Origin of the sequence: Dyadobacter sp. CY345 (assembly GCF_021502725.1) — a bacterium.
Classification (GTDB): domain Bacteria; phylum Bacteroidota; class Bacteroidia; order Cytophagales; family Spirosomataceae; genus Dyadobacter.
The window spans coordinates 115,344-230,686 of record NZ_JAKFFS010000004.1 but is presented as its reverse complement, the minus strand read 5'-3'; the positions used below and the strand labels follow the sequence as shown (position 1 = coordinate 230,686).

At 40.7% G+C, this 115,343-nt stretch carries 99 protein-coding genes and 1 tRNA gene (2 of these 100 cut by a window edge); 48 read left to right on the top strand and 52 right to left on the bottom strand.

The window, feature by feature from the left end; genetic code table 11:
* Window positions 1–377, top strand: partial view of a DoxX family protein gene (locus L0657_RS18210; protein ID WP_235152187.1) — the 3' portion only. It extends 58 nt beyond the left edge of the window; the window shows 377 of its 435 coding nt (coding positions 59–435); its start codon lies beyond the left edge, outside the window; its stop codon occupies window positions 375–377.
* Window positions 378–506: 129 nt separating this feature from the next.
* Here L0657_RS18210 and L0657_RS18205 read toward each other — a convergent pair whose 3' ends face one another.
* From L0657_RS18205 to L0657_RS18180, 6 genes are all read right to left on the bottom strand, one after another.
* The gene (locus L0657_RS18205; RefSeq protein WP_235152186.1) at window positions 507–1,409 is read right to left on the bottom strand and encodes an AraC family transcriptional regulator; all 903 of its coding nucleotides are present in this window, start codon (window positions 1,407–1,409) and stop codon (window positions 507–509) included.
* A 149-nt stretch (window positions 1,410–1,558) separates the two neighbouring features.
* A complete protein-coding gene (locus L0657_RS18200) occupies window positions 1,559–1,870 on the bottom strand; it encodes an RNA polymerase sigma factor (protein ID WP_235152185.1) in 312 nt (103 codons plus the stop codon).
* A gap of 27 nt (window positions 1,871–1,897) precedes the next feature.
* On the bottom strand, window positions 1,898–3,898 hold the full coding sequence (locus L0657_RS18195; RefSeq protein WP_235152184.1) for an SUMF1/EgtB/PvdO family nonheme iron enzyme: 2,001 nt from the start codon (window positions 3,896–3,898) through the stop codon (window positions 1,898–1,900).
* 1 nt (window position 3,899) lies between these two features.
* Window positions 3,900–4,871, bottom strand: a complete 972-nt coding sequence (locus L0657_RS18190) for a dihydrodipicolinate synthase family protein (protein WP_235152183.1) — start codon at window positions 4,869–4,871, stop codon at window positions 3,900–3,902.
* A 113-nt stretch (window positions 4,872–4,984) separates the two neighbouring features.
* A complete protein-coding gene (locus L0657_RS18185) occupies window positions 4,985–6,574 on the bottom strand; it encodes a sodium:solute symporter (protein ID WP_235152182.1) in 1,590 nt (529 codons plus the stop codon).
* Between the two features lie 133 nt (window positions 6,575–6,707).
* A complete protein-coding gene (locus L0657_RS18180) occupies window positions 6,708–7,385 on the bottom strand; it encodes a TVP38/TMEM64 family protein (protein WP_235152181.1) in 678 nt (225 codons plus the stop codon).
* A 124-nt stretch (window positions 7,386–7,509) separates the two neighbouring features.
* Between L0657_RS18180 and L0657_RS18175 the strand changes: the two genes are divergently transcribed.
* Both L0657_RS18175 and L0657_RS18170 read left to right on the top strand, forming a co-directional pair.
* Entirely contained in the window at window positions 7,510–8,658 is a 1,149-nt protein-coding gene (locus tag L0657_RS18175) for a cystathionine gamma-synthase (protein ID WP_310588294.1), read from the top strand.
* Window positions 8,659–8,742: 84 nt separating this feature from the next.
* Window positions 8,743–9,111, top strand: a complete 369-nt coding sequence (locus L0657_RS18170; RefSeq protein WP_235152178.1) for a DUF3127 domain-containing protein — start codon at window positions 8,743–8,745, stop codon at window positions 9,109–9,111.
* Between the two features lie 68 nt (window positions 9,112–9,179).
* On the opposite strand, the gene L0657_RS18165 is transcribed toward L0657_RS18170, so the two are convergent.
* From L0657_RS18165 to L0657_RS18155, 3 genes are all read right to left on the bottom strand, one after another.
* Window positions 9,180–9,821: a helix-turn-helix domain-containing protein gene (locus L0657_RS18165; protein WP_235152177.1), complete on the bottom strand. Its 642-nt coding sequence runs from the start codon at window positions 9,819–9,821 to the stop codon at window positions 9,180–9,182.
* A 224-nt stretch (window positions 9,822–10,045) separates the two neighbouring features.
* The gene (locus L0657_RS18160; RefSeq protein WP_013927448.1) at window positions 10,046–10,267 is read right to left on the bottom strand and encodes a DUF2795 domain-containing protein; all 222 of its coding nucleotides are present in this window, start codon (window positions 10,265–10,267) and stop codon (window positions 10,046–10,048) included.
* A gap of 286 nt (window positions 10,268–10,553) precedes the next feature.
* The gene (locus L0657_RS18155; protein WP_235152176.1) at window positions 10,554–10,991 is read right to left on the bottom strand and encodes a hypothetical protein; all 438 of its coding nucleotides are present in this window, start codon (window positions 10,989–10,991) and stop codon (window positions 10,554–10,556) included.
* A 159-nt stretch (window positions 10,992–11,150) separates the two neighbouring features.
* Here L0657_RS18155 and L0657_RS18150 point away from each other — a divergent pair, with 159 nt between their 5' ends.
* From L0657_RS18150 to L0657_RS18130, 5 genes are all read left to right on the top strand, one after another.
* A complete protein-coding gene (locus L0657_RS18150) occupies window positions 11,151–11,888 on the top strand; it encodes a copper homeostasis protein CutC (protein ID WP_235152175.1) in 738 nt (245 codons plus the stop codon).
* A gap of 36 nt (window positions 11,889–11,924) precedes the next feature.
* A complete protein-coding gene (locus L0657_RS18145) occupies window positions 11,925–14,363 on the top strand; it encodes a penicillin acylase family protein (protein ID WP_235152174.1) in 2,439 nt (812 codons plus the stop codon).
* Window positions 14,364–14,367: 4 nt separating this feature from the next.
* Entirely contained in the window at window positions 14,368–14,700 is a 333-nt protein-coding gene (locus L0657_RS18140) for a hypothetical protein (RefSeq protein ID WP_235152172.1), read from the top strand.
* Window positions 14,697–15,239, top strand: coding sequence for a hypothetical protein (locus L0657_RS18135; protein WP_235152171.1), 543 nt, complete (start codon window positions 14,697–14,699; stop codon window positions 15,237–15,239). Before L0657_RS18140 ends, L0657_RS18135 begins: the two co-directional genes overlap by 4 nt.
* A gap of 79 nt (window positions 15,240–15,318) precedes the next feature.
* Entirely contained in the window at window positions 15,319–15,939 is a 621-nt protein-coding gene (locus L0657_RS18130; protein WP_235152169.1) for an OmpH family outer membrane protein, read from the top strand.
* A 201-nt stretch (window positions 15,940–16,140) separates the two neighbouring features.
* Here L0657_RS18130 and L0657_RS18125 read toward each other — a convergent pair whose 3' ends face one another.
* The 3 genes from L0657_RS18125 to L0657_RS18115 all read right to left on the bottom strand — a co-directional run bounded on the left by L0657_RS18125 (window position 16,141) and on the right by L0657_RS18115 (window position 19,781).
* Window positions 16,141–16,893, bottom strand: coding sequence for a succinate dehydrogenase/fumarate reductase iron-sulfur subunit (locus L0657_RS18125; protein ID WP_235152651.1), 753 nt, complete (start codon window positions 16,891–16,893; stop codon window positions 16,141–16,143).
* A gap of 118 nt (window positions 16,894–17,011) precedes the next feature.
* Window positions 17,012–19,000, bottom strand: a complete 1,989-nt coding sequence (locus L0657_RS18120) for a fumarate reductase/succinate dehydrogenase flavoprotein subunit (protein WP_235152168.1) — start codon at window positions 18,998–19,000, stop codon at window positions 17,012–17,014.
* Window positions 19,001–19,109: 109 nt separating this feature from the next.
* The gene (locus tag L0657_RS18115; protein WP_235152167.1) at window positions 19,110–19,781 is read right to left on the bottom strand and encodes a succinate dehydrogenase cytochrome b subunit; all 672 of its coding nucleotides are present in this window, start codon (window positions 19,779–19,781) and stop codon (window positions 19,110–19,112) included.
* A gap of 419 nt (window positions 19,782–20,200) precedes the next feature.
* On the opposite strand from L0657_RS18115, the gene L0657_RS18110 reads away from it, so the two are divergent.
* The 6 genes from L0657_RS18110 (at window position 20,201) to L0657_RS18085 (ending at window position 29,915) form a co-directional block, all read left to right on the top strand.
* Entirely contained in the window at window positions 20,201–23,098 is a 2,898-nt protein-coding gene (locus tag L0657_RS18110; protein WP_235152166.1) for a gliding motility-associated C-terminal domain-containing protein, read from the top strand.
* Between the two features lie 259 nt (window positions 23,099–23,357).
* A complete protein-coding gene (locus L0657_RS18105) occupies window positions 23,358–26,261 on the top strand; it encodes a gliding motility-associated C-terminal domain-containing protein (RefSeq protein ID WP_235152165.1) in 2,904 nt (967 codons plus the stop codon).
* A 109-nt stretch (window positions 26,262–26,370) separates the two neighbouring features.
* Window positions 26,371–27,249 carry an ACP S-malonyltransferase gene (fabD, locus tag L0657_RS18100; RefSeq protein ID WP_235152164.1) on the top strand — a complete coding sequence of 293 codons (879 nt, stop codon included), beginning with the start codon at window positions 26,371–26,373 and terminating at the stop codon, window positions 27,247–27,249.
* Between the two features lie 67 nt (window positions 27,250–27,316).
* Window positions 27,317–27,387, top strand: a tRNA-Gln gene (locus L0657_RS18095).
* Window positions 27,388–27,637: 250 nt separating this feature from the next.
* Complete coding sequence (locus L0657_RS18090) at window positions 27,638–28,243, top strand: TetR/AcrR family transcriptional regulator (protein ID WP_235152163.1); 606 nt, start codon at window positions 27,638–27,640, stop codon at window positions 28,241–28,243.
* A gap of 154 nt (window positions 28,244–28,397) precedes the next feature.
* A complete protein-coding gene (locus L0657_RS18085; protein WP_235152162.1) occupies window positions 28,398–29,915 on the top strand; it encodes an oligosaccharide flippase family protein in 1,518 nt (505 codons plus the stop codon).
* Here L0657_RS18085 and L0657_RS18080 read toward each other — a convergent pair whose 3' ends face one another.
* The gene (locus L0657_RS18080) at window positions 29,916–30,677 is read right to left on the bottom strand and encodes an ABC transporter ATP-binding protein (RefSeq protein ID WP_235152161.1); all 762 of its coding nucleotides are present in this window, start codon (window positions 30,675–30,677) and stop codon (window positions 29,916–29,918) included.
* A 64-nt stretch (window positions 30,678–30,741) separates the two neighbouring features.
* Window positions 30,742–31,470 carry an ABC transporter permease gene (locus L0657_RS18075; RefSeq protein WP_235152650.1) on the bottom strand — a complete coding sequence of 243 codons (729 nt, stop codon included), beginning with the start codon at window positions 31,468–31,470 and terminating at the stop codon, window positions 30,742–30,744.
* A 62-nt stretch (window positions 31,471–31,532) separates the two neighbouring features.
* Here L0657_RS18075 and L0657_RS18070 point away from each other — a divergent pair, with 62 nt between their 5' ends.
* Both L0657_RS18070 and L0657_RS18065 read left to right on the top strand, forming a co-directional pair.
* Window positions 31,533–32,243, top strand: coding sequence for an SDR family oxidoreductase (locus tag L0657_RS18070; RefSeq protein ID WP_235152159.1), 711 nt, complete (start codon window positions 31,533–31,535; stop codon window positions 32,241–32,243).
* 73 nt (window positions 32,244–32,316) lie between these two features.
* Window positions 32,317–33,225, top strand: coding sequence for an ROK family protein (locus L0657_RS18065; RefSeq protein WP_235152157.1), 909 nt, complete (start codon window positions 32,317–32,319; stop codon window positions 33,223–33,225).
* Window positions 33,226–33,439: 214 nt separating this feature from the next.
* On the opposite strand, the gene L0657_RS18060 is transcribed toward L0657_RS18065, so the two are convergent.
* Window positions 33,440–35,488: a T9SS type A sorting domain-containing protein gene (locus L0657_RS18060; RefSeq protein ID WP_235152156.1), complete on the bottom strand. Its 2,049-nt coding sequence runs from the start codon at window positions 35,486–35,488 to the stop codon at window positions 33,440–33,442.
* 259 nt (window positions 35,489–35,747) lie between these two features.
* On the opposite strand from L0657_RS18060, the gene L0657_RS18055 reads away from it, so the two are divergent.
* Entirely contained in the window at window positions 35,748–37,751 is a 2,004-nt protein-coding gene (locus L0657_RS18055) for a T9SS type A sorting domain-containing protein (RefSeq protein ID WP_235152155.1), read from the top strand.
* On the opposite strand, the gene L0657_RS18050 is transcribed toward L0657_RS18055, so the two are convergent.
* Window positions 37,719–38,960, bottom strand: a complete 1,242-nt coding sequence (locus L0657_RS18050) for a hypothetical protein (protein WP_235152154.1) — start codon at window positions 38,958–38,960, stop codon at window positions 37,719–37,721. The genes L0657_RS18055 and L0657_RS18050 overlap by 33 nt on opposite strands.
* A gap of 9 nt (window positions 38,961–38,969) precedes the next feature.
* Window positions 38,970–39,980, bottom strand: a complete 1,011-nt coding sequence (murB, locus tag L0657_RS18045; RefSeq protein WP_235152153.1) for a UDP-N-acetylmuramate dehydrogenase — start codon at window positions 39,978–39,980, stop codon at window positions 38,970–38,972.
* Between the two features lie 122 nt (window positions 39,981–40,102).
* Between murB and L0657_RS18040 the strand changes: the two genes are divergently transcribed.
* Together L0657_RS18040 and gmd are read left to right on the top strand one after the other, a co-directional pair.
* Window positions 40,103–40,666, top strand: coding sequence for an SPOR domain-containing protein (locus tag L0657_RS18040; RefSeq protein ID WP_235152152.1), 564 nt, complete (start codon window positions 40,103–40,105; stop codon window positions 40,664–40,666).
* A gap of 62 nt (window positions 40,667–40,728) precedes the next feature.
* The gene (gmd, locus tag L0657_RS18035) at window positions 40,729–41,841 is read left to right on the top strand and encodes a GDP-mannose 4,6-dehydratase (RefSeq protein ID WP_235152151.1); all 1,113 of its coding nucleotides are present in this window, start codon (window positions 40,729–40,731) and stop codon (window positions 41,839–41,841) included.
* 182 nt (window positions 41,842–42,023) lie between these two features.
* Here gmd and L0657_RS18030 read toward each other — a convergent pair whose 3' ends face one another.
* From L0657_RS18030 to L0657_RS18020, 3 genes are all read right to left on the bottom strand, one after another.
* Window positions 42,024–42,455, bottom strand: coding sequence for a thioredoxin fold domain-containing protein (locus tag L0657_RS18030; protein ID WP_235152150.1), 432 nt, complete (start codon window positions 42,453–42,455; stop codon window positions 42,024–42,026).
* Window positions 42,456–42,694: 239 nt separating this feature from the next.
* On the bottom strand, window positions 42,695–44,680 hold the full coding sequence (locus tag L0657_RS18025; RefSeq protein WP_235152148.1) for an SdrD B-like domain-containing protein: 1,986 nt from the start codon (window positions 44,678–44,680) through the stop codon (window positions 42,695–42,697).
* A 119-nt stretch (window positions 44,681–44,799) separates the two neighbouring features.
* Window positions 44,800–46,179: a proprotein convertase P-domain-containing protein gene (locus L0657_RS18020; protein ID WP_235152147.1), complete on the bottom strand. Its 1,380-nt coding sequence runs from the start codon at window positions 46,177–46,179 to the stop codon at window positions 44,800–44,802.
* Between the two features lie 427 nt (window positions 46,180–46,606).
* Between L0657_RS18020 and yihA the strand changes: the two genes are divergently transcribed.
* The 5 genes from yihA (at window position 46,607) to L0657_RS17995 (ending at window position 50,852) form a co-directional block, all read left to right on the top strand.
* The gene (yihA, locus tag L0657_RS18015; RefSeq protein WP_235152145.1) at window positions 46,607–47,221 is read left to right on the top strand and encodes a ribosome biogenesis GTP-binding protein YihA/YsxC; all 615 of its coding nucleotides are present in this window, start codon (window positions 46,607–46,609) and stop codon (window positions 47,219–47,221) included.
* Window positions 47,222–47,401: 180 nt separating this feature from the next.
* Entirely contained in the window at window positions 47,402–47,902 is a 501-nt protein-coding gene (locus tag L0657_RS18010) for a DUF5606 domain-containing protein (RefSeq protein ID WP_235152144.1), read from the top strand.
* 76 nt (window positions 47,903–47,978) lie between these two features.
* The gene (gene deoC, locus L0657_RS18005; protein ID WP_235152143.1) at window positions 47,979–48,638 is read left to right on the top strand and encodes a deoxyribose-phosphate aldolase; all 660 of its coding nucleotides are present in this window, start codon (window positions 47,979–47,981) and stop codon (window positions 48,636–48,638) included.
* Window positions 48,635–49,756, top strand: coding sequence for a glycosyltransferase (locus L0657_RS18000; protein ID WP_235152142.1), 1,122 nt, complete (start codon window positions 48,635–48,637; stop codon window positions 49,754–49,756). The genes deoC and L0657_RS18000 overlap by 4 nt, the downstream gene beginning before the upstream one ends.
* Window positions 49,757–49,904: 148 nt before the next feature.
* Window positions 49,905–50,852, top strand: a complete 948-nt coding sequence (locus tag L0657_RS17995) for a 3-oxoacyl-ACP synthase III family protein (RefSeq protein ID WP_235152141.1) — start codon at window positions 49,905–49,907, stop codon at window positions 50,850–50,852.
* Window positions 50,853–50,941: 89 nt separating this feature from the next.
* Here L0657_RS17995 and L0657_RS17990 read toward each other — a convergent pair whose 3' ends face one another.
* Window positions 50,942–52,936 (bottom strand): M1 family metallopeptidase, encoded by a 1,995-nt coding sequence (locus L0657_RS17990; protein WP_235152140.1) that lies wholly within the window; start codon window positions 52,934–52,936, stop codon window positions 50,942–50,944.
* 136 nt (window positions 52,937–53,072) lie between these two features.
* On the opposite strand from L0657_RS17990, the gene meaB reads away from it, so the two are divergent.
* On the top strand, window positions 53,073–54,065 hold the full coding sequence (gene meaB, locus L0657_RS17985; protein ID WP_235152139.1) for a methylmalonyl Co-A mutase-associated GTPase MeaB: 993 nt from the start codon (window positions 53,073–53,075) through the stop codon (window positions 54,063–54,065).
* Window positions 54,066–54,181: 116 nt separating this feature from the next.
* Window positions 54,182–54,664, top strand: a complete 483-nt coding sequence (locus L0657_RS17980; RefSeq protein WP_235152138.1) for a lipocalin family protein — start codon at window positions 54,182–54,184, stop codon at window positions 54,662–54,664.
* Between the two features lie 86 nt (window positions 54,665–54,750).
* Here the strand turns inward: L0657_RS17980 and L0657_RS17975 are convergent, their stop codons facing one another.
* Window positions 54,751–55,182: a DUF4440 domain-containing protein gene (locus tag L0657_RS17975; RefSeq protein ID WP_235152136.1), complete on the bottom strand. Its 432-nt coding sequence runs from the start codon at window positions 55,180–55,182 to the stop codon at window positions 54,751–54,753.
* Window positions 55,183–55,425: 243 nt separating this feature from the next.
* Here L0657_RS17975 and L0657_RS28055 point away from each other — a divergent pair, with 243 nt between their 5' ends.
* Together L0657_RS28055 and L0657_RS17965 are read left to right on the top strand one after the other, a co-directional pair.
* Window positions 55,426–56,301: a diacylglycerol kinase family protein gene (locus L0657_RS28055; protein WP_235152135.1), complete on the top strand. Its 876-nt coding sequence runs from the start codon at window positions 55,426–55,428 to the stop codon at window positions 56,299–56,301.
* A 34-nt stretch (window positions 56,302–56,335) separates the two neighbouring features.
* Window positions 56,336–56,671: a translation initiation factor gene (locus L0657_RS17965; RefSeq protein WP_235152134.1), complete on the top strand. Its 336-nt coding sequence runs from the start codon at window positions 56,336–56,338 to the stop codon at window positions 56,669–56,671.
* A 69-nt stretch (window positions 56,672–56,740) separates the two neighbouring features.
* Here L0657_RS17965 and L0657_RS17960 read toward each other — a convergent pair whose 3' ends face one another.
* Both L0657_RS17960 and L0657_RS17955 read right to left on the bottom strand, forming a co-directional pair.
* A complete protein-coding gene (locus L0657_RS17960; protein ID WP_235152133.1) occupies window positions 56,741–57,196 on the bottom strand; it encodes a hypothetical protein in 456 nt (151 codons plus the stop codon).
* Between the two features lie 73 nt (window positions 57,197–57,269).
* Window positions 57,270–58,511 carry an ABC transporter permease gene (locus L0657_RS17955; RefSeq protein ID WP_235152132.1) on the bottom strand — a complete coding sequence of 414 codons (1,242 nt, stop codon included), beginning with the start codon at window positions 58,509–58,511 and terminating at the stop codon, window positions 57,270–57,272.
* A gap of 230 nt (window positions 58,512–58,741) precedes the next feature.
* On the opposite strand from L0657_RS17955, the gene ggt reads away from it, so the two are divergent.
* A complete protein-coding gene (gene ggt, locus L0657_RS17950) occupies window positions 58,742–60,508 on the top strand; it encodes a gamma-glutamyltransferase (RefSeq protein WP_235152131.1) in 1,767 nt (588 codons plus the stop codon).
* Between the two features lie 11 nt (window positions 60,509–60,519).
* Here ggt and L0657_RS17945 read toward each other — a convergent pair whose 3' ends face one another.
* Both L0657_RS17945 and L0657_RS17940 read right to left on the bottom strand, forming a co-directional pair.
* A complete protein-coding gene (locus L0657_RS17945) occupies window positions 60,520–61,023 on the bottom strand; it encodes a cupin domain-containing protein (protein WP_235152130.1) in 504 nt (167 codons plus the stop codon).
* Between the two features lie 11 nt (window positions 61,024–61,034).
* Entirely contained in the window at window positions 61,035–61,790 is a 756-nt protein-coding gene (locus L0657_RS17940) for a DeoR/GlpR family DNA-binding transcription regulator (protein ID WP_235152129.1), read from the bottom strand.
* A 58-nt stretch (window positions 61,791–61,848) separates the two neighbouring features.
* On the opposite strand from L0657_RS17940, the gene nudK reads away from it, so the two are divergent.
* Window positions 61,849–62,430 (top strand): GDP-mannose pyrophosphatase NudK, encoded by a 582-nt coding sequence (gene nudK, locus L0657_RS17935; protein ID WP_235152128.1) that lies wholly within the window; start codon window positions 61,849–61,851, stop codon window positions 62,428–62,430.
* A gap of 50 nt (window positions 62,431–62,480) precedes the next feature.
* Here nudK and L0657_RS17930 read toward each other — a convergent pair whose 3' ends face one another.
* From L0657_RS17930 to rpsU, 6 genes are all read right to left on the bottom strand, one after another.
* A complete protein-coding gene (locus L0657_RS17930) occupies window positions 62,481–62,819 on the bottom strand; it encodes a YtxH domain-containing protein (protein ID WP_235152126.1) in 339 nt (112 codons plus the stop codon).
* A 77-nt stretch (window positions 62,820–62,896) separates the two neighbouring features.
* Window positions 62,897–63,634: an SIMPL domain-containing protein gene (locus L0657_RS17925; protein ID WP_235152125.1), complete on the bottom strand. Its 738-nt coding sequence runs from the start codon at window positions 63,632–63,634 to the stop codon at window positions 62,897–62,899.
* 164 nt (window positions 63,635–63,798) lie between these two features.
* Window positions 63,799–64,233 carry a MarR family winged helix-turn-helix transcriptional regulator gene (locus L0657_RS17920; RefSeq protein WP_235152124.1) on the bottom strand — a complete coding sequence of 145 codons (435 nt, stop codon included), beginning with the start codon at window positions 64,231–64,233 and terminating at the stop codon, window positions 63,799–63,801.
* 263 nt (window positions 64,234–64,496) lie between these two features.
* Complete coding sequence (locus L0657_RS17915) at window positions 64,497–67,082, bottom strand: phosphoenolpyruvate carboxylase (RefSeq protein WP_235152123.1); 2,586 nt, start codon at window positions 67,080–67,082, stop codon at window positions 64,497–64,499.
* Window positions 67,083–67,148: 66 nt separating this feature from the next.
* The gene (locus L0657_RS17910; RefSeq protein ID WP_235152122.1) at window positions 67,149–68,021 is read right to left on the bottom strand and encodes a tyrosine-type recombinase/integrase; all 873 of its coding nucleotides are present in this window, start codon (window positions 68,019–68,021) and stop codon (window positions 67,149–67,151) included.
* A gap of 114 nt (window positions 68,022–68,135) precedes the next feature.
* Entirely contained in the window at window positions 68,136–68,330 is a 195-nt protein-coding gene (gene rpsU / locus L0657_RS17905) for a 30S ribosomal protein S21 (protein ID WP_090336895.1), read from the bottom strand.
* A gap of 157 nt (window positions 68,331–68,487) precedes the next feature.
* On the opposite strand from rpsU, the gene L0657_RS17900 reads away from it, so the two are divergent.
* Genes L0657_RS17900 through L0657_RS17890 form a run of 3 tightly spaced genes read left to right on the top strand, consistent with a single transcriptional unit; the run spans window position 68,488 to window position 72,720 of the window.
* Window positions 68,488–69,423 (top strand): phosphatase, encoded by a 936-nt coding sequence (locus L0657_RS17900; protein ID WP_235152121.1) that lies wholly within the window; start codon window positions 68,488–68,490, stop codon window positions 69,421–69,423.
* Between the two features lie 45 nt (window positions 69,424–69,468).
* Window positions 69,469–72,042 (top strand): zinc-dependent metalloprotease, encoded by a 2,574-nt coding sequence (locus tag L0657_RS17895; protein ID WP_235152120.1) that lies wholly within the window; start codon window positions 69,469–69,471, stop codon window positions 72,040–72,042.
* A 6-nt stretch (window positions 72,043–72,048) separates the two neighbouring features.
* The gene (locus L0657_RS17890) at window positions 72,049–72,720 is read left to right on the top strand and encodes a peptidoglycan DD-metalloendopeptidase family protein (RefSeq protein WP_235152119.1); all 672 of its coding nucleotides are present in this window, start codon (window positions 72,049–72,051) and stop codon (window positions 72,718–72,720) included.
* Window positions 72,721–72,814: 94 nt separating this feature from the next.
* Here the strand turns inward: L0657_RS17890 and L0657_RS17885 are convergent, their stop codons facing one another.
* The 4 genes from L0657_RS17885 to L0657_RS17870 form a co-directional block, all read right to left on the bottom strand.
* On the bottom strand, window positions 72,815–74,050 hold the full coding sequence (locus L0657_RS17885; protein ID WP_235152118.1) for an MFS transporter: 1,236 nt from the start codon (window positions 74,048–74,050) through the stop codon (window positions 72,815–72,817).
* A 26-nt stretch (window positions 74,051–74,076) separates the two neighbouring features.
* A complete protein-coding gene (locus L0657_RS17880; protein WP_235152117.1) occupies window positions 74,077–74,748 on the bottom strand; it encodes a FadR/GntR family transcriptional regulator in 672 nt (223 codons plus the stop codon).
* A gap of 104 nt (window positions 74,749–74,852) precedes the next feature.
* Window positions 74,853–75,605, bottom strand: coding sequence for an SDR family NAD(P)-dependent oxidoreductase (locus L0657_RS17875; RefSeq protein WP_235152116.1), 753 nt, complete (start codon window positions 75,603–75,605; stop codon window positions 74,853–74,855).
* 73 nt (window positions 75,606–75,678) lie between these two features.
* The gene (locus L0657_RS17870) at window positions 75,679–77,382 is read right to left on the bottom strand and encodes a S41 family peptidase (protein WP_235152115.1); all 1,704 of its coding nucleotides are present in this window, start codon (window positions 77,380–77,382) and stop codon (window positions 75,679–75,681) included.
* Between the two features lie 319 nt (window positions 77,383–77,701).
* Between L0657_RS17870 and L0657_RS17865 the strand changes: the two genes are divergently transcribed.
* The 5 genes from L0657_RS17865 to L0657_RS17850 all read left to right on the top strand — a co-directional run bounded on the left by L0657_RS17865 (window position 77,702) and on the right by L0657_RS17850 (window position 81,403).
* A complete protein-coding gene (locus L0657_RS17865) occupies window positions 77,702–78,295 on the top strand; it encodes a Crp/Fnr family transcriptional regulator (RefSeq protein WP_235152114.1) in 594 nt (197 codons plus the stop codon).
* Window positions 78,296–78,470: 175 nt separating this feature from the next.
* Window positions 78,471–79,913: a hypothetical protein gene (locus L0657_RS17860; protein ID WP_235152113.1), complete on the top strand. Its 1,443-nt coding sequence runs from the start codon at window positions 78,471–78,473 to the stop codon at window positions 79,911–79,913.
* Window positions 79,910–80,371, top strand: a complete 462-nt coding sequence (locus L0657_RS17855) for a hypothetical protein (protein WP_235152112.1) — start codon at window positions 79,910–79,912, stop codon at window positions 80,369–80,371. Before L0657_RS17860 ends, L0657_RS17855 begins: the two co-directional genes overlap by 4 nt.
* A 150-nt stretch (window positions 80,372–80,521) precedes the next feature.
* Window positions 80,522–80,647, top strand: coding sequence for a hypothetical protein (locus tag L0657_RS27900; RefSeq protein ID WP_255717898.1), 126 nt, complete (start codon window positions 80,522–80,524; stop codon window positions 80,645–80,647).
* A 126-nt stretch (window positions 80,648–80,773) separates the two neighbouring features.
* The gene (locus L0657_RS17850) at window positions 80,774–81,403 is read left to right on the top strand and encodes a hypothetical protein (RefSeq protein WP_235152111.1); all 630 of its coding nucleotides are present in this window, start codon (window positions 80,774–80,776) and stop codon (window positions 81,401–81,403) included.
* Window positions 81,404–81,423: 20 nt separating this feature from the next.
* Here the strand turns inward: L0657_RS17850 and L0657_RS17845 are convergent, their stop codons facing one another.
* A complete protein-coding gene (locus L0657_RS17845) occupies window positions 81,424–83,373 on the bottom strand; it encodes an acetoacetate--CoA ligase (protein WP_235152110.1) in 1,950 nt (649 codons plus the stop codon).
* A 272-nt stretch (window positions 83,374–83,645) separates the two neighbouring features.
* Here L0657_RS17845 and L0657_RS17840 point away from each other — a divergent pair, with 272 nt between their 5' ends.
* Complete coding sequence (locus L0657_RS17840) at window positions 83,646–85,538, top strand: pseudouridine synthase (RefSeq protein WP_235152109.1); 1,893 nt, start codon at window positions 83,646–83,648, stop codon at window positions 85,536–85,538.
* Window positions 85,539–85,669: 131 nt separating this feature from the next.
* Here the strand turns inward: L0657_RS17840 and L0657_RS17835 are convergent, their stop codons facing one another.
* The 5 genes from L0657_RS17835 to L0657_RS17815 form a co-directional block, all read right to left on the bottom strand.
* The gene (locus L0657_RS17835) at window positions 85,670–87,208 is read right to left on the bottom strand and encodes a Do family serine endopeptidase (protein WP_234650835.1); all 1,539 of its coding nucleotides are present in this window, start codon (window positions 87,206–87,208) and stop codon (window positions 85,670–85,672) included.
* Between the two features lie 204 nt (window positions 87,209–87,412).
* The gene (locus tag L0657_RS17830) at window positions 87,413–87,844 is read right to left on the bottom strand and encodes an Hsp20/alpha crystallin family protein (RefSeq protein ID WP_234650723.1); all 432 of its coding nucleotides are present in this window, start codon (window positions 87,842–87,844) and stop codon (window positions 87,413–87,415) included.
* Window positions 87,845–88,256: 412 nt separating this feature from the next.
* On the bottom strand, window positions 88,257–89,003 hold the full coding sequence (rnc, locus tag L0657_RS17825; protein ID WP_234650721.1) for a ribonuclease III: 747 nt from the start codon (window positions 89,001–89,003) through the stop codon (window positions 88,257–88,259).
* Window positions 89,004–89,017: 14 nt separating this feature from the next.
* Window positions 89,018–90,271: a beta-ketoacyl-ACP synthase II gene (gene fabF / locus L0657_RS17820; RefSeq protein ID WP_234650720.1), complete on the bottom strand. Its 1,254-nt coding sequence runs from the start codon at window positions 90,269–90,271 to the stop codon at window positions 89,018–89,020.
* 44 nt (window positions 90,272–90,315) lie between these two features.
* Window positions 90,316–90,552 (bottom strand): acyl carrier protein, encoded by a 237-nt coding sequence (locus L0657_RS17815; protein ID WP_015813362.1) that lies wholly within the window; start codon window positions 90,550–90,552, stop codon window positions 90,316–90,318.
* Between the two features lie 229 nt (window positions 90,553–90,781).
* On the opposite strand from L0657_RS17815, the gene kdsA reads away from it, so the two are divergent.
* From kdsA to L0657_RS17795, 4 genes are all read left to right on the top strand, one after another.
* Entirely contained in the window at window positions 90,782–91,594 is an 813-nt protein-coding gene (gene kdsA, locus L0657_RS17810; RefSeq protein WP_235152108.1) for a 3-deoxy-8-phosphooctulonate synthase, read from the top strand.
* A 63-nt stretch (window positions 91,595–91,657) separates the two neighbouring features.
* A complete protein-coding gene (locus tag L0657_RS17805; RefSeq protein WP_235152107.1) occupies window positions 91,658–92,371 on the top strand; it encodes a phosphatase PAP2 family protein in 714 nt (237 codons plus the stop codon).
* 93 nt (window positions 92,372–92,464) lie between these two features.
* Entirely contained in the window at window positions 92,465–92,929 is a 465-nt protein-coding gene (locus L0657_RS17800) for a GyrI-like domain-containing protein (RefSeq protein WP_235152106.1), read from the top strand.
* Window positions 92,930–92,935: 6 nt separating this feature from the next.
* On the top strand, window positions 92,936–93,469 hold the full coding sequence (locus tag L0657_RS17795) for a DNA-3-methyladenine glycosylase I (RefSeq protein WP_235152105.1): 534 nt from the start codon (window positions 92,936–92,938) through the stop codon (window positions 93,467–93,469).
* Between the two features lie 6 nt (window positions 93,470–93,475).
* Here the strand turns inward: L0657_RS17795 and L0657_RS17790 are convergent, their stop codons facing one another.
* From L0657_RS17790 to L0657_RS17765, 6 genes are all read right to left on the bottom strand, one after another.
* Window positions 93,476–93,952 (bottom strand): hypothetical protein, encoded by a 477-nt coding sequence (locus L0657_RS17790; RefSeq protein WP_235152104.1) that lies wholly within the window; start codon window positions 93,950–93,952, stop codon window positions 93,476–93,478.
* A gap of 7 nt (window positions 93,953–93,959) precedes the next feature.
* Window positions 93,960–95,132: a helix-turn-helix transcriptional regulator gene (locus tag L0657_RS17785; RefSeq protein ID WP_235152103.1), complete on the bottom strand. Its 1,173-nt coding sequence runs from the start codon at window positions 95,130–95,132 to the stop codon at window positions 93,960–93,962.
* A 71-nt stretch (window positions 95,133–95,203) separates the two neighbouring features.
* A complete protein-coding gene (gene recQ / locus L0657_RS17780; protein WP_235152102.1) occupies window positions 95,204–97,357 on the bottom strand; it encodes a DNA helicase RecQ in 2,154 nt (717 codons plus the stop codon).
* Window positions 97,358–97,472: 115 nt separating this feature from the next.
* Window positions 97,473–99,605, bottom strand: a complete 2,133-nt coding sequence (locus L0657_RS17775; protein WP_235152101.1) for a helix-hairpin-helix domain-containing protein — start codon at window positions 99,603–99,605, stop codon at window positions 97,473–97,475.
* 24 nt (window positions 99,606–99,629) lie between these two features.
* Window positions 99,630–100,493 carry a carboxylating nicotinate-nucleotide diphosphorylase gene (gene nadC, locus L0657_RS17770; RefSeq protein WP_235152100.1) on the bottom strand — a complete coding sequence of 288 codons (864 nt, stop codon included), beginning with the start codon at window positions 100,491–100,493 and terminating at the stop codon, window positions 99,630–99,632.
* 108 nt (window positions 100,494–100,601) lie between these two features.
* Window positions 100,602–102,371 carry a hypothetical protein gene (locus L0657_RS17765; protein ID WP_235152099.1) on the bottom strand — a complete coding sequence of 590 codons (1,770 nt, stop codon included), beginning with the start codon at window positions 102,369–102,371 and terminating at the stop codon, window positions 100,602–100,604.
* Between the two features lie 123 nt (window positions 102,372–102,494).
* Here L0657_RS17765 and upp point away from each other — a divergent pair, with 123 nt between their 5' ends.
* Window positions 102,495–103,136, top strand: coding sequence for a uracil phosphoribosyltransferase (upp, locus tag L0657_RS17760; RefSeq protein WP_235152098.1), 642 nt, complete (start codon window positions 102,495–102,497; stop codon window positions 103,134–103,136).
* 110 nt (window positions 103,137–103,246) lie between these two features.
* Here the strand turns inward: upp and L0657_RS17755 are convergent, their stop codons facing one another.
* The gene (locus L0657_RS17755) at window positions 103,247–106,273 is read right to left on the bottom strand and encodes a TonB-dependent receptor (RefSeq protein WP_235152097.1); all 3,027 of its coding nucleotides are present in this window, start codon (window positions 106,271–106,273) and stop codon (window positions 103,247–103,249) included.
* Between the two features lie 348 nt (window positions 106,274–106,621).
* Between L0657_RS17755 and L0657_RS17750 the strand changes: the two genes are divergently transcribed.
* Window positions 106,622–107,689, top strand: coding sequence for a mannose-1-phosphate guanylyltransferase (locus L0657_RS17750; RefSeq protein WP_235152096.1), 1,068 nt, complete (start codon window positions 106,622–106,624; stop codon window positions 107,687–107,689).
* A gap of 163 nt (window positions 107,690–107,852) precedes the next feature.
* Complete coding sequence (locus L0657_RS17745; RefSeq protein WP_235152095.1) at window positions 107,853–110,285, top strand: glycogen debranching protein; 2,433 nt, start codon at window positions 107,853–107,855, stop codon at window positions 110,283–110,285.
* A 38-nt stretch (window positions 110,286–110,323) separates the two neighbouring features.
* Here L0657_RS17745 and recF read toward each other — a convergent pair whose 3' ends face one another.
* On the bottom strand, window positions 110,324–111,409 hold the full coding sequence (recF, locus tag L0657_RS17740; protein WP_235152094.1) for a DNA replication/repair protein RecF: 1,086 nt from the start codon (window positions 111,407–111,409) through the stop codon (window positions 110,324–110,326).
* Window positions 111,410–111,538: 129 nt separating this feature from the next.
* Between recF and pdhA the strand changes: the two genes are divergently transcribed.
* Together pdhA and tatC are read left to right on the top strand one after the other, a co-directional pair.
* Window positions 111,539–112,567, top strand: a complete 1,029-nt coding sequence (pdhA, locus tag L0657_RS17735; RefSeq protein WP_235152093.1) for a pyruvate dehydrogenase (acetyl-transferring) E1 component subunit alpha — start codon at window positions 111,539–111,541, stop codon at window positions 112,565–112,567.
* 136 nt (window positions 112,568–112,703) lie between these two features.
* Window positions 112,704–113,564 (top strand): twin-arginine translocase subunit TatC, encoded by an 861-nt coding sequence (gene tatC, locus L0657_RS17730; RefSeq protein ID WP_235152092.1) that lies wholly within the window; start codon window positions 112,704–112,706, stop codon window positions 113,562–113,564.
* Window positions 113,565–113,597: 33 nt separating this feature from the next.
* Here the strand turns inward: tatC and L0657_RS17725 are convergent, their stop codons facing one another.
* Both L0657_RS17725 and L0657_RS17720 read right to left on the bottom strand, forming a co-directional pair.
* Window positions 113,598–114,701 carry an aminotransferase class I/II-fold pyridoxal phosphate-dependent enzyme gene (locus tag L0657_RS17725; protein WP_235152091.1) on the bottom strand — a complete coding sequence of 368 codons (1,104 nt, stop codon included), beginning with the start codon at window positions 114,699–114,701 and terminating at the stop codon, window positions 113,598–113,600.
* Window positions 114,698–115,343: the 3' portion of a dipeptide epimerase gene (locus L0657_RS17720; protein ID WP_235152090.1), read on the bottom strand. The gene runs 365 nt beyond the window's last position; the window shows 646 of its 1,011 coding nt (coding positions 366–1,011); the start codon falls outside the window, past its right edge; it ends in the stop codon at window positions 114,698–114,700. Before L0657_RS17720 ends, L0657_RS17725 begins: the two co-directional genes overlap by 4 nt.

The window sequence follows — 115,343 nt, the reverse complement described above, 5'->3', positions numbered from 1 at the left end:
ACGTTGTGCGTATCGGCTTGGGTGTCTTACTTTTTGTAAAAGGCATAAGCTTCATAAGCGATACGGCGCGGCTTTCACACCTGATCAGTAATATGGATTTTCATTTGTATTCTGTGATGGCTGTACATTACGTCGCGTTTGCTCATATTTTCGGCGGATTTCTGATAGCACTTGGCTGCCTTACAAGAACAGCAGCGATTTTTCAGATTCCTATTCTTATTGCAGCCGTTTTCTTCGTAAATATCCGAGCTGGTTTTTCTTATTTCAATTCAGAATTATGGTTATCCATGATCACACTTCTATTGGTTTTGACATTTACCATTATAGGTTCAGGAAAATTCTCTATGGATGAATGGATGAAAAATCACGATAATTGATGACTTCGGCAGTCGGCTTTCGGCGGGGCCGCCCCGGCAGTCAGACTGTGACAGTAAAGTATATTTTTGTAAACAGCATTAAAAAAGGCAGATAAGAAACTTCTGTTTTTCTGATGCTGTTTTCTTTTATCAAAACCTATTCACACTTTCAGCAACTTTCCCTCCTTCCTTTTTTACCTTAAATAAATACTTCCTTTTATATTCCAAAGGTGTCATATCTGTCACATTTTTGAAATGGCGATAGAAATTTGAGACATTGTTAAACCCACATTCAAAACATATCACTTCGATCGTCATACTATCCTCAATCAAAAAGCGGCAGGCGTGGCTGATCCTGATTTCCACAAGAAAATCATTATATGTTTTTTTGGTCATTAATTTAAAATACCGACAGAAAGAAGTCACACCGAGATTGGCGATAGCGGCCACATCTTGTAATGTGATCGGATTTTTATAATTTGATAAAGTATAGGCATATACTTTATTCAAACGCAACGTTTCCGAATCATTGGATTTGTAAAAGGCGTGTGCTGAGGTAATTGTCTCTGTTTCATTTGTTTCTGAAAGAATTTTCAGAATGGTAAGTAAAGAAATTAATCTGTCAAGGTTTTCCGCCTGAACAGTTGACCGCATCAATGCAGTGATCTTTTCTCTGGCCTCTCCTTTAATAACCAATCCCTTTTTCGCCTTTTCATAAAGTTTGGGAATCAGATAAGCTTCCGGCAGTGTCAATAAATCTCCACCCAGGCAATCCGGTAAAAAATGAATGATAATCACTTCAACAGCAGCATTATCGGCTCCGCCTTCCATACGCCAGGTATGTGGAAGATTTTCGCCTAAAAGAATCAATTCGCCGTCAGAAAAATTGCTGATGTTATCTCCAATGAAACGGACGCCGGTTCCCTTAATCAGATAATGCAATTCCAATTCCGGATGATAATGCCAGACCGTTCCAAAGCTGGATTCCCGCTCATGCCGGATGCTGAATGAGTTTTGAGATTTTATAGGAACTTTATGAAAGTGTGGCTTCATCGCTTTACTATCGAGTCTTGACTTATACTTTCTTGCATGAGTCGTTTTCAAATAAAGTAAGCACCAAACCTGTCCTTTCTATCCATCAAAGGATCTAAATCTTTTCTCCGAAATAATGATCAAATTGTTTTTGACAAGATCGTAGAATATCAGACAACTTTATCCAAATATTGTTGTCTCAGTATCTGATCCTTTTCAAACTTCTGAAACTGTTCAAAAATTTGATTCCGAAGGTTAACAAACAGATAAGTTTGAAAACTAACTTCTGGCTTTATCTGAACCCGACTGTCCCAGATCTTGGCAAATACATCTTTCGTAATATTTTCAGCTTCCTGATCATCTTTCAGTAAAGTCTTGCAAAATTTCAGCGCCGGAGACTGGAAATGCGTACGCAACTGAGAAAATGCTACTTCATCTCCCTGACTTACGCGAAAAAGGATTTGTTCATTAGGAAAGTTCATAGCTTTAGGATTTAAAATATCTTAAACTTAATCAGTCACTAACCAGTTCAGGTTGAAACGATAATGTATACTGCTGCTTATCAGATGGATAAGATTATCGGGTGACTGTGTCAGTGCCAGATATCCTCTCGGTTCCGCATTATTTTCATTCATTTCGAACGCGCCTGTCCATGCACCGCCGTTCAGATATCTTTCTTTTTTATCTGTTAATAATTTCTTTACCGGCCAGGTTTTTCCTTCATCATAGGACAGCGCCGCGTACATGCCATATCCTTTGTAAGTTTTTCCTTTCGTGTCTTTAAAAATCATTCCGATTTTTTTCTCATCCGTTTCTTCCGGATGATGCGTGAATGAGATCACCAGCAGCGGGCCCTCATTAAGTCGATATAAAATCAGCCGCTGTCCGCCAGCGATCGGTGGAAATTCCGAAGCAGAATAAGTCCAGGTTTTTCCCATATCTCCTGAAATACTCGCAGGCATTTTGAAACCTGAGCCTTCCTGCGCTTCTATATTATTATTTCTACCCAAAGCGAACAAACTTCCATCTTTCAATTGCACCACGCCAGCATGAATTCCGGCTATCAATCCTCCTGATTTCCCCTCTTTGAAATCATGAGTTTGTTTTTCTGGATACGGATTTATCCACGTTTTCCCGCCGTCCTTACTGATATGAACCGCCGTGCCTCCCACCGGTCCAGGATCAGCATCTCCCGCCTGAATCAGCCAACCTTCCCTGGTCTGGCTCATACCCGCGATCACCTGATTCCGAACCTGGTGCTCGGGATCAGCCAGCGAGGGAACAGACCAGGTGGCGCCATTGTCTTTGCTGGTGCGTAAAACCATCGCCAGATTTTTCCAATCTCCGTCAGTTTCCACGCCATTCATGTGATACAAAGTGCCTTTCCCATCATCAAAAAGGGAAGTGCCGGTCATATTCCTGTCCGGTACCTTGAAAAACTCGGAAGGCCTATCCCACTTTTGCTTACCAACTCGCACGCGACTTGCCAGAATTGTCATTTCCCGTCCTGACTCCTGATCGGTAGAAAACCAGGCAGCCAGCAGATCGCCATTGGGACACCAGGTAATCGCCGGACAATGGTTATGTTGGAAATATGGCACTTCATCAGCACATTCAGGCTTGTTTACATACCTTATCGGTTCCATGAGAATCGGTTTAGAATCCGACACTTTTTTCCATGAAAAAGGTTTTTGGGAAATATTTTGATGAACAAAAGTAGCTGGCTCTGCTGGAAGTGGTTTTGTCACGGGAAGCTCTCCTTCAACAATTCTGAAACCCAGCTGAAAATGTTTGTCTTCCGGAATCATCGCCATTCGGTTCGAAGACCGCAGATAAGTCAATGGCGTTCCATGGCTGCCACCTCTTGTCACACGGTATAAACCAGAAATTCTTCCAACCGGATCTTTCTGTTCACCCGCCGCGTAGGTACCATACCAATCCAGACACCATTCCTCTACATTTCCATGCAAGTCGTATAACCCGAACTTATTTGCTTCGGCCTGCCCTACTTTCAAGGAAACTGAAGCAGGTTCGCGATCGGTTTTCTGACTTTTCAAATGCGCTTTGGACAAAAATCTTCCTGTGGAAAAATCAGTAACAGTACCGGCCCTGCATGCATATTCCCACTCTGCCTCTGATGGTAACCGATATTTTTTCCCTTCTTTTTTACTTAACCATTCGCAAAAGGCAGCAGCATCCTGATAACTGACAAAGATAACAGCTTCATCATCTTCTTTGGAAAACCCGTCCTTCCCTCTGAATTTTTTATGTGACGGATCAAAGGCTTCAAACTGCGCATTCGTAATTTCCGTCACCGACATTTTAAAAGGTTTTGATATGGCAACCCGATGTACCGGATTTTCATCCGCATTCTCTCCTTCACCTTCCGAGCCCATATAAAATCTACCAGCAGGAATATCTGCCAGTTTAACTCCCAGAGAATTTGTGTTCTGCGAAAATGCGGTTTGTGTTACCAAACCAACAAATAGTATGATGCGAAGCCCTTTCATTTTAATCAATTTTGTTGATAAGATATTGGGTAAAGTTACTGGGGATACCCAAGTCAGTTTGTAATTTTTCCACTCCTACCAGCAAATTATCCATCTCCATTTTCAATTCCTGACTTAAAATCCCAACTTCTCTCCTCGTATAAAGCAATATAGGAAAACCTCGTTTTTGCAAACTATATTTCGCGATGATCGGATAAACAGAATGTACAAGATCCATTGAATCAACAAAAAATTGCTGGACTTTCTGAACATCATCCTGCCGCTCAGGATTATTATAATTTTGGCAGATCCAAACCACAAGCTCCGGATAAATATTCCCTTGAATACATGAAAGTCCTGCTGCCCCGGCTTTTAATGATGCCACAGCATTTACCATATAGGCATCATACAGGCCAAATTGATGATTTTCAGCCACTTGTATTCTTCTTTTAACTTCATCCAAATCCAGACATGTATCTTTATGATAAATCACGCGTCCGGTTTTTACCAGTTTTTCCAAAATAATGCTGGGAACCAATCTTTTATAGGGAACCGGACACTCATAAAAACCTAGTGGAATGTCATTTGTCAGGGATATTAACTCCATTGCATTTTCCAAAAATACCTCGTCAGAATCATGCTCATCGGCTATTAAACCAGATATAATAATGACAGCTTCTACGCCGGTAGCATATATACGTTTTACGAATTCTGCCTGTTCTGAAATTGCTCCTCCAAAAGTCCCTGTTGCAACTACAGGCACTCTTCCTGCTACCTGATCTACAACTGTTTTTGTTACAGAAATCCTTTCCTGCTCGCTTAATTCAAACATTTCGCTCGACAAGCAATTGGCAAAGAGTCCTGCTGCACCCGCAGATAAATAAAATTCTGTGAGCGTTTTTAAGCCCTCATAATCAACTTCTCCCGTTTCCAAAAAAGGTGTTAGCATCACAGGAATAAATCCTTGCGGCAAAGAAGTGGCAGTCGCGGTCATACCGGTTTTATAAATTTTAAGTAAAAAACTTTGTCAGAATCAATTAGTTTATCCTCAGTATTTGTGATTAAAAAAATCACTTACTTACCCGAACATTCAGTAAGGATGAATTATTAAACATGACCATCGGCCAATATTTCCTTTTCAATTTCAATAGGTTTTCCTTTTAATCTCGTAAGCAGCAAACCTCCAAGAAAAATGGAAAGTGTCCCGACAACCATCACCATATTCTGGTGTAGCGGATTTCTCAGATATCCATATTCATCTGGTAATTTTGCAGAAAAAGTCATCCAGATAATGACCGCAATACCTATCAAAGTCGCCGTTAGTGCTTCTGCATTTTTTGTATTTCTTGAAATAATCCCCAACAAGAATAACCCCAGCATACCTCCGGCAAAAATTCCGGATAACAACCACCACACATCCAAAACACTCTTCACACCGATCATGGCAATACCGGTGATCATTCCTAAAAGCCCAAAACCCGTTGTCGCGATGTACAATAATGTCATGGATTGTTTTGACGACATATCTTTTTTAATATACCGTTGATAAATGTCAACCATAAAAACTGTCGCCGAAGCATTCATTCCAGAACTGATTGTGCTCATCGCCGCGGACATAATCGCTGCAATAATTAATCCTAAAAGACCTACGGGAACTTTCGTAACCATAAAATGCGGCATTACTTTGTCACCGATATCTGCCGCTGTAAATGTTGAAGCCAATGTGCGAATCGCCTCAGGTGTGCCATTGGGCAAACGCTCACCAGCAACCTGCATTTGGACTGCATTTAACAATTCCGGATTGCTTTGGTAATAGGCAAAAAGGGATGAACCGAGAATGAAAAAAATAAGGGAAACCGGCAGGTACAAGTAAACGCAAAGCCATACAGAACCCGCTGCTTCTTTGATTGATGTCGTGGTATGATACCGCTGAACATAGTTCTGATCCATACCGAAGTTGTTGAGGTTCATGAAAAAACCGTACAAAAGCACAACCCAAAACGATGACTGTGTAAAGTCTGGCGCAAAACTTCCCAGACTAAATTTATCCCCCGTTTTTCCGATATCAATAATTTTTGAGACACCCCCATCCATGCCCGAAACAACCAGATACAAGATGATCAGTGCACCGGCAGTTTTGATTACTCCCTGAACAACTTCCGTCCAGATAACCGCTTCCATGCCGCCCATGACCGTGTAAAGTACGATGCAAATTCCAACTACGAACATAATCGTAGCCATAGGATATCCGGTCAGCGCCTGTAAACTTAGTGCGATACCAAAAAATATAGAACCCATTCGCGCAAGCTGTGTCAACAAAAAGCAAACGACGGCGTAAGTTCTTGCCCAGGGTCCAAAGCGATGCTCTAAATGCGTGTAGGCAGATACTGCACCCGTATTTCTATAAAATGGGATAAAGAATTTTGTAGCAACCCAGGCGGCAAGTGGCATCGATAAGCTGAAAACAAAAGAATTCCAGTTGCTTCCGAAAGCCTTTCCCGGTACGCCGAGAAATGTGTTACTGCTTAAAAAAGTTGCGTAAATGGAAATACCAATTGCCCAGCCAGGGATTTTTCCCGAAGCCTTCGTAAATTGATCAGCCGTCGTATTTTTTCGCGAAAAATATACTCCCACCGCGACCATCCCAACCAGATAGACGACGACAATAATCAGATCAATGAGGGGCAAGGATTTCATTCTACTTTTTTACCAAGTATAATTTAACTGCAAATAAACAGGATTAACTGCATGGATTCATGTTCTTTTATATCCTGTTATTGTACGATCTTATCATACCGACAATTTTAATATTCCGGTAATATCAATATCCCTATTGTTCTTTGTCCTTAAACAGGTAACCGATACCAACTGAGGAAATGATGATAAGAGACAGAAGCAGAATTTTTGTTCCAAGACCTTCATTCGGATGTTCCAGTAAATAACGGATTTCCTGGGCTTCTCTCCCGGCCCAGACAGCCAGGACTGTTCTCGGGATCATACCCAAAGTACCGCCTGCGAGCACCTGAGGCAACCTCGCACCGACAACATTGAAGAATAAATTCGTAATGGTGAAGGGAAGCACGGGTGAAAGTTTTGCAAAAAAGATAAGCCGAAACTGATTTGCTTTGAATTTCCTGATCATTGATTCAATCTGTGGATAAATCTGAACCAAGTAAACCCGAATCGATTCAGCATTGAAAAAATCTGCGAGAACGTACAAGATCCCGATTGCGCCCATATTTAAAAAAAACAAATATGGTACCGCATACCAGCCCAGAAAGTATCCGAAAACAAGTGCCAGAAAAGTGGGCGGCGTTAAGGCTATCGCGGAGGTGAATGTCAAACCCATCGTGACGAGCGTCCAGGTTCCAAACGACCAATTTCTTAGAATTTCTTCATTTGTGATCGCCCAGGCAGTCAACAATGAGGTAGTAACCAAGGGAACGACAGTGAGTAAAACGCTTACAACTAAGGGTAAAGGAAGTTTTTTTACCAATGGATTTGCCAAAAGAAGATATTTTTAGTCAACACAAACATTTCAGATATCAAATTAACGACTTCTTTCTGTAAAAGGTTTTTTAAGAAGGTTATCTTTGATTTTTTTTACATTTCAGAAATCTGTCCAGGACAAAATATATCCGATGAAATTTGCTACCAAAGCCATACATGCGGGCATCGAGCCGGACCCAACCACTGGCGCTATTATGACGCCGATTTATCAAACCTCAACTTACGTTCAGGAAAGTCCGGGTAAGCACAAGGGTTATGAATATTCACGCACCCATAATCCCACGCGAACTGCTTTGCAAAATGCGCTGGCTGCTTTGGAAAATGGAAAACACGGCATTTGTTACGCTTCCGGTTTAGCTGCGACAGATGCCGTTTTAAAATTATTTAAGCCAGGTGACGAAATTATTGCTACCAACGATATTTATGGCGGCACATACAGGATCATGAAAAAAATATATGAGCATTTTGGTCTGGTTTTTCATTTTGTTGATATGAATAAAATCTCAGAAATTGAAAAAGTAGTTTCTGAAAAAACAAAAATGATCTGGGTTGAAACGCCGACAAACCCTTTGCTGAAAATTATTGATATAGAAGCTGTAACCGGTTTGTGCAAAAGCAAAGGAATTCTGAGCGTAGTTGATAATACATTTGCTTCGCCCTACCTGCAAAATCCATTGGATCAGGGTGCCGATATCGTCATGCATTCGGTTACAAAATATTTGGGCGGACATTCTGATACTGTGATGGGCGCGCTGATCGTGAATGATGATGAACTGGCAAAACAACTGGCATTTATTCAAAATGCAAGCGGCGCTGTTCCTGGTCCGCAGGATTGTTTTCTCGTTTTAAGGGGAATAAAAACTTTACACATCCGGATGCAGCGCCATTGTGAAAATGCAAAGGTAGTATCGTTGTGGCTTGAAGACCATCCGAAGGTTGGGAAGGTTTATTATCCCGGACTTCCTTCTCACGATGGACACCAGCTGGCCTCCCGCCAGATGCGCGGGTATGGCGGTATTATTTCTTTTGAATTGAAAGGTGATGATTATGCACAGGCAGTTAGGGTGATGGAAAACCTGAAAGTATTTTCGCTCGGAGAATCCCTGGGAGGAGTTGAATCGCTTTGCACCCATCCTGCAAGCATGACACACGCTAGCATCCCGAAGGAAGAAAGAGAGAAAACCGGGCTGAAAGATACCTTGATTCGCCTCAGCGTCGGGATAGAAGATGTGGAAGATCTGATCGCAGATTTGCAGCAGGCAATCGGTTAAGAATACGATTCTCTTTTGCATTCCAAGCCCAAAAGCATTACTTTTGATCTCTATTTTTTAGCAAAACTTACAAAACGTTTTTCCATGGAATTAACAGGAACTGTCATCGCTTTACTCCCTGAGGTATCTGGTCAGGGTAAAAATGGAACATGGCGGAAACAGGAATTCATTCTTGAAATCCCTTCACAGTATCCAAAAAAAGTATGCATTTCATTGTGGGGTGATAAGATCGATCAAGCTGGCTTAAAGGTTGATGACGCTGTAACCGCATCGATTGATGTTGAAAGCCGCGAATATAACAGCCGCTGGTATACAGAAGTAAAAGCATGGAAAATTGATAAGGCTGGCGCTGGAAACGGTGGCGGGAATTCTTACAACGCGGGAAGCAGCAACAGCACTTTGCCTCCCGTAACCACTTTTACAGAAGACGAATCAGACGATCTTCCATTCTAAATATTATCAAGCGGTTCATCGCATGCAGTTTCTACAACGATGGACCGCTTGTTTAATTTATAAGTCTCTCAGGCCATCGCTACGGTGAACTGATCCAGCACTTCGTGGGGATGCACTTCCAGCACATTTGCAAGCACAAGCATAACCAGCGTATTCGAAGCGATCTTCCTCGAAATTCCTGCGGTAGCTGCGAACAATTCCACATTTACCGTTTTTTTCTCGTCGAGCAATTTCATTAATTTTTCTTCCTTATCGCCATACTGAAAACGAATATCCCGTTTGAACCGGCCGCGACGCATAATTTCTCTCATTTCCTTACTCGCCTGGATCGATTTATCCGCAACGCGTACGTATGCCTTTCTGATTCCCAAAGAATCCACGACATAGTGCGGCTTATCCATACTTCGCGGAATGGTTAAAACCAAAACCTCCCGCTCCATATCAATGGGGATTTTTTCTAAACGATAATCAAGTTTTGGGAAACAATAGGTATTAATCGCTTTGACGAGTGTGTATTCATCTTCATCAGAATCTTTCACTCCTTTGATCGTCCGGTCATCTCCAACACCGACGAATAATTTTCCACCGCCAGAATTGGCGAAAGCGACTAACTCGCGAACAATTTTCTCTGGATGATTAGATTTCAACTTGAACTCCACATGATCACCCTCGCCTTTTCTGACCAACTCTTTAAGCAATCGTAGTTCCATCAATTGGCCCGGATAGATACTTAACTATGAAAAAAACAATTCGGTTTTGTCTAAATAGCTTTTCATAATAACGTTACTAATATACATTCCTTTTGTGATATTAGGAAAATATTACGTGAATTTATCAATTGCAAAACGTAGATTTTACTATTAAAAAACAATGCCGTTGCGAATATCGGAATTCATAAAAACAAAAAACGGCACCTGTTGGCGCCGCTTCTCATTTAATATTCATCTTCATTAAAGAAGAAGTCATCTTTGGTCGGATAATCCGGCCAAATTTCCTCAATACTTTCATAAGGCTGACCATCATCTTCCAATTCTTGTAGGTTTTCAACTACTTCCAACGGAGCTCCTGTTCTTATTGCGAAGTCAATCAGCTCGTCTTTGGTAGCTGGCCAAGGAGCATCTTCCAGATATGATGCAAGTTCGAGAGTCCAGTACATAGTTTTTTCGCCTATTAAATAGTTACTTAATTTTTTAAGGATTGCAAAAGTAAAAAAAATTGCATCTTTTGATAATTTTAAACAAAAAATATTAAAAATAATTGTTTTTTAATATTAATATTTTTCCAGGCGGGATAAGCATTTGAATATCATAAATTTATCCTTCCTGCAAAGATGCTCTTCTTTCTATTTTGATATCACCAACAATATACAAAAAGCGTTCCCCGCAGATTTTAATTGTTTGATAGAAATTTGATGGTTGTCGTTTCAAATCAGTATTAGAACATTATTGTTCACTATCCTTTCTTGTGAATAAAACTAACTTTTCCTTTTTGTTTGTCCAAGTACTGAGACTAAAAATCAGGAACAAGGAAAAAAAGCTAAGTGGGCTTCTATAAATCTCCTCTTCTTCAATTAAAAGGGTAAAATTATATATTGAAAAGAATATCATTGATGAGATAATCAAAGCAATAAACAATGGCTCGATTATCTTTGCCAAATATCGCTTTCTTGCTATCCAATTGTGAAAATCTTCGCTCATTATGGCAACAAGCAAAATGGAAAAAATTAAACCAAAACCATAAAATTCAAGTGGCGGTGTAAGTTTCGTAAAGAAAGTAATATGGGCTAATAATTGTAGTAAATCTGGATACAGTTCCAATGGTTGGAAATCTTGCCAGGTTTTTTCAACATCTAATAGCAATGAGTAGAAGCTCTTCAACATATTTATATGATTTAAAGTGTATGATGTTTCAAATTTATAAAAGCTTAATTTTGAAGTTTTACTATTTTTAAGAACGGTAAAAATTTAATACAAGAATAAACAATATCTATTTAGACGGCTTAATGACCATTCTTTGACTTTAAACGATCAATACTATTTATGACAATTGAAGTTTGCGCATATTCACTTGAATCCTGCCTGAACGCCCAGGTTGGCGGAGCTGGGCGTATCGAATTATGCGGAGGACTTGGCGAAGGCGGAACTACGCCAAGCGCCGGCCTTATTGAAATGGTACTGGAACACGTTAAAATCCCGGTATTTGTGATGATCCGGCCACGTGGAGGAGATTTCGTTTATGATTTTTTCGAAGAAGAAATCATGAAAAGAGACATTACACTTGCTAAAAAACTAGGAGCACACGGTGTGGTTCTTGGCGTCCTTCTGCCTGATGGACAGGTAGATATAGCACGTACGAAAGCGCTCGTAGACTTTGCAGCACCGATGAAAGTAACTTTCCACCGGGCTTTCGATCTGACACCTGATCCTATCAAAGCTTTGAAAGCAGTCATCGAAACCGGCGCTGAAAGAATATTAACTTCCGGTCAGAAACCTAGTGCTTCCCAGGCTCTTCCACTTTTAAAACAATTGGCGAAAGCGGCAGGAAGCTCAATAGAAATTATGGCTGGTGGCGGTGTCAACCACCAAAACGCCAAAGAACTAAAAGAAACAGGCGTTCATGCCTTGCATCTGACTGCCAAATCCTTTCGCCCAGGCCGACAGAAATTTTTTCCGGCTGATATCTCCATGGCAGGAGAAATACCAGACGAGCGATCAGTATTATACAGTGATTTAAATCTTATTGAAGCGATAGTGGAGGCGGTTGCGGATACAGAATAGATAAAAGGCAGATATTTTCACTTTAGTCTCCTCAATATGAAATTTGTCAAAGCCATTTCGACGATTATACTGACGATCATTCTGGTATATGCATTGAACAGGCCTTGGGGACCGGTTCCTGCGCTGGGTTCCTTTCTAAGTCCGTTTACAGGATTCTGGCAAAATGGTGAGAAGATTTCTGATCCAAAAGGAGAAACTGTTTTGAAACTAGATAGTCTCAGGGATGAGGTAACAATCCGGTTTGATGACATTGGCGTTCCCCATATTTTTGCCAAAAATGATTTTGACCTTTTTTATGCGCAGGGATATATCACTGCAAAAGATCGGTTATGGCAAATGGATATCCAGACAAGAGCTGCATCCGGACGACTTTCGGAAGTACTCGGACCAGCAACTTTGGAAATGGATAAAAACAGCCGCCGTCTCGGAATGGCTTATGGCGCTGAAGTAAATGCAAAAATTGCACTGAGTGATCCAAAGTCCCGGGAAGCATTGCTGGGTTATACCGCCGGTGTCAACGCTTACATCCGCCAGCTCGCCAAAAAAGACTATCCGGTAGAATTTAAATTGCTGGGATATGAGCCCGAACTCTGGAAACCCATCAACACGATGTACATGCTGGAACAAATGACATTGACGCTGGCCGGCCGTTCGAATGACTTGAATATGTCAAATGTCTTGAAAAAGTATGGAAATGAGGTGATAAAAGATCTGTTTCCGGATTATCCAATGCTTCAGGAAAGCCCAATTATTCCGGCTGGGACTGTTTGGAATTTTGAGCCGCTAAAAATTCCTACCGCCAAGACTGCCGTTACGACGGACTCCGTTCTGATAAATGAATCACCAAAACCAGAAATTAAACCGGAAGGAATTGGTAGTAATAACTGGGCAATTAGTGCAGAAAAATCAATTACCGGCTATCCTATTCTTGCCAACGATCCCCATCTGGAATTGACATTACCATCTATTTGGTATCAGGTTCAGCTGCATTCACCGGATCTGAATGTTTGCGGAGTTTCATTGCCAGGCATTCCCAGTGTGATAATTGGTTTTAATCAAAATGTAGCCTGGGGCGTTACCAATGTAGATGCGGATGTTTATGACCGTTATAAAATTACTTTCAAAGATGCTTCACAGTCAAGTTATTGGTACGACAATCAATGGAAACCCACCCGCAAGCGTGAAGAAGTCATTTTTGTAAAAGGGCAAAGTGAACCATACCGGGAACAAGTTACGTACACACACCACGGGCCAGTTACCAAATATTCTGACGAACTGACAGGATCTGTAAATCTGGCCACACGATGGATCGGGCATGAGCCTGGTAACAGCTTCCTGACTTTCTATGAACTTAACAAAGCAAAGCACTACGACGATTATCGTAGTGCCCTGGCAAAGTATGTTGGACCCGCCCAAAACTTTGTTTTTGCAGATAATGGGAAAAATATTGCGATTACGGTAAATGGAAAATTACCGTTAAAAAGAAAAGACCAGGGAAAGTTTTTGCTGGACGGTACCAATCCGGATGACGACTGGAAAGGCTGGATTCCGGCTGAGCAAAATCCATTCGTTAAAAATCCACCCAGAGGCTTTGTGAGTTCTGCTAATCAATCTTCTACTGACCCCTCCTATCCCTATTACATCAACTGGATCTTCTCACCTTCAGAGCGTGCGATCAGGATTAATGAGCGGCTTGAGAAAATGGCTTCTGGAAATGCGGACAGCCTGAGAATGCTGCAAAATGATAATTTTAATGTGCTTGCACGCACGGTACTGCCGAAACTGCTTTCCATTTTAGAAAAAACTCCGCTGAATTCCACTTATAAAGCTGCTCAACAGGTTTTGACAGATTGGAATTATCAGAACGCACCTGAAAAAATTGCTCCTTCTATCTTTGAAGAATGGCTTCCTGCTTTAAGAAGTGCGGTATGGAATGATGAATTTGAATCACCCAATGCACCATTGGCTTATCCTTCGAGAGATCGCCTTCTGTATATGATTTTAAAACAGCCCGACGCCAAGTGGTTTGACAACGTTAAAACACCGCAGAAAGAAACGTTATCTGATGTAACAATTGCCAGTTTTAAAGCGGCGGTAGATACGCTAAATGCCAGACACGGTGCAATGAGTCCGTCGTGGCAGTGGTCGGAGGTAAAAGATACGGAGATCAAACATTTGAGCAGAAGTCTAAAACCTTTTAATGCACCTCATCTAAAAGTGGGTGGCGGAACGGGGATTGTTAACGCAATAACGAAGAGAAACGGGCCATCCTGGCGAATGGTTGTGGAATTGGGCCCGAGTCCGAAAGCGTACGGAATTTATCCGGGAGGACAATCAGGGAATCCGGGCAGCCCTTATTATCTGAATTTATTGGAAAAATGGGAAAAAGGCGAATTGAATGAGCTTGTATATTTATCTTCTCCCGATCAGCAAAATCCGCATTTAACTTCCAGGATCATTCTTAAAAAGAAATAGCGCTATGAATTTTCTCATTATTTTCATCGTCACCGCCATTCTTCAACTTTTCATGCCCTGGTGGACTATCGCACTAATTCCTTTTCTGGTGATGATCTGGCGCGCCAAGAGCGGTTTTCATTCTTTTATTACGGGTTTTCTAGCCATTGCATTTCTCTGGTTTTCTTATGGTTTGTATTCGCACCTGAGTACGGACGGGATTATGTCCAATCGAATTGCTGAGATTTTTTCTTTGCCGAACGGAGTTTTATTACTGATCGTAACAACCATTGTCGGAGGCATCGTCGGAGGGTTATCAGGATTGTCAGGTTATTTTGTCAGAAAAAGCGTACAGTGAAAAAAATATACATTGGCCTTTTTTTATTATTATTCGCCTTTCTACTTATTGCCTTGTTTGTCCATAATCTTGACTACTGGGTGTCGGTGAAATGGTGGTCACTTAACATTACGACTGTTGGCTCTTTATTTATCTTTTTTCCTGTGATGGAAAGATTTAAGACGACTCAATTTTATCAGTTTCTCTTTACACCTAAAAAATGGTATCTGAGTATCCTGTCAGTATTACTGTTTATTTTGATATTAACTTTTCTTTATATTTTTATTGAGAAAACAGCTTCGTTGACAAACAAAAAGATTCAGGCTTATTATTTGAATGGGAAAGTACAGGGAACGATTGGTAAAGTTATTGGCGTTGTCGATCTTACTTATACTTTAAAATCGACTTACCATCAACCCTTTATGGCTGTTGAATATCCAACACCGGATGGAATTCTCCGCCAGGGACTAGATCCGAAGCAATATGGGTATCTGCAAAACGGCCAGAAAATAGAAATAATTTATTCCAGAGATCATCCTTCTATATTTAAAGTCCAGTAAAAATTTAAGGAATTGTAGGCCTTGAAACACAAATCATTATCTTTGCGGCTCTTTCTAAAAAAAACAAAATCTTAAAAACGTGAATAACAATACTTCGTTAATTTGGAACATCGTGCTTAGTATAGCCGTAGCGGTGTTATTTTTCTTACATTTCTCAGGAAATAAATCAGAAACAGGCGCGGGATCAGACGGAGGCGTAGTTGCCGGCCGCCGTACGGTATATGTACAAGTCGATTCTCTTTTGACGAATTACGATTTCTTCAAGGATACCAAGAAAGCCCTTGAAAACAAACAATTCCAGTTAGAAAATGAATTGAATACAAAAGGACGCTCTTTGCAGAATGAGGTCGCTTTTTTCCAACAAAAAGCACAAACAATGACGCCTGATCAAGCCCGTTCTACAGAAGCGCAATTGATGAAAAAACAGCAGGATCTTGTCGCTTATCGCGATCAGGCTATGGCTGGACTTCAACAGGAAGAAGCTGGTAAAAACGAAGAGCTTTACAAGCAAATCAGAGCTTATATCGAAAAATATAACAAAGAAAACAAATACGAATATGTGTTAGGTTATTCTTTGGGTGGCGGAATTTTGTTCGCTGACAAATCTCTTGATGTTACTCAGAAAGTAATTGAAGGTCTAAATAAGGAATATAAAGGTTCTGACGCTGGTAAAGCTGCGGCTGATTCTACCAAGAAATAAGGTTTAATCATTAAGATTAAAAGTGTGAAAGGCGACTGATTTAAATCTGTCGCCTTTCTCGCTTTTTAATGGGTTATCAAATCGGTCATGATGATGGCATGTTTACAAATTCATTACGTTGCCTTTTACACTACAAAAAAGAGGTGGTCTAACTAAATAAACCACCTCTTACTATATATTTTCAATTCTTTTGAACTATGCCTAAACCCCTTTGGACGATGATTTAGCGCCAATGTATTCACGGTTCATACGAGCAATGTTTTCAAAGCTGATTTCTTTCGGACACTCTGCTGAACATGCGTGAGTGTTGGTACAGTTACCAAAACCTTCTGCATCCATTTGCGCTACCATTTTCTCTGCACGAATATTACGTTCTGCCTGGCCTTGTGGCAACAAAGCAAGCTGTGAAATTTTCGCCGAAACAAATAGCATCGCAGAAGCATTTTTACATGCTGCCACACAAGCTCCGCAAGCAATGCAAGCTGCTGCGCTAAATGCATCATCAGCATTTTCCTTAGGAATTGGTAGGCTGTTAGCATCCTGCGCATTTCCGGTATTCACAGATACGAAACCACCTGCGGATATAATCCGGTCAAAACCGTCACGGTCTACAACCAAATCCTTGATAACCGGAAAAGCTCCTGCTCTCCATGGCTCAACGGTAATTGTATCACCATCCTGGAAAGAACGCATGTGTAACTGGCAAGTTGTTACGCCTTTCAACGGGCCGTGTGGACGTCCGTTAATAAACATTGAACAAGATCCGCATATTCCCTCTCTGCAATCGTGATCGAAAGCGACAGGTTCTTTATTTTCTTCAATTAATTGTTCGTTAAGAATATCGAACATTTCAAGGAAAGACATGTCCGGAGAAACGCCATCCAGATTATAACTTTCAAATCCTCCTTGTGTATCTGTATTGCTCTGTCTCCACACTTTAAGCGTAAGACGCATATTGCCTGCACTCATTTTTCTAAACTGTTAATGATTAACTATTAACGAAATTTATTAGTTATAAACTCATAAGAAGTACCGGGTTTGAAGCCGATAGCTGAAAGCCAATAGCCGATAGCTATTTATAACTTCTCTGAGCAATTTTTATGTTATCATAAACAAGATCTTCTTTGTGAAGCTCCCATTTCTCTGTTGCGATATGCTCCCATGCCGACACAAACATAAAGTTTTCGTCATCACGAAGTGCTTCACCTTCTTCTGTCTGGAATTCCTCACGGAAGTGGCCTCCGCAGGATTCATCACGTGTCAATGCATCGATACACATCAATTCACCTAACTCAATAAAGTCAGCAACGCGGTTTGCTTTGTCAAGCTCAGGATTAAAATCACCGATTTTACCCATCACTTTTACATCTGTCCAGAATTCTTCACGCAACGCGCGGATTTCTGCGATGGCTTCTTTCAATCCTTCTTCATTACGGGCCATTCCGCATTTATCCCACATGATTTTGCCCAAACGGCGGTGGAATACTTCTGGAGAGGTTTTTCCCTTAATTGTAATCAATTTCTGGATTCTATCACTTACTTCCTTTTCAGTTTGAACGAAAGCTTCATGATCGGTCGATATTTTGCCGGTTCTAATTTCACCAGCCAGATAAGCTCCAACCGTAATTGGAATCACAAAATATCCGTCGGCCAAACCTTGCATCAGAGCAGAAGCTCCCAGACGGTTTGCACCGTGATCTGAGAAATTCGCTTCACCTAATGAATATAAACCAGGAACAGTTGTCATCAGGTTATAATCAACCCAAAGTCCACCCATGGTATAATGAACCGCAGGATAAATACGCATAGGCACTTCATAAGGATCTTCTCCCGTGATCTGCTTATACATATCGAAAAGGTTACCATACTTTTCTTTCACTACCGCCTTACCCCATTCCAGAATCTGGCTTTCAGGTGCATTGGTAATATTATTTTTGTTTGCTTCTCCCTGTCCGTAACGGTGGAAAGCAGCAGAGAAATCCAGGAATACCGCCAGTTTTGAAGATCCAACACCATATCCGGCATCACATCTTTCTTTTGCAGCGCGGGAAGCGATATCACGTGGAACCAAGTTACCAAAAGCTGGGTAACGACGTTCCAAATAATAATCTCTTTCATCTTCTGGAATTTCGTTTCCAGGACGCGTATCATTTTGTTTTTTCGGAACCCAGATACGACCATCATTACGAAGTGATTCTGACATCAAAGTCAGCTTCGACTGATGCTCACCGGATACCGGAATACAAGTTGGGTGAATTTGCGTAAAACATGGATTTGCAAAGAATGCACCACGTTTGTGCGCTTTCCATGCAGCAGTAACATTACTACCCATGGCATTTGTCGACAGATAAAATACGTTACCGTATCCACCAGTACAAAGCAAAACAGCGTGAGCAGAATGCCTTTCCAATTCACCTGTTACCAGGTTTCTTGCAATGATACCACGGCACTTTCCGTCGATTTTCACAACGTCAAGCATTTCGTGACGGTTGTACATGGTGATTGTACCCATACCAACCTGGCGCTGCAAACCTGAATAAGCTCCTAGTAAAAGTTGCTGACCGGTTTGTCCTGCCGCGTAAAATGTACGCTGAACCTGTACCCCACCGAAAGACCGGTTGGAAAGAAGTCCGCCATATTCACGTGCAAAAGGAACTCCCTGCGCAACGCACTGATCAATAATATTTCCGGAAACTTCGGCCAAACGATGCACATTGGCTTCGCGTGACCGGTAATCTCCTCCTTTAATTGTATCGTAAAAAAGACGATGAACTGAGTCACCATCATTCTGGTAATTTTTAGCTGCATTGATACCACCCTGTGCCGCAATCGAGTGCGCACGACGAGGAGAATCCTGGAAACAAAATGCTTTTACTTTATATCCCATTTCTGCCAGCGTAGCGGCAGCAGAAGCGCCGGCCAAACCGGTTCCAACAACAATTACTTCAATGTTACGCTTGTTGGCAGGGTTTACAAGAGGTACTGTTGATTTATATTTCTCCCACTTATCTTCCAGCGAGCCTTGTGGTATTCTGGCATCCAGACGAGATGAAGTTGCCATATATTTTGAAATGTTAATTAACCGAAAATTGAGATTCAACTATTTAAACAAAAGCATTCAACCTTGAAATCAATATTCACAGTGAATACTGAACCGTCAAATGCTGCAATTAATACACCCAACCAAGATAAATTGAGATTGGCATCAGTGCAAAAAGGGTGGGAACGACGATTGAAAAGGCAACACCTGCAACATGAATCGCACCGTTATATTTCAAATGGTATAGACCCAATGATTTAAATGCACTTTCAAAACCATGCAATAAGTGCCAGAAAAGAGAGAAACATCCAAGCACATAGATGATAACAACCCAGATATTCTGGAATATGTCAAGCATCATCTGATACAGGTTCAGCTCTTCGCCGGTTGCAAACTGATTGGAACGGTTTGGAATCCAGAAATGCGAGGTATGAATCACCAAAAAGATCAATATCAGCGTACCCAGTAAACCCATACTGCGCGAGTACCAGCTGCTGTTCGCACTTGGATTCGTTACAGCATATTTTACAGGCCTTGCATCATTGTTATTTTTAGTCAGCCACAGACCGTCAGCAATGTGAATAAGAAAACCTAAAACCAGACCGATTTCAAGCGTACGAATTATGGGATTGGTACCCATAAAATGACCCCAGTGAGTAAATGTTTCGCCCCCATCGTTGTAAAAAATCATTGCATTGATGGTTGCATGTATTACCAGAAAACTGATCAAAAATAAACCGGTAAGCGACATGATCACTTTCTTACCGATTGAACTTGTTAATGCTTGTGTAAACCAAGACATAGCAAACACGAATAGTTTTAGTACAAAAAAATAAGGTATATTTAGAACCTTTCAAAGGTATGGCACAAACGTTTGCGAGACAATAAAAGAGGATCATTTTTATGAACCGCTTTACAATTTATAATCATTATTAAGTACCTGCTTTACCATTTAATTACTGAAAGTCATCCAGCTACGGAATTGATAAATTTTATTCCGGGATTTGCCGCAACTGGAGGTTTTAATACGAATAGATGAATACATTTTAAAATAGATTTTTCGTTCCTATACCGTGATATAGAGCTTAGCTGTTTTTATTTTTTAGATAAAAATGTTTGCTTTAACATATATCATTGTCGTTATTATATACCGCAAATAATGCTTGTACAGGATTTGCCGTGAAATGTTTGCCTCTGTTCAGAATAAAGTAACTAATTTATATGCGCAATAATTTACAATTTCAGGTTTTACTTCTTATACTGATCTGTTTTGCCTTCGGGAACCAGGCTTATGCGACACACGCGAGAGCAGGTGAAATTACGGCAAGACGTGTTCCAAATAACCCGCTTGCCTACGACGTAACTTTTACCGGTTATTTCGACGTAAGCCCTAACGGAATCGGCGCGGCAGAAGCTCAAAGATCTGTTTTCATGTATTTTTATAACGGAGCGTCAGGAACAAACGCAGCTCCAACACAGGTCGACCGAATCGATGCCTTAACGCGCAATATTGGAAATAACACAACCCAGAACATCTACACCACGCGTTATGTATTCCCTTCTGCAGGTAACTGGAGCATATCCGTTTCAATTGACAACAGAAATGTTAACATTCTGAACTTAAGCCCTGTCCCAACTGACCGCCTGAATTTTTATGTACATACCAATATCGTAATCAATTCTTTCGTAGGTGTAAATCAGACTCCGGTTTTATTAAATGCTCCGATCGATATTGCCGCCGTCGGACAGCGTTATATCCATAATCCAGGTGCTTTTGACGCAGACGGAGATAGTATTGCTTACCGCCTTTATACTCCGCAGCAGGGAACTTCGAGAGGTCTGGGTGAAAATCTTGGCTACAAGGACCCTAATTTGGTAACACCTCCAGGCGTAACAGAAGCCGGGCAAACGCCAGCAAATTTTAGTATGAACGCAATTACGGGCGATCTTATCTGGGACGCTCCTGTCACACGGGGGTTATACAATGTTGCTTTTGTCGTTGAAGAATGGCGGGACGGCGTGAAGATTGGTGAAATTATCCGGGATATGCAGATCATCGTGGAAGATGCAAGAAACGATCGCCCAAAACTGGATCTCATGGAGCCAATTTGTGTCGAAGCAGGAACACTTATTAACCAGACAATAAGGGCAACCGATGAAAATGGAGACAGGCTGACGTTGACCAGCACAAGCGGTTTATACCAATCTACTCCGCTGATTGCCTCTCCTTATGCCACTTTCACTGTCCCTCAACAAGGCGCGCAAGCAACTATTACCGGCCAGTTTCGATGGCAAACGGATTGTAATCATATACGGCTTGAACCTTACGACGTACTATTCAAGGTTGAAGATGGGCCAGCGGTGGGCGCTCCAAATGCAACGTTATTTCGAAAACTTGTTGACTTAACGACGTTTAATATAAGCGTTTACGGGCCGGCACCGCAAAATCTGCGTGCCGTTCCGGTCACAGATGCAGCTGGAAAGGCTTTCCGGTTAACCTGGGACTCTTATAAATGTCCGATTCCTGGTGCGAGAATTGTTATTTACAGAAGAGAAGGCTGTAGAGTTATCCCGATTGATGTGTGTAGCCCAGGAATTCCGGCCGGTTCAGGTTATGAAGAAATCGCCAGAGTTGGTATAGGTGAAACTTTTTATGTAGATAACAATAATAACACCGGCCTGGAATCGGGTATTTCTTATAGTTATAGAATTGTGGTTGAATTTCCAAGACCGGGTTCTGACATCAATGAACCGGGATATCTGGTGGGCGGTGGAGAAAGTATCGTTTCAGATCAGGTTTGTATTGAAGTACCTTTGATTATGCCTGTAATCACCAATGTAACTGTTGACGAGACGAATGAAACGAACGGGCAAATCACTGTAAAATGGACAAGACCAACGCTTCAGGCAGGCGCTTCCATTCCGGCTCAATATAAGCTTTTTCGCGCAACAGGGCTAAACGGCACCGCTTTTACCGAAGTCGCAACGATCAATACAAATCTTTCAGCAGGAGCCGCGGATACGGTTTATGTCGACAGAGGCCTGAACACAGTTGCCAATGCGTATAATTATAAGATTGAATATTATTATACCGAAGCAGGCAATCTTGTAAAATTGGATGAGACCGAAACTGCCAGCAGCGTAAGGTTGTCACAGGGCCAGGCAAATCCAACAAGTATCCGTTTGAACTGGACTGCCAATGTTCCGTGGAGTAATGATAATCGCACCCACAGAGTTTACCGGGAAGATAAAGCCAGACCCGGCACTTTCAACAGAATTGCAGATGTTTCAGTGCAAGGTCCTCAGAGTTATACTTTCACCGACGACGGTACAGATAGATATGCTGCTGACGGAACTGTAAATGTATCAATCCTTAGAGATTCGGTTTATTGTTACAAAGTTGAGACAGTTGGCAGTTATAATAATACCCAGATCAAGGCTGACCCACTTTATAATTTCTCGCAAATTATTTGTCTGTCTGCTTCTGATACAACCAAACCCTGCGTTCCGGTTTTATCCATCGATGAGCTGAATTGTGCAGAAGTAAAAAGAGACACGTATTGCGGCCAGACTTCATTTACAAATAATTTGTCCTGGACATATCCGCAAACCGCTGAATGTGACCAGAATATTATTGCCTACCGGTTATATTACACCAGGTATGAAGGTGATACACCGACGCTGCTGAACGAAATTGCAGCCCCTGCTTCTACTTCTTTCGCTCATGAAGGACTTACTTCTTTTGCAGGATGTTATTACGTTACAGCTGTCAATAAATATGGCACAGAAAGCTTGCCAAGCAATATCGTTTGTAAAGACAACTGTCCGGTTATTGAATTGCCAAATGTCATCACACCAAACGGGGACGGAAAAAATGATACGTTCGAGCCACTTGATTGCCCAAGTTTTGTACAGGCAGTTGAATTTAAGGTTTTTAACCGATGGGGAGCTAAGGTATTCGAGACAAACGATGTAAATATTAATTGGGACGGAAATAATAACTCCGGAAATGAGCTTGCTGCCGGCCAATATTATTATGAACTGACTGTTTATTTTGAATCTGTTCAGCGTGGCGGAAAACCAGCACAATTTAAAGGTTGGGTTCAGGTTTTGAGATAATTCAAAATTCATTCGATAACAAGAAAAGCCTGATTCATCTGAATCGGGCTTTTCTTGTTACGACTTTGTAGACAAAAGCCAGCAAAAACAATATCCAAGTCTCCTATGATTTACTTTGGATACACATTTTTAAAGAATTTTTCGTTCAATAGATAATTGTGAAAATTGACAATTACATTTACACATTATCAATTTTTTGTAAAACGTTACTGCTATTATAAGAATGGCAACCTCTGTCTATCATAAAAGTCAATTGCACATGCGCTCAACTTTACAATTTCAGGTTTTACTTCTTCTGCTTTTTTGCTTTTTTGCAAGTCAAAAAGCTTATGCAACCCATTCCCGGGCAGGTGAGATAACGGCCAAAAGAGTTCCCGGAAACCCACTTGCTTATGACGTTACCTATACCGGCTATTTTGATATAGCAACTGGGAAACCTGCTGCCGATAATCAGACTTATGTCGATATGTTTTTTTACAACGGGCCGACTGATGGTGCCATTGCCCGGCCAGTACGGGTAGACCGAATAGATGCTTTAACAAGAGATATTGGAAATAACACGACGCAAAATGTTTACACAACGCGTTATGTATTTCCGTCTGCCGGCAACTGGAATATTTCGGTAACAATTGATAACAGAAATGATGGTATTCTTAACCTGACACCGCTGCCAACTAACTCGCTGAATTTTTATGTTAGTACTTCTATCGTAATCAATTCGTTTGTTGGCCTCAACCAAACACCGGTACTTTTAAATGCTCCAATTGATATCGCGGCTGTAGGTCAACGATACATTCATAATCCGGGTGCCTTTGATGCTGATGGAGATAGTATTGCATACCGCCTTTATAGACCTCAGCAAAGTACGAGAAGAGGTGGCCTAGGTGTAACGCTTGGTTACACACAACCGAACCTTTCATTTCCTCCAGGCGCAACGGAGGCCGGACAGTCACCGGCCACCTTTAGCATGAATCCATTAACCGGAGATCTGATCTGGGACGCACCGGTGATCAAAGGATATTATAACGTTGCGTTTGTTGTGGAAGAATGGCGGGACGGTGTAAAAATCGGCGAAATTATCAGGGATATGCAGATCATCGTGGAGGATGCAAGAAATGACAGACCAGTACTTGACCTGTTACCTGACATTTGTGTTGAAGCAGGAACACTTATTAATCAAACTGTCAGAGCTACAGATAAAAACGGAAACAGGCTCATGCTGACAAGTACCAGCGGATTGTACCAGTCTACTCCGTTGGTCTCACCTGCTTACGCTACTTTCAATGTCCCTCAACAGGGTGCACAAAATACAGTAACCGGACAATTAACTTGGCAAACGGGCTGTAATCACATAAGACTGGAACCTTACGACGTGCTTTTCAAAGTAGAAGATGGCCCGGCAGCGGGTACTCCTAACCCCTCTCTTTTCCGGAAACTCGTTGATATGACGACTTTGAAAATTAGAGTTTATGGACCACAACCAGATAATCTTCGTGCTGTGCCCGTAGCAGATGCCGCTGGGAAAGCTTTCAGAATAACCTGGGATTCTTACCAATGCCAGGTTCCAGGCGCCCGGGTTGTTATTTACAGAAGAGAAGGATGTCGGGCAATTCCAACCGACGTTTGTATCACAGGTATTCCGGCCGGCTCAGGCTATGAAGAAATTGGACGGGTTGGTGTTGGTGAAACTTTCTATGTTGACAATAATAACAATACCGGACTTCAAGCCGGAGTTTCATACAGTTACAGAATTGTTGTTGAATTTCCAAGACCCGGCGCCGATATCAACGAGCCGGGTTATCTTGTGGGAGGCGGAGAAAGTATGGCATCCGAACAGGTTTGTATTGAAGAGCCTTTGATAATGCCAGTGATTACAAATGTGACAGTAGATTCAACGAGCGAAACACGCGGAGTGATTACTGTAAAATGGATTAAACCTACATTGCCAGCAGGTGCTTCGAATCCGGTTCAATACAGACTTTTCCGCGCAACCGGACTTAGTGGAACAGATTTCTCAAATATTGCTACCATTGACGGCACCATCACAGGTGGCTCAGCGGATTTAGTGACTTATATCGATCGAAACCTCAACACGACTGCAAATGCCTATCGGTATAAAATTGAATATTACTATACACAAAACGGTGGTCTTGTAAAACTGGACGAAACGGAAATCGCAAGTAGCGTACGGCTTTCGCAAGGTCAGGCTGATCCGACAAGTATCCGCTTAAACTGGACTGCAAATGTGCCATGGAGCAATGATAATCAGGTGCACAGAGTTTACCGCGAAGACAAGGCTCGACCAGGCACTTTCAACCGAATTGCAGACGTTTCAGTGCAAGGTCCACAGAGTTATACATTTACAGATGACGGGACGGATAAATACGCTGCTGACGGAATTTTAAACGTGCAAATTTCGAGAGATTCAGTTTATTGTTATAAAGTAGAAACAGTAGGCTCGTATAATGATACTCAGATCAAGGTTGACCCTTTATATAACTTTTCGCAGTTCATTTGTCTATCTGCCTCAGATACAACGAAACCTTGTGTTCCGGTTTTGTCAATTGATGAACTGAACTGTACTGAAGTACAACGCGATACTTATTGCGGGCAAACCTCATTTACAAATAATCTTTCCTGGACATATCCGCAAACGGCTGAATGTGACCAGAATATTATTGCTTACAGATTGTACTATACTCGTTATGAAGGTGATACACCGGTGCTTTTGAAAGAAATCGCTGCACCGGCTTCCACGACTTTCGCACATGAAGGAATGACATCTTTTGCAGGTTGTTATTACGTCACCGCTGTCAACAGATTCGGAACAGAAAGTGCACCAAGCAATATTGTTTGTAAAGACAATTGCCCGATTATTGAGTTGCCAAACGTGATAACCCCTAATGGTGATGGTAAGAACGATGTTTTCAAGCCACTTGATTGTCCAAGTTTTGTACAGGCAGTTGAATTTAAAGTCTTCAACCGATGGGGTGCAAAAGTATTTGAGACAAATGATGTGAACATAAATTGGAATGGTAATAATAATTCAGGAAATGAGCTCGCTGCCGGGCAATACTATTACGAATTGACTGTCTATTTTGAATCTGTTCAACGCGGAGGAAAACCGGCGCAGTTTAAAGGCTGGGTTCAGGTTTTGAGATAACTCCAAACAGACGCGTTTTTTTTCTTTCATATTGAAGTCGTTAATTTGCAGCCCGAATCGGAAGAGTCGGGCTCAATTTTTGTTAAGACAATTTTAAAATCCAATAATTATGAAAACAGCCTATATATTTCCAGGCCAGGGTTCTCAGTTCAAAGGCATGGGTCTGGACCTCTACCAGAATTCCGACTCTGCAAAGGCCATGTTTGATCAGGCAAACGAAATTTTGGGCTTCGACATTACGAAGATCATGTTTGAAGGCACGGATGAGGAGCTTAAACAAACCAATGTTACGCAGCCCGCCATCTTTATCCATTCGGTCATTCTTGCCAAGGTCAGTCCTGATTTTAAACCTGAAATGGTTGCTGGGCATTCTCTTGGTGAATTTTCAGCTTTGGTTGCCGCAGGTGCCTTATCGTTCGAAGATGGACTGCGCCTTGTAGCGAAACGTGCGGATGCTATGCAAAAAGCCTGTCTGGTACGTCCTTCTACAATGGCTGCTATTCTTGGACTTGACGATAAAACAATCGAAGATATTTGTGCAGGTATCACAGATGAAATCGTTGTGCCGGCAAATTATAACTGTCCCGGACAAGTGGTGATTTCCGGAACTATTGAAGGCGTTGAAAAAGCATGTGAATTATTGAAGGCAGCTGGGGCAAAACGTGCGCTTATACTTCCGGTTGGTGGCGCATTCCACTCACCTTTGATGGAGCCAGCGCGCGAAGAACTCGCAGCAGCCATAAATAGCGCAGAATTTGAAGCCCCTATTTGCGCGATATATCAAAACGTAAATGCTAAACCAGCAACCGAGGTTTCAGTTATCAAACAAAATCTTATTGCACAACTTACGGCTCCTGTTCGATGGACTCAGTCTGTTGAACAAATGGTGGCCGACGGTGCAGGAATCTTTATCGAATCAGGCCCGGGAAAAGTGCTTCAGGGATTAGTAAAAAAGATCGCGAATGGCGTTGAGTTAAAAAGTATTTAAAATATTTTTTCAAAAATACTTGACAACTTAAAATTTCGTATTACTTTTGCACCCACTAACACGGTATTGGCTGATGGTGTAATGGTAACACAGGACATTTTGGTTGTCTCGTTCAAGGTTCGAGTCCTTGTCGGCCAACAATCTTTTTAGCAAAGAGCTCATTGAAAAATGAGCTCTTTTTTCTTTTTTATCCCCAAATTCTGCACTTCGATTTAAAAAGCTTCTACAAGTTCAGGTCTGACCAAAATTCTAATTCGTAAGGTTTATTTTCCGGTGAATAATTATTAGGCAACCAAAGAAGAAAAAAGGTTACATATCTTCTTGAAATATGATAAATATTTTCGGATGAAATGTTACATTTACTATGTATAACCTAAATGCCCCGTAAATGAAAATCGACACAAAAGTTAAAAAAAGAGACCGAGAACGAACCAAGGGAAAAATTCTCAAGGCTGTTGGCGAGGTCATCGAACAACATGGCACCGAAAAAGTCGGTGTAAATTTAATTGCGCGTACCGCTGGCGTCAACAAAGTGCTGATTTACAGATACTTTGAGAGCGTTGATGGACTGATGGAACAATATGTCAAATCAGGAGAGTATACATCGACGATGGCCGATGAATATATCGACAACATGACCACTGTTCCGCCGGAAGAACGCAGCAAAGTGCTTTCAGAACTCATGCAAACATTCCTGACCGATTTACGCGAGCGTAAGGCGACAAGAGATTTGTTGCGTTGGGAAATCGGCACAGGCAAGTCAATGCTCTCCGATGCACGAAATCAGATCGCTACAAGGATTGTAGAAAAAGTTGGAGAACTCCCAAATTACAAAGATACCAGCGCGCTGATGGCATTTCTAACCGCCGGCATTTATTACATGACAATCGCAACCGATTATCGTGAAAAAATGATTGATGTGGATTTGCAGTCTGACGAAGGCTGGAAGCGAATTGAAAATGTTATTCACCGAATCATCGCAACAATAGCTTAAATATAGATTGATAATTGCAGAGTCCTTCCCAATTTCGGGAGGGACTCTTTTTTATTACGCATACCGATAAAACGCGGTCACTTCACGTATATTTGCAAAACGAAGATATCATCCACAAGCTTAATTTAGATCTTCGATGACAAGTCAGTAAACTATGAGCAGCTTAAAGAAACTTGCTAGTGATACGGTAATGTACGGAGTGAGTACTATGTTGGGAAGAATGCTCAATTATCTGCTGGTCATATTACACACAAAATTATTTTTACCAGAGCAGCTGGCTTCACAAGTCCAGCTTTATAGTTACGCAGGTCTTTCCCTTGTTATTTATACTTTCGGAATGGAAAGCGCATATTTCTGGTTCGCCAGAAAGGAAGGCGACCGCCAGCAATATTATAATCTTGTACTAAGCGCCGTTATTACCGTCAGCGTTTTCTTTTCAGGCAGTATTTTTCTCTTTGCAGAACAGGTTGCAAATATTATTCACTATCCGGAAGAAGTCACGCTGGTTCGCTGGATGGCAGTTATTATGGCTATTGATGGCATTGTTTCCATCCCTTTTGCAAGATTGCGGTTGGAAAAGAAGGCGAAGAAATTTGTCTCTGCGCGCGTTTTTAATATTCTGATGAATATTGCCCTGAACTTTTTCTTTCTGGTTGTTTGCAGGGACATTTACAATGACAAATATCTGAGCATATTAAAACCCGCTATTGATCTTTTTTACGATCCAAATGTTGCAGCAGGTTATATCGTTTTGGCAAATCTTGTCGCCAACCTTACTTTTTTTGCGTTCCTGTACCGAGAGTTTACCGATTTCAAATTTGTATTTAATCTGACGTTGTTCAAACCGATGTGGGTATATGCATTTCCGTTGTTTATCATGAACCTGGCAGGTATAACCAATTTACTTTTCGACAGGACATTTTTACAATACCTTCTCCAGCCAAACTTTTACCCAAACCGAACAACAAAAGACGCTATCGGGATTTATGGACAATGTTTTAAGTTATCCATTTTCATGAATTTGGCCATTCAGGCTTTTAAATATGCTGCTGAACCATTTTTCTATTCGAAAGCAGAAGATAAAAATGCACCTGCATTATTCGCAGATGTTATGAAATGGTTCATCGCGATCTGCGCAACCATGTGGGTTGGAATTTGCCTGAACCTGCACTTGCTGGCTGAATTGTTTTTGAGAAAGAAAATATATCACGAAGGATTGTCCGTGGTTCCTTGGCTTTTGCTTGGCTTTCTGTTTTTAGGTATATATTATAACCTGGCAACCTGGTTTAAACTCTCCAATAAAACCCAGTATGGCACATACATCACTTTGACGGGTACGGCCATAACCGTCATACTGAACTTAGTTTTAGTACCAAAAATCGGTTATCTGGGATGCGGTTTTGCATTTGCAACATCCGGACTGGTGATGATGGTACTCTGTTATTATTACGGCCAAAAATATTATCCTGTACCCTATCAGATTAATTCTGCACTTGCGTATATTATCGGCGGCGGAGTATTTATTCTCGTCGATGCGTATCTGATCCCCTCCGGTTCTAGGGCAAGTTTCGCATATCACATGTTATTGTTCCTTGCTTTTTGCGTGATCGTATTTTTTTCAGAACGAAAAGCATTACCGTTACGATTTCAGCGAAAACTCGGCTTTAAATAATTATTTGTTTTCGTTTTCCTTCGCTGCATCTCTTAAAAGTTTATTTGCAAAAATAAACTCATTTAATTCCGGTACCGTCGTTTTGGTTATATCACTACTGATGCCTTCCCAAAGCTTATCCCCCTGATACAAAAACATCACATTTTGTCCGATTTCCATGACGGAATTCATATCGTGCGTGATGATAATGGTCGTGATCTTATATTCCTCCGTTATCTCTTTAATCAGCTCATCAATTTTCACTGACGTAAGCGGATCAAGGCCTGAATTGGGTTCATCACAAAAAAGGTATTTAGGATTCATCACAATCGCCCTGGCGATACCGACACGTTTCTTCATCCCGCCGCTAATTTCCGAAGGCATTCTTTTGCCGGCAGCTTCCAAACCAACGCGCTGAAGACAAAAATCGACGCGCTCTTTCTTTTCAGTTGCTGATAAATCAGTAAGCATATCTAATGGAAACCGAACGTTTTCTTCTACCGTCTGGGAATCGAACAATGCTCCTCCCTGAAATAAAACGCCCATTTCCCTTCTGATGGCCTGCCGCGTTTCTTTATCTGAATTATAAAAATCGCGGCTATTGTAAAGAACACTTCCCTGGTCCGGCTTGATCAAACCGATCATACATTTTAACAATACACTTTTTCCGGTTCCGCTTCCGCCAATAATCAGATTTATCTCACCTTCCTTAAATGAGCTCGATATACCTTTCAGTACCGCTTTCCCGTTAAAAGCCTTGTTTATATCTTTTACTTCAATCATTTCAGGTTTGTAATTTAACTGAGATCAAAACAATCACTAAGAAAGGATGATCCAAAATTCTTAATTATAACAATAGCTGCGCTAATAAATAATCAGCTACCAGAATAGAGATACAGCTGTTTGTAACTGCCTGCGTGCTGGATTTACCAACTTCCAAAGCGCCACCTTGCGTAAAAAAACCCTGGTACGATGATATTGTCGCAATTAAAAAACCAAACACGAAAGGCTTTACACACATAAAAAAAAGATTGTAGGGTACGAACGAATCGCGGATACCATACAAATAATCTCTTTCGGTGATAACGCCCGTCAATGTTCCGGCAAGATATCCGCCAAAAATTCCGAGAAAGGCAGCCATTACGACGAGCATCGGAAACGTAAACATAGCAGCCAGCACTTTTGGGAGAACCAGATAAGAGGAAGAATTAATTCCCATTACTTCCAGTGCATCGATCTGTTCCGTAATACGCATTGTACCAAGCTCACTCGCGATATTTGACCCAACTTTTCCTGCTAAAACAATACAGGTAATCGTAGGAGCAAGTTCCAGGATCTGCATATCACGCACGATCAGCGCAACCGTGGATACTGGTATGATGGGGCTCACTAAATTGTAAGCAGTTTGGATACATGAAACCGCTCCGATAAAAGTAGAAACGATGGCTACAATGAAGACAGAACTCACTCCGATCCCCACACATTCTTCCATAAAACGCCGCCAATAAACCGACAATTTCTCGCCTTTGCCAAAGAGCGATCCTAAAAAAATAAAGTATTTTCCGATTACCGACATCATATCTTAATAGTATTCAATATTTTCGGGAAAATTAGACAAAAAAAGAGCCAAATAGAAAAATGAATCCATTAGTAGTAATAACCGGCGGCACAAAAGGGATTGGAAAAGCTTTGATTGAACGGTTTTTGGCCGGAAGTTTCGATGTTATCACCTGCGCACGAAACGAAAATGATCTTTTTGAACTGAAAAACGAAATGAAAGAGAAGTTTTCGGATACTGAAGTTTATTTTCAAAAAGCGGATCTTTCTCTCAGGACAGAATTAAATTCATTTATCGCTTTCATTAAATCACATGAGCGTCCGGTTGATGTGTTGATCAATAACACCGGCGTGTTTATTCCCGGACAGGTCCATAATGAGGAAGAGGGAATTTTGGAGAAGACAATTGAGACAAATCTATATAGCGCTTATCATCTGACAAGAGGTGTTGTCGAAAAAATGATGGCTAGAAAAAAAGGATATATTTTTACAATTTGCTCTACGGCCAGCATTATTGCTTATCCTAACGGCGGATCCTACTGCATTTCAAAATTTGCGTTATATGGGATGACAAAAGTTTTACGGGAGGAAATGAAACCTCATGGAATAAAGGTCACGGCGGTACTTCCTGGTGCTACCCTGACCGACAGCTGGCAAGGAACGGATCTGCCGGCCGAAAGATTTATCGACCCGAAAGACGTTGCCGAAACAATCTGGTCTGCCTACTCTCTATCTCCCAGAGCAGTAATTGAGGAAATTTTAATCCGGCCTCAACTTGGAGATCTGGATTGATTAGTGAAGAATAAAGCATTTTTGCTAAATTGCCGCATTTTTAAAATTATTTATAAAACCCTTATTTCATTTCATGGAACAATACCTTGGTATAGACGTGGGTGGTACTAACGTAAAAATGGGGATCGTTGATGCTACAGACGGGCGAATTTCTAATTTTTATAGCCACGATACTGCTAGCTGGCGCCTTTCTGGTCATTTTATCGAAAGACTTGGAGATGCCATCGCTTTGCAGTTAGTTGAACATACAGAAGTTAAAAGAGTTGGAATAGGTGTTCCCGGCCTGATCTCGCGCGATCGTACCACGTTGCTGGAAATCACTGCGATTCCTGAAATTGATGGAATTGCGATTGTTCCTGATTTAAAAGCTCGTTTTCCTCAACATGATTTTTTCCTTGAAAACGATGCGAATGCAGCCGCACTTGGGGAATATTATTTTGGAGAAGATAAACTTCCTGAGGACTATATTTTCGTGACACTCGGAACCGGTATCGGTGGCGCTGCGATTATTGATAAAAAAGTTTTCAAAGGCGGTGGTGGAAATGCCATGGAGCCAGGACACGTTCCGTCAAAAGGTGGAAAAGTGCTTGAACGCAATATTGGAAAGAAAGAACTTTTGGATCTGGCACACACAATGCGCGCAACTTTCACTGGAAAAACGCAATTGCCGGACAACGGAACGATCTCTACAACCGGATTGGTTGCAGCAGCAGGAGCTGGCGACGAACTTGCCAAGCAGATTTTCCAGGAAATGGGTTATCTGCTGGGAGAAGGATTGGTTTCAATGATCCGAATTCTGGATATCACAACAATTTTGATTGGTGGAGGTATTTCGGCATCTTTTGAATATATATTGCCGGCAATCAATGAGCGGTTCAGCTATTGGCTCACTCCATATTATATGAAGACAATCAGTATTAAAAGAGCAACACTTGCAAATGACGCAGGTTTATTAGGCGCTGCATCTTTGTGTTTTGAATAAATAATTGCGCTATACACATTTCTTCGTAGGCAATCTGACCTGGAACGAAGAAATGGTGATTGGAAACTTGTTGGACAAATTGAAATAAGTTGAGTCTGTTGGGCGGTTAGCCAAAACGACTCTTAATTTTCTGACATACAATTGAATAAATTTACGAGCCAGGCAGCTGGTTTTAATATAAATATCGTAAAAGAATAAGCCCGGGAAACCAGACTTATTCTTTTACGATTGTTTTTGTTGACACGGCTCCATTTTCATTTTTCAGATTCAATATATACGTCCCTGCCACCCAACCGGAAATATTCAGGTCAAACTTATTGTTGAATTTAAGTTGAGAATCATACTGAATTTGGCCTCTCATATTAACAATCTGAAAATGTCCGGATACAGATTTTGGGAACTCAACCTGCAAAAGATTACTTACCGGATTTGGATAAATTTTCCAGGCAACTTGATCCGGATCAGGCTCATTGCCTAAAACAGGAGAAAGATCAATCGTTGAAAGCGCATAAGCCGACTCAGAAATTTCACTGACGGCCTTGATGCGATAGGTATAAGCCGAAGTCGTTTCTACATCTTTATCCTCAAACAATAGCGTTTTTGAATCAAACCGCTTTACGAGTTTAAATTCATCGGAGCCTGGCGACTTCTTCTCCAAAACATAATTTGTTGCTCCGTTGACGGCAGTCCATGAAATATTTAATGAATTAAATGATGATTTTGAAGTCAGAAGATTTGTAGTTGGAAGGCTGTTTCCAATAGCAACATCATGAAATGAAAAAGCGCCTAAATCTCTTTTATTTTTTAAAAATGGTCCGTTGAAAAATCCGATCTTAAATGAAAAAGGAACGATTAGCGGCAAGTTTTTTGGTATAAAAGAAGGAAGATAACTGATTTTGGTAGCTGTAGATGGATTTTTTAAAGTTAGTATAACTCTGTTTCCGTCAACTTTTCCCGCTGAGATGTGTGCGTTTTTTTCATCGTTGTCCAGATAAAATAGATTTTTAAGGCTCATCACAAGCGGGTTTCCGTCTTGTCCGGTAATGGTTGTATCAGCAGCCCATTTTAAGGTCTGCTCTTCATCAAAGCTTAGAATTATTTCGTCCTTTTTGTCTGAGGAATAAAAAGCCTTTTGGATATCAGGGCTGCGGACATTATCTGCATCCTCTGACTTATATATCGTCGGCCTTATAAATCGGAATAAACGTCTTCCTAGCTCTTCGTAACCATCTTTTGAATAATGTACGGCATCATACCCCGGCACGCCAATCGGTGAAAATGTGTCTGTTTTGGGATATAAATATTTTGTTCTTCTTAAAAAATCCCGCACCGAGCCGCCTACCGGGTTTGGCACATCATTATCAAGAACGATTACATTACTCTGAACAACAATAAATTGGTCAACCATAGGAAAATCTTTCTGCCAGTAATTGAATAATTTGTCATAATCCTGGGCATAGTTGCCAATATTTTCAAAAACTTCCTGCTCACCGTGTGCCCAGAAAAACGCCCTGACTCTTTTTGGTTTTGCGATATTCAGACGATGCAAGAGTAATCCATAGAACGAATTCGGATTTGCAGGATTTTTTTCATCTCTGTCCAGAAACTCGCTGATTTTTTTTCCGGGCAATGACCCGTTTATGAGACATGTAGGAATATTTTCCTTTTCAAGTATATTCTTTTGAAGTTCAAGTCCCCAGGCGCCGACGTATGTCCACGACCAGGCGGCCGGCAACCAGAGTGTGTCGCCCGCACCAATTCCTGGATCATTATCAGCTGGCGTCCGGGCAATCGTACGACAATATTTACTTGACCAGTTTCCAAAGATTGTGGCAGCAGCATTTGACTGACCACTGATGATATAAAAATCACCAGCAACAATTTCAGTTCTCTGAACAACCAGCACAGAGTCTGCACCTTTCCGGGCAAATATCTGAAAACTGTAATCTGCCATTTCCGCTTTGATTTTCGGTTTCAAATCAAAACTTCCTGAACTTTTTCCCCCATAGTTGAGAGAGGAAAGAGTATAACCTACCCTCTCATTATTTCTCAACGTCACAACGGATACGTAATCCCAGCCGGGCAGTTCGACAATGCCGGATATAGGAACCTCTGCAAAATTATCATCGTCCCTGGCATACAGCTGCATGTCGCGGGGCAATTTATCGAAGACAATGGAGAAGAAACGCTGGCTGTACCCCGGGGTTACATAAGCAAAAAGGCAAAGAATGGCGACAAAAACTTTTCTGTTAAGTAAAGTCATTTCAGTAGAATTATTTCTCAGTGGCTAATAAATTTATTCGATAGCAAATATATCATTCTTCTTGCATTGTTGCCTTTTTTGAACCAGAAAAAATGACCAAGCGGTTACATAATCACCATTAGATATAAAAACCTGTACAAAGTCAGTTTTAACGCTTTAATAAATATTTAAAAGAGTTAATTTCAACACCTTAAATCACTCATTAAAAAATCTTTCGTACACTTTGCGTGTATCAATGACAACAAGCAACTACACATCTATGAAAAAAAATTTACTTTCATTCTTTTTCTTATTGTTACTAATACCTGGAAGCAAACCAACTTTCAGCCAGACCATTGGTGTTGCCGCTTTTGACAAACTTCCAACAGACAAGCAGCTTTTTGCAAGGGATATAAACAAGGAAGCTGATATAACGATTGCCGGCAAAATCCAGGCAGCTGGTTACTCGTATGTTTCCGTTGTGAAATACAGAAATAAAATCAGAGCCGGATATCAAAAGGGAGCTTTGGCCTATTCAGGATCAAATGCTCCGTTCAGCCTGACATCCAAGATCAAGGCCGAACTCGCTGAGTATGCTTTTGAAGTATATGCCTGTAAGTCAGCCACTGACTCAACTTTGATTGTTCGTAGAGACGACGTCGTTGCGGGTGATTTTTACATCATTTATGGCCAATCCAATGCAGTTGCCTGGGAAGTTGATTATACCTATCGCAATGAATTTTGCAGAACATTTGGTTCTACCGCTAATGGAAATGGTTTTGAGTTATCCAACGCTGTAACACCAAGAGTGGGAATTTTTGGGATTGAGTTTCAGCGTCGGGTTGCTGAAAAATACAAAATTCCTACCTGTGTGATCAACGGTGCTTTGGCAGGAGCCTCTATTCTGGACCTCACCAACAGGAACCCAAATAACCATGCGGACGCGTCAACAGGTTATGGAATATTATTGAATTATGCACAGCAAACCGGACTTCTGCCTAATCTAAAGGGTATATTTTACTGGCAGGGAGAAGCAGAGGCAGCCTCCGACGATCCGTCCGTATGGGCACCGCGTTTTGATAAACTCATGGTCAATTTGCAGGAAGATTATCCGATGATTGAAAAAATGTACGTTTTTCAATTGCCGCTTTTCGGTGGTGGACCTTACGATGACCGGATTGGTGCGTTCAGAGAACAACAGCGACTATTAAATAAAAAATATCCGATTATACAACCTTATGCTGCTTTGGGTGCCCCCGACTGGAACGGCTTTCATTACGGGCTGGAAGGTTATCTTCAGGTAGGCCGCGACCTGGCTGAAATGGCTGGGTTTTATCATTATGGAGAAAAAGAAAAAGCAACTTCCCCAAGTTTTCAAAAAGCATTTTATTCTACGCCAAACCGGGATGAAATCACCATGGTTTTTGAAGATTACCAGCAAATGGTTTATCCGAATGATACAATTAATGCAAACATCCAGGGTAGCCAGGAAGCATTTTCAACTTATTCGGTGAAGGATTTTTTCTATTTAAACAAAGAATGGCAAAAGTTGAAATCAGGAAGAGCGGAAGCAAACCGCGTTATTGTTTCACTTAAAACGGTTGGAAACGATACGCTGATCAAATATCTGCCTTCCAAATACCATCATTCAGGCCTTGTCTCAGCGCCCTGGGTTTACATTGGTCCCTTTTTGAAAAACACAAGAGGTTTCAGGGCATTTGCGTTTCATCACAATACTATCAATCCTTATGTTGATCTTGGAACACTAACACTTACCGGTTCAGAGCCAAAAAATAATATCGTGCTGAACTGGAATAAACTTCCAAACGTCACAGGATATATCCTGGAAAGGCTGCACGGAAAAGATTCGCTTCAGACTCATGAAATTATCTATTTGTCAAAAGATCAAACGGAATATTCCGATCCGTCGGCCAGGAAAGGTGAAGAATACACTTATCAGATCAGAGGATATACAGACAAATCAGAGTCTCCGATTGCTTATTTAAAAATGATTAAAGGGTCCGATGATGTAATAGATGAAGCAATGGCTACCATTAACGTTTATCCCAACCCTACCATCGACGTGATCAATGTAGTTTCAGCCTCTGACAAAATTGACCGTGTAGACATTTTTTCCTCTTCGGGAGTAAAAATGGAGACGAGGACATATTCAGGAAATGAATGGGTGTCGCTTCATACAAATAATTTAAGCACTGGAACCTATGTGTTAAAAATCCACTCAGGTGAAAAATCATCCTCGCACCGGGTTGTGGTTGTGAAGTAATTCTTCGTCTTTGCTATCACTGGCTGCGAAAAGCCAGTGATAGTCAAACATTGCAAGAAACCATAAAACCATGATCATCGGCAGCGAATATTTATCCCATGACAGCTGAGCCTTCCCCAAAAGCAGGATGTTGATGATAACAACACAGCCAGCAAGACCGAATTTTGGAGAAATAAACCGCATGAATGTGATCAGCATCAGGAAGCCAAAAACAATTTGTTTGAGAAAACCAGTAATACCAATTGTCATCAGCAGCTGATCAACATAACCCAGGTATGGCCAGGTAAAGTAGGGATTATAAGCCTGTTTCGCTGGAAAAAAGGTAATTAGCCCTATAATTAAAATAAGAAAAGTGAAGAAAAACCCCGGATGGTTTTTAGGGTAATTGATAAAATATTTCAGCTTTCCGGTAATCAATATTTCGGGAATCACATAATACACCGCCAGACAAGCTGATGAATAAATTACATATCCGAAATTGTATTGAATCAGTTTGTCTGAATCATAATATTGATTAGCCATTACCGCTGCCGGCGCCGGGCCGTTCCAGAGTAAAACCCAGGGAGCAATGCTCAATACCGCCAAAGCATAGGGAAGCCAGGAAAGATCTTTAAACAAACCGGAAAAAAATCTACGCACGTTCAAGTTGATTTTCAATAATTCCAGAAACTCGTAAGCCACGATAGCTGCCGGAAAAGCAAGCATATATTGCCGGCTGCTGACAGCTGCTATGAAAAATAACATTCCCCACCAATGCGCTTTTCGCAGATAAGCCACCGTTCCAGCCAGAACGCCTAGCATGGCAAAAATATCAGTGTAATAATAAACACTGCACAAATAATAATTGGGGAAAATCATTAATCCCGCCAGACAAAGGAATAAGCGTTTAGAATGATCTGGGCTGGCCCAGACGAAAGTCATTAGTAAAATAAGACTTACTGCATAAGTCAATAATCGAAGGCATTGAATATTTTCACCAAAGATGTTAACCACCCAGCCACCTAAAATGAACGGGACCGGGGTATTCAGCTCATTATAACTTTTCAAAAGGTCCAGCGACGGAATGGGCTCTTTGCTAAAAAATACAGCCGTGGGTAAATAATGATGTTCGTCCTGATAGAGTTCTCCTAAAAAATTCTGTTTCAAAAAAAATATTGTAACAAACAGGATAAGAATAACCAATGATGTATAGAGCTTTCTGTTACTCATAATATTTGTTTAAATAAAATTCACTTCGGCGCTTAAATTGATGCCGAATTTCTCTGAAACCGATTTTTGAATTTTTTGCGACAATAACTTTATTTCCGCTCCACTTCCTCCGCCATAATTTACCAAAACCAAAGCTTGTCGTGCATGAACACCAACGGCGCCGTCGCGATATCCTTTCCAACCAGTCTGTTCAATGAGCCATCCTGCCGGCACTTTCACAAAACCAGGACTTGCGGGATAACCCGGTAAGGTCGGATGATCAGATTTGAGTTTATTAAATTGCTCTTCGGGTATCTCAGGATTCTTGAAAAAACTCCCAGCGTTACCTATTTCGGCCGGATCCGGAAGTTTGCTTTTCCGAATGTGGATCACAGCGTCGCTGACCGCTTTGATTGAAAGCGATTCTACGCCAGCGTCCTGCAATGTTTTTTGAATATCACCATACTCCACATGATAAACAGGATTTTTATTCAGACGGAAAGTTACCCCGGTGATGATGCATTTTCCCTTCAAATCATGTTTGAAAATACTTTCGCGATATCCGAAGTTACATTCCTCATTTGTAAAGATTCTGGTTTCTTTGGAGTCGTAAAAAATTGTTTCCACGCTTTCAACCACATCCTTTATTTCAACACCATAAGCACCAATATTTTGCATCGGCGCCGCTCCTACTGTACCGGGAATCAAAGATAAATTTTCAACACCAGCATAGCCATTATCGACGCAATACATCACGAAATCATGCCACTTTTCACCAGCACCGACGTGAAGCCAGATGTGATTATCGTCTTCTTTTATCTTATCAATCCCGCCGATCGAAATTTTTATTACCAATGCATCAATATCCTGCTTCAGCAAAATATTACTTCCCCCTCCCAGAATGAATTTCGGAGTATTTTTCAATTCTGGATTTCTAAGGATTTCAGTAAGTTCTTCAACTGACTCTACTTCCACAAAAGATTGCGCAAATGATTCGAGACCGAATGTGTTCAGATGGCGCAGGGAAACGTGATGTTGCATTTGTACGGTTGTATTCAATTAGTAAAAGCAAAGTTAGGTAATAGATTCAAAATAGCACACCAGGATGGGTTATCTCTACGTTTTTGGTTAACTTTGTGGGTTCATCACGAATCGTTTTATCTATGTCGCTGAAAAAGAAAATATTTTTGCTCGCTCTTCCACTTGGCCTTCTGGCATTTTCCGGATGTAGCAAAAAGAGCACGCCAAGCGTGTCATCAGCCGATTATCGTGAAGATCTATCTTCGGTAAGGCCACGATTCGAATATGTGGAACCCAGCATAGGAAAGAAGTCGGAAACAAAACCTGCCCCTGTCGATAATACTTCAAAAGTCGCAAACGGGAAAACTGCAAGTGTCAATAAAAGGTTGCAAACGGTTTTGGACACCATGGCGCAACAAAATAAAGCCATCAAATTTATAAGCGGATTTAGGATACAATTATATGTGGGAAATGTGCGTCAGGAAGCTGACAATGCGAAGGCTTATGTCTATCAGTTATTTCCTGATTTGAATCCCTACGTGAGTTATTCGCAGCCTACCTACCGGGTGAAGGCAGGAGATTTTATATACAGAAGCGATGCAGAACATTATCTTGAACAGATTCGCGGGCAATATTCATCAGCAGTGATTCTGGCTGACCGGGTTGATATAAAACGCAGTCTGATGATCCGTGCATCCGCGGAATAGACGAAAATTTTAAAGTTGGCTATTAATTTTATCTTTGTATTTTCTATACATACTAATTTACGATGAAGAAGGCATTAATTACAGGGATTACCGGGCAGGATGGCGCCTATTTGGCAGAATTGTTATTAAGCAAGGGTTATGAAGTGCACGGTATCAAACGCCGCAGCTCTCTGTTCAATACCCAGCGGATCGATCATATTTATGAAGATCCACATGAAAAAAATGTTCGTTTCCACTTGCACTATGGTGATTTGAGTGATTCGACAAACATTATTCGAATCATTCAGGAAATCCAGCCAGACGAGATATACAACCTTGGTGCGATGTCTCACGTTCAGGTGAGTTTTGAAGAGCCTGAATATACTGCAAACGTTGATGGAATCGGAACGCTCCGTATTCTTGAAGCCGTTCGTTTGTTAGGGCTTACCAAAAAAACTAAAATATACCAGGCTTCGACTTCGGAGTTATACGGTTTGGTTCAGCAGGTTCCTCAGTCTGAAACTACCCCATTTTATCCACGTTCCCCATACGCTGTTGCAAAACTTTATGGTTACTGGATCACAGTTAACTATCGCGAAGCTTATGATATGTATGCGGTAAATGGTATCCTTTTCAACCACGAATCTCCTTTACGCGGTGAAACTTTTGTTACGCGTAAAATTACGAGAGCCGTTGCGAGGATTGCATTAGGCTTGCAGGACAAAGTTTTTCTTGGAAACCTGGATGCGCAACGCGACTGGGGCCATGCAAAAGATTTCGTTGAGGCGATGTGGTTAATTTTGCAGCAGGAAGTTGCCGAAGATTTTGTTATCGCGACAGGAATTACAACCCGCATCCGTGATTTCGTACGTATGGCTTTTGCAGAAGTTGGTGTTGAACTTGAATTTTCAGGAGAAGGCGCAGCAGAAACTGCAAAAGTGGTGAAGTGCAACGATCCAAAATATCAAATTGAGATTGGTAAGGAAGTTGTCGCTGTTGATCCAAGATATTTCCGCCCGACAGAAGTTGAATTATTGATCGGGGATCCGACAAAATCAATGACTAAACTTGGCTGGAAACCAAAATATGATTTGAAAGCACTTGTTAATGACATGGTTGCCGCAGATTTAACGCTGTTCAAAAAAGATCAGTTGCTGGAAAACAGCGGCCACCGGGTGATGAATTATTACGAATAGAATTCTCTAAGTCATTTTTTGTCAGGTTTTGTCATTTGTCGTCAGGAATCGCCTGAGCAGTGATAAAACCTGACATTTTTATTATATACAAAAACAGGTACGGCCAATAAATGACCATACCTGACTTTTATTTCAACAAACCTTGAATTATTCAAGGCTTCCTGACAATAATTGACAATAAATTAAATCGCAGGAATCGCCTTGCCGATACTTAGCAAAGTTTCAGGATTTTGATAGCCAATAACCTGTTTAACGATTTTTCCATCCGGATCGATGAAGAACAAAGTTGGATAACCTTCCAAAGGATATTTTTTCGCAAGTTTCGGACCTTCACCACTTTCCATATCAACTTTTACGTTGATAAATTTCTGGTTAAATAACGCCCCTACTTCTGGTTTCGTAAATACATTCTTTTGTAACAATTTACAAGGTCCGCACCAGGTTGTATATGCATCAAGAAAAACAATTTTCTTTTCCGCTTTTGCCTTTTTTAAAATTGCCGCCCAACTGCCTTCCGAAAATTTAATTCCAACTGCCTTGGTGTCTTTCTTGTCGCCGTCATTAGCATATACCGTTGAAAAGGTAAGTGCCGCAACGATCAACAGTGAAATCATTTTTTTAAAACCTTTCATTGCCTGATTACATTATAGTTTGAATAAATAACGAAAATACCTATCCGGTTTATTTTACTAAACCAATTCTTAACCAATAGGTTCAATTCTATTTTCGAAAATATAAAGCGAACTTACTTAATTTTTAGAACAAAAAAAGCGCCCCTGCATTTGTATCTGCAAGGGCGCTAATTTCATTGGACTGGTACAACTTCTAATGGCGAAAGAAGTTTCTCTTTTCACTATTTATTGATAACAACTTTAAAGCTATTTGTGGCTCCGTTAGTGCTTGTCACCCGAACAGCATAGAGTCCAGATGGCAGATTTTTGACATCAATACCATCAACCGGTGCTTTGGTCGAATTAAATATCGCTTTTCCGTTCAGGTCAAACATTTGAACTTTGTTGATTTTTGTCCAATCTGTAATTTTCAAATAAAGGCGATCAGCAACGGGATTTGGATAAATTACGACTCCTTCTCCAAGTTCTATGCTTACGCTGCGGATGCCGCTGTATGCAAAAGTTCCGTCAGCATCGATCATTTTCAGTCTGTAAAGATTTTCTCCGTCAGCAGGATTTGTATCGGTGAAAGTGTATTTGATCTCCGCCGAACTTTCTCCCGAAGCCAGAACGTTCCCAACTTTCTTCCAGCTTTTACCTGTTAAGCTATGTTCTACGTCAAAACTTTCGCTGTTCGTTTCCATCGCAGTTGACCATTTTAACTGAACTGATTCATTTTCTTCACTAACGGTAAAACTAATCAACGTAACCGGAAGTGGTGTCGAACCTTCGTAAATTCCGGCATCTATCGTCATGTTATCACGTTTTACATTTCCGACCGGGTAAGAAGTATCGATGGAAATTTCGTCACTTGAATTATTATCGGCAGTATTTGCGTCGCTATCCAGTTCAGTATCTACCCCTGTTTTTTTGAAAGAAGTAAAGAACGACTTTCCTCCTGTTGGCAACGTAAACTGCACTTTATATTTACCTGTCGTCAATCCTTCAAAAAGGTACTTCCCAAATTTATCCGTAACGGCACTTATTTCCGAAGTCCAGGTTCCTGACACAAGTTTATATAACTGCACTTTCAAATCCGGCGCAGGAAGCTCTGTTTCATCCTGTTTTCCGTCCTGGTTTTTATCATACCAAACCAGATCTCCAATCGACCCAAAAGCCTCTTCTTTTTCGCAGGTTCTTTTTTCTACTTTATATACAGTTGTTATCGCTGGGTTATTATTTCTTTTTTCATCAAAATCATGTCCCACAGTATTTTCATCCCAGAAAAACATGTTCGTTCCGTTGTAGCCACCATCGCTGTTGATCATACTCTTTCCGTTTACAACGATGATCGAACCGTTATAACCAGATATTTTTTTATCTATCGTAAGATCTCCGTTTGTAATTGTGATAGTTCCGTTGTTAAAAGCAGCACCACGAATGTTCACATTTCCAGTGATATTCATACAGCCATTATTCTCAAACTCTTTTCCCGGACCTTTGTCGCCGATTATAAACTCACAGCCTGACGCACCAAATTTTCCGCAGAGTGTATTGATTTCTCCATCGTTCAAAATAGAACCATGGTTATAAAAATACCTACTGATATTGATAACACCCGACTTTTCATTTTTAAAACGTTTGGCATCAGCGTTTTCAAGGCTTCCAAAATCCATCGTTCCGGCGTTGCAGATTACAGTATTCGTGCCAAATTTTACTAGAGAAGGTGCAGTGGCGATCAATTTTGCATTTGGTCCTAAATTGTAAAAAGAGAAAGAATCACGGAAGTCAACTGCACCGGAAGTTGTAAATGTTGTAGTGCCCTGATTATTGATCAACAGATTACTTCCAATACCGCTTGTGTTGGTATTTAGTACGCCGCCTTCCTGAACATTCAGATAAGAAGGTACATTTCCGTTAAAGTTGTCCGAACTGTTATAGTTGAAAGTTCCGTAAACATTAATACTTACCGATCCATCAAAGTTTGTTTGTCTGTTTTGTTCCCAGGTTACACCAGCTGCCACACAGATAATATTATCACGGTTGCTGATCTGCAATGTAAGATTTGTAACACTTGCAGAAATAATTAATGTCTTGTTTCCGTCAAGTTTGTATGTTCCGCCTGATACTGCAGTAAAATCTCCTGAAGGGCATTGCTGTGCGTAGGTATTATCAATTAAAAACAATGTTATGCCCAGAAGAAGCCATTTGTAAAAATTCACTTTCATAATGATTAAATAAGTAGAGTTGAGTTAAATTTTGTGATATAGTAAAGTCATAGAAATCTCGTTGGCTTCTATTTGAAGCCAGTCAGATTTTGGGTATTATTTCTGAGTTATTTAATGCGTTATTCCTGTTTAGAAATATGGATTGGCATTTTGAATGTATTATTCGATTTGTCTTTCTCCTTATAAATCCCTGTCGGATCAACCTCGATTTCCAGAACGTAATCTCCTGACTTCAATCCTTTTGGCAAAGAAACTGACTGCCCTTCATACATCATTCCGTAGGTATCATAACCGCCGACACTAATACCTTGTTTCAAAGATTTACAATCCACATAATTTCCTAATCCATAATTAGTAAGATTCTGATCGCCATAAGACTTGCCGTTCAGGACACATAGACTGTCATTATTATTACAAATTCCGGAATCGAACAGGCAGTAACTAACCTTGCTTCCTTTCGAAACAAGCTCTCTTTTAGTCACTTTTCCCTTTTTATTTTTGATTTCCTTAATAACCCGGAATTCGACCCAGTCATCTACGTGATAGTGATTATGCCCAGGTTTATCATCGAAATAATTTGTTCCGGCAACTCGATCCTGCCATTCCATTTTATTTCCGTTTTTCTTATAAACACGCTGATTTATCTGTTGTCTCGGATGTGTTTTATCCTTACAAATCACCGTAGAATCTTTCACTTCCTCACTTCCGCAATACCATTTATTGTTACCAAAAGCTTCCATCGGACCGGCTCCGATATTGGCGATAGATGCTGCCAGGCGCAATTGGCCAGGATAATATGGGTCATTCCATGGATATTCCTTAACCTGATCAAGGGTTAGTCTGGAAAGTATTACCAGATCAGGAAGCAATTCGCAGTCAGCACTTCCATCGGCGCATTTGCAGGCAGTTCCGTCTTCCAGCGAACAAGGGCTTACATCGGTATTTGGTGTAGGATTTTTACTAAATTCCAGTGTAACAAAATTCACTGCGCCTCTTTCACCGGTTCGTAAATCCTGCACCATTAGATACCAAATTCCATTTGGATTTTGGCCATTGTTCAAAAATGTCATTCTTCCGTCAGGAATATACTCTCCTGTAAATGGTGCTTCCGCCTGATGTATGTAACCCGAAAATCCATTAGACCGGAAGCAGGTATTGGTATAATGTCTGCCTTCGTCTCTTCCATTACGGTTTGTTAACCAGATGCTTGTGCCATCGGGACTTATTAATTCAATTTTCAGATCCGATACTCTCGGGTGCAGAATGGTAAAGCAAATCTTAGAAATCCCGAAATTTTCATTGATTTTGGAATCGAGTCCTTCGACTTTTACCGGAAAAGAATCTATCTTAAATCCTCCTCTGAAATCATGAATCGGACCTCCTCCTGCATAGAAACTTTGTGCTTCTGAGGTAAAGGCCACACTTACAAGAAGTATGACCAACGCAAAAAAATTCGATAAATTAAAACGAGAAAAAACTTGGGTCTTACACTCACTCATTGTACTCTGATTCTGATAGAAAGGGCTTGTAGATATATTAAGTCAATAAACATACGATAATTGTCTCAGTTTTTCTACAAGCCCCAGGGATTACGCTAGTCAATCTATTAACGGGTGCTGGAAATGTTTTTGTTATGGTGAATAACTTGATACAAAGCTAATTGGCTGGATTAACTATATTGTTAGAACGAACTGGAAATGCACACGTATTTTTTAAATTGGATCGTAGAATTAATTTAAAAATTATATAATACCTACTTAACCTCATTACGTACAACTAATGGCAGTATACGTAGCTTAAAATAGTCCAATAATTGTAAAAATTTAATTCTGCGTAGAAGTGTTTATAACTACTTCTAAAATGTCAGGCCGCATTCAGTTAAAAAAGAAAACCGTACCTTTGTGGGAAAATTAATAACCTACCGTGATGAAAATTCAAGATGCCAGATATGTGATGAGCAATTCTGATTATGAGAAATGCCCTAAGCCAGATTTGCCGGAATATGCCTTCATTGGACGGTCTAACGTTGGAAAATCCTCCTTAATTAATATGCTGACAGGGAAAAAGGCGCTTGCCAAAACTTCTCAGCAACCAGGAAAGACTCAGCTAATTAATCATTATTTTATCAACGACAACTGGTATCTGGTCGATTTGCCTGGTTATGGTTATGCCAAAGTAAGCAAAACAGAAAGGGAGAAATGGGAGAAAATGATCGGTGATTATCTTCATAACAGGTCCAATCTGGTATGTACTTTTGTTCTAATTGATATTCGACACGACGCCTTGGCTGCTGACCTGGAATTTATGGAAGAACTAGGGCAGGGCGGCATACCTTTTCATATTATTTTTACGAAAGCAGATAAGCTGAAACCATATCAGCAGGAAGCTCAGGTGACAAAATATAAGGAAAAACTGGCAGAAATTTGGGAAGAAATCCCTCCGATGTTCGTTACATCAGCGGAAAAAGGAGAAGGGAGAGAAGGAATTCTGGCAACAATAGAATCTTATAATCAAACGTTTGAGAAAACGAACATTGAATAAGGTTGCTTACCGACCGATCTTTCCGTTATTTTGCGGAAATTTTAAATTATCATCAATAGTTATCGTAGAGTCACTCACGTTTTTGTGAAAAGTTACCAAAAATTGACTGAGGTATCTGCTTTATCTTTATGATATGAATCGACTTTAAATAAAGAGACCACTAATAGCACAAACAAAAGGATGAGCGAGAAAGTAGAATCAACAGGAATGGAATTGTTGAAAGAGATAGCAAACGTTTCAGGAAAAGGCGGGTTGTTCCGTATTTTGAAACCAAGCCGCGCAGGTGTCATTGTAGAAAGCCTGGATGAAAAACATGAGAAGTCATTGATAGGGCCAACTGCCCGTGTTTCTGTTTTGAAAGACGTTTCTATATTTACTGAGGGAGAAGAGGAATCAGTTCCATTAGCGGATGTTTTTGTAAAAATCAGAGAAGTACATGGCGAGCAGGTTGCATTGCAGATCAAAAGTTCGTCGGACAAAGATCTTATCGAATTTTTAAATGAGATCCTTCCTGATTTTGATCGTTCAAGAGTGTATGTATCGGATATCAAAAAAGTGATTACCTGGTATAACTTATTATCTAAATATGTTCCTGAATTATTTGTAGCCGGCGAATCAGCTGCAACGGAAGAAGTGGAAGACGCAACAGAATCCGTTGAAACTCCAAAAACTGAGATGTAATTCAGCAACAAATATGAAGCAAAAACCCTGTCGATAGATGGGGTTTTTGCTTTATCTTTTCGATCGATTTTTATTTATGACAGAACTTTCCCACTACATAGACCACACACTGCTATCCCCAACAGCCAGCGAAACAGATATTCGCAAATTGTGTGAGGAAGCCTGGATTCACCAGTTTAAAGGCGTTTGCGTAGCACCGGGATATGTCGGCTATACTGTGGAGATGTTTGAATTTTGTCCGGTAAAAATTGGAATTGCTACTGTAATCGGGTTCCCACTCGGATATTCCACAACGGAAACGAAGTTATTTGAAGCTCGGAACGCGTTAGTTAACGGTGCAACTGAGCTTGATGTAGTAATGAATGTCTCTCGGTTTAAGTCCATGGCTTACCTGAGCATTCGGGAAGAACTTAGGCAACTGGCCGAGATCGCTCACGCTGGTAATGCGCTGCTTAAAGTAATTATTGAAACGGCATATCTGGATTCCTTCGAACTTTATACGGCTTGTGAAATTTGTGCAGAATCGAAAGTGGATTTTGTAAAAACATCAACAGGCTTTGCACCAAAAGGCGCTGAAATTGAAACGGTAAAAAAAATGCGTGCTATACTTCCGGCTGAGATCAAAATTAAAGCTTCCGGTGGTATTAAAACACGAGAGCAGGCCATTGCTTTTATTGAAGCAGGCGCTGACCGGATCGGTACGTCTTCCGGAGTTGCGATCGTTACCGGACAATGAAACCGAGGGTTTTATTGCTCAGTACTGTCCATCCGGCTACTGATCCTCGAATTATTTATAAGATAGCGCCTTCACTAACACCCTTTTACGAAGTGATTTGTGCGATTCCAGGCGCGAATAATCATGACAAGGATGAAAAAATCCGGTTTGTAATTTTGCCTCGTTTTCGAAGACTATTGCCTAGAATATTATTTTGTTATCCGGTTTTACTTTGCAAATGTTTACTTTTTCGTCCTGCAATTGTTCATATATTTGTGCCGGAATTGATACCAGCGGCATTTTTATTTAAAATGCTGGGAGCAAAAGTAATTTACGAGGTTCAGGAAAATCTTTACAAAAAGTTTTCGATTAAGCGATATAACCAGGCGATCGTTTACCGCCGTTTATTCAAAATTTTTGACGGGTATGCCCGTAAGAAATTTTATTGCGTTTTTACCGAAGATGCTTATTTAGAGGAATATAAAAATCTGCCTCTACCTCATGCGATTATTCATAACTACGTTTCCGTAGCTTTTGTCGATTCTCATGCTGAAAAAGAGGGGGTGTTGAAATCTCCTCCTGTATTTTTTTATTCTGGTGTAATCTCAATGGAGCGATCCTTTGACACACTCGTTGAAGCATTAGCCTTATTGAAAATAAAACATCCTGAATTTCAGGTCCATTTATTTGGAAAAGTTCAGTTCGACTGGCATGAAGCTGAAAACTTACCTCATTTTGAAAATGTTAAAGAGCATTTGACATTTCACGGATATACTGACCTTCGGGAAATAATATGGTATGCAAGTGGCGCCACGGCAGGGATAGCATTACTAAAACCAGTTGCAGACTATCCGGATTCATATACTACAAAACTGTTTGAGTATATGGCTTTGAATTTGCCGGTAATTACTTCCGATTTCCCGTTGTACAAACAGGTGGTGGAAACCTCAGGATGTGGGTTTTGTATTTCGCCTTATGATGCTAAAAAGCTTGCAGAGAAATTCGAATGGCTGATCGAAAATCCCTCATTGGCGAAAGCAATGGGACAGCGTGGAAGAGTCTCGGCGGAAAAGCACTATAACTGGATAAGTGAGGAACGGATTTTGCAGTGTTTTTACAAAAATTTATTGAAATCTTAAAAAACAGAATTTTTAACTACTTAAATTATTTGTATAATTTTATAAACTTATTATTGAATTGTTCAAATATTAAGTACTATGCTTTCTACGAAATATTTAACTTTCGGAATTAATCAGAATAGTAGATTGCGAAGTCAACTTCTCAACCATGTATATTAATACACTCAGTCATTATCTACCAAGTGAAGTAATTGGTAATGAATATTTTACAAATCTTAATAACCTGTCCAGCGAATGGATTGTTGAGCGCACGGGAATTTACGAACGCCGCAAAGCTGCACAAGGAGAGAATACTTCGACCATGGCTATTGAAGCCGTCAAGCTATTGCTAGAGGATAATATACCATTTAGTAAAAATGAAATTGACTTAATCGTTGGGGGTACTTATACTCCATACGATACCATAGTTACCGTTGCACATGCCGTTCAGCATCATTTAGCACTTCCGGATATCCCGGTAGTAACAATTTCTTCTGCTTGTTCATCGCTTTTAAACGCCATTGAAATTGTTGAAGGTTACTTCGCGATGGGTAAGGCTTCGAAAGCGTTGGTTATTGTTTCGGATCATAACACTGCATACTATAACGAAAGCGATACAGTCTCCGGGCATTTGTGGGGAGACGGAGCTTCGGCAATGCTGATCTCCAAAGAAAGGCAGTCTGAATCGGATATGGAGATAAAAAAACTGATCACCGGCGGAGCTGCAACGAGCGGTAAGGCTGTTGAAGCAGTCGTGCTTCGTCCGAACGAACGTGGCGTTATCATGCCGTTTGGAAGAGATGTTTTCCAGAATGCATGTATCTATATGCCAAAAGTTAGCCAACAAGTTTTACAGGCTTGCGGAATGACTATTGATGATCTGGACTATCTGATCCCTCACCAGGCCAATCATCGTATCAGTCTGAACGTGATTAATACATTGGGAATTCCTGCGGAAAAATTGATTTCTAATATTCAGTATTTGGGAAATACCGGATGTGCTGGCTGCGCCATTGCTCTTTCTGAAAACAGATCAAGATTTGAAAAGGGCCAGAATATCGTGATCACCGTTTTCGGTGGCGGATACTCCTACGGAGCTATGTTAATTACTATCTAGAAATTTTCATTGCTTCAATTTTGCATAAAAAAAGCCTTGCAGATCTGATTTTCATCAAATCTGCAAGGCTTTCATATTTTTTGCCTGTTTTAGTTTGTTTCAGAAACAGAATATTTCGAAGGTTTCCAGCTATTATTCTGCGGGTTAATATCCGGAAGCTGGTGATCAGGATCAATCGTCACCGATTTTAGCGGTTGTTGCGTATCCACTTTGAAAGTCCACTTTCCGCCGCGCTGCCAAATTTCCACAGGTAATTCAACACGCGTTTTCTTGCCACTCACTTCCTCTACGTCAACTTTCGCAGGCATTGCAAACTGATCCAGATTCTCGATCGTGATAACAGATCCCTTTGAAGGATTTTGTTCGATGTATGCAACGTCTTTCACACTTTGGTCCAGCTTATAATTTTCAAAGAACCAGCCTTTCCAAAACCAGCCAAGATCTTCTCCGGCTGCGTCTTCCATGGTGCGGAAGAAATCATAAGGCGTCGGATGTTTAAATGCCCAGCGTTTTACATAAGTATGAAACGCATAGTCGAAACGATCTTTTCCTAACACTTGCTCACGTAACATTTTCAAACCAATCGCCGGCTTGTAGTAAGCTTCCCAACCAAGATTTGCAGCCTGAACCACATCCGGAATTGTCATAATCGGATCAGCTTTATCACGGAAAATAATCGGCGCCAAACGGTGCAGGTCATTCATCTGAACGTCTTTATACTCGCCGTTATTGAAATTATCCCCGGAAAGGAAATTAATAAATGTATTAAATCCTTCATCCATCCAGGCATATTTTCTTTCGTTGCTACCAACAATCATCGGGAACCAGTTATGTCCAAATTCGTGATCCGTAACGCCCCATAAATCATCCTTACGACTTTTGCTGCTACAAAAAACGATACCCGGGTATTCCATTCCGCCTACTATTCCCGCCACGTTTGTTGCAACCGGATAAGTGTATTCATGGATATAATTAGAATAAAATTCGATACATCCTTTCACGTACTCAGTTGAACGTCCCCAGCCATCTTTTCCACCGTCTTCGGCCGGATAAGCCGATTGCGCCAAAGCCGTTTTTCCGTTTGGAAGATTCATACGGGCAGCATCCCAGACAAAAGCTTTCGAAGTTGCCCAGGCGATATCGCGTGACTGAAGACATTTAAATTTCCATGTAAGCGTTCCTGACTGTTTTGGACGCGAAGCAGGATTTGTAACTTCTTCTGCCGTACGGATCATTACAGTCTGGTCACTTTTTGCAGCATCAGCCAGACGTTTTCTTTGCTCAGCTGTAAGAACCTCACCAGGATTTAACAATTCACCTGAACCAACAACAATATGGTCCCAAGGCACAGTAACCGCGTATTCGAAATCTCCATATTCAAGGTAAAACTCGCCAGCTCCAAGATAGGGAAGCACGTTCCAGCCTTCGATATCGTCAAAAACCGCCACGCGTGGATACCACTGAGCCATTTCGTAAACAATACCATTTTTCGTTTCCAGTGTCCCCATACGGTCTGAACCATATTCAGGAATTTTGAAAGAATAAGCGATTTTGATTTTTATAATTTCGCCATTCGCTTTCACCGGAGTAGCCAGGCGAATTTGCATGCGCGTATCTGTGATGATAAAATTAGCATCCGTCGCTTTTCCGCCTCCCTGTTGCACGGAAACAGTTTTGATAGCATCGCCGCCATTAAAACCATTGTTTCCAAACCTTCCGCCAGTGATAGCCGTTGTCTTGCCTCCGCGGGAATCATTATTAAACGCATTCTGATCCAGTTGCAGCCACACAAATTCCAACGCCTCAGGGGAGTTATTTTTGTATGTAATTTCTACATCTCCCGAAACAGTTTTTTCTTGTTCATTTAAGGCTACGTTGATCTTATAATCAGCGCGATTTTGCCAATAGCGAGGGCCGGGAGCACCGCTTCCTGTACGATATTCACTACCTGGCTGGAAATTAAACAAAGGGTGAAAAAGTACATGCGCATCGTACTTCGGTTTGTCCGCTTCCTGAGCGAAGACACTTAAAGAACCCAGGCACAAAACTGCCATGAGCTTTAAGCGATTTGATATGATCTTCATTCGTATTGTTTAAAGTAAAATATGTATTTTAAACGAGCAATATACGGCTTTTCGCCTTTTCTCATATTAAAAAGTTTCATTTTTGCTATTCATTGGCAAATTTTATAAACTTCGTTTTTCTATCAAAACCCAGTTTATGCGCCAGCGCCTTTCAGTTGATGCTTATTTAGAAGGAATTCTTTCCGGAGACAGAGTTATCCTGAGCCGGGGTATCACCTTGATAGAAAGCAAGCTCAAAAATGATCGCCAACTCGCAGGAGAATTATTAAATAAACTTCTTCCAGCGACTGGAAAATCACTTCGGATCGGAATTACTGGCGTTCCTGGTGTCGGGAAAAGCTCATTTATTGAAACTTTTGGCAAACACCTGACGAGCCTTGATAAAAAGATCGCTGTACTTACCATTGATCCTTCCAGCAAAAAATCCGGGGGAAGTATTCTCGCCGATAAAACACGGATGGAAAATCTTGCACACGACCCACTGGCTTATATTCGTCCTTCCGCTTCTGGCCTGTCCTTGGGTGGCGTGGCGAGAAACACCCGGGAGACCATGTTGTTATGTGAAGCGGCCGGATACGAAATTATTATCATCGAAACTGTGGGTGTCGGACAATCAGAAACTTTAGTCCGCGGCATGAGCGATTTTTTTTTATTACTTATGCTGGCCGGTGCAGGTGACGAATTGCAGGGGATAAAAAAAGGTATCATGGAAATGGCGGATGCAGTAGCGATCAATAAGGCGGACGGGAAAAATAAGGTTGCTGCTCAGCAAGCCGTTGGCGAATACCAGAAGGCGCTTCATTTGTTTCCAAAATCAGACTCGGAATTTGCAACGCACGTAGTAACCTGTTCTGCGCTGGAAAATACAGGAATCTCTGAATTGTGGGAGCTGATCCGGGAATATCAAAATCTTACGACCAAAAATGGTTTTTTTGAAAAAAATCGTCGAAATCAGAATCTGGAATGGATGCATGATCATATCAGACAAACGCTGGTAGATCAGTTTTACGAAAACGCTTCAATGAAAAAAGCCTTAAAAAGCACAGAAAAATTGGTTTCAAATGGAAAAGAATTACCATTGGCAGCAGCCCAAAGAATGTTAGAGATTTTTTTGAAAACCAAAAGCTAAATATTATCACCTCAATATTTTGACTGTAAACATCTTAATTTTATAATCAGGACAATTTTTACAGTAAGTTTGAAGTTGAATATCATGTTAAGTCTTAATCCATAATCTCCTTTGCGATGAAATTTTTTAACCTGTTGGGCAAAACGGCCTTTTTGTCATTTCTTCTTCTTGCGTTTGTTTTTGTTTCTTGTAAAGATGACGACGAGGAAACGCCTGTAACTGTCGATGATAATGAAATTGTTGGCAGATGGCAATTGACCGATGTTCAGCCAGAAAATGCTTCGACCAGTATTCCTGCGTTAGCTTTGCTTCCAACTGCTGCTCCGTGTTACAAAGATTTGAAATTCACTTTTACTTCTGACAACAAAGTAACTCTTTCAGATTGTGACGCAGCCGTAGCGTTAGTCGGAGCTTTTATTAATATTGCAGCTGATACCAAATGGCAAGTAGAAACCGGCAAACTTACATTGACGAACGGGTCCACCAGCAATACCTTCGGATTGACTCAAAACCCGAATGACATGAAAATTATAGTGAATACCAACACATCAGGAACAGGAACTCCTGTCAATGCTGTGATGAGTCTGAAGAGATTGTAATAGAAAATATTTCACAAAAAGATAACCGGCCTGCGAATTACAGACCGGTTATTTTTTTATTCAGCTACTATTAGATTGGCAGTTATTTAACTTGAATGATCACAGATAATGAGCCATTTTCCTTTAATTTTTTTCCAAAGTAAGGTATAATGTCCTCCAATATCGCCTTTCTCAGGGCGCGTCAAATTCCATTTTCCTACCAGAAATGCCACGTCTTTTGAAGGAAAAGTCAGATTGATAAATTCGAATTTTAGCGTGCCCATCGAAGCGCGATCCGGATAACGTTTCAGATAGTTTTCGTAGGTTTGATTATAACCATAAGTCACTCCGCCTTTTCCCACAAACATCAGCGAGTCCGATTCCCAGTAACCTTTCATAAATGATTTTACATCGCCACGGTTCCAGTCTCCGTTCTGGCGGTTGAGGATTCCATAAATTTCTTCCTGATCTGCCTTCGACTGCGCTGTGGCAAAGTAGGTGCTTGATAATAGAAGTAAGGTCAAAACACAGTTTCTCATATTTTTTACGGATTTTTGTAGAAAGTTCTTTCGTTTAAAGATACAGGAAAGATTCATTTTGAAATTGATTCTGCCCTAAATGTATCAGGAACTACTGTTTACAAATAATTGACTAGCAAAATGAGCATGTTTGATGATATATTTAAAAAGCTGGACCGCCAGAAATATCCGTTTATCGATGGCTTGTACTACCTGTTTATTATCATATTTATAGGCATACTCTTTTTATTTTTCGCTTGATCCGTGGCTGATTCTTACTTATTTATCATAAATCCAAGCTCCGGTACTTCAATCGGACAGCACCCGGAAAAAATTTCCAAGGCAATTAAGAACTTTGTAAATTCTAAGGGAGGAGCGGCGCAGATTTTTTTCACAGAAGGTCGCGGGCACGCCACGACGTTGGTGAAAGAAAATATTAACAGATTGAAATGGAAAGCAATAGTTGCTGTCGGCGGTGACGGAACGGTTAACGAGGTGGCGAAGGGATTAGTGAACCGTTCAACGCCACTCGGCATTCTAGCATTAGGCTCCGGTAATGGACTTGCCCGTCATCTGGGATTGCCTCTAACACTGGACGCTGCGCTGGAAAAGCTGTTTTCGGGTTCAGTCAATACCATTGATTCGGCTGAACTTAACGGAATTCCTTTTTTCTGTACCGCCGGAATGGGCTTTGACGCATACGTTGGAGATTTATTCAGCAAAGAGAATTCACGCGGACTTGCTACTTATTTGAGTGTTTCCCTCAAATCCTATTGGAATTATGAACCTCAGACCTATAAATTGAATGGGAAAAAGATAGAAGTTTTTTCGCTTTCATTTGCGAATGCAGGCCAATACGGCAACAATGCGTGGGTGGCTCCGCAAGCAAGCGTGTATGACGGAAAACTTGATATTTGCACAATCATTCCATTCCCAAAATGGTATGGGTCCAATTTGACTTACAGGCTTTTTACGAAGCAATTGAAACCATCAAAATATATCTCCTATCAACTTGCACAAGACGCAGTGATTGAAGCTGACAAGCCACCTATGATCCATTATGATGGTGAACCTTTGCAACTTGAAACGACCCGGATCGAAGTGAAAGTCAAACCTAAAAGTTTGAGGGTTATCATTTAAACCGGTTTAGAAAAATTAAATTGACAATTTTCTTATGTCTAAAAAGAACCGCTCAGGCATTATTTATTCAACCAACCCTGATTTCGAGTATGCTGATTCCAGTCAGGACGAACCTGAAACATTGGCACCAGCCCAACAAGATCTACGCGTTTGGGTGGACAGAAAAGGTGGTGGAAAAGTGATTACCGTTGTTAAAGGATTTATTGGTACTAATGCCGACCTGGAAGCACTCGGAAAACAAATTAAAGTATTATGCGGAAGCGGCGGCGCAGTGAAAGAAGGTGAAATCCTCATTCAAGGCGATCACCGGGAAAAGGTAATAACCTGGCTGACCGGGAAGAATTATAAAGCAAAAAAAGCAGGGGGGTGATTAGTTTTGAATGTTAGAATGATAGAATGATGGAGGTAGCAACTCATTCTATCATTCTAACATTCAAAATTACAATACCTTCGTCGTGTCAATTTCCGTCGGCTGCTCAGGCTGCACTTTTGGGAAATTATTTGGATTTTGGGTTGCACCCCCTCCACCAGACAATACTTCTACGTTGGTCACAAAAAATTTGGTATCTCCGTTCCAGGGAAGTGTAAAGAATTTTTCTTCGTAGGTAAGCGATACGCGGTGACCGCTTGCGATCGCTTCTTCAAGTTTTGTAATGGCGTCTTTATTCTTTCCACTTACTGAGAAAGTCCATTCAGATGCATTCAACGAGCCGTCTCCTTCATACAGACCGCCCATTTTTAATTCTCCTTCGTAGGTTTTAAACAGATAACCTTTATTGCTTAGGCGGGTAATAAATCCGCCGCGTTTTCCTTCACTGTAATATCCAAAAGTCAGATAATATAGCGCTCCAAAAACAACTGCCAGGAGAACAAGAATGATAACCCATTTACGCATGATTAGTTAGTCGGTTAAAAAGTTTGTGTGATATTTAAAGCAACTTCGTAAAACTGAATGATTTTTCCTATCCTTATTTCGCCCGGATCGCAATAACAGGATCCATACGTGCGGCAAGCATGGCCGGAATAATTCCGGATAACACGCCGATAACGCAGGAAACTCCCAGGCCAAGGATGATATTTCCAGGTGTCAGGATAATCACAAGCGTGCCGAGCTGCATAAACGAAAGCAAGTATACAAGAAATATACCAACCAACCCTCCTACCAAACTTAACATCACTGCTTCGAACAAAAACTGGCAAAGAATTGAATAATTTTTCGCGCCAAGCGACTTCTGGATACCGATCAGGTTGGTTCTCTCTTTCACCGAAACAAACATAATATTTGCAATACCAAACCCTCCTACCAATATTGAGAAACTACCAATAACCCACCCGGCAAGCGATAATACTGAAAATAATCCTGACACTGCCTGCGCAGCAGCTTCCGGTTTGTTGATTGAAAAATTGTTATCATCTCTCGGTTTTATACCGCGCTTGGTACGCATTAACCCGATTACCTCAGCCTCCACTTCTTTCATACCTTCATCGCTTTCAAAAGCTTTCACGACAATATCAGGATCGGGCCGGCCGGATTGGAACATTTTTGCAAAGGAACCATAGGTGATAATGCATTTTTTATCAGGGTTTCCGCCGAAGTCGACCAGGCTTTCGCCCTTTTTTACCTGTACTCCAATAACCGTAAATTTATTTCCGTTCAACTTAAAAATTTTCCCCTCAGCGACCTGATTGGGGTAGAGTGCCTGGGCAATATCGGCACCGATAATCGCGACATTTCTCGCATTGGTAGTTTCCATCGGCATGAAATAACGTCCGGATGCCAAAGGCACTTCCGAGATTTCACTGTATTCATATGAAACTCCCTGAATCAGTGCATCAATGCTGCTGGATCCATTTTTCAAGGTAATGCCTCCTTTGAAATCCATTACCGCGACGGCACTGGCATTTTCAAGATTGTCATATAAATATTTATACTCGGAGTTTGACGGACTGGGCCACTGAAAATATTTCCACCACTGATATTCCCCACCAAAACCCCAGGGCCATTTTTGTACATACAAAACCTTATCGCCTATCGCGCTCATACTGTCACGAATACTTTTTTCAAGAGAATCAACAATCGTAAAAACGGCGACGATTGCGAAAATCCCTACCGTAACCCCCAGGAGAGATAAGGTGGTACGTGTAATATTGGATTGAAGCGCTTGCCAGGCAAAGCGGAAACTTTCATAAATCTGCCGTAAAAATTTCATAATAACCGCATTGTCTAGATTTTTGATGCCTTGCTTTGAAATCGAAAAGTTAGTAGTAAACGATCTGTCTCAGAAACAAATTAGTATAAAAGGTATTCTGAGCGTTTGAGTAGTGAAATATACCATAATCAATACTAAAATCCCCGGAAATAATTTCAAATATCCAAGTTGATACTACTCCTCTTATTTTCATTTACTAAATTACATTTACAATCTCTGATCACCAAAATATGAATATACGCTACACCCTTGCCCTATCATTTTCAATGCTTTCCGGATTTTTGGCGGCTCAGCAGCCTGTTCAGGAAACGAAAGGTTTTTATCAGTTCCTTACCGACGACCCTAATCAAAAGCCATTTTACAACGACCGTCAGGGAGTTTTTGCAAAAAATGGTATTGTCGCCACAGCGCATCCCGAAGCTTCCAAAGTAGGTGTGGATATTTTAAAAGCTGGCGGAAATGCAATTGACGCGTCGATAGCTGTGACATTCGCATTAGCAGTTGTTCATCCCTCGGCCGGGAATATTGGCGGCGGTGGGTTTATGGTTATTCGCGATAAAGACGGAAGAAGTTCCAGTATCGATTATCGTGAAAAAGGTCCTTCAAAAAGCAACAGGGATATGTACCTGGATAAGGATGGAAATGTTATTCCTAAACTAAGTATTCTCGGCCGGCTTGCTTCCGGCGTGCCTGGGTCTGTGGATGGGATGGTTGAGGCGCACACCCGCTATGGAAAACTGCCATGGAAAGATCTTTTACAGCCTGCAATTGATTTGGCCAATAAAGGTGTGATACAAACTGAACGAGAGGCACGAGGATTAAATGCGGTAAAAAAAGATCTGATAGCACTCAATCCTGAAAGTAAATATTTCCAGCGTCAGGACGGAAAAGACTGGGCAGCGGGAGACACGCTGGTTCAGAAAGATTTGGGAAAAGTTTTGAGCAGGATACAGAAAAAAGGCCGTAAAGGTTTTTATTCAGGAAAAGTGGCCCGACTTCTTGCCAAGGAAATGAAATATAAAAAACAGGGAATTATCAGTAAAAAAGACCTTGCTGAATACCACGTAAAATGGCGTGAAACAATTTCAGACAGTTACAAAAATTACAAAATCATCACCATGGCGCCGCCGTCAAGCGGAGGAATTGCATTAATCCAGCTATTGAAACTCACAGAACCTTATCCTTTGAAAAAATGGGGATGGCATACGGATTCTACCGTTCAGGTAATGATTGAAGCTGAAAGGAGAGTTTACGCAGACCGTGCCAAATTTCTGGGCGATCCGGATTTTGTAAAAATCCCAACGGAAACGCTGGTCAGCAAACCGTATCTTGAACAGCGCTGGAAAGATTTTGCATTTGATAAAGCGACTGATTCAAAAAATATAGCTGGCGGTGTTTTTCCAGGATATGAAAGCACAGAAACAACGCACTTTTCGGTGGTGGATAAAGAGGGAAATGCAGTGTCTGTGACGACAACCTTAAATGGTGGATATGGAAGCAGAGTTGTGGTAAAAGGCGCTGGTTTTTTCATGAATAATGAAATGGACGATTTCAGCGTGAAAGCTGGCGCGCCGAATATGTATGGTTTGATTGGAAACAAAGCGAATGAAATTGCGCCCGGCAAACGTATGCTTTCGTCTATGACGCCGACCATTGTGGAAAAGGATGGAAAGTTATTTATGGTGGTTGGGACGCCTGGCGGGTCAACGATTATTACTTCTGTTTATCAGACCATATTGAACGTCCTGGAACATGGTATGACCATGCAGCAATCGGTCAACGCTTTTAAGTTCCATCATCAATGGCTGCCAGACAAAACGGTATTTGAAGCGGGAGCATTTACCCCAAATACGATAAATAAATTGCAGAGCAGAAGTTATGTTATTGAACAGCAACGTAATTCTATTGGCCGGATGGATTGCATTTTAGTCCTCCCTGACGGCTCGCTCGAAGGCGGCTCAGATCCGAGAGGTGACGATACGAGCATCGGCTATTAATCGCTAAAAATCTAACGGGTCAGTTCTTCGATCAGCTTTTCATGCTGTGGAAAACTGGCCCGTAATTTTTCCCGCTCAGCCATTTCAAAATCTTCAAAATTAAATCCAGGAGCAACCGTGCAGCCAACCAGTGCATATTTACTTCCTGATGCCGGCCGGGATGCAAACCAGGTATTGGCCGGAACAACCGCCTGAAATGTTTCATCTTTGTCAGGATCATCGCCAAGCCGGATAATATCCAATTTTCCTGAAACCGGATAAATCACAAAAATCTCCAGCGCTTCGCCCTGATAAAAATGCCACATCTCATCAGACTTTATTTTGTGAAATGCCGAAAAATTATTCTTCTCTAACAGAAAATATATTCCGGTTGAAAATGATCGGTCACCCGTAAAACCTGCTGGCAAAGCGGTCTGTGGAATGTTCTCAAATGACCGGTATGTTTCGGCAAAAAAACCTCCCTCAGGATGTGGAGCCAGGTTATATTTCTCTACCCAGTAGCTTGCCTTTTTCATAGTTTAAAGATTTAGTTTTCAAAAGTAATTACTTTGATACCTGCTTTTTCAATAAGTCCGGTTTCCTCAGTTTTCTTGTTTGTTATCATCACGTCCAGCGAATCTAAAGGCGCGAACTGAAAATACTTATCTTTCCCCACCTTGGAAACATCGCAGAGCAAGTAAGAAATAGCAGAATTTGCAAACATTGCCAGCGTAATTCCTGCCTCAATTTCACTGAAAGCACTCAAACCATTTTCCACGGAAATACCATCAACACCAATAAAGGCGCGATCGGCTTTGTAACGGCTGATATGTTCTTCTGCGATTCGTCCATGCACGGCCTGCCGCTCAGGATCGATTTCGCCGCCAACCAGATTAATTTTTACTGACGAATTCATAAGCTCATAAACAATCGGAAGGGAATTGGTGATCACATGGATTTTTTTGTTTCGGATAAACTGGCATAACCTGAAAACAGTACTCCCGCAATCCATGAAAATAATATCTCCTTCCTGAATTTCTTTGGCCGCCAACCGGCAGATATTATCCTTATCCTCCACATTGATCGCCGCCTTGTTTGCAAAATGAAAAGGTGTTTTCGTCAGCTCGACTTTCATGATACCTCCATGCGTTCGATATACTAATCCGTCAGCCGTGAGGACTGTAAGGTCGCGGCGTACGGTAATTTCTGAAATAGCCAGTTCATCAGCCAGTTCTTTCACAGTCACCTCTCCCCGCTCTTCAAGAATATTTAAGATAATATTTTTTCTCTTTTGAAAATTCATAAGTTTTTGTACATTTGATCAAATATAATCATTTTAAATCAAAAACGATCAATTAGCCATGAATGAAAAAGTCAATCTTGTTTCCGAAGAAATCCTGTCAGACAACTGGTATACACTGAGAAAATTCACCTTTGACTACCAGCTTGCTGACGGAAGCTGGGAACGTCAGTCGCGGGAAGCCTATGACCGCGGAAACGGTGCTACCATTTTGTTGTACAATAAAGAAAAACAGACGGTCATTCTGACAAGACAATTTCGCTTGCCAACATATACCAACGGAAACCAAACCGGAATGCTGATCGAAGCATGTGCCGGATTGCTCGATAAAGATAATGCAGAAGATTGCATCAAAAGAGAAACTGAGGAAGAAACCGGTTATAAACTTAAATCGGTTAAGAAGATTTTTGAAGCCTATATGTCGCCGGGATCCGTTACTGAAATACTTTATTTCTTTGTAGCGGAATATTCTGCTGATATGAAAGTAGGCGACGGCGGAGGCTGCGAGACTGAACAGGAGAATATCGAGGTGATGGAAATTCCTTTCAATCAGGCTATTCAAATGATAAGTTCAGGCGAAATCAAGGATGGAAAAACAATAATGCTTCTGCAATACGCGCAGATCCATAACCTGGTATCATAAAAAAGACAGAAGAGAAAATTCTCTTCTGTCTTTTTTGACTTTCAATTTTATTACTGCGCTGCTGGCGTTACACCCGCAACATCACCCGTTTCTGTTGTTGTATGCGCTGTATCCGTAGTACCCGCAAATTTATCAATCAGATCTTTCAGGAATTTTTCTGCATCCGGAAAATTGGATTTTATCGCCTCTGATCCTTTTGTCTTCAATTCCTGAAAATATTCAGGAGCTTTATCCACCGCTCCTTCGGCTTCTGCTTTCAGATCGCTGGCTTTGGTTTTCAGATCTTCCAGAAGTTTTTCCCCTTCTTCAGTCTGAAGATACTTATGGGCTGCTACTCCGGCTGCTGCGCCGAGAATAAAAGTAGCCAGGTGTTTTGCGTTGATGCTCATCGTTTTAAGTGGTTCGTTATTGATAAGTGAATATACAATAAATAAGCAACTAACTGATTAACAAATATTATTCCACCTTACTTAATCTCAAAAGCAGCCTGCATACGATAGCTTAGTTTTATTTTCTGGTACTCAACACTGCTATCTTGCACCATATCAGCAGATTCCATCCCACCCATTACGCGCATAGCTGCCTTCGCATACATCGGCTGAGGATAATTGATATTGTCTTCTACTTCTCTGATCTCTAAAACCTGCCCTAATTTCTGGTCAACGGCTTCGAGCAAATAAGTCGCCTTGTCCTTGGCCGATTTTAGCGCATTAATCTTAACCTGTTTCTTGAATTCTTCTTTCTTAGAATGGTCAACGCGGGCAACATTAGCATACTGCACACCACGGCTTTCCACTTTTGACAAGATTACGTCAAGTTTATCTGCACGATCCACTTTCAGCTCATACTGTTTGGCTTCAAGGAAAGTGGCAGGTTTTTTCTTTTTCTCAGTATAGTTCTGATAGCCACCCAAACCACTAATCGACAAAGCTTCTTTCGGTAATCCAGCGTCTGCTACCGCTTTGATCAGCTGTTTTTCCAAAGTTGTGATATTCACTTTATCCTTTTGGTTTTTCTCATCATTGAAATATTCCCTTAATGAAACGCTAAAATAAATTTCGTCCGGAACTACTTCCAGTTCTGCAAAACCTGCTACTTCAATTTTTCTGGTTGGCGGTGTTACTGACACAGTGGCGGTTTGTGAAAATGAAGGGAATAAAATGGCTCCCATTAAAAACGAACTTAAAAGAATGACTTTTTTCATGGCCTGGTAAAAAATGAATGTTTAAAAATTAAAAAATCGCTTTTGCATAAAGTTTGTGATAAACGCTGTGACAAAATCCATATTGCAAACACGATGTTTAGATGAAGGGATTTGTGTAAAGTTTAATCTTGCTGATAGTAATTCACACTTGTTAACAGTTCCCACTAAGTAAAATTGGCATATATGGAATCCATAATGCGTATAAAATGCTGATAATCTGCTTCATCCAGATCTCCCCACCCTTTTCTTCGGATCTCGGCAACAATTGGAAAAGCTTCGTTATAAGTTTTCTGTCCTTTTTCTGTCAGGAAAAGATTGAATTTTCTTCGGTCGCCTGCCGCCAACCCGCGTTCAACGAGTCCTTTTTTTTCTAATAAATCAATAATCCTGGTGACTGTCGGCGGATCCTTGAAGGTAAGTTCAGCCAAACCATTCTGGCTGATACCCTGCTCGCGATAAATATGGTCAATTAGAACCCATTGATCAACCGTCAGATCAAAACCTGCTTCGATCAATTGTTTCTGCAAAGCGTTACGGATTTTTTTGATTGTGGTGTCAATCTTAAAGAAGTAGGCGCGGTGGTCGGAATGATGCGTCATAACAATGCTGGTATATGTCCAATACGAATTATTTATTTACTAACAGAAGGCAACCCAATTATTCGTCTACTAATAATTGAAGGGCAAATATTACAGAAATTTTAGTCTTTCTATCAAATGGCTGAAAATTCATTCAAACATTTCTCCATTATACATTAAAATTTTCAACCGAAGTGTCTTTTCAAAACTATCTTATACAAAAAAAACCAGGCAACTTTTCGTTTTGCCTGGCTTTTGATTTTTGAATCTATTTTCTTGAAATACTAAGCTGAATTTCTGGCTGCATTAATGATTCCAAACATTGCGCGCATAATTAGCTGATTGTATGTTTCAACGTCAACCGGCAAAGTTTTTGGATCTTCCGCCAGCATTTGCAACGCATACTGCTGAATGGTGATCAATGGCAATACAATACGCTCACGGATTTTGATTGAGACTTTCGTTACGTTATTACTATCAAGAAGTTCTTTCTGCTCCGACACTTCAAGCAGAGAATCCAGCGTCAATTTAAATTCTGCGTACATTTTATCCCAGAATTCCTTATAATCTTCCTCATCACGGAGATATTTGGTCGCAGGGAAAAATGCCTTTGAAAGTGACTGCATCGAGTTTTCGATCAACGTACGGAAGAATAATGATTTCTTATACAGATCCTTTATTTCCTCCTTTTTACCATTTTTCGAAAGTTCCTGGATTGCGGTACCAAATCCATAAAAACCTGGTACATTTTGCTTCATTTGCGCCCATGAACCCACAAACGGAATGGCACGCAAATCTTCGAATTTCAAACCTTCATCGTCATTTCCACGTTTGGTTGGACGGCTTCCGATATTGGTTTGACCATAAAAACGAAGCGGCGTTTTCTTATCCAGATATTTTACAAACATCGGATGGTTTTTCAGATCAAGGTAAGAATTGTAAGCGGCAGTCGCCATTTCTTCCAATAATTCCTTATCCTCCGGACTCAGTTCCTCTTCTTTTCTATCGCCTCTGAAAAGGTGATTTTCCAGCCCCGCCGTGAAAAGTCTTTCCAGGTTGTACATAGCTGTCGTCACCGTTCCATAATTCGAACTGATTGTCTGCCCTTGAACTGTCAGCTGGATTTCTTTGTCTTCAATATCTTTTCCAAGAGATGAATAGAAGTTATGGTTGTTTCCGCCACCACGTGCCGGAGGACCTCCACGGCCATCAAAAAACGTAACCTTAATTCCAAACTCTCTGGATACTTTTGTCAACTCTTCCTTAGCCCGATAAATGGACCAGTTAGCCCGCAAGTATCCGCCATCTTTTGTTCCATCAGAAAAACCAACCATAATAGTCTGGTGGTTTTCACGTTTCGACAAATGATTTTTATAGTATTCGTTGGTATAAAGCGTCCGCATAATTTCGGGCGCATTCGCTAAATCGTCGACCGTTTCGAACAACGGAACAACGTCAAGCGGCAAGTATCCACTTTCGTCTGCGATCAGATTTTTTGCCAAAGCTACCACCTGCATCACATTCAGCGCCGAAGTATTATTGCTGATCACGTAACGGTGAGCACCTTGTTCGCCATTAATCCCCTGAATTGTCTTGATCGCTTTTATCGAACCAAGAATATCTTTGGTCAGCTCATCTTCATAATCTTCAACACGCAACGGAATATTCAAGGACAAAAGCAAATCGATTTGTTTGCTTTCTTCCCAATTTTCGTAATCGCTGTATTTCAGTAATGGAATTTTCTTTTCAAGTCTTTTCAGAATATCTTCCCAGGCTTTACCGTGTTTGCGGCTATCCTGACGGACATCAAGACTTGCGAAGAAGAATCCGAACAGATTTAATTTCAGAATAAAATTGTCAAGAAGCTCAACAAATAATCCCTGATGCTTATCTACGAGCACGACCCGCGCAAGCAAAAGTTCATCAATTAATTCCTGAGCGTTGTTATATCCTTCTTCGGTCGGCCCAAAAATCGTGCTGTTCATCTTACGCTCAGCAACAGAAATCGTATCCTCAACACCTTTAAATGTTAGGCGACGTTTCAAATTACGGATGTCACGATAATAACTGCGCAACAATGTTTCACGCAAACGGTCCGCAACTTGTATGGTCGTATCAGCGTTGACGAACGGATTACCGTCACGGTCACCTCCGGGCCAGAAGCCCAGACGGAAAACATTTGGATACGGCCAGTCATGAACGCTCATGCCCAGACCGTTGATCAGTTTGACAAGAATCGCCGGAATGGCATCATAATATACATTTTCAAGGAACCAGCACAAACTTACCGCCTCATCAAAGGGAGTAGGTTTTTCATGATTAATGAAGGCAGTTTTTCCTAATTGCAGCAACAACTGGTTCACCTCTGTAAAATCATTAACCTTGATTGAATCTTCAAGATCGTTGATAATACCCAATACCTTACCAGAATAAAACTGTGTCGGATGCGCTGTTAACACAATCCTTACACTGAAATCTTCCAGTTTATTCAGAAGTTTTTGCTTTAAGGATTCATTGTCCAGGCGATCTGTCAGATACGTCACAGATCCTTTGCCATTCAGTTCATGCGTCTGATCGAAAGCTGCATCTTCCACTGAATCGAACAAAACGACCTGCCTTTCAATATATTGAATGAAAGCAAAAAGGAGATCTGTACGTTCTTTCGCCGTGGCGGTGACCAACAATTCTTCAAAAAACAGCTCAATAATCTGCTTCGGCGATTTTCCTTCCTGAAATCCAACTTCACTATGCTGCGTTAATAACGGAAGCAACGAGCCTGTCTGGAAGATACCGCGATACGGCAAACTCAGAAATAGGCTATTGAAAATATTGTACTTAGTTACAACTACGTCCTGGAAACTGTTATTCATAATAGCGTGACAAAATTTTATTTTGAGACCGGCAATGTAGAACAAATATACCTGAAAAAATCGGTATCAGGCCTTTGGATGGGCTTGTTGGTGTGTTTTTTTAAGTTTTTCTATGGAATTATGTGTGTAAATCTGAGTAGCAGCCAGATTTGCATGACCCAGCAATTCTTTGATCGCATTCAGATCGGCGCCGCGATTCAGCAAATGTGTCGCGTAAGTATGCCTTAAAACGTGAGGACTTTTCTGCTGTAAAGTGGTAACTTCGGAAAGGTATTTTTTAACGGTTCGCTGTATAAAAACCGGATAAGCAGGTTTGCCCGCGTCTGTTAAAATGAGCGCCTGGGTCGGCTCTTCGGGGGATCTGTAAATAAGATATTGTTTCAAAAAATCGACAAGCAGGCTCGAAATTGGTATCAGGCGCTCCTTGCCCCGCTTCCCGGTCACCCGGATGATGCGCGCTTCGAGTTCAAGGTTTTTTAGTTCAAGATCAATTAATTCAGAAAGACGGATACCGGTTCCATATAACAGCTCCATAATGACACGGTCGCGGCAGCCTGTAAAATCATCCGTAAATCCCTCTGAATCAAAAAGTGATTCCATGGCCTTTTCGTCCACAAAGGCAGGCAGTTTCCGGCGCATTTTCATGGACGTCAAGATTCCGGAGGGATCTTTTGTAATAAACTTTCGTCGACGGAGAAAACTATAATAAGATCGCAAAGAAGCCATTTTGCGATTGATCGATGTGGGATTTAATTTCTCTTCCATCAAACTGACAATCCAGGATCGAAGCATTACCGAGCTTGCAGTTTCCGGCTTGTCCAGTTCGTATTGAAACAGCAAATATTTTCTAAACTGGTCCAGGTCAGTTCGGTAAGATATTACCGTATGTTCGCTGGACCGTTTTTCAAATTTAAGGTATTCCAAAAATGGCTCTATCATGCCCCTAACGTACAAAAAAGGGCCATCTTATACAAGATAACCCTTTCCTTAATGTTATTGCAAGGGATATAGTTATCCCACCCTACTTTTCAACAGAAAAACAATTCAAAAGAACTAGTCTTCCAGGTGACCGTAAGTTTTTTCTTTGTATACCGCACGCAAAACTTCGAAACGACGTTTTACAGAAGGCTTTTCGAATGCGGTACGAGAGCGAAGCTGACGCATTGTGCCAGTTCTTTCAAATTTCTTTTTGTAACGCTTCAATGCGCGATCGATCGATTCGTTGTCTTTAATGTTAATAATAAGCATGCTTATAAGATATAATGTTCTTTGAACTGGTTTTCTGAAATTGGACTGCAAAGAAAAGACTTATTAAACAGAAAATCAAGAAATAAGTCATTAAAAATTAGGTTATTTTTGCACCACGTCTATTATAATGAAGGGATTAACCCATTAACTACCGCCTATGAGCTCCCGATTGGGTATTATTGATTTAGGAACGAATACTTTTCATCTGCTTATTGTTGAAAAAAATGGTGAAAATATCACTACGCTTTTCCATAAAAGTCAGCCAACACAGATCGGACTTGGTGGAATCAACAAAAAACTGATCACAGACGAAGCGACACAACGGGCATTAAAGGTCCTTCGTATTTTCAGGGCACAGCTTGATGTTTTCGAAGTTTCAAAAGAAAATACTTTTGCTTTTGGGACCAGCGCAATAAGAAATGCAGAAAATCAGGATAGTTTTTGTACGAAAATTCTGAACGAAACCGGTATCAAAATAACGGTTATTGATGGAAATCAGGAGGCAGAATATATTTACAACGGTGTCCGGACGGGAGTAAATTTAGGAAAAGAGCCTTCGCTCATTATGGACATTGGCGGGGGCAGTGTAGAGTTTATAATCGGCAATGAAAAGCAGATATTCTGGAAGCAAAGTTTCGAGATCGGCGGACAACGTCTGATGGAAAAATTCATGAAAAACGATCCCATTTCTGAAAGCGAAAAGAAGCGTTTATACAATTATTTTGATGAAAATTTAATTCCCCTTGCCAACGCAGTGCATCAATATGCGCCGGTGAAACTTGTCGGCTCTTCTGGAACGTTTGACACACTGGTTGATATTGACTATCAGCATCGAACTGGCGAATGGCCTCCAAAAACGCAGACTGATTTCGCCCTGTCACCAGAAGAATTTTACCGAACTTATGCTTTAATTCTTTCCGGAAATCATGATGAGCGAATGGCTATTCCAGGCATGATCGCCCTTCGCGTAGACATGATCGTCGTTGCAGTATGCCTTGTCGATTATGTATTGAAAACGCATAAGATTTCACAGATTCAGGTTTCAAATTATGCTTTAAAAGAAGGCGTTCTGGCGAAATTGCTTGAACGCTGAAATTTCAGATAACATGTAATTAATAAAAACACTTTCTCAAACTTCATGAAATTTAAAAAACTTCTTCTCTTCATTTCCCTCATCTTAACCACTTTCTCTTTTGCACAGGCACAGAAGAAAAAAGATAAAAAGGAAGACCAGAAAAAAGTCGATAAGGCAGTTGACGCCGTTGCAGACGCAGTTAAAGACAAACTGAAAGACGATAAGAAAAAATCACCGAAGGATTTTAAAGATTTTATAGATGATTCTGCGGTCAGTCAGAAAGGAATGATCTCCGTTCACAAAATGTCTGAGAAGTGGTATTTTGAAATCCCCGACACGTTACTCAACAGAGACCTCATGGCCGTGACCCGTTATGCAAAAGCTGCGGCGGGTGGAAATGTATATGGTGGACAGGAAGTAAAAAGACAAATGATTCGTTGGGAAAAAGGTTTGGACAATAACCTTTTGCTAAGATCAGTGACGGTTGTCATGGCGAGTCCTGATAGTACAAAACCAATATCCCAGGCGGTAAAAAACTCAAACTCGGATCCGATTATTGGCGTTTTTGATATAAAAGCACAGAAAAAGGAAGAATCCAGCAAATCATCAGTAATTGACGTCACGGATTTTTTTAATGCAGATAACCAGACTTTTTCCCTTTCTCCAATTCTTAAACAGAATCACAAACTGGCTGCAATTAAAAAAGAATCTTCTTTTATTGAGAAGATCAATTCTTATGCAGAAAATACAGAGATACGTACAATTAAGACGTTTGCCGTTGTAGCTCCCACGCTGAGCGCTACTCCGGCACCCGGCGTGGGACAATATTATCCTTCCGGATATGACGCCGGCGTGGTAACAATGGAATTAAATACCTCCCTGGTTTTACTTCCCAAAGTGCCCATGAAAAAACGTATTTTCGATAACCGTGTAGGTTATTTTGCTAACCAATATGCTGTCTTTGGGGAAGAATCTCAGAAATCAGACTACGAAATTTTTGCCGTGCGATGGAGATTAGAGCCTAAAAATGCTGAGGATCTAAAAAAGCAATTAAACGGAGAACTTATTGAACCCAAAAAACCAATAGTTTTCTATATAGACCCGGCAACTCCGGAAAAATGGCGGAAATTTTTAAAAGCCGGTATTGACGACTGGCAGGTAGCCTTTGAAGAAGCAGGTTGGAAAAATGCAATCCGGGGCGAATACTGGCCGGAAAAAGATACGACGATGAGCCTGGAAGATGCTCGTTTTTCGGTTATCCGGTATTTGGCTTCGGATGTTCAAAATGCGTCAGGGCCTAATGTACATGATCCCCGGAGCGGTGAGATCCTGGAAAGTCATATCAGCTGGTATCATAATGTGATGAGACTGCTCCGAAACTGGTATATGATTCAGGCTGCGGCTGTGGACCCGGCGGCCCGCACAAAGACATTTGACGATAAACTGATGGGTCAGCTTGTTCGATTTGTTTCGTCGCATGAAGTTGGCCATACGCTAGGATTAAGGCACAATATGGGTGCGAGCTCTGCCACGCCTGTCGAAAAACTACGCGACAAAACCTGGGTTGAACAAAATGGACATACGTCTTCGATTATGGATTATGCGCGTTTCAACTATGTGGCACAGCCTGAGGATAGCGTTACTACGCTCTTTCCCAAAATAGGGGATTATGATAAGTGGGCGATAAAATGGGGTTACAGTTATTTTCCTGATAAAAGTGCGAAGGAAGAAAAAGCGGCCTTAAATGTGTGGACGAAAGAAGCTTATAAAAATACCAGATTGCGTTATGGTACAGAAAACAGCCCTTATGACCCAAGATATCAGACCGAGGATTTAGGAGATAATGCAATGAAGGCGTCAGCATATGGTATCAAAAATCTGCAAAAAATCTTACCAAATCTGATAAAATGGAGCCGGGAAGATGGCGAAAGTTATAAGGAACTGGACGAGCTTTATGGCAATGTAATCACACAATATCGTCGTTATCTGGGGCATGTTGTCAAAAATATTGGAGGCATCTACGAAACCCCGGGCACTTATGATATGGAAGATATTGGTTTTACCGCAGTCCCGAAAAATATACAAAAGGAGGCTGTCAGATTTCTTGACACCCAACTTTTCACAACGCCTACCTGGCTGCTTGACCAAAATATTCTGAGCAAGATAAAACCTGAAACGGGTGTTGAGGCAATAAAATCGTTGCAGGAATATGCCCTCACTTCCTTGTTTGCAGGAGACAGAGCGGTAAGATTAATGGAAACTGGTCTATCATCGAAATTTTATTCCGTAGACGAACTTTTTACAGATCTGGAAAATACGATCTGGGCCGGAGTTAAAAACGGCCAGCCACTTGATATCTATCAGAGAAACCTGCAAAAGGTTTACGCAGAAAAAATGATCGACTTGTTAAAACCGGGAAAGGCCAATGTTCAGTCCATTCCAGCCGGGTCTGTTTATGCTTCTTCGATCCGGGTCGTTGAGCTCGACAAAACGGATTTGCCATCTATTGCACGGGGGCATTTAGAAATTTTGAAAACCACAATTCAAAACGTGCTACCGTTGCAGAAAGACAAAATTACCAGTTATCATTTAAAGGATGTTTTGAAAAGAATTACTTTGGCTCTTGACCCTAAATAATTGTCAATGAAATCATTATCAGACATCCTACAAACTCATCCACATTTCGAAAAAGCTATTTCGAGCGAAAAGCCATTTCGAAAACTTGATTTTTCTGAGAAGAACAGTGATTTATTGAGCCGTGATTTGAGAGAAATTTCTGTATTTTCTAAATATGTTTTTGAAGAAATGTTATCCCAAAATCAGTACGTTGGCATTGGCGGCTACGACGAAAATCGGGTAATTTACCGGCAAAGAGAGCACTTTACGAATCAGGAAAATGAAAGAAGTATTCATCTTGGCGTTGATATTTGGGCAGCAGCCGGCGAACCGGTATATGCGCCGTTGGCCGGGGAAGTGCATAGCTTTGCATTCAACAATTATTTTGGCGACTATGGTCCTACCATTATTTTAAAACACGAACTGGACCATGTTCCGTTTTACACTTTATACGGTCATCTTGCCTTAAAGTCGCTGGAAAATTTACATGAGGGGAAACTGATAACAGCAGGAGAGCAAATCGCAAAAATCGGCACATTTCCTGAAAACGGCGATTGGCCGCCGCACCTTCACTTCCAAATAATCAGCGATATGGGCGACAAAAAAGGCGACTTTCCCGGCGTCAGCAGCATCGCGGAGAGAGAATATTATTTGTCGATATGCCCGGACCCGGATTTAATTTTGAGAGTTAATGGTTAGGCAAAGTATTGGAAAGTAAAAGGAGTTTTGCAGAAAAATCAAACCTCTCTGCAAAACTCCTTTTTATTACTCCATTGAACGCGACGTTTAAAAACTAAACTTTTTTCCGCTCCAAATTCGGCAAGAATCCTGTCAATAATCCGATCAAAGGAAGAAAGGAACATACCCAAAAAACATATTCAATACTGGTACTGTCTGCCAATCTTCCCAAAATAGCCGAGCCTATTCCTGCTATTCCGAAGGCGAATCCGAAAAACAGACCTGCAACCATCCCAACTTTACCAGGAATTAATTCCTGAGCATAAACCAGGATTGCAGAAAACGCGGATGACAACACAAGACCGATAATGACGGTCAATGCGCCAGTCCAGAAAAGGTTGCAATAAGGTAACAACATAGCGAACGGCGCTACGCCAAGAATAGAAATCCAGATGACATATTTTCTTCCGATTTTATCACCGACAGGCCCGCCAACAAACGTACCGACTGCGACAGAAAACAAGAATATAAATAAATGTATTTGAGAGCTTTGTACTGAAACGCCAAATTTGTCAATGAGGTAAAAAGTATAATAACTTGTCAGGCTTGCCATGTAAATATATTTTGAGAATATCAGCAGCAAAAGGATACCAATAGAAAAAGCGACTTTACTTTTTGAAAGATTTAAAGCCTGATCATTTCCCGAGGCTGCTCCCGATTTCTTGCGGTTTAAATGCATATTCTTCTTATACCACCCTCCTACTTTTGACAAAATAATGATGGCAATCAGAGCAACCAGGGAAAACCAGATGATCTGAAAACGTCCGAATGGTAAAATGATCAGAGCAGCTAACAATGGCCCAAGCGAGCTTCCTGCATTACCGCCAACCTGAAAAAGTGACTGCGCCATTCCGTGTCTTCCGCCAGAGGCCATGCGAGCGATACGTGAAGCTTCCGGATGAAAAACCGCAGAGCCAATACCAATCAGAGCGACAGACACCAGAATAATTTCAAAACTCGGTGCCATGGAAAGTGAAATTAACCCAATCATGGTAAAACACATCCCGATTGCGAGCGCAAAAGGCTGTGGTTTTTTATCGGTATATAAGCCAACCAACGGCTGAAAAACAGAAGCACTCAATTGAAAAGTAAAGGTTATTAATCCAATTTGTGAGAAAGTCAAATGGAAAGAATCCTTGACCATCGGGTAAATGGATGGAATAAGAGATTGCAAAGTATCATTCAAAAGGTGTGAAAAACTCAATGCCAATAAAATTGGAAATACAGCTTGTTCCGCACTGACCGCAGGCACCTCATAAGCACCGGATGGATTTTCTTCAATCGTTTTCATAATTTATTTTTATTCTGGAACTGATGTTAAACAGGTTGGCCGGTTATTTTGGCAGCACATTCCCAAGCCTTTTGTGGATTTTGATCGACGATACTTTGCAGAAGTTCTTCATGTAATATCTGCGTTTGAACAAAACTTTCAGTATCGATAAACAGTTCTAAAAAATATTCTTTCAGATTCTTCGCGACGGTTTTGTATAAATCAAGGAGTATCTCGCTTTGCGATGCTTTTGCAATGCTGAGGTGAAAGTTGATATCTGCTTCGATACAGGCTTCGGGAATATTAGCAGCAGCCATTTCCCTGCGCTTTGTCAGAAATTTTTTCATTTCTGAAATGTCTTTTTCCGTCCGGTGCAAGGCTGCTTTTTCAGCTACTTTTAATTCGAAAAGTTGCCGGATTTCATTTAATTCACGCCCTTTTGCTCTAAAAAAGCGTTCGGACATAGATTCTGAGTCGACCTGCTGCTTTTCAACGAAAGTTCCTAACCCTTGCTGCACTCTGACCAAACCTGCATTGGAAAGATTCCTGACCGCTTCTCTGACGGTAGATCTGCCCACGCCGAAAACGACCATCAATTCCGGTTCAGCAGGTAGTTTTGTTCCGACAGCAAACTCTCCTTTGGAGATTTTCTGCTGTAATCTGCTGGCCACATCATCTGCCAGACTCATCCTTTTTATTATGTTTTCTCTATTCATCATATCATCTGATGTTTCAAAAGTACAATTTTTTTTTATTGTACAAAAGAAAATGCTCTTCAAGACCCAATTGGATTTGAAGAGCAATTAATATTCGAACAAGATTATTATTTTCGATAAATCGTAGTGGCAGCAGATTGCGCCGCAGCGAGAATTGTTACATCAGCGATTGTTACTCTTGCTGGTGCTTTGACGGCATATAAAATCATATCGGCAATATCACTCGCCTGCAAAGGATCAAAACCCTGATAAACTTTTTCCGCCTTTTCCTCATCGCCTTTGAAACGCACCAGAGAAAATTCGGTTTCCACAGCACCAGGAGCAACATTGGTAACTTTTATTCCATGCTGCGTTAATTCCAGACGCATCCCTTCGCTCAGCACTTCTACCGCTGCTTTTGAAGCACAGTAAACGGCGCCGTTGATGTAAGTTTGTTTACCGGCAACCGAGCTGATATTCACAATATGGCCTTTTCCGTTTGCTATCAGGGTGGGAATTATTGCTTTTGATACATACAGCAGGCCTTTAACATTTCCATCAATCATGGAATCCCAGTCTTCGGTATCTCCTTCATCCAAAGTACCGAGTCCATGCGCGTTACCTGCATTATTGACCAGGATATCAATATTTTTCCATTCCTCAGGAAGGGAAGCGACGGCATCTAACACTGCTTTTTTGTTTCGTACGTCAAAAAGCAACGTGGTGACCTTCACTTTATCTGATAATTCTGCAACTAAACTTTCCAGTTTTTCCTGGCGTCGTCCACAAAGTATCAGATCAATTCCCGCATCCGCAAATGCTTCTGCTGTGGCTTTTCCTATGCCGGACGTTGCTCCGGTTATTAACGCAATACGAGACATTATTAACTCTATTTATATTTCCAGTTTCCGCAAACAAACTTTCTAAAACCGTTTTGGGAAACCCGGAAACTTACTATTTATTAATTTTCTTGGTATTCAAACTGCTGAAATTCCCCTGTTCCAGTTCGGAAGCCTTACCAAAAAGTTTTAAAGCGTTCTGATAAACATTATCCATTGGATTCAGCACTTCATAAACTTCATTATTCAGGCCATTCTTATGCTTTCTTCCCCAAACATAACGGCCAATTATCGCCTTGGTCTGTGACTGAACAATTGGTTTTGAACGATTTAATTCCTTTTCATTCAGTTTAATTCCCGACCTTGTTGCATCTTTAACCAGCTCCGAGATCATGGCATCTGAAACTTCAAATGTTTTCAGATATTCATCAAATGTCTGTTTTTCCAGTCGTTTTGAATTGTCGTTTGCGTAACGCAAAGCATATTCCCGGATGATATTTTTAGCATACAGCTCAAACAGATATTTACTGTTCATCAGCGTATCGCGCGGGACAAAAACGTCCGGCATAATACCGCCGCCACCATAAACGGTTCTTCCGCCGTCCGTTTTATAGGCTTTTGTTTTATCAAATTTAATACTGTCCGCATTGAAGAATTCGCCGCTGTCATAACGATGTGTCAGATCCTGGTTATAGTCTTCACCTTTCCCCATCTCATACGGCTTCTGGATACTACGGCCGCTTGGCGTAAAATATCTGGAAATCGTCAGACGCAACTCTGCTCCATCCGAAAGTTTGATCGGCATTTGAACCAGCCCTTTGCCATAAGAACGACGGCCGACTACCAGCGCGCGATCATGATCCTGCAAGGCACCAGCCAAAATTTCAGAGGCAGAAGCACTTCCTTCATCCACCAGCACGACAAGCGCTCCTTGCTCAAAACCACCCTCAACATGCGAACGGGTTTTTCTGTCGAAACGACTATCTTTCCCTTCCGTATAAACCAAAAGTTTATCTCCGGAAATAAATTCATCAGCAATGCTGGTCGCCCGTTCCATATAACCTCCCGGATTTCCGCGAAGATCCAGCACTAATTTTTTCAAGCCATCAGCCTTCAACGTACTCAACGCGGATTTAAATTCATCAAAAGTAGTTTCAGAAAAACGGCTGACTTTGATATAACCAATTTCCTTATCGACCATATATGCTGCATCAACCGAATAGGTAGGAATCCGATTGCGGACGACCTCAAAATTCATGTTATCCTTCAATCCAAGGCGCTCAATAGTCAGGGTAACTTTCGTTCCACGCTTTCCACGAAGTAGTTTGTAAACCTGCCCGTTGGTAACCCCGGGTGCAGAAAGCACTTCCTTGTTTACTTTAAGAATCCTGTCGCCGCTTTGAATTCCAACAGCTTCTGATGGTCCACCACTTAGCGGTGTTACGACGTACACCGTGTCGTTATAAATATTAAACTCAACGCCGATACCGTCAAATCCTGAATCAAGTTGCGACCTGGCCGCAGTTGCTTCTTCTGTATTAAAATAGGCTGTATGCGGGTCAAGTTTTTCCAGCATTTTGGAAATTGAATAATCAACGAGCTCTTCCGTGTTGACAGAATCGACATAATTATTTTCTACCAGAAGCAAAACTTCACGGAATTTGGCATATCCCTTTGCCACATCGGTCAGCTTTTTGCCTCCGCTAAAAAAAGTACTGCCCAGCAACATACCGGCAGCCAGCGTGATGCTGATAATAATGGGTAAACGGATGACAGATTTTGAATTGCTGACGGGCTTTTCCGGATTTTCGTGACTCATTTATAAATTACTTTTAATCAGTAAAGTTAAAATTTTTATTTAGGCAAAAACGCATAACCTACAACGAACGGCTAACCTAAAACCTTGTGCTGGTTTTAAATATACAGAAAGAATGGGGTATCTCAAAAAGGATTATTCCGCTTCTCTGAATTGAAAAAAGTTGTACGTTTTTTTGGTGAATAAACGTAGACAGTATATGCGATATTTGATTAAAATAGGCGGTTTGTAGTGACTATTTGTCGTTTTTAATTAAATACTTTTACGTAACGGTATGAAAATCTTCTGAATAAAAACTCCCACACTTACTACTCATACCGAGATGTTAAAACTTTTCAACTACGACCTGCAAAGCTTTGCAAGTCCATCTGCCAGTAAAGCACTTCTTTCAAAGATTACCGTCAAAAAGTTAGCAGAATCTGAAACGATTCTTTCGCCCGGCCAATACCAACATCATTTATACTTTGTAAAAGAAGGCGTTGTTCGCTGTTATTATCAGTCGCTGGAAATGCAATGGACAAACTGGTTTGCTGCGGAGGGAAGTCCGATTTTTTCGACAGAGAGTTTTTTGATTGGTAATCCTTCACCCGAATATATTGAAACTTGTACACCAGTTATTCTTTATCAAATAACCAGAGAAGATTACCAAACCTTAATGGAAGAATTCCCTGAGCTTTATCAACCAGCCTTTCATCTTCTTCAGAGTTATCTGCATATATCAGAAAAACGTCTTTATGGTTCTCACATGCAGACAGCTTACAAACGTTATGAAGATTTTATAGAAACACACCGGCATATTGCCAATCGAGTTAAGATGAATCACATCGCCAGTTATCTGGGAATTACACCTACCCACCTTTCTCGAATTCGAAGAGAATTTGCCCGCAAAGATTACAACAACTTAGTGAAAAATTGATGTAGCTACATAAATCAACATATGTTGGAAAAGCTTTTTTACTATTGACAGATTGGTTTTTCAGCTTTACGTTTACAATAAGCAAAGCCACCTTCGCCCCTTCGGTTGGTCCCCATAGGCATCAGGTGACTTTGCAATAGTTTAATCGTTTCCACAACTAAACCAAAGTAAAATTATGAAAAAATTTGTCAACTTAATCAGTCAGTTATCATTCTTATCTTGTTTAACAATGCTACTTATTTCTGGATGTCAGCAAGAAAAAAATGATATCATAAGCGACGAGGGTTTTTCGAAGAAAATTAACGACTCCCTGACAGTAGTATCTATTGAAGAAGCGAAAGCTTATTTTAACACAAACATTCTTTCAACCACTAGCAGAGAGAAGAGACACAAACACGGTATTGAAGGTGAATTAAGAAATAAAATTGTGAAATGGGATAAAGCGGCTTACAAAAATATATCGTTCGGCGAAGCTGTGATTGTACCAATGAAATTTGATGGATTAAGTTTGGTTGTCGATAAAAAAACGCGAGCTTACGTACCATATGACCAGTTAAATTATTTAATGATGTATAAAGATCGTAAGAAATCTATTAATACTGAATGGATTACCCTGCTTCCGGATTCATCATGGCTTTATGGAAACAGAAATATTTATACTGGTAATGTGCTTGTCAGAAGTTGGGCTGGAGATTATATTAAAATGTTTAAATATAAGGCAGATGGAACGTCAGAGGCTTTTAGTGTATCTGATTTTGACGACTCAGATGAAAAGAATGCCAGAACTAATGTCACCACCTTCACCCAATGTATGAATATGCGATCAAATGCAACTTGTACATGTTCGGACAAAAGCAACTGTGATATGTGCGAAATTTGTGCCCCTTATGTTTGCGTGAAATATACTCTAATATCTGAGCCCGTTATTCCTCCCAGTGGATCGGAAGGAAGTGAAGGAGGTAATTCTACAGGAAGCGGGAATGGCGGTGGAGGCACAAGTATTGGAGGAAATTATAGTCCAACTTGTAATCCCAATATTGCTCCCGGAACCTCGGTTGGGCCGAATCAGGCATTACCTTGTGGTACAACTTTGACGCCGGTTACTGTAATCAATAATTTTAGTTTGAATTCGAATATAGGTCGATTCACTATGTCTAATGCTGACCAGGCAGCTTATCCAAGGTTTACCGATATGGTAAAGAATCTTCATTCTTTTGTACAAAACGATACCAAGGTGATGAATTCACTAAAACAATGGTCTGGCTTTTCAGAAAATCAGATATTAGAAAAAGTTCAATTTGGCAGCGGGCCCCTAATAATTATAAAGGACATGACTGGCAAATTTGGATATTATAGTAAAGCAGAAAATCCAAATGCATTTTTTATTGATGCAAGTTGGGTAAGAGGTCTCGAACAAGCAAATTTAACAAGCACAAAAGAGGCTACTTCCTTCCTGTTAGCTGTCACTGTATTACACGAATTTGTTCATCAGGCAAGGGCTGCAAACAATTTAGATAAGGATTACGAATATGGTGACGGGTTTGAAATTATGTCGTTTGGCTTGGTCATAAATGCGTCAAATGCAGCTAATTATTCATATAGATTTTATCAAAAATGAAAATCGTTAAGAAAGTCATTATTTGGAAAATAATGGTTGTAGGATTATTCGTAACAGCAACGACATCATGCTCGTCTTACAATACGGAAAGTACTAAAATTGATAGTGTTCTTGTGATAGAAACAGGTATTGAATATGTTTTCGAGACACAAAAATTCAATCCAAATTATTACATAGCTCCTATTAAAATTATCAAATCAGCCTACATTCCTGATAAGGCCAAATTTTCGATCAATGGGAAACAATGCGAAGTTATAGATAAGCTTCCCGATTCCCTTCACAAAAATATATTTAAGCCCTTACCATTTATCGAAATCAGCGAATTCAAACTGAATCAGGATAAGACAATAGAGTTGGGTTTAATTTTTCGTGCGACGGGTCACTGGTTTAAAATAAAAATGAAACCAAAACAAGAAAAGTCATGGCAAGTAGAAGCAATATCTGAAGCTACGATTTGATATTATGTAAACATTAGATCAGGAATCAGCTCATATTATAATTCTTGATCTAATGTTTAATTGAGATCAATATATAATTCACCTCAACTGCCAGTCGCAATATCAGTTGAAGACAGATATTGAATTTCATTACTTAACAAACTTATCACAATGTTTAAAAAACTATTACTACTGATTCTGTTGCTTTCTTTCAAAGAGTCACTGGCTCAATACGGGTTAAAATTGCCATCCAGACCGTTAAAAATCAACATCGGAAGAGGAAAACTTGGGATGTAAGTTACACCATTAAGCAAAAAATAATTGTTGGATTAGTAACTGGTTTACAGCTGGATATGAATGGAGATACTATTTTTCCTCAATTGTCATTTACGATTGGAAGACGATTTTAACACACATTATTTTATGAAAATATTATACTTGATAATTATCCTCTGTCTGTCTCACACATCACATGCACAAACCAACCAAAATCAGTTTACTAAATACGCAAGTCTAACCGCAGGACGCAGCACACATGGAACAGGAGATATGAAAGGAATTTCGCAGAAAATTACCTACGGTAAATATTTTAGAAAAAAACTAGTCTGGTCTATTTCGGTTGGAGCATCTATTCATGATGGTTCATTTCGTAATAGCACTACACAATCCGATGGTACGGTTCTGGATCATTCTTTTCGATATACTGCCGGGGGAATTCAGACTTCTGTTGGCCTTGGATATAGTTTTATAAAGACAAAAAGAAACGAGTTAGGTTTGAAAATTGATGGTATTTTGCGTTATCAATCTTCATCTTATTTTGACCAATTATTTATTGTTTTTGATCCACAAACAACTGGTATTCCTTATCCGGCAACATATATTATAAACACCTCGCCACAAAAGACTTACGCAGTTGGAGTATCCCCAGAATTATTTTATAACTATTCCATTGGAAAATCTTTATTCCTGGGTGCTACTGCAAATTTCCAGGCTGATACGAATGGTGATGTATTAACGAACTTGTCTTTATCGGTTGGGAAACGATTTAATTAACACATTTGGAAAATAAACTTTCAAACAAAGCCATCCAAAGCCTCCGGATTCCGCATCGTGTCCCTACTGACCGCTTTTGCGGGATCCATTCCCATCAGTATTTTCTTAACCGGTGCTTCCATCTTTTTTCCATTGATCGTATAGGGAATGGCGGCAACCGCTTCGATGGTATCTGGTACATGGCGCGGACTGTATTGCGTTCTTAATGCATGCTTGATTTCCTCTTTTAATGTTTCGGTTAATTTTTTATTTTCTTCCAAAACAACAAACAAAGGCATAAATCCGCCTCCATCTTCCTTTTCCAGATAAACAACCAGACTATCCTTAATTTCGGGGAGACTTTCAACCGCACTGTAAACTTCCGAAGTTCCGATCCGGATTCCGTCACGGTTTAAGGTTGCGTCTGATCTTCCGTAAATAATTACAGAACCTCTGGAAGTAATTTTGATCCAGTCGCCGTGACGCCAGACGTTTGGATAGGTTTCAAAATAGCTGCTTTCATAACGCTCATTATCTTCATCATTCCAAAAATAAATCGGCATGGAAGGCATCGGTTGGGTTATCACCATTTCTCCCAGTTCTTCAATAACGGAATTCCCGTTTTCATCAAAAGCTTCAACTTTGGCACCCAAAGCACGGCTCTGAATTTCTCCCCGATAAACGGGTTCCATCGGATTTCCACCGACAAAAGCACTGCAAATATCCGTTCCGCCGCTTAACGAAATTAGCCATACTTCTTTTTTCACATGCTGATAAATCCATTCATAAACATCTGACGGAAGCGGAGAGCCTGTTGACCCGATGGTTTCCAGATAAGAAAGTTTCTCAACAGGAACAGTCGTGCCGCTTTTCATACAATTGATAAAATAAGCTGCACCGCTTCCAAAATGTGTGATTTTCGCACGTTCTGCTAATGTCCATAATACCTGGGTACCTGGAAATGCGGGGGAACCATCATACAGCACCAGCGTTGCTCCGCACAACATGGAGCCCAAAGCGAAGTTCCACATCATCCAGCCGGTAGTTGAATACCAGAAATAGCGGTCGCCGGGTTTTACGTTTTGGTGAATTGCTAATACCTTCAAATGTTCCAGTAAACAGCCACCAACACTATGCGTGATCGCTTTCGGTTTCCCCGTAGTTCCGGAAGAATATAAAACCCAGATCGGATGCTCAAAGGGAACGGCTTCAAAATCAATTCCAAAATTGGGTAAGTGCAAAATATCTTCCCAGGATCTGACCCCTTCTGGTTTTGACCCGGAATCAATGTTGGAAATCATGACAATATCTTTTACGGACGGCAAAGAAGATCCAAGCTCCATGGTTGTCGCCGTAGTGTCGAAGGTTTTTCCGTTGTAATGATATCCGTCGGTAACAAATAATACTTTGGGTTCAATTTGGGAGAGCCGTTCTACAATGCCTGCTTTGCCAAAATCTGGTGAGCAGCTGGACCAGACCGCGCCGATTGCATTAACAGCCAAAAATGCTGTAACCGCCTGAGGTATATTAGGCAAAACTGCCGCTACCCTGTCTCCCGGCCGAACGCCCCGCTGACGGAGCCATGTTGAAACAGCTGCCACCTGCAATTCAAGCTCTTCCCAGGAAATTTTTGTTAATCCTTGTGTTTCAGATTGAAAAAGTATGGCGGGATGATCCTTTGTTTTATTTCTGAAAATGTGTTCGGCATAATTAAGACTTGATCTTCTAAACCATTGTGTACCAATCATTCCCTTTTTTGGCCTGCGCAAAACTTCCAGATAAATGTCGTGCGATTTGATATGAAAATATTGCCAGAGACTTTCCCAGAAATCTTCCAGATCTGTCACCGACCATTCCCATAAATCATGATATCCACGAAAATAAAGTCCTTTTTTTACGAAAAGCCAATCCATGTATTTCTTGAGATTGGACTGTTCCGTTAATTTTTTGCCTGGTTTCCAAAGTGGTTGTAACTGAGTATTCGTTGGCATAGGACATGCAAAATTTAATGAATATCGGGTAACGATCATTAGTAACGTCGTAATGACACTTTTCGGATAAAAGAAACGAAAATATTTACTTATAAAAATTTGTGTATCTTTGCAATTCAAAACATATATAACACATAGTACTCTGAACATCAGATACGTTTGTAAATGCGTTTTAGTGGATTCTGTTATGACAACGGTCATCAGCACACTAACCGAAGTAACGACAAGTTTGTAGAGAGGAAAAAAAATCCAGTAGTGATACTGCATTCCTAATGAGAAAAAGAATAACAAAATCGAGTGATGCGATCTCTTCGCGCGCTCCAGGAAGAAGTGGTGATGCCTCAGGCCGCCCATTTGGTAAAAAACGCCCGGAAGCAGAAAGCCGCTTCAGCAAGCCAAGTATTAAAAAATCCAGTCTTAGAGTAGCCAGCCCAAGTGCTGAATCATCAAGATCTTATAGCGACAGACCAAGCGGCGACAAACCTCGCTTCGACTCAGAACGTCCACGTTACGACAAACCAAATTTTGGCAAACCGGGTTTTTCTAAACCGGGCTTCGATAAGCCACGTTTTGACAGAGGCGGTCAGGACAGACCTGCATATGACAAACCACGTTCGTCAGATCGTGATGGCGATTCCCGCGGTTTCAAGCCAAGAGGTGAATTTGCTCCCGGTCAGGACAGACCAAGAGAAAGATCAGAAGGTAGAAGTTTTGATAAGCCGCGTTTTGAAAGATCAGACAGACCTGAAAGACCATCTTTTGATAAACCACGTTCGTCAGACCGTGATGGTGATTCCCGCGGCTTTAAGCCAAGAGGTGAGTTTGCTCCCGGTCAGGACAGACCAAGAGAAAGATCAGAAGGCAGAAGTTTTGATAAGCCAGGATTTGATAAGCCTCGTTTTGAGAGATCAGAAAGACCTGAAAGAGCTTCTTTCGACAAACCACGTTCTTCGGACCGTGACGGAGATTCCCGTGAATTTAGACCCGGTCAGGATAGATCAAGAGGTGAATTTGCACCAAGAGAAAGATCAGAAGGAAGAAGTTTTGATAAGCCTGGTTTTGATAAACCACGTTTTGAGAGATCAGAAAGATCAGGTCAGGACAGACCTTCTTTTGATAAACCACGTACTTCTGACCGTGACGGAGATTCCCGTGGCTTTAAGCCAAGAGGTGAATTTGCTCCAAGAGGAGAAGGAAGAAGCTTCGACAAACCTCGTTCAGAAAGAAGCAGCGATGCGCCACGTTCTTTCAAACCTACTCCTTCAAACGGAAGACACGAAAAACCGGCTTTTAAAAAAAAAAGTGATTTCGAAGAGGTAGTTAATGCCGATCCTTCAACAGAGCAGCGTGCAATTGAAGAAGCAGCCAACCGCCGTGTTGGTAGATTTGAAACTGCACCACGTTATAATTTAAGTGGTTACGATAAAAAACCAGGCGCAAAAAGAAAGCAGGAAAGTTCTGAAATGCGTTTGAACCGATATATTGCCAACGCGGGTATTTGTTCCCGTCGCGAAGCAGATGACTTGATCGCATCCGGACAAATTTCTGTAAATGGAAAAGTTGTTACGGAAATGGGTCACAAAGTTGAACCATCTGACATAGTCAAGTTGGGTAAGAAAGCATTAAGCCGTGAAAAACTTGTTTATGTGCTTATTAACAAACCAAAAGATTACATCACCACAACTGACGATCCGGAGGAACGTAAAACAGTTTTGGATTTAATCAAAGGAGCTTGTTTTGAGCGTATTTATCCGGTAGGTCGTTTGGATAGAAATACAACAGGATTACTTTTGATGACAAATGATGGCGAACTGGCTGAAAAGCTGACGCACCCTTCAAACGGAATCAAGAAAATTTATCAGGCTGAACTTGACAAACCAATCACAACAGAGGATTTCGAACAACTTCAGGCAGGATTAGAACTGGAAGATGGTTTTGTGAAACCTGATGAATTGGGAATCGTTACTGCGGATGCTATGGTTGTCGGACTGGAAATTCACAGCGGAAAAAACCGCATCGTGCGTCGTATGTTCGAACACCTTGGTTATGAAGTACAAAAACTGGATCGTACCGTTTTTGCCGGATTAGATAAGAAAGATTTACCTCGCGGAAAATGGCGTTTCCTAAGTGAAAAAGAAGTAGTTAGATTGAAGTTTATGCTTTAATAATTCAAGCAATCTTCAACATAAAATATAAAAAATGGTCCCGGAAAATTAATTTTCCGGGACCATTTTTTATATACAACCTCAGCGATTTCTAACAGCTAAAAGCCAACACCTAACCGCCAAAAGCTATTTTAAAATCTAAACCCGAATGAATAAACATCATAAGGAGCATCGATATACAAACCTTCAAACTGAACCATAGAATCAGATTTACCGGCAAGTGACGCTTCCAGTTCTTTTACAGATTTTACCGGTTTGCCATTTACTTTTGTAATGATAAAACCTTCTTCAACTCCTGTTCTGGCCAGTTTTCCACCATCGATCGAAAGAACTTTTACCCCGCCTTCCACTTTATAACGTGTAAGACGTTGTTTTTCCTGATCGCTGATATTACCAAACTGAGCTCCTAAAACGCTCATTACCACCGCAGATTCATCACGTTTTAAAGCTTCGGCACCACCTGTGCGGTTACGTAATGTAACACTCAAATCTTTTTCAGTACCATTACGGTTTACGGTCACAGTAACTTTATCACCAGGTTTGTGTAAACCAATTGACTGCTGCAATTCAGGAATTGAATGTGTATTCATTCCATCCACTTTCACAATTACGTCACCTTTCGTAACGCCACCGGCTTTGGCTGCACTATTTTCTGTGAAATCACGAACATATACACCGTCGTTCACTTTCACACCATATTCTTCAGCTTTACGGCTGTCGAGTTCGTCAAGGGATATCCCTAGATATCCGCGCTGAACATTACCAAACTTGATAAGGTCACCAGAAACTTTTTTCACAATACTTGAAGGAACTGCGAAAGCATATCCTGCAAAACTTCCCGTCGGACTCGCAATGGCTGTATTGATACCAATCAATTCACCTTTCAAATTTACCAATGCACCACCACTATTTCCTGGGTTAACAACCGCATCCGTTTGAATAAATGATTCCAAAGGAACATCTCCGGTTGTTGCCGAAGTAGGCATTGCATTACCGCGACGATTCTGAGATTGTCCAATTATTCCCAATCCACGTCCTTTTGCACTGATAATTCCGGCAGTAACTGTTGATTCCAGATTAAAGGGGTTACCAACTGCTACAACCCACTCTCCTACTTTTACTGCATCAGAGCTTCCAAAAGTGATAGCAGGAAGATTTTTTCCTTCAATCTTAATTACTGCAATATCTGTTGATGGGTCAGCTCCTACAACTTTCGCACGGAATTTACTTTTATTTGACAAAGTAACTTCCAGTTCCTGAGCACCTTCCACAACGTGGTTATTGGTAACAATATATCCGTCCGCAGAAATCACAACACCTGATCCCGAAGCCTCTGATGATTGTGGCCCACGAGAACCGCCGCCACCAAAATCATCCCCAAAGAAATCACGGAAAATATCAGGAATGTCACCCTGGCTGCCGCGTGATGATCTTGTCATCGTAGATTTAATATGCACTACTGTTGGCGTAGTTGCTTCTGCTGCGTATACAAAATCACCCGGAGCACCAGCAGGTGCGCCGGTCGAGGTGAAACGTGCCAGTGATTCGGAAGGAGATTCTTTAAAAATAACATCCTTATCACTATCTGAATTTAAAAGTTTAAAGCCTGCAAGAGTTGATGCGCTCGAAAGCAGCCCAACCAATACCAAAGCTTTCCAGTTTGTTTTCATTTCCATATGTTGGGGTTATAACTATATTGAACAAATAACGTAAACGAACCTGCAAACTATTCCCTTTCCTAAGCCTTTTAACATATTTTAACAAAGGTATGAATCTGAAAATTCACTGTAATATATTCACCGCCAATATTTAATTATTTATACAGCAAAAAAGGCGTTATTCGTGACAAATAACGCCTTTTCCGAAATTAAATTTTAAGCAATTTCAATTTCACGCAATGGTTTTTCAATTGCTTCTTCACGTTTTGGTAGTTCCACTTTTAAGATACCATCCGCGTAGGTTGCAGCAATTTTTTCACCGTCTACCGAATTTGGTAAGGTGAACGTCCTTTGGAAAGAACTATATTTAAATTCTCTGCGAGAATATGTTTCATTTGCTTCTTGCTCAGTTTGTTCTTTTTGAGCTGAAATTGTCAACTGATTTTTTTCCAAGTTCAATTTGAAATCAGATTTCTGAAGGCCTGGCGCTGCAACTTCAATTCTGAAACCTTCTTTGTTTTCAACGACATTAACTGCCGGAACGCTACCTGCATAAGCTGGTGCGAAAAATTCATTTAAAGCTTCTTTACCAAAAAATCCGTTGTACAATTTAGGATTAGCGAAGTGGGTTTTTACTAATGTGCTCATGGTTTTATAGGTTTTAATTTTTTGTGATTTAAAGTTTAAGTACCGTTGCGGTATGTGAAGGAATTTAAAACTTTTGTACCGATGAGAAAAAACGACGAGAACACAAGACAAAATGTCACTAAATTAGAAAAAATCAGAAATATAGTGTCAAAATGTCCGAAATTCTTATTTTAAGACAGAATTTCTGACAATATTTTCCTAATAATTGAAGATTAATTTGAAAGATCAGGATGGGTAGAATTCGTATTGGTCATGAAAACGGGATGCAGCAATTGCATAAACGCAATTGAAATTGTAGCAATGCAATTTATTATGTAGAGAGTTATTTCGATTCTGAAATATCGCAAGCAAAACCAAATCAGTGAATTAATTCAAGGAAGAGACTTACTTTTCATAAATCGACTAGAAGATCCTATTTCAATTCAAGCTGTTCACAAGCTCTTTCCGATGCAGATTGTTCCGCTTTCTTTTTAGTAAAACCATTACCAGTTGCAAACGGCTGCTCGTTGACTAAAATTTGGGAGATAAATTCACGGTGATGGCGGGTTCCTCTTTCTTCAAGAATTTCGAAGCGGATTTCCTTACCTTCCCGTTGTGCCCATTCGATGATAAGGCTTTTGAAGTTGATATTATTCTGGATGATATCGTCCAGATCGTAATGGGTCAGTAGCTTACTGATTATAAATTTCCGTGTAAAACGAAATCCTTTATCCAGATAAATTGCTCCTACAAATGCTTCCAGCGCATCACCATACATGGAAGATCTCGGCGACATACCGCGACGGTTTCCATCGTATTCGATCAAACGGTCTAAACCGAGCTTCCGGGAAATTTGATTAAGCGATTCACGATTAACAATCCGCGAGCGGATTTCAGTTAAAAAACCTTCGTCTTTGTAGGGATACTTAGTAAATAAAAATTCGGCAACAACCATTCCCAGCACCGCATCACCCAGATATTCAAGTCTTTCGTTAGATTCACGAAAACCTTTAATAGCTGTTTCACGGGAGGCCGATGTATGGCGGAATGCCAACTGGTAAACGCCTAGATTTGAAGGGCGGTCGCCAATTACATGCGCAATAGATTCCTTAAATTTCTTATCCTCGGGGCTCCCTGTTCTAAAAAGGGCGAGGATCGGTAAAAGAATTCGTTTTGCCAAAATCAATAAGTTAATTATTCCTCGAACCTCTTGAAAATAACGGAAGCATTATGACCGCCAAAACCAAAAGTATTACTTAGGGCTATATCGACCTTGCGTTTTTGTGCTGTATTAAAAGTAAGGTTCAATCGGGGATTAATCTCCGGATCATCCGTAAAATGGTTGATCGTAGGCGGAATAATCTGATCCTGGATCGCCATGATACACGCAGCTGCCTCAATTGCTCCCGCACCACCAAGCAAATGCCCGGTCATGGATTTGGTAGAACTGATGCTCATGTTGTAGGCATGCTCACCGAAGAATTTCTCGATTGCTTTAATTTCCTGCGGATCACCAATAGGTGTTGAAGTACCGTGGGTATTGATATAATCAATGTCTTCTGGCTGTAATCCTGCATTTTCAAGCGTATTTTTCATTACCATGTAGGCACCGCGACCTTCCGGATGCGGAGCAGTAATGTGGTATGCATCAGATGACATACCTCCACCAATCATTTCGGCATAAATCTTCGCGCCGCGAGCTTTGGCGTGCTCGTACTCTTCCAGAATCAATGCTGCACCACCCTCTCCTAAAACAAATCCGTCTCTGTCCTTGTCATAAGGACGTGACGCCGTCTCCGGTGAAGCGTTATTTTCTGATAATGCTTTCAAAGCATTAAATCCACCCACACCTGCATTCGTGATAGCCGCCTCGGAACCGCCTGAAATACATACATTCATCATACCCAGACGGATATAATTAAATGCATCGATCAAGGCATTGGTTGCGGAAGCACATGCTGAAACCGTAATGAAAGTTGGTCCACGAAAGCCATAACGAATGGAAAGAACTCCCGACGCGCTATCAGCAATCATTTTAGGGATAAAGAATGGATTGAAACGCGGATTTCTTCCGCCATCTGAGAAGTTCAGAACTTCGTCCTCAAATGTTTTCAAACCACCAATTCCCGAACCCCAAATTACACCGGCTTTGTCGAGATCAAGTGTATCTGCGTCAAAGCCGGCGTCCTTCATTGCTTCGTCAGTTGCAATTACGGCATACTGGGTAAATGGATCCATTTTACGAGCTTCCTGACGCGGAATGTAATCATGTATGTCCAGCCCTTTCACCTCACAGGCAAATCGGGTCCGAAACCGTTCGGCATCAAACCTTGTTATAGGCGCAGCACCGCTCACGCCTGCAACTAAATTCTTCCAATAGGTAGGAACATCATTTCCAATAGGCGTCAATGCGCCCATACCGGTAATTACAACTCGCTTAAAACTCATAAAATAGGGACAGAAAAAGAAGATGATACTGGAAAGGCGTAAAACTATTTTACGTTTTCTTCCAAATATGCAACAGCCTGACCAACTGTACCAATGTTCTCGGCTTGATCATCAGGAATAGAAAGATTGAATTCTTTCTCAAATTCCATAATCAACTCAACGGTATCTAGAGAGTCCGCTCCCAAGTCGTTCTGGAAGTTTGCTTCTGGCGTTACCTCCGACTCTTCTACGCCGAGTTTTTCGACGATAATTTGCTTAACTCTTTCTGCAATTGCTGACATTTTGTAAACACTTTTTGGTTAAAATCGCAACAAAGAAAGATATTCTACTTCACTTTGTCAACATTTTTTTAAAACCTGTAATAATACTATCCCAAAAGCAAGGGAAATAAAAGAAACAGAATATCAAATGCTTAACCATATAAGTTCCACGAATACAACGAATCACATAGAGAAGATTGCAGATAACCGTACCTTTACAGAACTTTATTAATTTTTGATTATTCGTATTATGTTGTCAATTCCGAAATTAAAAAACACTGATTCTCCCCAGTTTTTCCTTATGGCAGGCCCTTGTGCGATAGAGGGAAGAGATATGGCATTGCGTATTGCGGAACATATTGTTACTCTGACGGACAGGCTTAAAATACCTTATATTTTCAAAGGATCTTACCGTAAAGCCAACCGTACAAAAGTCGATTCTTTTACAGGAATTGGTGATGAAAAAGCTTTAAAAATTTTACAGGAAATCAGCCAGACCTTTGGTGTTCCGACCGTTACTGATATTCATGAATCACATGAAGCGGCTTTGGCGGCGGAATATGTGGATGTTTTGCAAATTCCGGCATTTTTATGTCGCCAAACCGAATTAATTGCAGCGGCTGCGCGTACCGGAAAAGCTGTAAATGTTAAAAAAGGCCAGTTTCTTTCAGGCGCTTCGATGAAATTTGCGGTTGAAAAAATAAATGAAACGAATCCGGACTGCCAGGTTTTACTGACTGATCGCGGCAATAGTTTTGGTTATGGTGAATTGATCGTGGATTATCGCAATCTTCCCGCCATGCGCGCTTTTGATGTTCCGGTTATTATGGATTGTACACATTCTTTGCAGCAGCCAAATCAGGAATCCGGCGTTACAGGCGGAAAGCCAAAATTGATCGAAACAATTGCCAAAGCAGCCATTGCAGTGGGTGCAGACGGGCTTTTTATCGAAACGCATTTTAACCCGGCAGAGGCGAAATCAGACGGAGCCAATATGTTGCCGCTCGATCAGCTTGAAGGATTATTGGAAAAATTAGTGCGGGTTAGAGAGTCCATTTTGTAATCATTGCTTTTTAAAATAAGATTGTGGTTAAGGCTGCAATCTTATTTTTATAAAAACTCTTTTATGAAAAAACAGTTTACACGTTGCATCTTTCTTGTAATTTTTATCTGTCAGGGGTTATTTTCAAATCAGGTATCTGCTCAGGCGATTGACTCGGTTTACCACGATACGCTGGTTCAGAAAAAAGAAGAAAAACTTTGGCAGTTTCGGCCTATTGAAGCCGTAGCACCGGTTTCGCTCGCGTTGGCAGCATTTGTTACGCAAGGATCGATAAGCAGGCACCTGCAATCTCATGTCGTAAGCGAATATCCTAACTTCAACACAAAAAATTTTGATAATTACCTCCACTATTTACCGGCTGTTGTCAGTTTAAGTCTGGGCGCATCCGGTGTGAAAGGAAAACATTCTTTTGGTGACCAGCTTATTCTTGCTCTTCTCTCCAATCTTGCTGCGCAAGGCGTTACCGGTAGTTTAAAATTGATATCGAAATATCCTCGTCCAAACGGAGAAGATAACCATTCTTTCCCCTCAGGACATACCAGCAACGCTTTTACGAGTGCCACAATACTGCATGAAGAATATGGGCAAAGAAGTGCTTGGTATAGCGTAGGGGGCTATACTGCCGCAACAACCGTTGGTACGATGCGAGTTCTTAAAAATAAACACTGGCTTGCGGACGTGCTGATGGGTGCGGGAATTGGTATTGCAGCTACAAAAGTCGTTTACATCAGCTATCCGTGGTTGAAACAGAAGGTTCGCCGAATCCGGAAGAAGTAAATAAAAATAATTTCTATTTCTAAATCCATGCTGACATAGGGTTGTCGGTAGGCGTCGTTTATTTTGCCTGAACAACAAACAAAATAAATGATTATGGAATTTAAGAAAATACATCCAATGCAGGTTTTATGTTTTGAAACAAAAACAAAACTTTCAGAAATTGGAGAATTTGTTCGCGTGGTTGCGCATAAGATGTATCAGGCAGCCGTCCAAAATGACCTTGAAATCACCGGACCGGTTTACTGGGTTTATGAAGGTATGGATGGAAATCCCGAAACGATTTTTTCACTGACAATTGCCCTGCCAATTTCGTTTAAAGAAAAACATCTTGAAAACTCAGATTTCAAACTAAAAAGCCTCCGTGCATTTCAATGTGTTTCGGAGCAGCATTTAGGGGATTGGAACAAGTTAGGCGAAACTTATGGATCATTAATTCCGACCATCGTTTCAGGAGGAATGAATATGAGTGGAGAAAATCGTGAAATTTATTTAAATATGGATTTTCAAAATCCGGAAGCTAATATTACTGAAATTCAAATAGGGATTACCGAGCATTAATATTCTATGTCTTACTGCGATTACGTCAACAACAATCCATCCGAACTTCCGGATTATCTTTTGCACAAACATTATCACGATCATCAATACGGCTTTCAGATTGATGACGATGATGAGCTTTTTGGCAGATTTATTCTGGAAATTAATCAGGCAGGATTAAGCTGGACATTGATGTTAAGAAAACAGGAAGGTTTTCGAAAAGCTTACAATCATTTCTCTATTGAAAAAATCGCAGCCTACACAGAAGAAGATCGGGAACGATTATTACTTGATCCGGGAATTATCCGTAATCGTTTGAAGATTAACGCAGCAATCGTTAATGCACAAAAAATTGTTTTTCTGAAACAGGTATACGGCTCTTTTAAAGGCTGGCTGGATGCGCATCATCCGTTAACGCTACCCGATTGGCTGAAATTATTTAAGAAGAATTTCAAATTTGTTGGTGGAGAAATTGTAAATGAATTTCTAATGAGCACCGGGTATTTGCCTGGTGCGCATAGTGTTGGGTGTCCGGTTTATTTGGAGGTTGGGAAAATTTAGTATAATCTAATCTTGATGACCATAATTCAACTCTTCATTTTTATCCCAAAAGGCTAGATACAAATCCTGGTAAGTACCTTTCTTGGAAAGCCATTGTGCTACAACCTGGATTGCTAATTCCAAATCTTCAAGGTATGCCATTCGTCCATCACTTCCCCTTATCCCTTTTTCATCCTTTTTAGCACCTCTGTTAATTAGAATATTCTTTTCGTCATAAATAATTCTCCTGACGAGCTCATTATCTTTTCCAGATGGCAGATTTTCCCTTAAAAGATTATTTAATCCTTTATAATACAGCTGAAATTTTGCTATTGGATCATCAATTTTCTGACCGATCAGTCTTTCTGCCTCATTTTCAATACGTACGCCTTCACTCAAATCCAATTGCAGCTGCTCCCCCTTCACTTCCTCCGCTTTCTGAAGTAATTCAAGCCGCTCGATATCCTCTTTTGTCAGGTCTCGTTTCTTAATTATTTTAGCCATTGAATTATTAAATAGTGAGTGACGACTTCGTTTTTAACGCTGCTTCTTCTAATGATTCGGTGTCCCAGTTATTGACAGTTAAGCCTCTTTTTACTTTTTCCATATCAGGAAAAAAGTCTTTAAAAGCAGCCCAATAATTATTTCCAATTTCAGATTGTCTAAATTGATATTGAGAATAAATTATCGAAGGGTGAACTTGACATTCAGATGCAAAATTTTTAACCATGAATGAGTTATGTATCATTGGCTCGATATATTGCAATTTTTCAGACGACAGCAAATACTCTCCGGCAAATTTATTTGCTTTATCTTCCTGGATTAGAAATAAATCGGGCTCCCCGGTAAGATGGTATTTTATGCGTTCCAACAACTCTAAATCGTACAAAACATGATGTAATTCATGAATTAACGAAAACCATATGGTTGCATAATTTTTGTTGAAATCAGTTATTACTATACAGGGCTTCGTGTTTACGATAAATGTTGCACCCCTTATCTGTGTTTTAGGTAATAAGGGTTGGAAGACAACTGTCACACCAACATTATACAAGGCTCTAAAAACTGTAATTAATCCTTTTTCTATATTTTGTGTATAAGGTTTGATTTTAGGAATTAGCTCGACTAAATCCTTTCTTGAATATTCATTCGGATTATTTATAAGCTCAAAGTATTTATAAGATGATTTGATCCAAAAATCTTTCATCTTATCACTAAACGACCTTTTGGTTCTACTATAAAGAACCCCATTCAAGTTATTCTCAAAGTCGAAAATAGTCTCGAATAGAAAAAACTTGCAGATACGATCCTTTAACGCTGACAGTGAAGATTCTTTTTCGAAAAAACCTAGATTAGATAAGGCCTTCAAGTCAAAGTATTTATTAATAAATGTTATTTCAATAGCTTCTTGTAATTCTCTGATTTCTTCGGAAGCCCTGTCTTTAAAATGATAAACTAAAATTTCATCAACACTAAGCTCCAAAAACTCGCTCAGTTTTAGCAAATGAATTATATCAGTTTGCTTTGATGATTTATCAAGTATACCATCCAGGCTTCTTCTTTGAATGCCGGAAAGCTTTTCGAACTGTGTTTTACTTAGACCAGCCTCATCCAATTTACTATTAAACAATTGTTTAACAGATTTTTCGACCAAAAAACTTCTATTTAGAATATCTCCTATCATAATGAGGTAAATTTACCTCAAAACTATAAATATAACTAATACTGTGGCCTTGGATGAGGTAAATTTACTTTTTATCTTTGATTTTCTTCCTCCCAAACCGCCAACGCCAGCTTAATCTGCCCATAATCATACTTCTCATTCAACATTTCAAAAAGAGGTTTCAGAGGCTCGTCGCGGCGGATACTTAATTCCTGTGCAGCCGTTACAATGATTTTGTAGACATTCGGATCTATTAATGCCTTCAAATTGATCTCATGGCCGTCTTCCTTTAATTTTACCAGATGAGAAATGATCGTTACCGGATTCAGGTCCCGTTTTTCTGCTATTACTTTTAAAGAATAACCCGCTTTAAATAACTCCCAGGTTTCAACGTAAGTCATTCCTTTGGCTACACGTGTTCCGGGTTTGGTATTTTCTCTCGCAAAATCTACGATTTCCTTAATAAAAGTTTCTCCATAATTCCGGTAACGCTCAGTACCAATCCCTGAAATCGCTTTCATTTGCGCTTCGGATACAGGTCTTTTCTGCGCCATTTCAGATAAAGTTGCATCGGTGAACACGACATAAGGCGGAACGCCCATACGATCTGCAATTTGTTTACGAAGCGTTCTTAAACGTTCAAACAATGCATCACGGATAATTTCCTGTTTCGGTTTTTCTCTTGGAAGCTGCGCTTCTTCTTTCGCTTTTCTTTCAGAAAGTGGGATAAATCTTACCAGTTCCACTTTCCTTTTTCCGTATAAAACCTGTTGGCTTGCAGGATTTAATTTGAAGGAATGTGCTTCATCATAAGCAATATCCATCACCCCGGAATTTAATAACTGGCTAATATATTCAGCCCATTCTTCCCCGCGCAGATCGTGACCTACGCCAAAAGTGGGTAATTTGTCATAACCATACTGCAAAACATTTTTATTCCGGCTTCCACGCAAAATGTCAATCAGCATACCCATTGCCACTTTTTCTTTTGTACGGGCAATTCCTGACAATGCTTTTTGCGCAATTACCGTCGCGTCGAAACGTGACCGTGGATTCCGGCAAACATCACAATTTCCACAATCATGATCTACGGCTTCGTTAAAATAACTTAGCAAAATCCTTCTCCGACAAATATCCGCTTCGGCATATTGCTTCATCCGGTTTAGTTTCGCGTTCAATAATTCTTTCTGTTCTTCGGACTGATCTGAATTGGCTATCATTTCCTGGCGGGTAATGATGTCCATATAACTATAAAACAAAACCGTATCAGAAGGCGATCCGTCGCGCCCTGCCCGGCCGATTTCCTGGTAAAAACTTTCTACGTTGGAAGGCAAATTATAATGGATAACCCAGCGGACATTGGATTTATCAATCCCCATTCCGAAAGCCACTGTTGCAACAATAATCTGGATATCGTCCCGAAGAAACTGTTCCTGAACTTTGGATCGTTTTTCGGAGGCTAGTCCGGCATGATAAAATTCAGCCTCAAATCCTGCTTTTTGTAAACTTGCCGTTACGGTTTCGGTACCTTTCCGGCTCAGACAATAAATTATTCCGGCCTGACCGTTATGTTTTTTTAGAAAGGTTTGAATTTGTTGAATCCTGCCTCTTCCCGGCAAAACATTCAAACTCAAATTCGGTCTGTCAAAACTGGCGACAAAAGTTTGTGCCTCTTCTATACCAATTTGTTTTAAAATATCACGGCGGGTTACCCGGTCGGCTGTGGCCGTCAATGCTATCACAGGGACTTCCGGGAAATATTTTTTTAACGCATTCAGCTGACGATATTCCGGACGAAAATCATGGCCCCAGGAAGAAATACAATGGGACTCGTCAATGGCGAAAAGAGAAACATTCCAATCCCGCAAAAACTCAAATGTATTTCCTGAAAATAACCGCTCAGGTGCAATATAAAGTAATTTTAATTCTCCGATTTTTGCCTGCCACATCACCTGATCCTGTTCTGCCGAAGAAAGTGAAGAATTCAGAAAAGCTGCATTAACGCCATTTACCCTGAGTGCCTCAACCTGATCTTTCATCAAAGCGATCAACGGAGAAATCACAACTGTCAAACCTTCACGCATGATGGCAGGGATCTGAAAACAAACCGATTTCCCTCCGCCAGTTGGCATCAGTACCAGACAATCTTTTCCGGCCATTACGGTATCAATAATTTCGGCCTGCTGTGGACGAAAAGTATCGTAGCCAAAATATTGTTTTAGAGCCTGTTCTTTATTTATAGACATGATGAAGTGGTTTCTAAGCGGTAAGCCAATATAAATTCGAGCTCAGGGATTATTCCTGCTGTCAAATCCGGGATGTATTTTATTATAAAACGAAAATATCCGCAAAAGTAACGATTCAAAACTGATACATGACCTGCGCTTTCAATTCACTCCGTTTTTTACCTTCAATCTCATTAAGTCCGGAACTGATCGTTTCCAGTTTTGAGTAACTCGTCCGAGACCATCGGAGCCAGAGTTTCATCTTTTGTGTCAATGGATAACGCAGCATCAGATAATGTCTCGTTCCCTGGTCATAGTAAGCAGGAAGTGAAAAAGCGTACAACATATCTTTTTCATAAACATATTGTCTGCTATCGTAATTGTCCGTTTTAAAAAAAGCAATTCGTCCGCTCAGTTCCAGTTTGGAAAGGCGGTAAGTGATATCCTGCACAATGGTAAATCCCGAAGATTTCGATTTTGCTTCATACCAGAAATCACCGCCCTGCAAGCGCGTACGAACTGAGAATTTTAACGGAATTTCATATTCAAAATTAATCATTGCAGTTCGCCGAATTGTTGTTAAGACCTGAGGTATCGGAAACGGAGAATCCGGCTCGTTATGCGCTTTGTGTTTTTCATGAAAAACAGCATACATATTTAGTTTTTTATTCGGTTTCCAAAGTGCATGCAGGAAATAATCAACTCCATCCGAAGGCGCGTTTATCTGATATTTCAGCCATGGAAAATAAAAACGGTCATAAAATCCACTGAATTGCCAGCGCCGGTTTGGCGAATAACGAAGTCCCCAGTATGCACCGGTTTCATTGATTGGACGTGTTGCTTCACTAATTGAACCACCATACAAGGAGTGAAAATTCCGGTCATAATGACGAAGTAATAATGTAAAATCGATCGTTCTTCCCAAACCTGCTATCAAGCCGCCGACTCCTCCAAGCCTGCCATTTTTAGACATGGCACCTTCTCCGAAGAAATGCATATTCTGCCAGCGATAATCTCCGTGGATTCCTATGACGGTATTTTGGTTTCCCTCAAATTCAAATTTATTATAGAGCTCATCCTTTTTATGTAAAGTTGCGCTGTAAAAAGTATTCAAAACCGTAAATCCAACCTGGCCGCGCTGGGATAACAATTTGTAAAGCGCATGAAAACCGACATTTTGCTCACCAATCGTTCCCTGGTTTTCACGCTCCATTTTTGTGCGGTGATAACCCGAAATTTGTAATGATGAAACCGTAAGTTCATCCTGAATAGTGGCATTGTTTTCCAGATTTCCATCACGTCTTGTGTAGGAATAAAATAATGTAACATCCAGTTGTTTTCTGACTGCATAAGTTGCAGCAAGACCTCTGAAAAAACCTGATTCTAAAACAGAAGTAAAAGGTCGTAATCCCAATGTGCTGCGATAAGTGGTCCTGATCACTTCCGAGCCTTTTCCCAAAGAAAATCCGCCAGACATGATCATACCTTGCCCGGCCTGCATTTGATAATCGCCGATGATCAGATTTTTTAGTTTTCCACGGTTCATGATCTGCGCATGAAAAGAAGAAAAATCAGCCCCAAAAATCTGTTTTTTCGGCTGCCAGCTTAAAACTTCGCCGGCATCATTTTCCATGACAAAACCAAAACTATATGAACCCGCCCGGGCATAACGATAACGGATATTTCCATATAAGGGTTTTCCCTGATAGCGGGAAGTTGAACGGCCAGACGTATCGATCGACGTAAATCCTTTTTGTTTTTCCAGTACACGGCCGGACCTTAACAATAAAAAATGCTGGGATGGATTTTGTAAGGATTCTCTAAAAGGCAAGGCTTTCGGTCTTACGATTACAAAAGGAATCAATTTTCTGATCGTAATCAGATCAAAATCCGGAACTGCCTGTAACTCATAAAGTGATAAAAATTGCCCCAGCTTCTGACGATAATCAAAAAATGATCTTATCTGAACTTCTGACAGAATCAGTGTTGCTGTTAATTCATCCGTGGTAACAGTATTCAGATCCAGTGGATTGGTATACAATTGAAATAATAATTCGTACAAACCTTCATTACTATTTTCTTCCGTAGCAATCGGTACAAGATCCTGAATAAACTGGTTGATATCAATTTCCGGACGTGGCGGTTCCTGAGCAGAAAGATTTTGGGCAAGAAAAAATATGCTAAAAAGTGCTAAAACACCTAACCGAAAAATCGCACATGAATGCCTGTATTGCGGCTTCATGTGCGATTTTTCTTTATCGTTCGTCATCCTTTACGGATTTGTTTAACAGGGTTAGAAAGCCTTCAAACTTAAATCCAGACTTTGAATCTGGTGTGTCAATGCGCCGCTGGAAATGGAATCAACGCCCGTTTCTGCTACTGCGCGTAAAGTTTTTTCAGTAATATTTCCGGAAGCTTCTGTTTCAAAACGGCCGTTAATCCGCTTCACAGCTTCACGCATATTTTCCAGTGAAAAATTGTCAAGCATAATAATATCGACTTGCCCAACACGTAAAACTTCATCTACCTCAGCCAGACTACGTGTTTCTATTTCAATTCTCAGATCTTTTCCCGTAGACTTCAGATAATTTCTTGCGTTGGTAATGGCCGCCTCAATGCCTCCGGCATAATCCACGTGATTATCTTTCAGCATGATCATATCATAAAGTCCCATTCTATGATTTACTGCTCCGCCAATTTTTGTCGCCATTTTTTCAAACAGACGGAAATTTGGCGTCGTTTTACGCGTATCCAGTAATTTCACCGGCAGATCACCAATGATATCAACCATTTCCCTCGCGTAAGTGGCAATACCACTCATGCGCTGCATAATGTTCAGCAGTAACCTTTCTGCCTTTAAAATCAGCTGCGCACTTGCTTCGATCGTCAGAACAATATCACCAACTTTTATCCGCGCTTCATCGTGAATTAACACTTCAACTTTCGCTTTTGGATGATTGTATAAAGTTGCCGTTTCTTCTAAAATAACAAGTGCCACTTCAACACCCGCCAAAATCCCTTCCTGTTTTACCAATAAACGCGCTTTTTTCATCGCACCAGCCGGGATGCTTGAAAGGGAAGAATGATCTCCGTCGCCGATATCTTCCAGCAATGCCAATTGAATTAAATCGCGTAATACGTGTGGGTTGGTTTCCATATTTTGAGAATGATCTGTATTGAAGAATTTAATAAAATCACAACAGAAATTACTCGTCATCTTCAATACTTTATGAATACGTTTTTTTAATAATGAAGTCACAAAAAATCAGAAGGTCTGATTCCGGTATGCCATATTGTAACGTATGGCGAATGAGAAAAGATTTGTTTTTTGAGCCACGTTCACGTCAACAGATTTCGTATTACGAATTAAGCAGCGACCGTCGAGAAATAAGTTGTGCGCAAGAGAATATGTTAAACGCAGGTCCGTAAAAGACGTTTTTGCAGAAATCCCCTGCCCTATTTTGTGTCCGTAATCATTATCACCCGGATTAACACCTGTTCTCGTATCATAATCTAAAAGAATATTGGCTCCATAATTTGTAAACGCACCTGTTGGATCCAAACCCTGTTCGGAGAAAGTTTGTGTTCCGTAGAATGAAAGTCTTGGCGTCGCCTTATACCTTATAATACCGATATATTCTTTAAAATTTGCGCCTAGCGGATGTGCCAGTGATTGGTTATAATGCACATAGTTTCTTCCTCCATCCTTATGTGCGTAAGTATAAGGCCTCACGATATTCGTTTCTAACTGCAAATCCAGATTAGGAATTCCGAAAGCATCAACCACCTTTCCGCCCAATTGGAAGCTATATTTATTCGTCCACGAGCCATCGCCATTGAACATATGTTTTGTTAAAAACTCGTCCAAAACAAACTGGCTGTAAATGGAAGCTTTTTTACCAACAAGCCATTTGAAATCAAAACCAAGCAAGGCATTGTCCTCGCTTCCGATATAAGATTCGACATAACGGTAAAAAATAATTGGATTGAGGTAATTAAGATCATAACCGCCGCTTGTGGAATCGCGACTGAAAACTTCGGCTTCAAAAACGCCAACGTTAATTTTATCTGTTAAATTAATACTTAAATGGTGAACTGCTGAAAACTTTTTAGACCTTAAAAGACCTTTGCTTTCCTGCTCGTTGACCATACTTGTCCATAAATTGGTATACTTGAAACGGCCCAGTTGGGTATCAATCCGAAAGAACAGATACGGACTGCTGTTGTCCGATAGAAGTAATGAGCGGTAACCACTGCCAAAAACATTAACATCCTGACCAAATTTCACATTGATGCTTTTCAGTGGGCGAAAAGTGATATACCCCCTTGCAGAAAGAAAGTCAACTCCTTTTTCATTCTGGATTTTTTTGGCGAGACCTTCACCGGGGAAATTATATCTGGTCGTATAATCCGTCACATATTTTGGAAATACGCCCTGATTATCAGCAACAAATGTGTAAAACCCTAGCTTTTCATTGATCATACCGCGAATTTCAATTCCACGTCCCGTCAGCCAGAGCGGAGAGCTCACATTGTTATCATTTCCAATAAAATTGTTTGTTGTAAAATTTAAATGCAGATCAAAATCTTTGTCGTGATAGCTGTAAAAATCCGCAGTATGCTCCCAAAATTTACGTTGCCCGGTACTTTTTCTACCTTTAAAAAGCTTAAATTTATTTCCCGGATCCAGACGAGAAAGCCTGGCGTATCTTGCAGAATCTGTCGCAGCAAAACCTGTGGTAAATTCCCAGCTATCTTCTCTCAGATAGTCAATGGTTTCCCAGTCGCGCTCTGTCAGTGATATATTTCCTTCTTTTAATATAGAATCCGTCAACTGAACGATTGCCTTTCTCTCAAATGGTTTTACATTTGAATGAAATCCCTCGGAAAATTTTCCTCTTTTGATTTCCAGCCGATCGATAAGATGATAATAATCGTCATTTAAGGGAACAAAGCTACTTTGTGCCTGAGCATAAGATGACGTAATTAGTATAAAAAAAGCATATATTAAGAACTTGTCGAAGCGTTGGTTCATAGATAATAGATTCTATTATGCAGGTAAAGTTGGTTTTGTACCAAGTATTTGGATCGAAAGTGTCAAATTTCGTCAATCAAATTGTAATATCTTATATCGAACAGGTTAAATAAGAGCAAAGTTATGTTTTTACTGTCCCAGAAGCCTTCCATTGTTGATCATTTCATTGCTGAATTACGCGATGTTGAGTGCCAGAAAGACCGAATGAGGTTTCGCCGTAACATTGAACGGGTAGGAGAATTACTTGCCTATGAAATTTCAAAATCTCTTACCTACCGTTCGGAATTTGTAGAAACCCCACTAGGAAAAGCACCATCCAGGTCTCTTCTTCAGCCGGTTGTTCTTGCCACGATTCTGCGCGCCGGCTTGCCCCTTCATCAAGGATTTCTCAATATTTTTGATCAGGCTGATAATGCATTTGTTGGTGCATACCGTGGACATAATCTCAAAGATGATGAATTTGAAGTAGAAATGGACTATATCACCAGTCCTGACCTGAGCGGTAAAACATTGATACTTATTGATCCGATGCTTGCCACCGGGCGTTCGCTTGAAAAAGTATATCACGCGCTTTTACGTTTCGGGATACCTGCCCAAACACATATTGCTTCTGTTATTGCAAGTCCGGAAGGCGTTGATTTTCTTCACAAACGTGTTCCGCAATGTAGATTATGGGTTGGCGCCCTGGATGAACGATTGAACGAACAATATTATATTGTGCCAGGTCTGGGCGATGCGGGTGACCTTGCGTTTGGCTCGAAATAAAATTAACTTCAGCTGTCGGCGATCGGCTGTCAGACTGCCGGATTGAAATTAAATAGTCAGCTATCGACATTTCGCCGAATGCCGATAGCTGACTGCCGTTAGCCAATTTATCAATTCAACAGTTCATCAAAAGTAATTGAAACGTAATACATCGCGCCAACAGAAGGATTTGCCCAGCCGGTTGTGTAAAGTTTTCCGGTAAGATTTGTTCCTCCCACTTTAATGATTGATTTAATTGAAGAAACCTTCCTGCTGATCTGCGCATCCAACGTGGAGTATGCCGGAATAACCGTTTTCCGTTGGACATTTGCAGCTACACTGGCAACGGTTGCTTGCCAAACCATACTCGTCTGATGACGGAATGTTACGCCAAAACCCCAGCCGCTTCTTTTGATATCACGGTTCGAAAAGCCAAGATTGAAACGATATTTCGGTGAGTTAAAAAAAGTTACAAATGAAGGGTCGTTTCTTTGCAGTTCGTCATCGTTATTCAGAATGTTGCTTGTTAGATTTCCATTAAAAGTATAACCCTTGCCCAACACATAATCCAGACCCACTCCCCAGCCAGAATTTTTCACGGTTTGTGCCGAGTTGACAGGCATACTATACGTATTTCTTTTTGAAGGATCCAGTAAATCTGTGATCGGTCCATTCGGATCCTTTCGTTGTAATAGCACTGTCACACCGTCAAAAGTGATAAATCGGTTATAGTAATAAAAAGCATCAATATATAGTTTATTAGCTACAACGCCCTTATATCCAACTTCATAAGTTTCCACACGTTCAGGTTGCCATTCACGAAATTGGTAAGGTTTTAAACTTCCGTCCGCCAAAGATTGCTGCGTGATGGCCGTTTGCTCAAAAACGGCATTGGTTTCCATATTATATTTTTGACGGAACAATGGCAAACCGCCAACCAGACGGACATTCGGTGTGAGTAGATTGATATACTGATTCTGCGTAGTCGGGATTCTAAAACCGCGCTGGAACGAGGCCCGGAAATTATGATCTTTCGCAACAGTATATACCCCTGAAATTCGCGGACTGAATTGCCCTTTGAAATTCATGTTTTTATCATAACGAATAGATGCTGTCAGCTTAAAAACATCAGCGAAGGTTTTTGACGCTTGCGCATAAGCACCATATTCTCTGATATTAAATTCCCTGCCGGTCGGCGTTCCGTCCTGCGTTTCAAACAATGTTCCTTCTGAATTGAGATCATAAATTCGATAATTTGCCCCTGCAATTAATTCAATTGTTTTAGGATCAATCAGTTTAGTGAAATTATACATAAACTCTCCATGATACAGGTTCGATTTATCAAGGAATTTTGCGCCGCTTGGAATTGGTTTTGTCTTGATATCATCCAGCGTGGACTGAAAATTTGTTCCGCCGGGCAGATACATCTGGTTCGCGGTGTTGATTCCAGGTGCCAGGGCATTGTTCATCCATTGTGTATTATTTGCACCCGCGTAAGCATTTGCTGCCGCAGCCGCAGCCTGGATTGCCTGCGCCGGAGCCATACCACCAGCCAACCCAGCCTGATAGGCTTGCAATAATGCTCCACCATACTGTGTCAAAGCTGTTCCCAAAAACGAAGGAAGCCCGGCCCCAAGTGCCGTCTGGAGATAAGTCTGGCTTGCCAAACTACCCAATACACCCAGCGCATGCGCATCGCCCGAATTTTCTCTGGTCATGTAAGCACGAACAAAAAAGTTGCTTCCCTTGACCTCCGCCTTATACTGACCAATGGAGAAATTTTGAATATTATACCGATCGGCAGCGGTATACACGGCCGAACCTCTCCCCCAGTTTGCCTGTAAAATTGCTTCAACGTTGTCATTCAAACGATAATGAAGCGAAGCATTTAATTTCAGACTTTTTGCCGGATAATTGGTCAAAGAATTTTCCGCATATCCCGGCGCACTTAAATAATATTGTGGAACTACCTGTCTAAAAATGGATCGGGCGGCTTCCAGTTGCTGCTGAGGAGTTTGCGCGCCCAGCAACTGTGGAAGTGTCAGATTTCCTGCCTGTGGAATCTGTGTCGAATAAATCGCTCCGAGCGCAGCGGATGTGCCATTAGTTCCGTCACCCGGCATTCCATTTGCGTACATGACATTATAAACATTTGCACCAACATCCCCGAACCAGTTCACTCCGTCGTAAGTTGGGTTATTAAGTATGTTATTATTGTTATTTTCTAACGTAGTATTATTAGTGAAACTCTGGTCTCGGTAATCAGTTGCCTGCCAGTCCTTCGCAGTCAGATATGACGCGTTAATTTTAAAGGCAAGTCGGTTGTTGAAAGCCTTGGCATATCGAATTCCGAAATCATAAAAGGGCGTATTTTCCTTTGCGCGATTTGAAGCACTCATGATACCTGTTTTTCCATAAGCACTAAGTCCCTGAAACGTGAAAGGAGATTTACTATTCATCAGAATTATCCCATTGATCGCATTAGGACCATATAAGGCAGAAGCTGCGCCTGGCAGAATCTCGACACTCTCAACGTCAAGCTCCGGTATGCCGGCGACATTACCGACAGAAAAATTCAGACCCGGAGCCTGGTTGTCCATGCCATCGATCAGCTGCACTACACGGGTATTTCCATTGGCACCAAATCCACGTGTGCTCACCGACTTGAAAGTCAGCGATTGCGTGCTCATCTCTATCCCTTTCAAATTTTGCAAAGCATCGTAAAATGAAGCCTGCGGCGTCTCACGAATGGTTCGGATATCAATTTTTTCAATGGAAACCGGAGATTTCATGACACTTTCCTCCACGCGTGAAGCTGAAACAATAAGTTCCTTACCAAGAACAACTTGCTCAACCAGCTTGACATCAACATGTGATAATCCTCCGGTTACATTAACTTCCTGTGTCTCAAAACCAACAGATGATACTACGAGCGTGAAAGGCGGAGCGGATGTTACAACCAGATTAAAGTTTCCGTTTGCATCGGTAACTGTCCCGATCACTTTCCCTTTTACCTGAATACTAACTCCGATTAATGGGTCGCTTGTCGATGCTTCTACAACTTTTCCTCCAATGCTGGTTTGAGAAAAAGCTTGTGTACAGCAGAGCAACCACAACATGACAAAGCATGATGCTTTTTGAGTAAATATACTGTTCATAAATTAAAGTGGGTTATTCGTTTGTTGTTGTAGCAAGTTATAAGATTTTAACATATCACAATAACTTTTATTCTATTTTTTCTTAAATTATCAATAAATATTTCTTTCCTTTATAGAGTCAACTAAGAAAAATACAAGACCTTTTTATAGGATATAAATTAACCAATAATCAGTTCTATAAATTTTTCGAAATATTTTGATACTGATATCCGAGAATGGGTATGGCAATTTTTGGTCGATAACACAAAACTATTTTAGAAATCAATTCTTAATTTGTTATGGTTGGCAAGATGACTGGTTTATCCTTAGCTTTACCGCACGTAAAAACTATTAATTTACACTTCTACAATGCACAATACATTTGTAATAATAATGGCAGGAGGAGTTGGAACGCGTTTCTGGCCATTTAGTCGAACTGATTTTCCAAAACAATTTCATGACGTCCTGGGAACCGGAAAAACCCTTCTTCAACAGACCGTGGAAAGATTTGACGGCGTGTGCCCTCCCGAAAATATATATATCGTAAGTAGTCAGGAATACAAGGAAATTATCAGGCAGCAGGTACCGATGTTGTCAGATGATCAGATTCTTCTTGAACCACATCGCCGAAATACTGCTCCATGCATCGCTTACGCGTGTTACAAAATTGCTTCACAACATCCTGATGCAAACATTGTTATAGCTCCGGCCGACCATATTATTTTAAAAGAAGAAACATTTAAGGACACAATTCGTATCGCACTTGGCGCAACCAGAAATGAGGATATTCTGGTGACATTGGGCATTCAGCCAACACGGCCGGATACGGGATATGGATACATCCAGTATATACCTGATAAACTGACCGTTAAGAAGGTAAAATCATTTACTGAAAAACCTCATCTTGAATTAGCAGAACAGTTCCTTGACAGCGGCGACTTTGTGTGGAACGCCGGTATTTTTGTCTGGAATGTTCGTGCCTTCAAACGTGCGATAAATGAATACCAGCCAGATATTGCTGAAATTTTTGAACGGGGAAATCCGCATTATTACCGCGAATCCGAGGAATCTTTCATACAAATGGCATATTCACAATGCGGAAGTATTTCCATTGATAATGGTATCATGGAAAAAGCAGATAATGTGCATGTTGTGTTAAGCAGTTTCGGCTGGTCTGATCTTGGAACATGGAAATCTTTATATGAAGTATCGCCGAAGGACGAGTTTCAAAATGTTACGGAAGGAAACTTAATTCTGCACAATACAACAGATTGTATTATCAAAACGCCTCAGGAAAAACTGGTTGTAATTAACGGCCTCGACGGATTTATCGTGGCTGAATACGACGGCGTGTTATTGATCTGTAAAAAAGAGGAAGAGCAAAAGGTTAAAGAGTTTGTTGCGCAGGCCAAAGAATTACATGTGAAGTACGTTTAGTGTTTTATAAACATTACAAAAAAGGTGGTCTTCCGATCACCTTTTTTGTTTTTGAATTCTTAATAAATTATTTCGCAATATATTTTGCGGAGTTAAAATAATATTATTTTAAGATTTTACTAGATTCGTTTATAATTTCTAAATCTTCACAACGAACTTTTTCATGATCAGATCAAGAATTGGCATTTTGTTGCTTTGCCTGACCAGTACGTTTATTTTAAATAACTGTTCAAAAAAAGTGCTTTCTGAGGAGCGACTGGCAGATCTGGTTTCTGATTCGGAAAGTATTACAGGCAAAAGCAGTTATATCAATTCTCCATTTCTTACAGCCGGCGACCGCGTGTATATGGTTGGTCATCAAAACGGGACTTTCCCGGATCTTGGCTGGCACGTTGCTGGCGAAATGGGCGGAATCTGGGATCATCCCATTAAACTGCTGGACGGATTTACGGCGTCAATAACTATTGATAATCAATCCATTTGCCTGAACAAAGCAGATACTTTTGTTAATTATCCTTATGCCAACAAACACATTTTCACTTCTAGCCTGAAAGATATTAAGGCGGAACGTTTTCAATTTGTTCCTGACGGAAAAGAGGCCGTCGTCATAGAATATACATTTACAAATACCAGCAGCGAAGATAAGTTACTGACCTTTGATTTTAACGCTTACACAGATTTACGTCCGGTTTGGCTTGGCGAAAAAACCAATATGGTGGATGCCGGCGACTTTGCTTCCTGGGACGAAAATTCAAAAAGCTGGATTGCAAAAGATAGTTTGAATGAATGGTATGTAACATTTGGTTCGGAAATTGTTGCGCAGAAACATCAGCAAAATCAAAAATCATGTGACTACAAGCCACAGGGGAAAGGTTGCCAGGCGTCTTTGATTTATGAAATTTCCATTAAACCGAATGCAAGCAAAAGCATATCCATCGTCGTCGCTGGTTCTTATAAGTCAGAATCCAATGCTAAGGAGACTTTTGCTTCTGTTAAACAAAATGCGTCGAAATTATTAAAAGAGAAAAAGGAGCGATATGCCGGGTTGGCAGAAAAGACAAAACTTACAATTCCTTATAAAGATCTGGAGCAAGCCTTTCGCTGGGTTAAGTACAATACGGACTGGCTGGTCAGAGACGTACCCGAAGTGGGTCGCGGATTATCCGCCGGGGCGCCGGATTATCCATGGTGGTTTGGTGTGGATAGTGAATATTCTTTACAAGGATTAATTACTACGGGCAGAAAGGATTTGGTATATCAATCAATCGATAACATTTTCAGGATGTCAGAAAAAGCGAATGGAAATGGCCGGATTGTGCATGAAGTTTCTACGAATGGTGTCGTTTTTAATCCTGGAAATGTCAACGAGACACCGCAGTTTGCAATCCTGATTTGGACTGTATATCGTTGGACCGGTGATAAGGAATTTCTGAAAAAATACTATCCAACGATCAAAAAAGGCCTTGAATGGTTGTTAAAAGAAAATGACAAAGATGGAAATCTGCTGCCGGACGGATTTGGTATGATGGAAATTCACGGCATGAACAGTGAGATGATCGATGTTGCCGCCTATACCCAAAAAGCATTTTCAGTCGCTTCAGAAATGGCGGAAGAAATGGGTGAAAATCAGTTGGCCGAAAAATATAAAAATATCTCCGGGCAAATTCGACAAAAAATCAATACCGATTTTTGGGTAGCGGACAATACCTCATTTGCCGACTTTATTGGCACAACAAAACAAGCCATTCACCTGATCGATGACGCCATTGTCCGGGCTGATACTTTGAAAAAACCCTGGGCTGTTGAAGAACTTCGTGCGAGCAAAAACCGATTATTAAAATTACCCGGAGATAAAAAACAGGGTTTTGTAGTACACCATAACTGGGTCGTTAATACGCCGATGGAAATGGGTATAGCTGATTCTGCAAAAGCAATCGCAGCGTTGAAAACGGCTGCTAAATTCGTAAATCCTTTCGGGGTGTTTGTCACGGGAATTGACCGTGACGAATCCGCAGGAAAAGATGAAAGTTCGGCTGCCGTGAATAAGAAGGTTTTTAATTATACCGGTGCAGTTATGACATTGCCAACGGGTGTTTTAGCAATTTCAGAAAATAATTATGGAAGACCAGACGAAGCCTTAAATTATTTAAAACGCATGACAAAATCTTTCAGTTATGCACTTCCGGGATCTATCTACGAAGTTTCTCCGGATTATGGAATGATGTCGCAGGCCTGGAATATTTATAGTTATGCTGTCCCGATCGTGACTCAGTTTTTCGGTATCAATCCAATTGCTTCGGCAAAAACAACCCATATCAACCCTCAAATGCCATCAAATTGGCATAATGCTAATCTGGAAAACGTGGTGATTGGTGATAATGAAATTGATATGACATACAGACAAACCAGCTCTTCCGTTCATCTTGATTTTTCGCAGACGAAGGAAAACTGGAAACTTTTAATTTCTTTCCCGAGGAATAAATACAAAAAATGGATAGTTAACGGAAAAGAGATGGAGCCAAAGGCAGATGGGCAGTCTGACTTAATAGAAGTTTCAGGAAAGGCAATTTCACTTCAACTAGAAAAACATTTCTGAAATTTTGTTCCCAACTTTAAAAACGCTGATTAAAGATATTAACGTTCAATCTCAAAAAACCGGACATCTGCCTTCACCTTTTCCAGAATCTTTTGAGACCGTTCCGGCCTGGCGTCCGTGATGAAAACCTGTCCTAGAAATCCGTCGTCCACTAATTCGATCAGTTTATTTATTCGCAGGTCATCCAGTTTATCAAAAATATCGTCCAGAAGTAAAATCGGTGTTTTCTCCTTTTCAATTTTTAACAACTCAAACTGAGCAAGTTTCAAGGCAATAACGAAAGATTTTTGCTGTCCCTGCGATCCGAATTTTTTCAACGTTATTCCGTCGATTTCAAAAACATATTCATCCTTATGCACCCCTTTTCCGGTGCGTTGCGCATGCAGATCCTTAGAACGGTTTTTACGAAATTCAGATGGAAAATCTGCTGATGAGACTTCACTTTCATACAACACATCTACCTGTTCTTTCCCGCTGCTCAGAAACTGATAATATTTCCTGAACAAAGGAAGAAAGCGATCCATGAATGAACGGCGATGTTCATAAATTCTGAGCGCGAGAATAATTAACGGCTCATTGTAAGTATCTAGCAAATCTTCATCAAGATAATTTCTTTCACCAAAAAGTTTTAACAAACCGTTTCGCTGGGTTAAAATCTTGTTGTACTGTAAAAAATCATTTAAATATTCCGGTGTTGCCTGCGCGAGTACGCCGTCAAAAAATCTTCGGCGTTCTTCACTCCCATCGCGGATCAGATCTGTATCATTTGGCGCTATAAGAACCAATGGAAAAAGTCCGATATGATCGCTTAGTCTGTCGTAATTTTTCTTGTCGGCCATAAAAACTTTTCGCTGACCGCGCTGAAAACTGCATGTAATCTGAATATTTTTGTCAGAATCATTAAAAATTCCGTCCAGCAAAAAAAAATCCTGCGCATGACGAATGCCTAATGCATCCTGGTTATGAAATGCACTTTTTGTAAGTGTCAGGAAGTAAATGGCGTCTAAAAGGTTTGTTTTACCACTTCCGTTTTCTCCGACAAGACAATTTACACGCTCTCCAAACGTAAAACCTCTCTCTTCATAGCTCTTAAAGTACGTAAGGTGGAGCTTTTCTAACCACATGAAACTTCTTTGTTATATAGTTTATGCTTATTTTCGCAAATCATTTGCGTCGTCACCGGCAAAAACAGATCTTGTTCAAACCACTAACTTTAAGACAAAGTTCTGTCTTTATAAACGAGAACCAAATACATGGCCACCGTTACTGAAAAAAAGAAAGCATCAGCTCCCAAATTACAGCATTCGAAAGAACGCTATATGTTCTGGTTCGAGAACATGTTATTACAACGCCGGTTTGAAGAAAAGGCTGGCCAACTTTACGGACAGCAGAAAATCCGCGGTTTTTGCCACCTTTATATCGGGCAGGAAGCTTGTTCTTCAGGAGCAGCTACGGCCTTGACCAAAGGAGACAAATACATTACCGCTTATCGTGACCATGGTATTCCTTTGGCTCTGGGAACAGATCCAAAAGCAATTATGGCCGAACTTTACGGAAAGAAAACAGGAACAACCAAAGGAAAAGGTGGTTCTATGCACATTTTCGATAAAGAGAATGGCTTCGTTGGTGGACATGGTATCGTTGGTGCACAAATTCCTTTGGGCGCAGGTATTGCCTTTGCTGAAAAGTATAACAAAACAGGTAAACTTTGCATCTGTTACTTTGGTGACGGAGCGATTCGCCAGGGTGCCTTCCATGAAGCGCTGAACATGGCGATGACCTGGAAACTGCCTGTTATTTTCGTTGTTGAAAACAATGGTTATGCGATGGGAACTTCTGTGGCGCGTTCATCCAATGTTACAGAACTTTACACATTGGGAGAGGCTTACGATATTCCTTCGGAACCAGTGGATGGTATGAGTGTTGAAGCGATTCATGATGCAGTTTCCCGCGCAGCGGAACGTGCACGTAAAGGCGACGGACCAACTTTCCTTGAATTCCGTACCTATCGTTACCGTGGACATTCAATGTCGGATCCTCAAAAGTACCGTTCGAAAGAAGAGGTTGAGGAATACAAACACCGTGATCCGATCGAGCAGATCAGAGCTGTGATTTTGGATAACAATCTTGCAACGGCAGAAGATCTTGAAGCGATCGACAAAAAAGTAAAAGAAATCGTAGCGGAATCAGTACAGTTTGCTGAAGATTCGGATTTCCCGGATGCATCAGAAGCATATACAGATGTTTACGCTGAGAATGATTATCCATTCATCATGGATTAATTTTTGATTATAACGTTACTCAAAAAACCCGTCGAAATGATCCGACGGGTTTTTTGAGTAATTTCGACTTTTAGCAAATTAAAAAGATCGCAATAGCCATTATTTCCGTATATAGTGATCAATCCCTAAAAATTGTATGCCCTTAGATCAAGATTTCGAGCAAGAAGAAGAAGGAATAGGCCAGGAGATGTCATTTATCGGACACCTTGAAGAATTAAGATGGCATGTTATTCGTGCAGTAGGATCCATTTTAGTTTTTGCCATTGTTGCTTATATATACATCAAAGAAATTTACCGTTACGTAATTCTTGCCCCGTCGAAGCCGGATTTCTGGACTTACAAAATGATGTGTAAATTGTCCGTAATTGTTGGTTACGAAGACCTGTGTATTAAAGCGCTCGATTTTAAAATCCAGAGTATCGGTGTTGGAGACCAGTTTACAATGGGATTAACTTCTTCAATAATCGTGGGTTTAATTTTTGCTTTCCCTTATGCTTTTTGGGAAATATGGAGATTTATCAAACCAGGTCTTAAGGCATCTGAAAGAAGATCTGCACGTGGAGCTGTATTTTTTGTAACGATACTATTTTTCTCAGGGGTATTCTTCGGATATTTTGTTGTGACACCTTTGGCAATTAATTTCCTTGCGAATTACAAGCTGGATGAGTCCATTGCCAATGAGTTCAATATTTCGTCTTATATTTCGACAGTTGCCACTCTAACACTTGCCTGCGGTATTGCATTCCAATTACCTATCGTTGTATTTGTTCTTTCAAGAGTTGGGGTACTAACGCCAGGTTTCATGCGTGAATATCGTAAACATGCCATGATCGTAATTTTGATCGTTGCTGCAATCATTACGCCTTCCCCAGATATTTACAGCCAGATTCTGGTTGCAATTCCTCTATTATTGCTTTACGAAGTCAGTATTTTCGTATCTGCAAAAATCGAGCGGGAAAAATTGCGTGAAGAAAAAGCAATGCAAGGACCACTATAATCAGCGGTTTAAGGCATTGATTAAAGATGAAATTTAGAACTTTATACAGACCTCGGCCAATCGGTCGAGGTCTTCTTTTTGATGTAATGCACTGATCACTAATCTGGTGACAGGTGGATCGGTTGGTTGAGGATATGAAAAGCAAGACGCCAATATCCCATTTGTTTCCAAAAAATCAAAAAGGTTACTATCCAGACTGCAAAATACGGGATAGTTGTTTTTACAAACAAAAAGATTTGTTCCTGTTAAACGTGCTGTGACATCGTGAATATTCTCCAAAAGCCTTTGATGTACTGGCGTATAAGCATTGGTTTCCAACAACTTTTTTAAAGCATAAATATAAGCCGGGGCCGCTGGTGATGCGCCTGCGAAAAAAGGACTTTGCCGAATTCCTAAAATTATCCGCTCTTCACATAAAATAACGCCGCCAGGAATTCCCAGAGCCTTATTCAAAGAAGAAACTACAATTAGTTGAACCTGCCGGATAGCAGATAATTCCCGATAAATTCCTGTTCCATTTTGACCTAACACGCCAAAACCATGCGAATCATCAACAACCAGAAGAATTTGACAATCAAAAGGCAGGTTATCAAAAATCGAAAAATTGAAATGTTCGACAAAGGGTGAACCTACGGAATCAGAAAAAAGAATGTGGATGTCTTCGTGGTTACTTTCCTGAATATCCAGAACTGTCTTTTTTCCCCAGTCTTCCCAGGTTGAATTATCTACTTCATAAGATTCTCCCCATAACGCAGGATGAACTCTCGGAGCATAATGATAGTGAACTCTTGGCGAAATAACGTTCTCTGTCGAAAAGCATGATTTGATAATTCCCTGCAATTCCTTCACAACCAATTGTCCGGCCCACATGCCTGACGACGTTGTGAGAGCGGCAGGAGCTCCTGAAAATTTTGCGAGTGCTGTTTCAGTTTCGTCGTAAACTGTAAGTCTAAGGCTATTATTTCTGGAACTTCCGTAATGTGTTCCATAAGTCAAAATTCCTTCGTGCAGATAATTCAGGAAACCTTCGTGGTGGCCCATGCCCAGATAATCCGTCCCGCTAAACCAGAGATATTCTTTACCATTATTTAGTAAAACTTTCCGGTTAGGAAGATGACTGGCTGGATATATGCTCATTTCAGAAACGCGCCTGTTCCATTTTGTGCAGCATAAATCACTTTACCATAATCAAAAGTTACACCCGTTGCCGGATCATTTTTGATCAATAAAGAACCATCCATATCGACATAATCAAGTAGCGGAAGCAAATGCGCTATCGCCGAAATTCCAACGCTGGACTCCGTCATACAACCAACCATCGTTTTCATGCCCAGGCTTTTTGCTTCGGCAATCATGCGTTTTGCAGAAGTCAACCCACCACATTTGGTGAGTTTTATATTGACGCCATGAAACAGCCCTTTACATTTTATTACATCGCTTTCCAGAATACAGCTTTCATCCGCAATGACTGGCAGCGCGCTTTCAGCGAAAACCTGTTTCATTCCTTCGATATCATCAGCAGCAAGCGGTTGTTCAATAAATTCAACGCCCAACTTTTTTAGCTCTCCTGAAAAACGAATAGTCTGTTCTGCTGACCAAGCGCAGTTTGCGTCTACCCGGAAAGTTGCAGTGGTATGTGACCGGAGTTCTCTTACAATTTTGAGATCATCATCCGTGCCTAATTTTATTTTATAAATCGGCCAGGGAAGTTCCTTCATCTTGGATACCATTTTCTCAACAGTATCGATTCCGATTGTAAAGTTTGTCAGAGGATTATGA

Coding starts and splice junctions, on each gene's coding strand:
- L0657_RS17910 (WP_235152122.1), bottom strand. CDS start 68,021: ATGATAGAGCCATTTTTGGAATACCTTAAATTTGAAAAACGGTCCAGC.
- L0657_RS17890 (WP_235152119.1), top strand. CDS start 72,049: ATGAAATCATTATCAGACATCCTACAAACTCATCCACATTTCGAAAAA.
- recQ (WP_235152102.1), bottom strand. CDS start 97,357: ATGTCTATAAATAAAGAACAGGCTCTAAAACAATATTTTGGCTACGAT.
- L0657_RS17930 (WP_235152126.1), bottom strand. CDS start 62,819: ATGAGCATCAACGCAAAACACCTGGCTACTTTTATTCTCGGCGCAGCA.
- L0657_RS18020 (WP_235152147.1), bottom strand. CDS start 46,179: ATGAGTGAGTGTAAGACCCAAGTTTTTTCTCGTTTTAATTTATCGAAT.
- L0657_RS18155 (WP_235152176.1), bottom strand. CDS start 10,991: ATGTTGAAGAGCTTCTACTCATTGCTATTAGATGTTGAAAAAACCTGG.
- L0657_RS17875 (WP_235152116.1), bottom strand. CDS start 75,605: ATGTCTCGTATTGCGTTAATAACCGGAGCAACGTCCGGCATAGGAAAA.
- L0657_RS18185 (WP_235152182.1), bottom strand. CDS start 6,574: ATGAAATCCTTGCCCCTCATTGATCTGATTATTGTCGTCGTCTATCTG.
- L0657_RS18030 (WP_235152150.1), bottom strand. CDS start 42,455: ATGATTTCACTGTTGATCGTTGCGGCACTTACCTTTTCAACGGTATAT.
- kdsA (WP_235152108.1), top strand. CDS start 90,782: ATGTTGTCAATTCCGAAATTAAAAAACACTGATTCTCCCCAGTTTTTC.
- L0657_RS18055 (WP_235152155.1), top strand. CDS start 35,748: ATGAAAAAAAATTTACTTTCATTCTTTTTCTTATTGTTACTAATACCT.
- L0657_RS18195 (WP_235152184.1), bottom strand. CDS start 3,898: ATGAAAGGGCTTCGCATCATACTATTTGTTGGTTTGGTAACACAAACC.
- L0657_RS17785 (WP_235152103.1), bottom strand. CDS start 95,132: ATGATAGGAGATATTCTAAATAGAAGTTTTTTGGTCGAAAAATCTGTT.
- L0657_RS17860 (WP_235152113.1), top strand. CDS start 78,471: ATGAAAAAATTTGTCAACTTAATCAGTCAGTTATCATTCTTATCTTGT.
- L0657_RS18075 (WP_235152650.1), bottom strand. CDS start 31,470: ATGTCGGTAATCGGAAAATACTTTATTTTTTTAGGATCGCTCTTTGGC.
- L0657_RS17865 (WP_235152114.1), top strand. CDS start 77,702: ATGTTAAAACTTTTCAACTACGACCTGCAAAGCTTTGCAAGTCCATCT.
- L0657_RS18085 (WP_235152162.1), top strand. CDS start 28,398: ATGAGCAGCTTAAAGAAACTTGCTAGTGATACGGTAATGTACGGAGTG.
- L0657_RS17830 (WP_234650723.1), bottom strand. CDS start 87,844: ATGAGCACATTAGTAAAAACCCACTTCGCTAATCCTAAATTGTACAAC.
- ggt (WP_235152131.1), top strand. CDS start 58,742: ATGAATATACGCTACACCCTTGCCCTATCATTTTCAATGCTTTCCGGA.
- L0657_RS18050 (WP_235152154.1), bottom strand. CDS start 38,960: ATGAGTAACAGAAAGCTCTATACATCATTGGTTATTCTTATCCTGTTT.
- L0657_RS17745 (WP_235152095.1), top strand. CDS start 107,853: ATGATCAGATCAAGAATTGGCATTTTGTTGCTTTGCCTGACCAGTACG.
- L0657_RS17850 (WP_235152111.1), top strand. CDS start 80,774: ATGAAAATATTATACTTGATAATTATCCTCTGTCTGTCTCACACATCA.
- deoC (WP_235152143.1), top strand. CDS start 47,979: ATGACAGAACTTTCCCACTACATAGACCACACACTGCTATCCCCAACA.
- L0657_RS18040 (WP_235152152.1), top strand. CDS start 40,103: ATGTCGCTGAAAAAGAAAATATTTTTGCTCGCTCTTCCACTTGGCCTT.
- fabD (WP_235152164.1), top strand. CDS start 26,371: ATGAAAACAGCCTATATATTTCCAGGCCAGGGTTCTCAGTTCAAAGGC.
- upp (WP_235152098.1), top strand. CDS start 102,495: ATGTTTTTACTGTCCCAGAAGCCTTCCATTGTTGATCATTTCATTGCT.
- L0657_RS17895 (WP_235152120.1), top strand. CDS start 69,469: ATGAAATTTAAAAAACTTCTTCTCTTCATTTCCCTCATCTTAACCACT.
- L0657_RS17805 (WP_235152107.1), top strand. CDS start 91,658: ATGAAAAAACAGTTTACACGTTGCATCTTTCTTGTAATTTTTATCTGT.
- L0657_RS17870 (WP_235152115.1), bottom strand. CDS start 77,382: ATGAGTCACGAAAATCCGGAAAAGCCCGTCAGCAATTCAAAATCTGTC.
- L0657_RS18090 (WP_235152163.1), top strand. CDS start 27,638: ATGAAAATCGACACAAAAGTTAAAAAAAGAGACCGAGAACGAACCAAG.
- rpsU (WP_090336895.1), bottom strand. CDS start 68,330: ATGCTTATTATTAACATTAAAGACAACGAATCGATCGATCGCGCATTG.
- L0657_RS18025 (WP_235152148.1), bottom strand. CDS start 44,680: ATGAAAGTGAATTTTTACAAATGGCTTCTTCTGGGCATAACATTGTTT.
- L0657_RS18120 (WP_235152168.1), bottom strand. CDS start 19,000: ATGGCAACTTCATCTCGTCTGGATGCCAGAATACCACAAGGCTCGCTG.
- recF (WP_235152094.1), bottom strand. CDS start 111,409: ATGTGGTTAGAAAAGCTCCACCTTACGTACTTTAAGAGCTATGAAGAG.
- L0657_RS17900 (WP_235152121.1), top strand. CDS start 68,488: ATGAGCTCCCGATTGGGTATTATTGATTTAGGAACGAATACTTTTCAT.
- L0657_RS17750 (WP_235152096.1), top strand. CDS start 106,622: ATGCACAATACATTTGTAATAATAATGGCAGGAGGAGTTGGAACGCGT.
- L0657_RS17955 (WP_235152132.1), bottom strand. CDS start 58,511: ATGAAATTTTTACGGCAGATTTATGAAAGTTTCCGCTTTGCCTGGCAA.
- L0657_RS17945 (WP_235152130.1), bottom strand. CDS start 61,023: ATGAAAAAGGCAAGCTACTGGGTAGAGAAATATAACCTGGCTCCACAT.
- nadC (WP_235152100.1), bottom strand. CDS start 100,493: ATGGAAACCAACCCACACGTATTACGCGATTTAATTCAATTGGCATTG.
- yihA (WP_235152145.1), top strand. CDS start 46,607: ATGAAAATTCAAGATGCCAGATATGTGATGAGCAATTCTGATTATGAG.
- L0657_RS18010 (WP_235152144.1), top strand. CDS start 47,402: ATGAGCGAGAAAGTAGAATCAACAGGAATGGAATTGTTGAAAGAGATA.
- L0657_RS18170 (WP_235152178.1), top strand. CDS start 8,743: ATGGAATTAACAGGAACTGTCATCGCTTTACTCCCTGAGGTATCTGGT.
- L0657_RS27900 (WP_255717898.1), top strand. CDS start 80,522: ATGTTTAAAAAACTATTACTACTGATTCTGTTGCTTTCTTTCAAAGAG.
- L0657_RS17965 (WP_235152134.1), top strand. CDS start 56,336: ATGTCTAAAAAGAACCGCTCAGGCATTATTTATTCAACCAACCCTGAT.
- L0657_RS17960 (WP_235152133.1), bottom strand. CDS start 57,196: ATGCGTAAATGGGTTATCATTCTTGTTCTCCTGGCAGTTGTTTTTGGA.
- L0657_RS17840 (WP_235152109.1), top strand. CDS start 83,646: ATGAGAAAAAGAATAACAAAATCGAGTGATGCGATCTCTTCGCGCGCT.
- L0657_RS18150 (WP_235152175.1), top strand. CDS start 11,151: ATGACAATTGAAGTTTGCGCATATTCACTTGAATCCTGCCTGAACGCC.
- L0657_RS17790 (WP_235152104.1), bottom strand. CDS start 93,952: ATGGCTAAAATAATTAAGAAACGAGACCTGACAAAAGAGGATATCGAG.
- L0657_RS18115 (WP_235152167.1), bottom strand. CDS start 19,781: ATGTCTTGGTTTACACAAGCATTAACAAGTTCAATCGGTAAGAAAGTG.
- L0657_RS18080 (WP_235152161.1), bottom strand. CDS start 30,677: ATGATTGAAGTAAAAGATATAAACAAGGCTTTTAACGGGAAAGCGGTA.
- L0657_RS17925 (WP_235152125.1), bottom strand. CDS start 63,634: ATGAAAAAAGTCATTCTTTTAAGTTCGTTTTTAATGGGAGCCATTTTA.
- L0657_RS17975 (WP_235152136.1), bottom strand. CDS start 55,182: ATGAGAAACTGTGTTTTGACCTTACTTCTATTATCAAGCACCTACTTT.
- nudK (WP_235152128.1), top strand. CDS start 61,849: ATGAATGAAAAAGTCAATCTTGTTTCCGAAGAAATCCTGTCAGACAAC.
- L0657_RS18140 (WP_235152172.1), top strand. CDS start 14,368: ATGAATTTTCTCATTATTTTCATCGTCACCGCCATTCTTCAACTTTTC.
- L0657_RS17845 (WP_235152110.1), bottom strand. CDS start 83,373: ATGCCAACGAATACTCAGTTACAACCACTTTGGAAACCAGGCAAAAAA.
- L0657_RS18145 (WP_235152174.1), top strand. CDS start 11,925: ATGAAATTTGTCAAAGCCATTTCGACGATTATACTGACGATCATTCTG.
- L0657_RS18000 (WP_235152142.1), top strand. CDS start 48,635: ATGAAACCGAGGGTTTTATTGCTCAGTACTGTCCATCCGGCTACTGAT.
- fabF (WP_234650720.1), bottom strand. CDS start 90,271: ATGAGTTTTAAGCGAGTTGTAATTACCGGTATGGGCGCATTGACGCCT.
- gmd (WP_235152151.1), top strand. CDS start 40,729: ATGAAGAAGGCATTAATTACAGGGATTACCGGGCAGGATGGCGCCTAT.
- L0657_RS18110 (WP_235152166.1), top strand. CDS start 20,201: ATGCGCAATAATTTACAATTTCAGGTTTTACTTCTTATACTGATCTGT.
- L0657_RS17725 (WP_235152091.1), bottom strand. CDS start 114,701: ATGAGCATATATCCAGCCAGTCATCTTCCTAACCGGAAAGTTTTACTA.
- L0657_RS17995 (WP_235152141.1), top strand. CDS start 49,905: ATGTATATTAATACACTCAGTCATTATCTACCAAGTGAAGTAATTGGT.
- L0657_RS18160 (WP_013927448.1), bottom strand. CDS start 10,267: ATGTACTGGACTCTCGAACTTGCATCATATCTGGAAGATGCTCCTTGG.
- meaB (WP_235152139.1), top strand. CDS start 53,073: ATGCGCCAGCGCCTTTCAGTTGATGCTTATTTAGAAGGAATTCTTTCC.
- L0657_RS17885 (WP_235152118.1), bottom strand. CDS start 74,050: ATGAAAACGATTGAAGAAAATCCATCCGGTGCTTATGAGGTGCCTGCG.
- murB (WP_235152153.1), bottom strand. CDS start 39,980: ATGCAACATCACGTTTCCCTGCGCCATCTGAACACATTCGGTCTCGAA.
- L0657_RS18065 (WP_235152157.1), top strand. CDS start 32,317: ATGGAACAATACCTTGGTATAGACGTGGGTGGTACTAACGTAAAAATG.
- L0657_RS17835 (WP_234650835.1), bottom strand. CDS start 87,208: ATGAAAACAAACTGGAAAGCTTTGGTATTGGTTGGGCTGCTTTCGAGC.
- L0657_RS18105 (WP_235152165.1), top strand. CDS start 23,358: ATGCGCTCAACTTTACAATTTCAGGTTTTACTTCTTCTGCTTTTTTGC.
- L0657_RS17775 (WP_235152101.1), bottom strand. CDS start 99,605: ATGACGAACGATAAAGAAAAATCGCACATGAAGCCGCAATACAGGCAT.
- L0657_RS17940 (WP_235152129.1), bottom strand. CDS start 61,790: ATGAATTTTCAAAAGAGAAAAAATATTATCTTAAATATTCTTGAAGAG.
- L0657_RS17990 (WP_235152140.1), bottom strand. CDS start 52,936: ATGAAGATCATATCAAATCGCTTAAAGCTCATGGCAGTTTTGTGCCTG.
- L0657_RS17755 (WP_235152097.1), bottom strand. CDS start 106,273: ATGAACAGTATATTTACTCAAAAAGCATCATGCTTTGTCATGTTGTGG.
- L0657_RS17765 (WP_235152099.1), bottom strand. CDS start 102,371: ATGAACCAACGCTTCGACAAGTTCTTAATATATGCTTTTTTTATACTA.
- L0657_RS18070 (WP_235152159.1), top strand. CDS start 31,533: ATGAATCCATTAGTAGTAATAACCGGCGGCACAAAAGGGATTGGAAAA.
- L0657_RS17795 (WP_235152105.1), top strand. CDS start 92,936: ATGTCTTACTGCGATTACGTCAACAACAATCCATCCGAACTTCCGGAT.
- L0657_RS18205 (WP_235152186.1), bottom strand. CDS start 1,409: ATGAAGCCACACTTTCATAAAGTTCCTATAAAATCTCAAAACTCATTC.
- L0657_RS17920 (WP_235152124.1), bottom strand. CDS start 64,233: ATGACGCATCATTCCGACCACCGCGCCTACTTCTTTAAGATTGACACC.
- L0657_RS18200 (WP_235152185.1), bottom strand. CDS start 1,870: ATGAACTTTCCTAATGAACAAATCCTTTTTCGCGTAAGTCAGGGAGAT.
- L0657_RS17980 (WP_235152138.1), top strand. CDS start 54,182: ATGAAATTTTTTAACCTGTTGGGCAAAACGGCCTTTTTGTCATTTCTT.
- L0657_RS17880 (WP_235152117.1), bottom strand. CDS start 74,748: ATGATGAATAGAGAAAACATAATAAAAAGGATGAGTCTGGCAGATGAT.
- L0657_RS17915 (WP_235152123.1), bottom strand. CDS start 67,082: ATGAATAACAGTTTCCAGGACGTAGTTGTAACTAAGTACAATATTTTC.
- L0657_RS17815 (WP_015813362.1), bottom strand. CDS start 90,552: ATGTCAGCAATTGCAGAAAGAGTTAAGCAAATTATCGTCGAAAAACTC.
- L0657_RS17800 (WP_235152106.1), top strand. CDS start 92,465: ATGGAATTTAAGAAAATACATCCAATGCAGGTTTTATGTTTTGAAACA.
- L0657_RS18165 (WP_235152177.1), bottom strand. CDS start 9,821: ATGGAACTACGATTGCTTAAAGAGTTGGTCAGAAAAGGCGAGGGTGAT.
- L0657_RS18060 (WP_235152156.1), bottom strand. CDS start 35,488: ATGACTTTACTTAACAGAAAAGTTTTTGTCGCCATTCTTTGCCTTTTT.
- pdhA (WP_235152093.1), top strand. CDS start 111,539: ATGGCCACCGTTACTGAAAAAAAGAAAGCATCAGCTCCCAAATTACAG.
- L0657_RS18190 (WP_235152183.1), bottom strand. CDS start 4,871: ATGACCGCGACTGCCACTTCTTTGCCGCAAGGATTTATTCCTGTGATG.
- tatC (WP_235152092.1), top strand. CDS start 112,704: ATGCCCTTAGATCAAGATTTCGAGCAAGAAGAAGAAGGAATAGGCCAG.
- L0657_RS18125 (WP_235152651.1), bottom strand. CDS start 16,893: ATGCGTCTTACGCTTAAAGTGTGGAGACAGAGCAATACAGATACACAA.
- L0657_RS17855 (WP_235152112.1), top strand. CDS start 79,910: ATGAAAATCGTTAAGAAAGTCATTATTTGGAAAATAATGGTTGTAGGA.